Below are 115,343 nucleotides of genomic sequence, written 5' to 3' on the forward strand. Positions count from 1 at the left end.
GTATTATATGAAAAAACTAATCTAACAACTTTATTTGCAGCAGAACATGGAATTAGAGGTAATGCACAGGCGGGAGATAATGTAGGAAATGAAGTTGATGAGGTTACTGGACTTCCAGTTCATAGTCTTTATGGATCAACTAAAAAACCAACACCAGAAATGCTCGAAAATGTTGATATACTAGCTTATGATATGCAAGATGTGGGAGCTAGATTTTACACATATATAAATACTTTAGCTTATGCGATGGAAGCGTGTGCTGAAAATGATAAAACATTTGTTGTATTTGATAGACCTAACCCAATAGGTGGAGATGTACAAGGGAATTTACTTGATCCTGAATTTAGTTCTTTTGTTGGTATGTATCCTATAGTTCAAAGGTATGGAATGACAGTAGGTGAATATGCTAAATTTATAAATGAAGAATTTAATATAAATTGTAAGCTAGAAGTTGTTGAAATGGAAGGATGGACTCGTGATATGTATTACGATGAAACAGGATTAAATACCTGGGTGATGCCATCTCCTAATATGCCTACACTAACTACTTCAATAGTTTATACCGGTACTTGTGTTTTTGAAGGAACAAATGTATCAGAAGGAAGAGGAACTACTAGACCTTTTGAATTAATTGGTGCTCCTTGGATTGAACCTATGGATCTTAGTAATAAATTAAACTCTTTAGGATTACCAGGTGTAAAGTTTAGACCTGCATCATTTACACCATCATTTTCAAAATACTCAGCATCAGATACTGCTAACTATCCAACTGGTAAAAACCAAGTTTGTGGTGGTGTGCAAGTATATGTAACTAATAGAGATGAATTTAATGCTGTTAAAACTGGATATGCAATGCTATATACAATTAGAGATATGTATCCAGATAAATTCCAATACCTTAGCACTAATTTTATAGATAAAATAACAGGTAATAGTTATGTAAGAGAAGGTAAATATACATTAGAAGAATTATTTGCAATAGTAGATAAAGAATCTAGTGACTTTAAGGCGAAAACAGAAAAGTATTATATTTACCAAGAATCAAATAATAATGGGGAAAATATTAGCAATATTAAACTTGGTATAGATAATATAGAAGAAAATTTAGAGATATTTAAAGATAAGAGAGTAGGGCTAATAACAAATCCATCTGGAATGGATAGTAATTTTAAAAGCTCTATAGATGTATTATATGAAAAAACTAATCTAACAACTTTATTTGCAGCAGAACATGGAATTAGAGGATATGCACAAGCTGGAGATAATGTTGGTAATGAAGTAGATAATATTACTGGACTTCCAGTTCATAGTTTATATGGATCAACTAAAAAACCAACTCCAGAAATGTTAGAAAATGTTGATATACTAGCTTATGATATGCAAGATGTAGGAGCTAGATTCTACACATATATAAATACTTTAGCTTATGCAATGGAAGCATGCGCAGAAAATAATAAAACATTTGTTGTATTTGATAGACCTAATCCTATATCAAGTGAAGTTCAAGGAAACTTGCTTGATCCTGAGTTTAGTTCCTTTGTAGGAATGTATCCTATAGTTCAAAGATATGGATTGACTGTTGGAGAATATGCACAATATATTAATGATAAGTTTAATATTAATTGTGATTTAAAAGTAGTTAAAATGAGTGGATGGTCACAAGATATGTATTATGATGAAACAGGCTTAGATACATGGGTTATGCCTTCACCCAATATGCCAACTTTAGATACAGCAATAGTATATACAGGAACTTGTATCTTTGAAGGTACAAATGTATCAGAAGGAAGAGGAACAACAAGACCATTTGAATTAATTGGAGCACCATGGATAAATCCTATAGATTTAGCTAATAAATTAAATTCTTTAGGATTACCAGGAGTAAAATTTAGAGCAGCTTCATTTACACCACAATTCTCAAAATATTCAGCATCAGATACTGCTAATTATCCAACAGGAAAAAATCAAGTTTGTGGTGGAGTACAAGTATATGTAACAGATAGGGATAGCTTCAACGCAGTTAAGACAGGTTATGCTATGTTATATACAATTAGAGATATGTATCCAGATAAGTTCCAATATTTAAGTACTAATTTTATAGACAAGTTAACAGGAAATAGTTATGTAAGAGAAGGTAAATATACATTAGAAGAGTTATTTGCAATAGTAGATAAAGAATCTAGTGAATTCAAGTCTGAAGTAGAAAAATATAGAATATATGTATCAGCATCAACTATTAATGGGCTTCCTACTATAACTGCAGATGATAAGACATTGAAATTAAATGAAAGCTTTGATCCATTAAAAGATGTAACAGCTTATGATGAAGAAGATGGAGATTTAACCGAGTCTATAGAAGTTATAGAAAATACTGTAGATACTAGTAAAGTTGGGGAATATTTAGTTAAGTATAGTGTTTCTGATAGTAATGGTGGTAATACTACTAAGGTAATAAAAGTTAATATAATAGAAAATGATGAAGATAATAACAACAATAATGGCAATGAAAATGGCAATAATGGCAATGAAAATGGCAATAATGGTAATAACGGAAATGAAAATGGTAATGATAATGGCAACAATAGTGGAAATGAAGGGGATAATGACATAAATAATCCAGAAAATAACAATAGTAACAACTCAGATAAGTTACCTCAAACAGGTAGTGCTGTAAATAATTCAGTATTATTAGTTGTTGCATCACTCCTTATGATATATATTGGAAAATCAATTATAGTAAAAAAGTCTAATAAAGTGGAAAGTAGTAAATAAAATTAGTAAAGAAAAATTTTAAAATATCATTTTATTATTCTAAAATAAACAATATTCTATAATAAAAAAGAAGCTATAAACAGTAGATAAATTTAAATTTATTTACCTTTATAGCTTCTTTTATTTATATTAAAGAAAAGATTATGCTATCAATTTTTAATTAGAAGTTAAAACAATTTACATAAATCATCTATATTTATAAAATTGGAATCTTAGGACCTTTGCATAAGTCAATAATGATTTATTGTTTAACAATAAAATTTGTGTTAAAATTAGAAAGACAAAAAATTTAAGAGGTGCTTATTATGAAAAAAGGATCAACGCTATTTTTAAAAATAGCTTTATTTCTTATAGGTAGTCCAATTGTTGCATTATGTATAGTTGGCTTACCTTGGATTACTAAAGAAGCAATAGGACAATACCCTTGGATAGATTATTTAAAGTATCCAATATTAATAGGGTTATACGGAACAGCTGTAGCATTTTTTGTAATATTATATCAAGCTTTTAAGCTTTTAACTTACATAGATAAAGGTAATGCTTTCTCGGAATTATCTGTAAAGTCCTTAAAAAATATAAAATTTAGTGCAATAACAATTAGTGTTATTTATATATTGCTATCACCACTTTTATACATTATAGCAGAAATAGATGATGCTCCAGGAATTATATTAATTGTATTAGTATGTATCTTTGCTTCTGCTGTTATATCAGTATTTGCAGCCCTTCTTCAAAAGCTTCTACAAGATGCTATTGATATAAAATCAGAAAATGATTTAACAATTTGAGGTGAAGTAATATGGCAATTATAGTAAATGTTGACGTAATGTTAGCAAAGAGAAAAATGAGTGTAACAGAACTTTCTGAAAGAGTTGGTATTACAATGGCTAATCTTTCTATATTGAAAAATGGAAAAGCAAAGGCAGTTAGATTTTCTACTTTAGAAGCTATTTGTAAGGCATTAGATTGTCAGCCTGGAGATATTCTAGAATATAGAGAAGATTAATAATGTATAATTAGAATTTATAATGGAGAATTGATGAAAAAACTCCTAATGGGGTTTTGTAGACTGCTGAGAAACTAAATTATTTTTAAATAAGATAAATAGAAAACTATTATGCAAAATAAGTATCACATTTAATAACTTCAATTAAGATTGGGGTGAGAATGAGATACTTATTTTTTATTTTGTAGAGATTACTAGATTCACTCTATAGATTTTAATATTATAGTTTAATAGACTGTGTTCTATAATTAACAAAGTATTAATATCTTACATATTAGATAAATTTTATATTAAACCCTATAAAATAATACTGGTAATAATATGGAAATAATAAAAAAAGAGGGTTTCTAAAACGAAATTTCAAAATATTTTACAAATATTGAAATAAAATACAATAGATGTTAATATAATATAAAGAGTATTTTAAATGAGATATTATGGAATATATTAGGAGGTGAAACTATGATAGATAATATGGAAGTAATAATATTTGAGATAATAAGCCAAGGTGGAACTGCAAAGGGATTAGCTTATGAGGCTTTAGAGGCAGCTGAAAATGAAGATTTTGAGAAGGCTCAGGAATTATTAAAAGAGGCAGATGAGTGTTTAAAAGAAGCTCATAAGATACAAACAGATATAATTCAAGCAGAAGCAAGAGGGGAGAAAACTGAAGTATCAGTGCTTTTTGTACATGCCCAAGATCATTTAATGACAGCTATTGAAGCAAAGACTTTAATAGAACATATTATAAAGCTTCATAAGAAGCTCGCAGAAAAATAATAAAATCATTTAAAGGAGGTGTTAGAGATTATGAAAAAAGTTTTTCCAGTAACTGAGTTACAAGCGAAAAGGACAGATTACGATATACCAACCTTTGGATATAAAAGTGCTTTAGTAATTTTATTTGGAGCAATAGGTGGGAGTATTATTTTTCCATGGCTCTTAAGTTTATTTGGAGTAAGTTCTAATTTTAGTATCATGATAGGAAATACTTTTATTACTAGCTTTGCAATAGCATATTCTAGATATTTTATTGAAAGTAAAAAGGGTAAATGTAAAGGCTTTTGGTTAAGTTATTTATTTTTTGGAATTTCATTTGGAATAATGTCCTATTTATGGAGATATTTAAATTTTTTCATTTAATTATTAAGTAAACGTTTTTATAAAATTATATTATATTTTATTTTTGGAGGTATTAATTATGAAGGTATTATTTGTTTGTTCTCAAGGAATGTCTAGTGCCATAGCAGTAAATGCTTTAAAGAAAGAAGCTGAAAAGCAAGGCGTAGAAATGGAGGTTAAGGCTGTAAGCACTCAAGAGTTTGAAGAAGAAATTAGAGAAGGCTATGATGTTGCAATGGTAGCACCACAAGTTAGACATCGATTTGATTATTTAAAGGCATATGCAGATGAGGCTAATGTACCATGTGCCTTAATTGAGCCTAGAGCCTATAGTCCATTAGGGGGACCAAAGCTATTTAAACAAGTTAAAGAACTTGCAGAAAACTAATTAGTCTATGTAAGTTTCGATATAATAACAATTTATTTTATTAATATTATTTAAAGGGGGAAATTAAATTTATGAACAGTTTTGCTGATTTTTTAGACAAAAAATTATCTACACCTATGGCAAAGCTTGCAGAGCAACGTCATTTACGTGCTGTGCGTGACGGTATTATAGCTACATTACCATTAATTATTGTTGGGTCAATTTTCTTAATTATTGCAAATCCACCAGTACCAGATACTTGGGAGATTTACAAAACTCTAAAGGCTAATGCAAACACCATAGTTCTACCATATAGAATGACAATGTATATTATGACCATTTATGCTTGTTGGGGAATTGGCTATAGCTTAGCTAGATCCTATAAACTAGATGGAGTTACTGGAGGAACATTATCAGCAGCAGCATTTTTCTTAACTCTTGTTCCAAAGAGTATTTCAGCACTAACACCAGAATTATTAGAAATAGTAAATGGAAATCCAGATTTATTGAAATGGTATGAAGGAGTACCTCAAGGATTCCAAATGCCTATGGCTAACATGGGTGGAGGCGGAATGTTTGTTGGTATTTTATTATCAATACTAGCAGTTGAAATCTTTAGATTAACTAATAAGAGTGGATTTAAGATTTCAATGCCTGAACAAGTTCCAGCATCTGTTGCAAGAAGTTTTGAAGCTTTAACACCAGCCGCAATTATAGTTTTATTAGTAGGTTCAATAACATATTATGCAAAATTTGACTGGCATGGATTTGTAGGCAAATTAGTTACTCCTTTAGTATCAGCATCTGATACATTACCAAGTGTGTGGATACTAATAATTTTAGTTACCTTCTTCTGGTCCTTTGGTATTCATGGAGTATCAATAGTTGGATCTATAGCAAGACCATTATGGTTAGTTTTATTAGATCAAAACCAAGTAGCTTTTGATGCAGGAAAGACTTTACCTGCAATAGCAGCAGAACCTTTCTTCCAATGGTTTATTTGGATAGGGGGATCAGGATGTACTATAGGTTTAATTATAGCCTTAGTATTATCTGCTAAATCAAGTTATGGTAAGCAATTAGGTAGAGTTGCTTTAGTTCCAGCAATATTTAATATTAATGAACCAATTATATTTGGTGCTCCAGTAGTTTTAAATCCAACATTAATTATTCCATTTATAATTACTCCATTAGTAACTGGAACCTTAGCCTGGTTTGCCACATCAGTAGGATTGGTATCAAAGGTTATATTTACAGCACCTTGGACATTACCAGGACCTATAGGAGCTTATATGGCAACAGGTGGAGATTGGAAGGCAGCAGTATTAAATATAATTTGTATTTTAATATCTGTAGTTATTTACTATCCATTTGTTAAAATGTATGATAAAAAGCTATTAAGAGAAGAGCAAGGTGAAAGTTTAACTGAAAATTTAGTGGAAAGTGGAAGCAAAAATCTATAGTAATAAAAATTAAAAAAGTGGTGAAGTAATTCACCACTTTATTTAAAATATGAGGTGAATTATATGGGAAAGCTAGGAATATCAATATATCCAGAAAAAACAACAGAAGAATTAATTTTTAATTATATAGATATGGGAAGAAAATATGGTTTTAGTAGAATATTTTCCTGTTTACTTTCTGTAAATGATACAAGAGAAAATATAAGGAATAAGTTTAAAAAGATAAATGATTATGCAAAAGAAAGGGACTTTGAAATCATAGTTGATGTAAGTCCTAAGGTTTTTGATGATCTAGGTATTAGTTATAAGGATTTAAGGTTTTTTAAGGAAATTGGAGCAGATGGATTAAGGTTAGATATGGGTTTTACAGGATCAGCAGAAGCCTTAATGACTTATAATGATGAAGATTTAAAGATTGAAATTAATATGAGTAATAACACTAATTATATAGATACAATAATAGATTATATGCCTAATAAAGATAATCTTATAGCATGCCATAATTTTTATCCACATAGATATAGTGGATTAAATTTTGAGCATTTTATAAAGTGTACTGAAAGGTTTAATAAATATGGACTTAGAACAGCAGCCTTTATAACTAGTCAGAATAAAGATACTTTTGGGCCTTGGCCAGTAGCAGATGGGTTACCAACTTTAGAGCTTCATAGAGAGTTGCCAATAGAAGTACAAGCTAAACATCTTATAGCCTTGGGAAATATAAATGATATTATAATTTCTAATTGCTATCCAAGTGAAGATGAAATGAAAAAGTTAGGCTTAATGAGAAAGGATATGGTAACTTTCGATTTACATCTTGAAAATGGGGTACATGAAATAGAGCAAAAGATATTATTTGAAGAAAAACACTTTAATAGAGGAGATTTTTCAGATAATTTAATAAGATCTACTCAAAGTAGAGTTAAGTACAAGGGTCATGATTTTAAGTTATTTAATTCTCCAGAAATAATAAAAAGAGGGAATGTAATAATTGAAAGTAGTGAGTATGGCCATTATGCTGGTGAACTACAAATTGCATTAAGTGATATGAAAAATAGTGGGAAGTCCAATGTTGTAGGTCATATTAAAGAAGAGGAAATATTTATATTAGATTATATTAAGCCATGGCAAAAATTTAATTTTAACTTAGTTAAATAAGGAGGCAGTTATGTATTTTTTAGGTGTTGATGGTGGTGGAACTAAAACTTGTTTTACTCTAATTGATGAGACTGGAAAAATTATAAATAAAGTTATTAAAGGTCCATCCCATCCTATTCAAATAGGATTTATAAATCTAGAAAAAATTCTTAAAGAAGGTTTGGAGGAAATAATAAATAATAGCAATATATATAAAGATGATATTGAAAGGGTACATTTAGGACTTGCTGGATATGGAATTGTAAAAGAAATTGCAGATGGAATATCTGAAGTAGTAGATAAAGTTTTAAGTGGAATTAAATATAACTTAAGTAGTGATGTAAGAGTTGCAATAGCTGGTGCCTTAGCAGGAGAAGATGGAATTAATATTGTAGCTGGAACAGGCTCAATAGCATTAGCATTGAAAAATAATGAAATAATAAGGTGTGGAGGCTGGGGATATTCTGTAGGAGATGAGGCTTCTGCATATTGGATAGGAAAGAAAACTATAGAGTTATTTAGTAAAGAAAGTGATGGAAGAATAGAAAAGGGGCCATTATATGAGATAATAAAAACTAATTTAGGCTTAACCATGGATGCTGAAATAATATCTTATGTAAATGATAAGATAAAGGGAGACAGAATAGAAATAGCAAAGCTTGCTAAGTTATCTTCAGAAGCAGCGAAATTAGGAGATGAAGGAGCTATAGCCATATTTAATGAAGCTGCTGTTGAACTTGTAGAGATGATTAAAGCCTTATTAAAAAATTATAGAAATGAGCAGGTGAAAGTCTCATATTCAGGTGGAGTTTTCAAAAGTGGAGATTTAATACTTAATCCATTAAATAATATGTTAAAAGAATATAATGTTAAATTAGTAGAACCGATATTATCACCAGACCTTGGAGCATGCTTACTTGCTTTTGAGGCTTCTAAAAATATAGGTAGTGATAGTTTTATAGATAATTTATCTTTAAATAAAAATATTAGTATTTAATTAAGGTAATAGAAATTAAATATAAATTATATGAAAAATAAGTATATATTTAAGGGGTTTTTATTAATGCTAGTATAAGTGACTATTATTAATTCTAGATTTGAAGAAGATAGAAAATAAGCTTTAGCTAAATATTTACTCTTAAATATTCTAATATATATGGGGAGCTAAGAGTTAATATAAAAAATATCACTTAAGGTAACTTGTAAAGTATGGAAGTAACCAAAAGTGATATTTTTATTTTACATATAGTCGTAATCTAAAGTTATAACACAGTTATATTGTGGATGCTCTTCTCTAATTGAGTTCTTTATATCCTCAAGCATTTTATCTTGTTTTTTACTATTTTTAGAAGAGGATGGTGATACGACAATATCAAAAATTAAGTTCTTATAATCTCCTTCGCCAACTATTCTAAAATCATGCATTGATTTAATTTCAGGATATCTTCTTAATATTTTCTCTACACAATCCCAAGCTTCTTTAATTTCATCAGTTATAACACAAATTGGGTCCATATGAATTACTAAATGGATGTTTAAATCTCTAGAAACTTCTCTTTCGGCTATATCTATAGTATTATGAATTTCCATAATATCGATATCTGAAGGTATTTCAGCATGTAAGGAAGCTATAATTCTTCCAGGTCCATAGTTATGTACTATTAAATCATGAACTCCTGAAATAAGTGGGTAAGAAAGTACCTTCTCACATATATCATTAACGAGTTCAGGGTCTGGAGCTTCTCCTAGTAGTGGATTAAGAGTTTCTTTTACTAAACCAAAACCTGCATATAAAATTGCTAAAGCAACAAATACACCTATATATCCATCTATTGGGAAGGTTGTAAACTTAGATATTAAAAATGATATTACAACTGTACTTGAAGTAAATACATCCCCTAAAGAATCTGCTGCAGCAGCTTTTAATGCTGATGAATTTATTTTATTTCCTATATATTTATTAAAAGTAGATAACCAAACTTTAAAACCTATTGATATTAGTAAAAGTATAAAAGGAACTAATTCAAAAGTTACTACTGTTGGGTTAAATATTCTCTCAATTGATGATTTTATAAATTGAACTCCAACTAGCATTACTAAAAATGCAACTATAAGTGCAGATAAATATTCAATTCTACCATGTCCAAAAGGATGTTCAGCATCAGCTGGTTTATTAGCCATTTTAAATCCTATTATTGTGATAACTGATGATCCAGCATCAGATAAATTATTAAATGCATCTGCAGATATTGCAATAGATCCAACAAACATTCCTACAAAGAATTTAATTAAGAATAATATAAAATTAATTATAATTCCTACGATTCCACCTAAGTTTCCATAATTATTACGGACTTTGGGATCTTTAATATTTTCATTATTTTTTACAAAAGTATTTACAAGAAACTTCGAAATCATTTAATCACTCCTATCTATTTTAGTATTTCTAAATATACTATATTTAAATATTTATTAAATATAATTATTATAAAAAGTCTTATTTAAGTTTTAAAAAGTATTCATTTGCAATTATATATAGCACCATAAACTTATTATATACTAAAGTTTAGCAGTTTCAATTATAATAGAATTGAAAAAATAGGAAAATATTAAATTGGTGAAATATTATTAAAAGTAATTACGTTAGTATATATGAAAGTTAAATTATTTTATGGGAGGGAATTATGGTTGATAGTGAAAACTTTATAGTCTATCTGAAGAAAAGGGATATGGCAGCTTTAGATTATGTTATTGATACTTATTCAAAAAGAATTTTTAGTGTAGCATATGGTGTACTAAAAAGCAGTGAGTTAAGTGAAGAATGCTTAAATGATGTTCTACTTAAAATATGGGATAATGCAAAATATTTTAATAGAGAAAAAGAAATGTTTTACCCTTGGATAATAGCAATAACTAAAAATACAGCAATAGATATTCATAGAAAGGAAATTAAACATTTCAGTAAATTAAATATTGAAGATATGGATTTGTCTGAAGAATATTCTTTTGATAAAAAGATGGAAAATAAGGCAAAGTTAAAGGAGGTTACTAAAGAAATTGAAAGTATGAATGATATAGATAAAGAAATATTTTTAAGGAAATTTTATTTGGATCAACCCAGTAAAGAAATAGGTGAAAAAATGGGATTAACAGATAAATTTATAAACTTAAGAATATTTAGGGGAAGAAAAAAATTACAAAATAAATTTAATATAGGGGAGTGAGGGTATGAATCCAAGAGAACTTTTAGAGAATATAGATAACTTAGAGCTTGATAACAATGAAATTAACGATATTGAAACTAGTGAAATGTATATGCCAGATATAGTAAAGGAAAGGGTAAGGAAAAAAGTAAAATCAACAATTCGTCATAGAAAATCTAAAAAATTTAAAATTGCTGCATCAATAATGATAGGAATTTTTTCACTTGCAGTAATAAGTACTCCTGTAATAGCTAAAAGTAATTCTATTTTATCAGAGCTATATAAAAAAATAGGGATTTTTGATGATTTTGAGGATTATAAAAAATTCATTGGAACAACTAAAGAAGAAAATGGTTTTAAAGTTACTATAGAAGAAATGATAGCAACACCAAATACAATGATAGTTGCAGTAAAAATACAGAGCCCTACTCCTTTTTCAAAAGATGCAGAAGATCATTTGAATGTTGGGATAAATTTAGAGAAGATGGGGATGTCTTCAGCTTCAGGGCAAATTTCAACTCAATATATAGATGATTATAATTGTTTAATTATAAATGAAGCAGACAACAATGAAGGGTTATTTCCAGAAAAAAGTGATATATCTATTAATGTGATTAAATTAAACAAAGAATTTGAAGAAGAGTTAAATATCAACTTTGATATAAATGCAGATTTTACATCAGCCTTTAGAGATGTTGATAGACTTGAAATTAATAAGTCGTCAGAAGGCATGGATATAAAATTCATTACATCATCAATTATAGAATCAAATTTATTTGTGAATATTAAAGATGTAGGTTCTAAAGGTTTGATCAATGCTTTTATTATAAAAGTTGATGGTAGATATCATAGTGGAACAAGTATGTCTTCATCAGAAAGTGAATCAATGATAGAGTTTAAAACTTTAAAATATTCAGAGATAAATGAAGCTGAAAATATAAGTGTTATATATACTGGTTTAACAGAAGAAGAATTTGAAAAGACTCAACTTGAAAAAGATACTATTTGGAAAGAGGAGAATGGAATAACATATCCAAAAGAAATAATTACGAATTCAAATAATAAATATAAAATTAATAAAGCTGAAAGAGAGTCAAGTAAAGTAAAACTTCATATTGAAGGAGATATACTTCCTATAGATCTTCTTACTAAGGTTACATTATATGAGGATTCTGATGTGATAAATAATATTTGGTATGGAACAATGTATAAAGAAGAGGATAATAATTATATAATTGAGTTTAATGTTGTAAATAATCAGGAAGCATTAAAAGTAAACTTTAATAACCATTGGAGACAAGGGAATATTGAGGATTTTAAGGAAATTAAAATAAAGTAATAGCTAATTAGAAATAAAAGAAGTGATTGAACTTGATGTTTTTTTATTAATATATTTTATGAGCCATGCAGCTATAATTAATGGGTGCATGGATTTTTATTTTAGTAGTAAGATATTTTGATAATAGTTTTAGAAGATAATAAACAGGATATAAATGAGGTTTGATAACTTATTGAAATATAATTAAAAAGTTATTTCATTTTTAAATATTTAATTGAAATCAATTTAAATGGAATTTATGGTATAATAAACTTATCAAAATTTTTAATTATTTTTAATATAAGTTGCTAAAATAATGTTAATAAGTAAATATTATTAGTATTAAGTATAAAGTGATTTTTATCTTAAGGTGGAGTTTTCTTAAAAAGTAGAGAACCAAAATCTTGTATTTTGTGTGAATCACTTTTACAGAGTACAGGAATACCGTACTCTATATTAAGGTTAGAAGAACTAATCCAGGTGCGTAGCAGGGATTAGCCACACTTATAGAAGGTGGGAGTGTTAGCAATGGTAGCCATGGGATAAATTAATTAAAGAAACAATACTTATGCTGACTTATATAAAAGTAATATTTAGGAGGAGAACTATGGAAAAAGAATTAGCCTTAGATTTAATTGATTTCTTATATACAAGTCCAACAGCATATCATTCTGTAAAGACTGTAAAAGAAAGATTAGATTCAAATGGATTTAGTGAAGTAAAAGAAAGTGATAAATGGGACCTACAAAAAGATGGTAAGTATTATGTTATAAAAAATGACTCAGCTCTTATAGCTTTTACAGTGGGTAATGGAGAGTTAGAGGAAGATGGATTTAAGCTTATAGGAGCACATACAGATTCACCTGGATTTAGAATTAAAGCAAATCCTGAAATGGTTGCTGAAGGAAAATACTTAAAGCTTAACACTGAAGTTTATGGAGGACCTCTTTTATATACTTGGTTTGATAGACCTTTAGGTATAGCAGGTAAGGTTTCTTTAAAAGGAAAGTCACCTTTAAAACCAGAAGTAAAGCTTGTAAATATCAATAAGCCTTTATTAATTATCCCAAGTGTTGCAATTCATATGAATAGATCTGTAAATGAAGGTTTTGCAGTAAATAAGCAAAAAGATGCATTACCTTTATTAGCATTAATTAATGAAAAGTTTGAGAAGAACAATTATTTAGTAAATGCTATAGCAAAAGAATTAAATGTAGAGGCAGAAAGTATTCTAGGTTTTGATTTAGGATTATATGAAATAGAAAAAGGATCATTAACTGGAATTAATGAAGAATTTATATCAGCTGGAAGACTAGACGATATGTGGATGGTTTATGCTGGGATAAAAGCTTTAATTGATAGTAAATCTAACAAGTCAACTAAGGTTATGGTTTGTATGGATAATGAAGAAATAGGAAGCTTAACTCCTCAAGGAGCAAATTCAGCACTTCTATTAAATATATTAGAAAGAATAGCATTAGCTTTAGGAAAAGATAGAGAAGAATTACACAGAGCTTTAGCTAATTCAATTATGATATCAGCAGACTTAGCTCATGCAGTTCATCCAAATGCTGAAGAAAAACATGATCCAACTAATAGGCCAGTTCTAGGAAATGGACCAGTTTTAAAAACAGCTGCATCTGGAAGCTATAGCACAGATAGCTACAATGCTGCAATATTTGAAGGACTTTGCAGTGCTGCAAATGTTCCATATCAAAAGTTCTTTAATAGATCAGATGTTAGAGGTGGAACAACTATAGGTCCAATAACATCTTCATTATTAACTATTCCAGTTATGGATATGGGTGCACCACTATTATCAATGCACTCAATTAGAGAACTTGCAACAGTAATAGATAATGTTTATAGCGTAAAATTATTTACTGAATTCTTTAACGCATAATTTTTAAAATGCGAATATAACCGCAAAGATAAATGGACGGCTCATAAGACAAATGGCTACAAAAATAAGTTCTAAGGCTCGTAAAAACTACTATGCCAAGAGTTTTGGTAAAACTCGCATGCGCTCAGACAAACCAACAACTCTAAGGCCTAGTAGCTTTTACTTCACCAAGAACTTCTAGTTTTCGCCATATGCTTACTTCACCGTCCATTTATCTTTGCTAGTAATTCAGCATTTAAAATATTTTAGGCTATCACACTTTTTATTGAAATTCAGCTCGTCTGAATTTCTTCCTTCGGTAGGCTTGAATCTACAGGTTTAAATTATTCAAGGAATTTTTAACATATTGTGCGTAAGACGACTTGGAGCTTGCGACGGAGTCCGAGCATAATATGTTAAAAACTCCTGCTCAATTTATTATAATTATCAATTTAAAAGGTTAATGTTTTTGTAGATAAGACATTAATCTTTTTTTATTTTGATATATTTGAAATTTTGTTTCACACATTGAAATAAAAAAACATATAAAATAGTATAGAAACCGTTTTGAGCAACATAATTACCTTGAATTGTGAAACGATAAGTCATAAATATATTAAATAATATGAAATATTATTTATTTTATTTTAAAAACCTATTGAAATTATATTTCATACATGTTATTATAATATCGTAGTAAACGATTTACATGCTTGAAAAATTCGGAGGTATTATATGAAGAAAATAGATTTAGAAAAATTAACGACAGAAAGTAGAAATCAAAATACATTAAATATAGATAAGGTTTCTACATTAGAAATGGTAAAAATGATTAATAATGAGGATAAAAAAGTAGCAGAAGCAGTAGAAGCAGAATTACCTAGAATTGCAGAAGCTATAGATGAAATTGCTATAAGAATGAACAAGGGGGGAAGACTAATATACATTGGTGCTGGAACTTCAGGAAGATTAGGTATCTTAGATGCGTCAGAATGTCCACCAACTTATGGTGTTTCAGAAGAGTTAGTACAAGGAGTTATTGCTGGTGGTCATGAGGCAATCTTTAGAGCTAAAGAAGGAGCAGAAGATTCAAAAGAATTAGCTCTTGAAGATTTAAAGAATAAGAAAATAACTGAAAATGATATTATTGTTGGACTAGCAGCTTCAGGAAGAACGCCTTATGTAATAGGTGGATTAGAATATGCAAATGAAGTTGGAGCAATGACTATATCAGTTACTTGTAACGCAGATTCAGAAGTTTCAAAAGCTGCGAAGATTTCAATAGCGCCAGTTGTTGGACCAGAAGTTGTAACAGGATCTACTAGATTAAAATCAGGTACTGCACAAAAATTAGTTTTAAATATGTTATCAACAGGAGCTATGATTAAACTTGGTAAGGTATATGGAAACTTAATGGTTGATGTAAGAGCAACAAATGAAAAGCTTGTTGAAAGAGCAAAGAAAATAGTTTGCGAAGCAACAGGAGTAACTAGGGAAGAAGCAAGAAAGTACTTAGAAGAAACAAACTCTGATGTTAAGCTTTCAATATTTATGATTCTGTCAAAGTTAGAAAAAGAAGAAGCTAGAAAGGTTCTTGAAAAAAACAAGGGCTATATAGCAGAAGCACTTAAAAATATTTAATTAAATTAAATGGAGGAATAAGCTATGACAAATTTAGAAATTGCTAAAAATTTAGTTGAGTTAGTTGGTGGAAAAGATAATATAAAATCTGTTGCTAACTGTATGACTCGTTGTAGAATGGAACTTTTTGATTACTCTAAAGCTGATATTGAAGCTATTAAAAAGTCAGAAGGTGCTTTAGGAGTAGTAAATGCAGATGGACAACTTCAAGTAATATATGGACCAGGAAAAGTAAATAAGGTTACAGCAGAAGTTAGTAAATTAGTTGGTAAAAAAGTACTTATAGGTGAAGATGCTATTAAGGCAACTAAGGAAAAATTAAAAGAAAAAAATGATACTAAATTTAAAAATATATTAAAGAAATTAGGAAATGTATTTATTCCATTAATTCCATTATTCGTTGCATGTGGATTAGTACTTGCAGTAAATAATATTTGTGGAGTTCAATTTGGTGATGCTTACAAAACAACTACAGCAGCACAAATTATCGGTCTTATAGGTAACGGTGTATTTTCAATTCTTTCAATTTTAGTTGGTGTAAATGCAGCTAAAGAGTTTGGTTCTGAAATGCCTATGATGGGTGGGGTTCTTGGTGGAATCTTATCATCAGCAGCATTAGCTAACATTACTATTTTCGGTAAAGCATTAACTCCAGGCCGTGGCGGAATTATTTCAGTTATTTTAGTAGTAGTTTTATCAGTTTATATTGAAAAGGCATGTAGAAAATTCGTGCCAGATGTATTAGATTTATTTGTTACTCCATTAGTAACTTTAACTATATCAGTTTTAGCGGCATTATTCGTACTTCAACCAGTTGGTGGATTTATATCTGACTCAATAGGAACAATTGTAGCTCAAACTATAGCATCAGATAATATGATTGTTTCAGTTCTTTCAGGAGCTGTTTCAGGTGCTTTATTCCTACCATTAGTTATGACTGGAATGCACCAAGCATTAACTCCAATCCATACAGATTTAATTGCTAATGTAGGATTTACAGTATTACTTCCAATACTTGCAACAGCAGGTATGGCTCAAGTAGGAGCAACTATTGCAGTTCTTAGAAGAACTAAGAATGAAAGATTAAAGAAAACAGCTAAGAATGGATTAGTACCAGGATTCTTAGGAATTGGAGAACCTCTAATTTACGGTATAACATTACCACTAGGAAAACCTTTCCTTGGAGCTTGCTTAGGAGCTGGAGTTGGTGGAGCTGTTATGGCATTCTTCAAAGTTGGATCAGTTGCTATTGGAGTATCAGGATTACCACTAGCATTACTAATAGCAGATGGAAAGATGTTCGTATTCTTAATAGGTGTTTTAGCATCATATGTAGCAGGATACTTATTCACTGAATTACTTGGATTCGAAGACCCAGTGGAATAATGAACAATTAAAAATTCCATCCCCTTAAATTGGAGTTTTTATATTAAGGTAAGAAGTGTAGTTGATAGGTAAGCCTAAGTTACTATAGGTAATGGGTAATTACCTATAACTACATTTTGCTTTATAATTAAGAAATGAAAGAATTAATGAAGGAATTAAAAAATTAAACAATGAAAGAATGAAAAAGTGATTGAGGAAATTCAACTTGTTGAATTTCTACCTTCAGTAGTGTGAAGAAGGAACAACTCTATCTTTAGGAAAAAAAATTATATATAAGTAGTTTCGGTGACTTGGAGCTTGCGACGGAACAAAAGATGAGCTATACATAATAGTTAAAAATACAAATTTAAATAAAGGAAATTCAACTTGTTGAATTTTTACCTTCAGTAGTTCGAAGCAGAAACCACTTTGTAATTAGAGAAAAATTATATATAAATGCCTCTGGCGACTTGGAGTTTACGACGGAGCAAAGAGGTATTTATATATAATTTTTAAATAAATAAGGAAGTGATGTTATGAGTTTTGGTTTTTCGGTTTATTTTGGTTTAGATAATACAAAGGAAGAAAATATTCAATTATTAAAGGATGCACATAGATTAGGTTTTACTAGAATTTTTACGTCTTTACATATTCCTGAGGCTAATTATGATGTGCTTAAGGTAGAAGTTAGGGAGTTTTTTGATTTAGCTAAGAATTATGATATGGATATTATAAGTGATATTTCTCCAAATACCTTTAAGTTTTTAGATTTAGAGAATATGGATTTAGAAGGTCTTCATAATATGGGAGTTAAGACAATTAGAATTGACTTTGGTTATACTGAAGAAGAAATTTCTATTATGAGTAAAAATACTTATGGAATAAAGATTCAATTAAATGCTTCTACTATTACAGAAGAGTTTTTTGAAAGATTAGATAGTTTCTCACCTAATTATGAAAATATAGATGCTCTTCATAATTTTTATCCTAGAATAGGCACAGGTATTTCTGAAGAGTGCATGATTGAGAAAAATACTTTATTAAAGAGTAGAGGAATTAAAGCTTGTGCTTTTGTACAATCTAATAATAGAAAAAGAAGTCCTCTTAAGGATGGTCTTCCAACTCTAGAGGATCATAGAGGATTAGAAGTTAGAGAAGCTGCTAATCATTTATTTGCATTAGGAAATGAATCTGTATTTATAGGAGATTCTCTTCCAAGCTTAAAGGAATTAGAAGATTTATCTTCATTAGATCCTAATGTTATTGAGCTTAATATAGAAGCAAAGACAGATGATAAAGTTATATTAAGATTATTAGGAGAAGTGTATTCTGCTAGAACAGATGAAGCTAGAGATGCAATAAGAGCAAGTGAAAGTAGATTAATTTTAAATAGAGATATAATTGAACCTTTCAATGCTATAGATAAGAAAATTGGGGATATTACTATAGATAATAAGGATTATTTAAGATACATGGGAGAACTTCAAATACTAAAAGTTGACGATGTTGCTGATAGTAGAACAAATGTTGTAGCTTCTATTTTACAAAAGGATTTTTATTTATTAAAATATATTAAGGGTGGTAAAAAATTTCACTTTAATATTGCCAAATAAGATAAAGGATGGCGGGGGTATATATGAATGTTTTCCAGTATATTAAGCAAAATTTTGATAGTTTTACTGAAAGTGAAAAGCTTATAGCAGAATACTTATTAAATAATAAGAAAAGCATTATAGGCATGTCAGCTAAAGACATAGGTGATGCTACTAATACTTCTGCTCCAACAGTAGTTAGATTTTCTAAGAAGATAGGCTTTGAATCTTTAAATGAAATGAAGCTTCAGCTATCTGTAAATCTTCAAAGTGATGATGATAGTGAGGATTTTGAATATCTTCATAGTAATTTATCTACAACTAATATAATAAGGGGAGTTAAAAGTTCTATAGATTCTATAATGAATCAAACATTAGGAGTTTTAAAAGAAGAAGAATTAGAAAAAGCAATAGAAGCATTAAATGAAGCTAAGAATATTTATATATATAGCGTTGGTGTTTCTAGTTTAGTTGGGATGGATTTTTACTACAAATTAAGTAGAATTAATAAAAGATGCATAGCCCATAATGATACTCACCTTCAATTAACATCATCAGCTCTTATGGAAAAGGGTGATGTGGCTGTAGCTATTTCATATTCAGGAGAAACAAAGGAAGTTTTAAAGTGCGTTGAAAATGCAAGAATGGAAGGTGTTAAAGTTATTTCTATAACTAAGGCGAGTATAGATAATACTTTAGCAAATTTATCAGACATAGTATTAAGAGTTCCTTTTGTAGAAAAATCTTTAAGAGAAGGAGCTATGAGCTCTAGAATATCTCAGCTAGCAATAATAGATATGCTGTTTTTAGGTATGGCTAGAACAAACTTAAAAGAAGTTGAAGATAAATTAAGGGTAACAAGAAAAGCAGTAGAAGATTTTAAAGTTAAAGATAAGAAATATGATTATATGAAACTATAAAATAATGAAGAGTTCAGAATTAAGGAAAAAACTTCAAATGGAGTTTTAGAGTTAAAGAGTTTTAATGGAGTTGTCTTGTGATAACTCTATTTTACTTTTTATTGAAAGTGTTTTTAATAATTACAGGATAATTGAGAAAAATAAAATTTGAATAGTATTTTATCGTAAGTTAAAAAGTAGCTTTCCAATTAGTGTTGGGGCTACTTTTTTATATTTAAAGAAGGTTATCCATTACGTCCTTCCCCTTCAACCACCGTTTTACTCATTAAAAATCATTGAAATCCAGCTTATATAAATTTCAGAGATTATTGTTGAGCGTGTAGATAGTTTTAATAAATTGCTAGTATATATCATTATTTTAGTACTTTACAGTAAATTTACAGTTAAATTATATTTTAACTCAACACACATAGTAAGCCATGATTCTTGAAATTCAGCTCGCCTGAATTTCTTCCTTTAGTAGGCTGGGATTTTACAAGTTTAAATTAATTAAGGCGTTATTAACATATTGTGCGTAAGACGACTTGGAGCTAGCGACGGAGTCCGAGCATAATATGTTAATAACTCCTGCACAATTTAATACAAATGAGTAATTTTTCATATTTCTGCAAATAATAAGTTTATCCAATGGGTAAAATACTTAAATATAGAAATAATATTGGATAGGAATTATAAATGAGCTAAAGAAAGGGGAGTTATTTGTGAAGGATGAAGCAATAAGAAATGGTAGAAGAACTGTTCTAATAGAGCTAAATGAAGCATTTAAGGGGATTCTTCATAATCATAAATATTTAAATAAATTAGTTAAGCAGGGAGAAGAGGTTATACCATCAGCAGAGTGGCTTCTTGATAATATTTATCTTATAGAAAAAGAATATAAGACAATTAAGAATAACTTACCAGTTAATTATTTTAACAATCTTCCTAGTATTGATTTAGAAGATGTCAAATATCCTAGAATATACTTACTAGCTAAGGAATATATAGAAATAAATTCTAATGTAATTACTTTAGAAGAGGCTATAAAGTTTATTAATAATCAAGAAGAGGATTTTAATATTGGAGAGCTTTGGGCATTTCCACTTATGATTAGGATTTCTTTGATTTTAAACCTTGCAAATATAGTACATAAGATGGTTGTGCTTCAAAAGCAAAGGCTTGGAGCAAAAGATCTTGCTAATTTAGTTATAGATTATTATGAAAAAAATAAGATAGAGGCTCTTTTAAATAAGCTTCAAGAAAAGTATCCATTAAAGAATGAACCTAAATTTGATAATAAATTAGAAGATGAATCTAATGAAAATAGTAGTACTAATTTAGGCTATATGGGTGATGATGAGAGCCTTCATGATGGAATGTTTTCACCTGAGTTTATAGATAGGTTATTTAATATTTTAAGAGATAATTCTGTTGAAGATGAAAGAATTTATAAGTTTGTTTTAGATAGGCTTAGAGGAAAAGAAAATAGTAATTTTGAAAAGGAAATAATAAAAGATCATATTAAAGAAGGGACTATTGCAACTTCTATTGGAGCTAATATTAATTCCTTAAGAGTTATGGACTCAATAAATTGGAAGAAGTTCCATGCAGAAACTTCTGAAGTAGAAAAACTTTTACTTCAAGATCCAGCTGGTGTATATAGTAATATGGATTTTGAAACTAAGGATTATTATAGACATAAGCTTGAGGAATTATCTAGAAAAACTAATGTAGATGAAATTGAAATAGCAAAGACTGCTTTAGAGTTAAGTAGTTTATATATTGAAAATAGAGATTTATATAAAAGGCATATAGGATATTACATAGTAGACTCTGGAATTTATGATGTACTAAAGAGATGTGGACTTTCAAATAATAAGGAAATAAACAAAAACTTAAAGAAGAATTTATCAGAAACATCATATATCTTAGCAATAGTAATGGGAACAGTATTATTAGATTTATTAATTCTTCTTATTACATATTTAGTACCACTAAGTTTTACTACTACTCAATATATACTTGCCTTTATTTTAATGTTAATACCATCAAGTGAAGTTGTTATATCACTATATAATTGGTTTATTGCAAAGGTAACAGAGGTAAGTTTTATTCCTAAGATGGATTATTCAAAGGGAGTACCCTATGAAGATAAAACTATTGTTGTAATACCAGCAATTTTATCTAATCCTAAAGAGGCTGTAACTCTATTAAAGAGGTTAGAAATCTATTATTTAGCAAATAGAGATAAGAATATATTTTTTGCATTACTTGGGGATTTATATGATAGTAAAAACCAAGAAGAAAATGGTGATAAATTAATAAATGATGAGGCGTTAAATGTAGTTAATGAACTTAATCTAAAATATGCTAATGAAGATAATCCTAGATTCTATTTCCTTAATAGACAAAGAATCTATAATCCTAAAGATGAGATATTTATGGGCTATGAGAGAAAAAGAGGAAAACTTATGGAGTTTATGGCTCTTATTAAAGGTGATAAGGAAACTAGCTACAATGTTATTAGCAGCGATATAGAAAATATAAAAGATATAAAGTACATGATAACTTTAGATAGTGATACCTTCTTACCTATTGGTAGTGCTAAAAAATTAATTTCAGCTATGAGCCATGTCTTAAATAGACCAAAAGTTGAAGATGGAAGAGTAGTTAGAGGTTATAGCATAATGCAGCCAAAGGTAAGTGTTAGTTTAGAGGATAAGCATAAAACTTATTTTTCTAGGCTATTTGCTGGAGATGCAGGGGTAGATGCTTACTCAACAGCTTCTTCAGATACATACCAAGATTTATTCTCTGAAGGTATATTTACTGGAAAAGGGATAATTGAAATTAATACTTTTTATAATATTTTAAAGGATGAAATAAAGGAAAATAAGGTTTTATCCCATGACTTAATAGAGGGAGTATTAACTAGATGTGCATTGCTTACAGATGTAGAAGTAGTAGATAGCTATCCTTCAAGCTATCTTTCTAGTGCTTTAAGATTACATAGATGGGTTAGAGGAGATTGGCAAATTGCAAGTTATATATTTTCAGAAAAGCTATCTTTAATATCTAGATGGAAAATACTAGATAACTTAAGAAGAAGCTTACTTGCTCCAAGCTTACTTATAGGATTTATAGTTACTTTAACAGTATTAAAAGGTGCTGTTCAAGTTTCAATACTACTATTCTTAGCTTTAATATTACCTCTAATGTTCACAGTTACAGACTTTGTTGTAACACCTAAGAAAAAGTTAATGGGAACCTTTAAGAATTTAAGGCAAATAATTCTTATATTAAGTTTTATTCCTTATCAGGCTTACTTAATGATAGATGCAATAGTTAGAACTATTTATAGGTTAACTATATCAAAGAAGAAATTACTTCAATGGAGAACAGCTGAAAATGTTGATTCTTCAGTAAAGGATAATTACATATGGTATTACAATAGAATGTGGATATCTGGAGGCTTTGGAATAATTGTTCTATTATTAAGTCTTACAAACTCTTTAGAAGTAATAGTTACAACTATTCCAATAGCAATATTATGGATTTTAGCACCTGTTATTGCTTGTAAGATATCTAGGGAAGAAATAATTGAAAAAGAAGCTTTAGATATAGATGATGGAAAGTTCTTAAGTAAGATAAGCAGAAGGATTTGGGCTTATTACGAGGATTTTGTTAATGCAGAAAATAACTATTTAGCTCCAGATAATTATCAAGAAAAGCCTTATAAAGGAGTGGCACATAGAACGTCTCCTACTAATATTGGCATGGGGTTAATTAGTAATTTAACTGCTTATGATCTTGGATATTTATCTATTGGAGAATTTATATATAGGCTTGAAGTTATTTTAGATGGAATGAAAGGTCTTGAAAAATATAAGGGACATTATTTAAACTGGTACAATACAAAAACAAAAGAAGCTCTATGGCCAAGATATGTATCCACAGTTGACAGTGGAAACTTACTAGGTTATCTGTGGATAATTAAGGAAGAACTGTTGACATTAAGTAAAAAACCTATAATTAGAGATAAGGAAATTCATGGTTTAAGAGATATCTTCTTTATACTTAGGGAAGATTTCAATATGGATTTCTATGATAGTATTCCAGAAGAAATTAATTTAGTTGATTATAGAGAAATACTTAATAGGGAGTATGAAGGAACTAAAGAAAGACTAGAAAAAATTGAAGAAAATAATGAAAGTGAAGATAGATATTGGCTAGAAAAGTTAAAGGAAGAGACAGAAAGAAAAATAGATTTTTATGACTTTATCTTTAATGGAGTAGAAAAATTAGTCTTAGATAAATTAAATGAGGATAAGGATTTTACCTTAGAAGATTTAATAGATAGGTTAGAGGAAATAAGTGTTTCTTCAGGGGAAGAATTTAAAGAAATATTAAATAAGAAGATTTCTAAACTTAAGGAATTTAATGAAAGAATAACTAGTTTATATTTAGAAATATCATCAATTATGGAGGATATGAAGTTTGGTTTCCTATTTAGTAAGGAAAGAGGATTATTTGCTATTGGATATAATGTTGAAGAAGATTCACTTGGGAATTCCTATTATGACTTAATGGCATCTGAAGCAAGGATTGCATCACTTTTATCTATTGCAAGAGGAGAAGTTCCAAAAGAGCACTGGTATAACTTAAGTAGAAATATGACCAAGGCTTTTGGAGAAAAGACATTAGTTTCTTGGAGTGGTACTATGTTTGAATATTTTATGCCTTTCCAAGTATTAAAAGCCTTTGATAATACTATTTGGTCTTTAACTTATTCTTCTGTAGTTAAGGCGCAAAAAACTTATGGTGGCAGAAAAGATACTCCTTGGGGAATTTCAGAATCAGCTTACTATGTTTTTGATATAAATCAAAACTATCAATATAAAGCTTTTGGAGTACCAGGTGTTGGACTAAAGAGAGGATTAGAAGATGAGCTAGTAATATCACCTTATTCATCAATTATGACTATACCTTATGCCATAAAAGATTCTGTAAGTAATTTAAAGAGAATTTACGATAATAAAGCTTATGGAAAATATGGTTTTATAGAAGCAATAGATTACAGTGACTCAGAGCAAGGACCTAAGGAAGTAAGATGCTATATGGTTCACCATTTAGGAATGTCACTTTTAGCCTTAGACAATGCCTTGAATAATAATATTCTTCAAGAAAGATTTCATAATATACCAGAAATTAAGGCTGTTGAAATATTATTAAAGGAAAGAATTCCTGAAAATATTGTATTTGATAGAGATATAGACATTAAGAAAGTTACTAAAAAACCATTAGAAAAAGAGGAATTTGTCCCTAGAATTTTTGGAGATGAGCAAAGAGAAAATCCAGAAGTCTTATTATTATCTAATGGAGTTTACTCAACTATGATAGCTAATAATGGTAGCGGATATTCTAAAAAAGATGATATGACTGTTTACAGATGGAAGGGAGATTCTACAGCGGATTCTAGTGGAATGTTCTTTTATATAAAGAATTTAAATAGTAATGATTTTTGGAGTGCAACCTTTGAACCTTGCAAAGATTATGGTGAGGAGTCAGCTATTGAATTTACATTAGATAAGGCAAGGTTTGAAAGAAAAGATGGAAATATTTCTACTAAATATGAGGTAAGTCTTGCTACTGAAGATAATGTGGAAATAAGAAAAATTACATTAAAAAACAATGGAGAAAAGCAAAGAACTTTAGAAATAACAAGTTACTTAGAAGTGACATTGCAATCTTTTGAGGGAGATGCAGTTCATCCAAGTTTCTCTAATCTTTTTATAAGTACAGAATATGATGAAGAGGCTAAAGCTTTAATTGGAAATAGAAGACCAAGGGCAGCAGGAGCAGTAACTCATTATATCTTCCATAGTATAGCTACTAATAGTGAATTAGATGGAGACTTAACTTATGAAACTTCAAGGCTTAACTTTATTGGTAGAAATCGAAATTTAAAAGATCCAGAAGTTATGGATAATGATGCTCCACTTCAAAATACAGTTGGAACAGTATTAGATCCAATTATGAGTATAAGAAGCAGGGTAACTATTCAGCCTTTAGAAGAAAAAACAATTTACTATTTAACTGGTGTAGCTGAAAGTAAAGAAGAAATTTTAAATCTAACTTATAAATATAAGGAAGTATCAGTAATTGAAAAAACTGAAGATGCTTATAATTACTCTAATCAATTAGAGCTTAAACATATTGGAATAAGATCAGCTCAAGCAAATATTTATCAAAGTTTAGCATCATATATTTTATACCTACATAGTGGTAGGAAAAATAGAGAAGATTTTATTAAAAATATAAGTATGAATCAAGAAAATCTATGGTCTTACGGTATTTCAGGGGATTTACCTATTATACTTTTAGTTATTTATGGTGAAGAAGATATAGACTTATTAAGGCAAGTTATTAATATGCATTACTACTTTAGAAATAAGGGAATTAAGACTGACCTTATTATCTACAATGAGGAAGAAGTATCCTATGAAGAGCCTTTGCAAAAAGATATAATTTCAACAGTTAAAAACTCTCTAGAAAGAGAAAATATAAATAAGGCTGGTGGAATATTTATTCATAATAAGGCTACTATGGATGAAAATATTAGAAACTTTATTATTGGAATTTCAAAGCTTTATATAAATGCTAAGGAAGGTACTTTATCTAAACAGTTAGTTGAAGCAGTTAGCTATGATTATAATAAGAATATTTATAAAGACGATTCTTATACAAATAGAATTAAGGTTAATATAAATGAATCTGACTATATTAGAAATAATGCTAAACATAAGCATGATGGAAATAATTTAGCTGAAGAAAATGTAATCTTAGATGGATTTAATAATCAAAGTAATATTAATAACACTGAGACTAATATTGATGAAGTTTCAATAGATGGAAGTGCAAATGTTTCTGATGAGGATATGAATAATAGTATAATATTAGAAAATGTAGCAAATACAGAAACTTTAGAAGAAAAAGAAGAAAATTTAGATTTCTTTAATGGCTATGGTGGATTTGATAAAAATGATAAGAGTTATGTTATAAAACTTAAAGACTATGAAAATACACCTGCTCCATGGATTAATGTAATTTCAAATAAGGATTTTGGGTTCCATATTTCTGAAGTTGGCTCAAGCTATACTTGGTATGGAAACAGTAGAGAAAATAAGATTACACCTTGGAGTAATGACTGGGTAAGTGATCCTACAGGAGAAGCCTTATATATTAGAGATAATAAATTAGGAGCATACTTTACAATTACTCCAATGCCTATAAGAGATGGTGGAGAATATACTATTAAACATAGTTTTGGTTATTCTACCTTTACTCATAGTGCTTACAATATTAAAGGTGAAATGCAGGTATTTTGTCCAAAAGATGAGAAGGTTAAGTTATGTAAGGTAAAGATTAAAAATCTTTCAGATATGGATAGAGATTTATCCTTATTCTACTATGCTCAATTAGTTCTTGGTGTATATAATTATGGAAGTGCAAAGTATATTACAACTTCAATAAAAGATAATTATATTTATGCAGAAAATCCTTACTCTAAGTACTTTGGAAAACAAAAAGCATACCTTTCTATTATTGATAATAAGGATGGAAATAATAATTCTCAAAGCTTTACTGGAGATAGAAAGAGCTTTGTTGGAGTTGGAAGTGACCTAGGTAAGCCTAAGGCATTATCAATGACTTCTTTAAATAATGTTTCAGGAAGTATTTATGATCCGTGTTTAGCTACTCAATTAAATATTAGCTTAAAGTCTAATGAAGAAAGAGAAATAGTTGTTTTACTAGGAGAAGAAGAGGAAGAATCATTAATTAAGGAAAAGATTAATAATTATAGAAACTTAGATAATGTTTATTCTGCACTTGAAAACGTGAAAGATTATTGGTCAAATTTCCTAGGAAATATACAAGTTAAGACACCAGATGCCTCAATGGATTATCTATTAAATGGATGGCTTATGTATCAAACTCTTAGTTGTAGATATTTATCAAGAACTGCTTTCTATCAAAGTGGTGGAGCATATGGATTTAGAGATCAGCTTCAAGACTCTATGTCTATAGGTATTTTAGATTCATCTATAACTAGGGAGCAAATACTAAGAAGTGCCTCAAGGCAGTACTTAGAAGGAGATGTTCAACATTGGTGGCATCCAGTTATAAATTCAGGAATTAGAACTAGATTTTCTGATGATTTATTATGGCTTCCATATGTGACAGCTGAGTATATTAATTCAACAGGGGACTATAGTATTTTGGAAGAGGAAGCACCTTATTTAGAGGATGAACCTTTAAGAGAAGGTGAAGATGAAAGATATACTATAGTAAATCAATCTAGTAAAAGTGGAAGTATTTATGAGCATTGCTTAAAAGCTATAGATATTGCCTTAAAGTTTGGTAGACACAACATACCTTTAATGGGTAGTGGTGACTGGAATGATGGTATGAGTACAGTTGGAAATAAAGGTGAAGGTGAAAGTATTTGGGTAGGTTGGTTCCTATATAAAATACTTGATAACTTTAAGGAAATCTGTAAGTTTAAAAATGATAATAGCAAAGAAGAAGATTATATAAAGATGCAAGAATTTATAAGGGAAAATCTTGAGAAAAATGCTTGGGATGGAGGATGGTATAGAAGAGCTTACTTCGATAATGGTACACCTTTAGGCTCAAGAGAAAATGATGAATGTAAGATAGATTCCTTAGCACAAAGCTGGTCTATAATTTCTAAGGCTGGAAAAGAAGCTAGAACTATTGAGGCTATGGAAGCAGTAGATAAGTATTTGGTAGATAAAAACCATGGATTAATAAAACTTTTAGCACCACCTTTTGATAAATCATCCCTAGAACCAGGATACATAAAGGGTTATGTAGCTGGAGTTAGAGAAAATGGAGGCCAATATACCCATGCTGCAGTTTGGGTAATCCTTGCATTAACTAAACTAAACTTAGGTGATAAGGCTTGGAAGTATTATAATATGATAAATCCAATCAATCATTCAAATACTGAGCTTGAAGCAAGAAGATATAAGGTTGAGCCTTATGTAATGGCTGCAGATGTATATATTAAAGAACCTCATGGTGGAAGAGGTGGCTGGAGCTGGTATACTGGAGCTTCTGGATGGATGTATAAGGTTGGACTTGAAGACATATTAGGTCTTAAAAAGCTAGGAGATAAAGGATATGAAATTATACCTTGTGTACCTGATTCATGGAAAGAATACGAAATAAAAATAAATAATAAGGATGAAAATTATAACATAAAAATTAAAAGAGCAGAAGGTAATGAGGAAAAGGGAATATTGATTAATGGTAAAAGATCAGAAGATAATATAATACCTAGAAATAAAGGTAACTTAGAAGTAGTAGTATTGATATAGCATTTATATTAGGAATTAGTTTTATAACTTAGCCTTAATATAGAAGTTAGAGTTAGAGATATTATTTAGCCTGCCATTGTAAATTAAAATTTACTTATGTATAATTTTATTAGTGACTATTAGATAAAGTGATTCTTATCTTCAGGTGGAGTTTTCTTAAAAAGTAGAGAACCAAAATATTGTATTTTGTGTAAAGCACTTTCACAGAGTGTAGGAATACTTGTGCTCCATCTGAAGGTTAGAAGAACTAATCCAGGCGAGTAGCAGTGCTTAGCTCCCACTTATAGAAGGTGGGAGTATTAGCAATGGTAGCGATCGGATAAATTATACAGTTTTAGTATAGAGGGGGATGTTTATGGCAGGTTATAAAATGGGCAAAAGTAAAAAAATTGCTCTTATTGCTCATGATAATAGAAAAAAGGCTTTAATTGCTTGGGCAGAAGAAAATAAGGAAGTATTAAAAAATCATAAACTATGTGGAACTGGAACAACAGCTAAGTTAATAAGCGAAAAAACAGGATTACAGGTAGAAGGTTTTAAAAGTGGACCTATGGGTGGTGACCAACAAATTGGTGCAGCAATAGTTGATGGAGATATTGATTTAATGATATTCTTCTGGGATCCATTAACATCACAGCCTCATGATCCAGATGTGAAAGCCTTACTTAGAATAGCTGTTTTATATGATGTAGTAGTTGCAATGAGTAAATCAACAGCAGATTTTATTTTGAACTCTGAAAAATTCAATGAAGAGTATGATAGAAATGTTATAGATTATTATGATAGAATACGTAAGGATAATTTCTAAGAAGGTGTGAGTAAATGAATAAAACTAAAAGGGCTATCTTTGAATCAGCCATACAAGTTTTTTCTAATTGTGGTTATTCAGGTGCTACTATGGATGAAGTAGTTGCGAGAGCTGGAGTTGCAAAGGGCAGTTTATATTATCATTTTAAAAGTAAGGAAGAGCTTTTTATATTTATTATAAAAGAAGGTATGAACCTTATTCATGATGAAGTTGATAAAGCAACTATAGACATTGAGGATCCATATGAAATAATAAAAGAATCAGCAAAGGTTCAGCTTAAATATGTTTACGAGAATAAAGACTTATTTAAGGTTATAATTAGTCAAATTTGGGGAACTGGTGAAAGAAATAATATGCTAAGAGAAGAAATAAAGAGTCTTATAAATCAAAGCTCGAAGAAATTCAAAGCAGTTATGGATGCCGGATATATAGAAGATGAAGACCCAGTTTTACTAAGTTATGGTCTGCTAGGAGTTCTAGTTTCTTCAGCACTATTCGAACTTTTAAGTGATGAAGAATATGATAATGATGAAGTAGTAGAAAAGTTTATGAGATATTTTGAAAGTGGTATTAAGCTTAGAGAAAAAGTCTAGGAATCTATGTTAAGAATAGCTTAATTAATAGTTATTAATTGAAAATGTGAAATTCAGGTGGAAACTCAGCAGTGCTGAGTTTCTTTTTTATATTTCCTTAAATTTTACATTTAAGATGATTTTAAGGAGGGCTTAAGCAAATATTAAGAAGTTATTTATATAATCATATATGTATGTGTAAGGTATTTATAAAACATACTAAAATAGATTTATATATGTATTGATACATAGGGGGATAGTGTATGAATGAGTTAATAAGTTTAATATTAGCATTAGTTTTACTTACAATATTAATAAGTATTGTTATGAGAATTAGTTATAAGGAAGAAGAAAAAATTAGAGTGCAGCATAACATATTTGGATATATGTTTATGATTTATTTAATGATTGCATTAGCAGAAGTTGTTGGTTTCCCATCACTAAGTGAATGGAGAAGACTATCTGTACTTAATGAAGCTATATTTAATCCTAATATAAATTTAATACCTTTTAATGATGGATTTGATATTTCAGGTATATTAAATATAATTTTCTTTATGCCTTTTGGATTTTTATTACCTACTTTATGGAAGAAGTACAGAAGTTTCTTAAGAACATTATCATATGGAATAATATTTTCTTTTATAATAGAAATAGGACAACTTTTTACTAAGAATAGGGCAACTGATATTAATGATTTAATAATGAATACTTTAGGTACAATTCTTGGATGGATTATATTTAACTTTTTAAGAAAAGTATTTAAAAAGTTAACTAGAAAAACAGTTGTAGATACTAAAGCTTTTGAAAGTAAGATTATTAAATTAGAACCATATTTATATGTTTTTATAGCAATAATAAGCGTATTTATAATATAAAGATAAATACCCTTGGGAAGAATCCTAAGGGTATTTATTTTTTTGTTTTGATTAGTTTTTTGTGTGTGATTGTTGGTTTAAAGGAAAACACATAAAAAGATTTAAAAAAATTAAATTTTTAAAATCATTTTGTGTGTTTGAATCGTTATATTATATAGGGGACGCCCTTAGGAGGAATTAAATTGACGCGCGAAAATGAATTATTAAATAGAATAAAAAATGGTGACAGTGATGCATTGAGTGACTTAGTTAAATTTTATTACTCAGATATTTTACGTTATTGTCTCTGGCATGCACAAAGTAGGGAAAGTGCAGAAGATGCTACTCAAGAGACATTTTTGAAAGCAATAAGATACTTTGATTATTATGTTCATAAAGGGCAATTTAAAGCATTTTTATATAAAATTGCAGCTAATACATGTGTGGACATGCATAGGAAAAAGTATATAAAAGATGTTTCTATTGAGAATCAGCAGGAAGAATTTTCGTACATTGAGAAAGGATTTTTAGAAGTAGAGGCTGATATTCAATTGCATCAGATGATAAAAGATTTATCAGATGATTTAAGAGAAATTGTAATACTTAGATTTAGTCAAGGTCTTTCATTACGGGAAATTGCAAGCATTACAGAATTGCCATTACGTACAGTACAGTCCCGCTTACGCCGGACTCTTAAGCAGTTGAAATCAGAATATAAGAAAGGAGGAAATGGAATTGAACACAAAACTTGAAAAGCAATTGAAACAAGCAATGCAGAATCAAGTAAAAATACAAGATGAAACTCATTTACAGAGGGTATTAAAAAACACAAATAGAGAATTTTTAAGAATGCAGGGAGGATGTAGAATTAGTTTCTGGGAATTCTTTATAAGGCAAGTGAAATACCTTTCATATTCTATTTGGTTGGTACAAGGATTAGCTTTATTGATATTGGTAGGCATACTTGGATATGCATATGGAGAGTTATCTCTAGATAATGGATGGCAGATTTCTATATTATTATGTGGTTGTGCAGTTTTAATCATGATGACATCAGTTCCCTTTGTGGAACGATCCTTAAGGTATAGAATGAATGAAATTGAAGCGGCAACAAGATTCTCTACAAGTAGGTTGTTACTGGCAAAACTTTTGATGATTGGAATTGGAGATGGAATTATGATAGTAGGATTACTTTTGATAACTATTTTATATACATCAGTTAGCATTATTAATGCAGTATTGTATTTGTTAATTCCATTTCTTCTGATGAGCAGCGCAGTGCTATATTTAATAGGTCATGTTCCAATGAAAAGATTTAAGCTTCTTTGTATTACCTTAGGAGGATCTATTTTATGTGGAGCAGTTGTAATGTGGAAAGCATGTCCATGGATTTTTAGAGAAATGTTTAATATAGGATGGATTGGAATTTGTGTCATCCTGATTGGAATTTGCATTAGTCAGGTTCATTATATAATGTTACGATCTGCTGTGATAGAGTTGCAGATTGTGTAAATTAGAAAGGGGAAAGATATGGAATTATTTATTAATAATGTATCAAAGCAGTTTAAAGATAAAAATGCTGTGAATGATGTTAGTCTTCATATTACATCAGGTGTATGGGGATTGTTAGGTGCTAATGGTGCAGGTAAAACTACATTGATGAGAATGATTGCTGGAATTATGGAGCCATCTGATGGGAAAATAGAATACGATGGAATTCCTATTACTACATTAAAGGGAAAATACCGTGATATTTTTGGATATCTTCCACAAGAATTTGGGTTCTATCCTGAGTTTACTGTGAAGGACTATCTAGAATATGTTGCTACGTTAAAGGGGTTAACAAAAAAAGATACAAAGAAAAAAATTAATGAGCTTTTAGAAAATTTATCCCTTGAAAATGTTAGAAATAAGAAAATTAATAAATTATCTGGTGGGATGAAGCGACGTGTAGGAATTGCCCAGGCACTTTTAAATGACCCAGAGGTATTGATTTTAGATGAGCCTACTAGTGGGTTAGATCCAGGAGAACGTGTACGTTTCCGTAAGATGATTTCGGAATTTGCAAAAGATAGAATTGTATTGATTTCTACACATATTGTATCGGATATAGAGTATATAGCTACAAAGAATGCCATTATGAAAAATGGACAAATAATTGCAACAGGAACCACAGACGAATTAGTACAAGAAATGAATGGAAAAGTGTGGGAGTGCGAAGTATCTACAGAACAATTACCTGAATATGAGAAGAAATTACAGATTGTAAACTTAAGAAATGAGGATGATGGAAAAGTAACTGTACGATATTTAGCAGAAAAACCTTTTTCATCAGAATCATTCAAAGTGAAACCTCGATTGGAAGACTTATATCTATGGCTTTTCCCACAGGAAACTAATAAGGAGGTGAAATAAATGCGCCTTTTAGGTTTAGAGTTGAAGCGTGTACTAAAAACTAGATTAACATGGATTTTACTTCTAGGAGCAGTAATATGTTCTGTATTGTTCGCATATATACCGACTACATTTATGTATTATACGGATAATAATGGACAAACATTGGAAGGTGTTAGTGCGATCAGGCGTTACAAGGAAATTAGAGAAGAAATATCTGGAGAAGTTACACCAGAAAAAATTCAATATGCAATAGAATCAGTGCAGGAAACATTGAGAGAAAATGGGGTAAAAGATATTTATGAATTACCTAGTGACGTTTATAAAGAAAAATATTTGCCCTATGCACCATTAATTAAAAGCGTTTTAGAGGTGAATGTGAACCCTGTGACAGGCATGGAACCTGAAATTATGGACTTAAATCCAGGGAATGCTAAAGATTTTTATGAAGATTCTTTGGAAAAGTTAATTTCTCTGATGGAGATGGAGCAACCGAATTCAGATATGGCACAAAAAGATGCTATAGAAAAATTCAGTAATGTGCCAAAACCATTTTATTATTATTCAGGTATTACAGCAGATGCTATGGACTACCAACCCCTTTTATTATTCATTATTATGCTTTGTTGCAGTATCATTGCTGCACCGATATTTTCTTCAGATTATCAGACTGAAGCAGATAGTATTTTACGTTGCACAAAATATGGACGTAATCGCCTAGCTGTTACCAAAATTTTATCAGCCTTTTTGATTTCTGGAGTAGCATTTACAATTTGTGCTTTGATATGGATATTAGTAACAAATAGTCTTTTTGGATGGGAGAGTTTACAGACATCTATTCAGATGCTCTTTTCAATTAATATATTAGTGCCATGGACTGTAGGTCAAATGCAATGGATACTTATTATTGTCAGTGGAATATTACTATCAGCAATGCTTAGTTTTGTATTATTCTTATCATCAATATGTAAAACACAGGTTGCATCTTTAACAGGCACATTAGTTACTTGTATACTTCCAATATTTTTGCCAGCTATATTACCTGGATCAATTGGGAGCTGGGTTCATAGTATTTGGCCATCTGGAGGATTAGCACTTCAAAATAGTATACTTTATGACTTTGCAGGATTTGATTATTTAAATATTGGATCATTTTCCATATGGGTTCCATATGCGGTAATTATAGTAGCTATAATACAGATACCATTATTTTTAAGTTTGACAGTTTATTCTTATAACCATCATAAGTTAGATTAAAATATTTATTAATTAAAAAATAATTAGGTTAAAATATTTTATATATAATTAAATACTTAAAGATTGAAAAAAGAAAGTCAATGAAAAATAAATTGACTTTCTTCTTTAAATTTTTTTATAAATAATATATTAAGGTAAATGGGAAGGGAATAATTTTTATTTATCTTCTTCCTTAACTTTACCAAGAGCAAAGAATCCTATTACAAATAGAACTATAAGGCTTAAAATTCCATTTCTTGTTTGCCCTGTTGCTTGTGTTATTACTGCAACTAAGAAGGGCCCAATTATTGCTGCAAATTTCCCAAAGATATTATAAAATCCGAAAAATTCATTTGCATTTTCTTTAGGTACCATTTTGCCAAAGAAAGATCTTGAAATTGCTTGTATTCCACCTTGAGCAGATCCAACAGCCATTGCAAGTATCCAGAAGCCAAGGGCAGTTGTAATAAAGTATCCATAAATACAAATTATGATATAAGTAATTATTCCTACATAAAGAAGTTTTTTAGCCCCAACTTTTTCTGCAAGTCTTCCATAAATAATTGTAAAAGGAAAGGCTACAAATTGTGTTAATAATAATATTATAAGTAATGATACCATTGATATTCCAAGGTCTGTTCCATAGGATGAAGCCATTCCGATTATTGTATCAACTCCGTCTATATAGAAGAAGTATGCTATTAGGAAAACAAATATATTCTTATGACTTTTTATAGCTTTTAATGTTTTAAGTAGTCTTTCAAAGGATTTCTTAATAGGTTCCTTTTCAGGTTCTATATAATAAACTTGATTAACATTTTTCAATATTGGAATAGTAAATACAAGCCACCAAACAGCTGTTATTAAGAAGGTTATCTTACAAGCTAGAGGTAGTGAAATAGGTATTATCTCCATTTGAGAAAGTAAAACTACTGCAATAGATATTATAAAAGGTATAGTACTTCCTATATATCCAAGAGCAAAACCTGCTGAAGATACCTTGTCCATTCTTTCTTTAGTAGTTACATCTACTAAAAAGGCATCATAAAATATGTTTGTACCTGAAAATCCAACTAAGGCAAATCCATAACAAATAAGTAGTAGTATAGGATTATTTGATGGAACAAAAGCAAGTAGTGTAGTAGCTAATACTCCAACACTAAAGAATGTCTTAAAGAATTTTTTCTTATTACCTTTATAATCTGCTATTGTACCTAAAATTGGTGCAAGCATTGATACAACCAATGTAGATAGGGAGATAGTATAACCCCATAGTGCAGTTGAGTTAGAAGAGGACATTCCTCCAGCCTCAGCTACAGATTTAAAATACATTGGAAGGACTGATGAAGTAATAGTCATTGAGTAAGCCGAGTTAGCCCAATCATAAAGAGCCCAGCTTAATTCTTGTTTAGTTAAACCTTTCATAATTTCCCCCTTTTTTACGATTAACAATTAACAATTTGCAATTATCAATTAATGTGGAAATTCAGCAGGCTGAATTTCTTGTTTTTAGAATTAGTCTTATACATTTATTAACTTTATATTTAAAATTAGTCTTATATATTCATTGACTTTATATTTAGATTAAGAATTGTAAAATGACTTATTTACTTTTAGGCAATAAGATAGTTTTAAATTGAATTATTATTTTTGCTATCTAATTTATTTAAAATAGCATCTACTTTTTTATCTAGCTCGTTATGCTTATTTATAAAATTTCTAATAATTCTTATGAACTTATAAATTAAGAGTATAACGGCTATTAATAAAGCAATATTTAAAATAGTAGCAATAATCGTAGCTATACTAATATCAAGTATCATTTGAATAACTCCTTATCTGATAACGTATTTTGAATTGATAGTATAAATAAATTACAATATATTTATACAAATCAGTATTATTTAATTTTCCTAGAATATTTTTATTAGTTGTTTAATCAAAATTATTTTTAGGCTTATATTTTGAAATTAATTCAATAATATACTCTACGCCGTCACCACTAATTTCCTTATACTTAGAGTCTATATTATATTTGCCACCTAAATTAAAGATAATCTTATCATTATCAAACCAAACATCTGAATCTAAATATCCTATTCCTTGTTTAGAGTCACCTATTAAAATGCTAGCATCAGGTAACTTATTAGCGATATCTGGTTCTTCAATAGAATTTGCATCTATCAAAGAAAATAATATTGCTCTATAGTCATCTTTATCAGAAATAGGATAACTTATTAACCTACCATTGTTACCAGTATAAGTACCTATATTCATTTTAAAATCAAGTTTTCTATTTTCAGTAAAAAGATAGTAACTAAGGCCAAGCAATAAAAATATTATTACTGACATTATAATTATTATAAAACTTGAAGATTTAATCTTTTTCATATTTCCCCCTTTATACCATTAACAATTATCAGTTTTTTGCATTCTTCAATGACCATGTAATATTTGCAATTATTAAGCCCAATATTAGACCAAAACCTGTGCCACTTATTGAGAAGAAGGTGTTATGTCTCATAAATATTGAAAAAATAACACCAACTAGGGAACCAATTATCATTCCAGTAACAAGGTATTTAGCAAGAATATCATCTTTATTATTCAATTGAATCCCTCCTGTAGGAGGCTGCCGCACAAACAGCCTGAATTAAGAATTAAAAATGAATAATTATTCTTAATTTTTCATTGTGCGATAGCACCTTTTGCATTTATATAAAGTACATTATTATAAGTCTAGAATTCTATCTTCAGAAACTCCATCTACATTTCCAAGGTTAAGATCTAATAGTTTTGCAAGAGTAGGACCATGATTTATTAGTTTACCACCATCGATCTCAATTCCTTTTTTAATTCCACGGCCATATGCCATAAAGAAGGTATTGTAATTTTCCTTATTTGGATGATATCCATGGGTAGCTTTAGTCCTATGAGATACATTTCCAACTTCATTTTCGGGAACTTTTTCTACAAAGTCTCCTAAGGCTTCATCTATAAAGTAATAACCAAGAGAACCTTCTACCATAAAGCTACAATTAGGATCTGATCCTTCTTTTTCTGCTTCTTCACAGTTTAAAATAAATTCTATAGGTGAATCTTTAGATTTTAAAACATTATTTAATATTTCAGTAACCTTCTTATATGTTTCAGTATCATTTTTATCCTTTAAGTAGACATAAGAAGATCCATCACAAGTTTTTGCAACTGCTTTATAATTAGTGATTTTACCTTTTGAATCTACTGATAAAAGATTATTTTCTCTAAATAGTGAATTTAATCTAATCATATAACCACCATCTAAGGCACTGTGATCTCCAAGGGTAACAATAGTACTTTCTTCAAAGATATTTGCTTCCTTTAAAGTTTCTATTATTTCACCAAGTCTTTCATTATGTCTTATTAAAGCATCATTAGCTTCCTTGCTATCATATCCATGATAATGTCTATTAGTATCAACATCAGTATAATGAATAAGTAATAAATTAGGCTTATACTTAGAAATAGTATATTTAGCTGACTCATGAACAAAGTTATCAAGCTCAGGTTGAGCCAAGCCTTTTCTTAAGTAGCCAAACCTTTTATTTAAATCTAGTTGATAAGAAACACTACCTGACATTGCAGACATAACTAATTGATTTTGCCAAGGCTTTGGAGCAAAGATTTCAGTTAAGTTATATTTTATCTTACTTCTTCCAGAAACTGGCCAAAGTAGAGAAGCTGTAGTTAAGCCTTTTTCTACTGCTAAATCATAGAGAGTTTTACCTTTAATATATTTTCTGTACCAATACCAATCTGGATTAAGGTCAGAAAATTTATTTAAAGTGTTGTTAATTATTCCATGATTTTTAGGATATAATCCAGTCATTATAGTTGCATGAGCTGGATATGTTAAGGTAGGATAAACGCTCTTAACATTAGTGATTAAGCTACCATTATCTATTAGATATTTAAAATTACTTAAATTCTTTAATTTTGAAACATCCTCTGAAGACACAGCATCAAAGGAAATAATTATTAAATGTTTAGTTTTCAAATCTTTCGCCATCCTTATAAAGTGATTCTTAGCTTCAGGTGGAGTTTTCTTAACAGGAATACCTTAATCCATCTGAAGGCTAGAAGAACTAATCCAGGCGCGTAGCAGTGCTTAGCTCCCACTTATAGAGGGGGGAGTGTTAGCAATGGTAGCGATCGGATAAAAATTGGTCCATATGTTAATTATACCTAATTATTAAATGAAATAGAATATCAGTTATGTAATAATAATGTTAAAATAAGTTAATTATTTTAAAATGTGAATATAGCATAATGATATGTATTAACTTTCCGATTTTTAAATAATTTCGAATACAATTCTAAATTTAAGCTACCTAAGCTGGCTAAATTTTTATAACTCGCTTTGCTCAAATAATAAAAATTCTTAACGCCATCTTAGCTATCTTAAATAAGAATTGTAGTTTCTCATTATAATAAAATCTCCAATTTAATACATATCATTAATGTTAAAAAATTCCTTGAATAATTTTAAATTGGGGGTGTAGGCCTGCTAAAGGAAAAAATTCAGAGAAGCTGAATTTCAATAAAATCTAATGTTACACTCTGAATATATTAAGTAGCTAGAACTTCTTTTTCAATGGTTTCGCTTTTGAGGTGCAAAACTTAAAATCACATCAAATTTCACATTAAAATTCATACAACTCTAAAGTGCCATAAAAGCTAGCTTTAGAGTTGTTTTTTATAAAAAACACATACAAATTCACAAGTAAATTCACATCGTTAATAATTTTATTAACTGTGCGGATTTTAATGTGATTTTTAAAGTGAAAAAGTAAGTTTACTAAAGAGTAAATGGAATATATTTGAAGGTGATGTTATAATACTGTTAAATAAATATTTTGCAATAGTATTATATTACGTGTTAAACGAAAGGAGGCATATTATGAGAAAATACTGGCTCACATTAATGGTAGTTATTTTTCTTTTTATTTCGATAGGAATCAATGTAAACTACATTTCGAAACAAAATGATAGAAAGACTGATTTTCTTGCACGAATTTATGGTGGACTGCAAAATATTACTATATTACTTGACCCTGAAACAAAATACGAAAACATAGAATCGATAAAAAATGCTAAATCAGAGATAGAAAGGCTTTGCGATGTAACTTTTTACTACCATAACTATGTTGATGATAATTTGTATTGGGATAAAATGGGTTTTAACCAGTTAGTCTTTACGCTCTCTTCTAAATCGGGGAATTTAGATGGCTTGAACATTAGTGGAATTTTAGAAGATGGTATTATTTCAGATGCTGAAAAGAATTATCTCAAAGCTCTATATAACGATTTTAATTCATTAATCAATGAGATGAAGGAAAAAAATTCAACTCAAGTTGATTTGAGTAGTTCAATCGAGGAAATCAATAAATATTTTAATACATTTTTTTCTAAATGGAATACAAGGAGTGCAGATACGCCGTTTAAAATGTTGACTAACCAATAAGCATATTCACAAGTTTTTTTATTCGCAATCTTAAATTAATACGAACTAAAAAGGTCGGGCGTATGCTCGACCTTTCTTTTTGTGGTTTTGCTGTGATTTATATTGTGAAAGTGCCTGTGATTTTTATTGTGAAAAACTTTTTGCACCTCAAAACAGAACACGGTGACTTCTTTTTGTAGCCGTTTATTTTATGGAACATATTATATTTATATTTGCCGTTATATTCAAATGTTAAAACATATACTGTAATATACTATCTAAAGTAAAATTTCAGTGGATAAAGGATTACTTAGATTTGATAATGAATAGGCAGAGTAGTAAGAGACTTTATAAGTTATTAAATGTAGCTAGATTAGTAGAGAAACAATAAGATTTGTAGAAATATTAGAGCGGGGTGGTATGAAAATGAGTAGGGATAATTGTAACCCCTTTGCTGGTGGAGAAGTACCTCCTTGCAGTGAGTTTTTAGGTAATAGCAATCCAATAATTAAAGATGGAGAATTAATTTTTGCGAATGATAATAGATTATTTTTCTTTATAAGCACAAATTCAGCAATTAATAATACAAATAATAACTGTTCATTTGGAAATTCCAATGTTGAAACAAACCTCCAAATTAGTTTGGCTACATATTTAATAGGGGTATATATTAATGAAGTAGAACTTGGAAATATTCAGCATTCATCTAAAAATACTATTCACAATGATGAGGCAGCTAACAACTTTATTAATGAAACCCTTAAAAATATGCCTAAAGTAACAGTTGATTATACGCCATCTTTAAATATGGTTATATCTAACCATAATGCTATTCTTCCACTTTATACAAATACAATAAATATTTCTCCATTGAATTACTATATATTGTTTATATTAAATAGGTTAGAACAGGATCCAGGATTATTCTTTGGGAATAACGCTTATGTAAGTGATGACCCAATTAATTTTAGTTTGGCATCTTTAGCCTTAAGATTTCCATTGGAATAAAATAAGGATCTAAAAATAATTAATTTTAGTAATAATATGGTATATTGGTTTTAAGAATACTAATGAAGATTTATGGAGGAATAATGTCAAAAATATTAATAGTAGAAGATGAAAAGCAAATTAGCAAGGTCATGAAATTATATTTAGAAAAGGAAGGATATAATATAGAACTAGCTAGTGACGGCAAGATAGCAGAAGAATTAATAGAAAATAATATATATGACTTAGTAATCCTTGATATAATGATGCCTTACAAGGATGGATGGTATCTTTTAAAGAAGGTAAAGTCTTTAAATAAGATGACTCAGGTAATTATAACTAGTGCTAGAGGAGAAGAGGAAGATAGGATTTTTGGACTTGAACTTGGAGCAGATGATTATATGGTAAAGCCTATTAGTATGAGGGAGCTTGTACTAAGAGTTTCTTTAAGATTGAAAAGTACACTAAAAGAAACTGAAAGTGAAATTAATATAGGAAAGTTAAATATTGATGAGAATAATAGAAGAGTATTCGAAAAAGGTGAGGAAGTAATATTAACACCTAAGGAATATGAACTTATGATATTTTTTGTTAAGAATAAGAATAGAGTTTTCTCAAGGGAAGATTTGATTTTAAAAGTATGGGGATATGACTTCTTTGGAGATACAAGAACTGTTGATACTCATATAAAGAAACTTAGAGAAAAGATAGAAGTTTTTAAGGATAATTTAAAAACTATATGGAGGGTAGGCTATAGCCTTACAGTTGAAGATGAATAAGATTAGTAAAAGAATTATCAAATACATGGTACTTATAAACTTAGTTGTAATCTTAGTAGGATTTATTTTAACATCATCTATATTACCGAAAATCTACATAAATAATGAGTATTCAGACTTAGAAATTGCAAGCGAATATGTTTTAGAAGCAGCTAAGAATAATACTGTCATTGATTTAACTGATATATATGCTGTATTAGTTAATGATGGATCAGTTAAAAATATGTGTAGGACAATTAGTAGGGGACAAGGTTCAAGTGGAAATAATTCTGGTAGTGGAATGGGACATATGGGCCAAATGGGGATGATGAATCATAGTAAAAATATAGATTTTACTAGTGTTAAGAATAAGGATATTTTTAAAGATGATGATGGTAATACTTATATTGGTATAAAAAAATCTTCAGACTATGGAGATATAGTAGTTTATAAGGATTATGAAGAAATTAGATCTCTAATTAAAAGTGTTAATTTAATAATTGTAGCTATATTTATTTTTTCACTAGTACTATCAATTATTATTGCTTTTTATTTAGGGGAAAAATTTACTAAGCCAATAATTGCTTTGCAAAAAAGAGCAGATAATATCTCTAAAGGTATTTATGAAAATACATTAGAAGTTACTACTAATGATGAGATTGAAGAATTAAATAATAGTATTAATAAAATGTCAGAAGAACTTAAAATAAAAGATACTATGCAAAGAGAGTTTATTAGTAATGTAAGTCATGATTTAAAAACTCCTTTAAGTGTTATTAGAGCAAATAGTGAAGTAATCAAAGATGGTTTAGTAGAAGGGGAAGAGGTAGTAGATTATGCTACTAATATTATTGAGGAAGTAGATATTTTATCTAGTTTAGTAGGAGAAATATTAGTACTAAGTAAGCTTAGAGAAAATAAAAGTACTATAAATCTTGCTGATACAAACCTTGTAGATTTTATCAATGAAAGCTACTACAAATTAAAAAATATAGTAAGTATAAATAATAATTTAGTTATTAAAAATGAATTAGATGATAGGAATTATTATGTTAAAATAGACAACAATTACTTATACAGAGTTTTGACTAATTTTATTACAAATGCTATAAAACATTCTAAAAGCACTAGAGATGAGATAACTTTTGGAATTAAGAGTATAGAAAATGGAGTGGAAATTTACGTTAGAGATTATGGTATAGGTATAGATGAAGAATCCCTGAAAAATATATGGGATAGATATTACAAGGGAGACAAGAGTGGTGGAATGGGCCTTGGATTAGCGATTTCTAAAGAAATAATTATGTCACATGGATTTTTATATGGAGTTAGAAGTAAGTTAGGTGAAGGTAGCGAATTTTATTTTATAGTTCCTAATAAATTAATTAAAAAAATATAACTTTTCACAAATCCATCACAAATTCATCATTATCTTATGAAAAGTAATAGTTATTATATAGGTATAAGTTATTTAGGAGGTATAGTGACTATGAAAAAACTATTTTTATCTATTGCAATAATTTCTGCAATCACTGTTGGAGTTGGAGCTATAGTTGCTTCGGCAGAAACAAATGAAGGAAATTTAGGTTATGGGAAATCTGCTATTACTGAAATAGAAGATAATACAGATAATGATTATTGGGGAAATCCTAATTGTGAATATTATAATGAAAAGTATGATGGAGAAAATGGAAGATACGGAAAAGGAAATAACTCAAGAATGGGTAGAGGAAGATGTGGTGGCTCTGGGTATGGTATGATGAGAAATAGGGGAAGCCTGTAGGGTTCTGGCGCACAATTAATAACTAATAATTAACAATGAATAATTAATGAATAAACTCATTTATGAGTTAAAAAAATGAAGGAAGTAATTTATTGGAAATTACTTCCTTCATAATATGAAATTTTATTAAAAGAGAGTATCTAGTTTGGTGTTAAAACAAAACTAGATACTCTCCCTTTTATTCTTGATATCACTTTTATGTGACAGCATCCTATAATTTAAGTAACAATTATAATTTAAATTTGATTATAAATTACAATTTTAATTTGGATAATATCTACAATTTAAATTTAGATATTAATTCATTAAGCTCATTAGATAAATCAGATTGAGACTTAGATAAATCAAGCATTAGTGATATAGCATTATTAGTGTCATTAATACTATCTTTTACATTAGTAACATTGCTAGATGAATTTTGTGACATAGAAGCTAAGGAGTGAACAGCATTACTTAACTCATTCATTGTAGCTGAAACTTCTTCAGACATAGAGGCTATATTTTCACTCATTTCTCTAATAAACATTCCATCTTTCTCATATTTATCACCAACATTTAGAAAGTTATTAAATTCTTTCATTATTTCATCATCAATAAAGTGAAGTAGGTTATTGCTACTATCTGTAATATTATTAAATGCTAGCTTCACTTCATTTATAGTATTTTTAACGTTTTGAACAGATACCTTAGACTGTTCAGCAAGCATTCTAACTTCTTCTGCAACTACTGCAAATCCTTTACCTTGTTCCCCAGCACGAGCTGCTTCTATTGCTGCATTTAGAGCAAGAAGGTTTGTTTGTTCAGCAATTGCTTCAATAGAATTTGCCATAGTAACTATTTCATTAACAACTCTTCCTTTTTCTATTGATGTCTTTATATCATTTTCAAAACTTCTATAAACATTATTTGTATTATTAATTACATATTCAGTATTATCTTTAATTTTAGTAGATCTTCTTTCTATCTTCTCTGCATTTATGTTACCATCAGTAGCTTTTTCAGAAAGTACTTCTATACTTGAAGTTACTTCTAGTATAGAAGCAGATAATTCTTCTGTTATAGCACTAGTTTCCTCAACTGTAGAACTAATTTCTAATGAGGAATCATTAATTTGATCAAATTGACAATTAACTTCTTCGATAGCAGTAGATAAATCTTCACTAGAAGAATTAACTTTTTCAGCACTATTAATTACTGAAGTTATTATATTTCTTAAATTTTCTTGAGCTACATTTAATGAAGTTGCGATTTCACCAAACTCATCTTTATGCTTTATATTTATATTTTCAGATAAGTCATATTTTGCTAATCTATTTGATAAAGTCATTATTTTCTTTATTGATTTTGATATTCTAGTGGTTATCCTTGTTGCAAATATTAATGCAATTATTAATGATAGTACTAGTACTATAGTTGTAATTTTTACTGAATAATTATAGGTTTCCCTATTCTTTATAAGAGAATCTTCAGCCCAACGATTATTTAATCCTATTAGCTTATCTAACTTAAAAGTAAGATTTTCTCTTAGAGTATCAAGATCTTCAACATAATTAGAAGCTTCATCTATTGTATTATCTTCAACTAAAGCTATAATTTTATTTGAGACTTCTTCAATATTTTTTATACTTGAAACTATTTCATCAAATTTTTCCCTATTTTCATTTGAAGTAATAGATTTGTCATATAAATATATTAGCTGAGTGTTTCTGTTATTGTTATTTGCAATATTTTGTATTATTTTTTTTCTCTCAGGAACATCTTTAGTATTAATTAATAGCTTACTGCTAAGATAATTATATGTAGAATTTTCACTTAGCTCCTTTATATATGAAATTCCAAGAGTATTGTTTAAGTAGAGTTTTTCCGAAGCCTTATTAATTTTATTAATATTATAGAGTCCTAAGACCCAGATAAACAGTAGCAAAGCAATGACTAAAGCAAAATTTGCTATAAGTTTAAATGAAATTTTATGTATACCTTTAGTAATACCAGTCTTATTATGTAGTTTTTTTCTCATCTAAATCTCCTTAAATACACATTAAAAATAAAATATATAAGTTGTAAAAAGAATTTACATTTCGTATTAAAACATTAAAATATGAAGTTATCTTAACAATTTATATATAGGTCAATAGTTTAATTATCGATAGATTATAAAGAAAATGAAGTAGATATCAATTTAAATTATATATTAATTAGAATTAAATCAATTTAAATGGTATAATTTGTATAAAAATTAATTAGAATTGGATATGAGCCTTTAATATATTATGCTTGTCTGATCTTCTGAACTCCAAGTTGGCTTACGTACAATATGTTAAGGACTCCTTGAATAATTCAATTCAGTAGATGTAAGGATATTAAAGAAGTAAACTCAGAATAGTTGAATTGTTTTATTTATTAGAGGGAGGTAACTGGGATGGAAAATACTATTGTTTCAACTTTAGGAGTAGTAATATTTTTTATAATAATATTAGAAGTATTAAGGTATTTTAGAAAATCAAAAAGCTTCATGGGTGAGTTCGATGACCTAAAGAGAAAAGTCGAATTTTTAGAAGATAAAATAAATGAAGATTAAAAAGTAATTATATAAGGAAATTTAAAGAGCAATAAGAAATTAAGGGTATTACATCAAAACAAGTTTTAAAGCTTATTGACTATTTTGTTCCTTGGTTTAATAAACATAGAATATAGATAAACACCGTATTATTCAGAAATGAATTTTACGGTGTTTTCAGCGTTTAATTAAAATATATTTTGTATTATTAGGTTACAAACTCATTAAGAAAATTTCTTCTTCTAAAATTGAAAAATTATTATTCGTAAAATATGCTATAATTAACCTGAAATTATATTATATGGAATAGGAAAATATGAACAGTAGTTTAAAAAAGAATATTATTAAAAAAATTATTAATCTATGAAATAGCATTAGATATACAAAATATTTGAAGCATATTATGAGGGGAAGAACATGAGAAAAATTTTTATACTAGGATTAATCATAGTAGCTGTATTGGCTACAGGATGTGATAATAAACAAGAGAAAGATATTCAAAGTTCTAATGAAGTAACAGGGCAAGAAATGAAATTTGAACCTATTGGAGTTTATAGATTTAAAGATGATAAAACTGGACTTTATGGATATATGGATGGCGACGGTAAGATAATTATAGAGGCTAAATATAAATCTGCTGCAGATTTTGAATATTTATCAACTGGATATACACAAGCTTATGATGAAAATGAAACTGCAACTATAATAGATAAGAGTGGTAAGGAGTATTTGCCTTTTGGAGAATACAGAGTAGTATCAGTGCCACAATATGATTTAATGTTTTTTAAGGATGATAGCTTGAAGTATGGCGTAGTTAATTTAGAAGGTGAAAGAGTATTAGAAGCATTATATGATAAGATTGAAATAAATAATGAAGGTACTATAATTGTTACCTTAAATAATAAGCAAGGTGTCTTTGATAAAAATGTGAAAATAATATTAGATATAGTTTATGATTATATTTATCAAGTAGAAGATGCACTTATTGTAATGAAAGAAGATAAATTTGGTTTAGTTAATTTAAAAGGTAAAGAGTTAGTACCAATAAATTATGAAGAAGTACAAATAGCACATTCAATAAGAGAAGGCGAAAGGCAGATATTTGAAGTAGTAAACTCTGAAGGCAAGATAGGCTTTTTTGATAGTAAAGGAAAGCAGTTAACTGATTTCTTATATGATAAAAATTCTCCAGGAAGAGGAGGATTAATACCAGTTCTTAAAGATGGTAAATGGGGATATATTGATGTAGAAGGAAAGACTATAATACCATTTCAATTTGATTATGCTTCTTCCTTTATTGATGGTAGTGCACAGGTGGTAATAAATAATGAGAGAAAGTTTATAAATAAAAAAGGCGAATTTATAGAGATAGAAAAACCAAGCTATGAAATTAATGGAGAAAAATATACCATAATAAAAGAAGATAATAAATCTAAGGTTATAAGTGAAAGTGGAGAAGTTTTAATTGATAATAACTATACTGGTATGAGCTTATATGATGACAGTATAATAGCAATTAATGAAGATATGTCTCTAATATTAGACTTAAAAGGCAATATATTAGCACAAAGTAAGTCTTTAATACCAATAGGGTTAGATTTCTTTATTGCAAGTGATAAGGAATGGGAAATGAATGGGAGTTTAATTGATGATAAAGGAAAGATACTATCTGATGATACTTATGTAGAAGCACGTGGCTATGAGGAATTCAATAGAGTGGTAGTTAAAAATAGTGATGGAAAGTACTCTGTATTAAATGAAAAAGGAGAAAAACTTTTAGATATAGAAGATAGTGCAAGTAATGTAACAATTTTTGAGGAAGACCTAATTAGAGTGGAATTTAATCTAGAAGAGTTTAAATGGCTAAATATTAAAGGGGAACTTCTACCTAGATTATAAGATAGAAGAATAGTTTTACTATATTGATAAGATAAATCTAAATATGATTTAAAGAAAATGCCGTATTATTCAAAAAAAGTATATGCGGTGTTTTTTAGTGTGGAATTTAATTATGTTTTTTTATATGAAATTATTGTGATATAAATAATGAATTCCTTATTTATAAAGTGAATAGTAGCTAATTTACAAAATATGTTATAATTATATTAAATTGAAAGAAGTGAACTAGAATTTAGGAGATATAATGGAAAAGGTTAGATATATATGGAGTCAAAAGCAAACTGATGAGAAAGTACTTACTGTAATTGCTAGTTTTTCTTCTATAAGCATAATAATATTTGTGGGTATGCAGATTTTAGGTATCAAAATTGAGATAAATGCATCTGATCCATTGTTGGGTGTGATAATGCTAATTCAAGCTATTCAGAATTGGATGAAAAGTAGAGTAGTTGCCATCCTTAGTTTATGTGCTGCTATCCTTAGTTTATTAGGTGGATTATTATAATTGTAATTAAATGAAGTAAATTCCTAAATTTTTTGAATTATTAATTTGAAAATATTAATTAAAGGTGGAGAGTGTATGAGTAGAATATTATATAAATCTAATTCAGATAAGGTTATATCAGGTGTATGTGGAGGAATTGCTGAATACTTTGGATTTAATTCAACTACATTAAGAATATTAGTTTTTCTTTTTATGCCTATTACATTTTGGCCTTATATTGCATTGTTAATTCTTATGCCTTCTAATAATTTATTATAAGGATAATAGAGAAATAATTTTAAATTATAATAACATAGACATCAAAAATGGAGTAATTTATAATATTAGGAGCATTATCAAATATTCTATGTGTACTATTTAGTATAAGTGCAGAAAATCTAATTACTTTTATAATGTGTTCAGTAGCAACAATAATGTTAATAATAGCAGAGATGATGAGATTAGTAGCAAAAGAATAAGTAGATATTAAGAGCTCCATAAATAGAGTTCTTTTATTTATATATAAATAGTATTACAGTTCGTATATTATGTGTAGGGTGACTTGCAGCGAAAGACAATTAATAGTTAACGATTAACAATAATTGTTAAAATTCAACTCGTTGAATTTCTTCCTTTAGCAGTAAGTCACCCAAGACTATTTTAAAATATTGCACTTTATATATACTGTACGTGGGTCGACTTGGAGCTTGCGACGGAACCCGAGCATAATATATATAGTCTACAGTTATATTAAATTAATAAAGTTGATTAGTTTTACTATCTCTTAATACTTTTTCTTTTTTAGAGTAGCCATTAAATGATGTTGCTGTATTACTTGAATTAAGAGATGAAGGAACATTCTTCCCCTTCATTGGTATAACACCATCAGTTCTCTTTTTCTTATCATTACTTTTTGCCATCTAAAAAACCTCCTTAAAGTATAAATATTATTTTAGTATTTAATTTATTAATAAGTTGACTTAGAACTAGAAGGATTTCTATAAGTTAACTGATACTTAATAAGTAATAATTAACTATAAATATAGAAATTCAGCTTGCTGAATTTCATCTTTTAGTCCCGATACATAAAAATATATTAATTTCTACTAGTAAACTTTATGTATTATGTGTAGGGTGACTTGGAGCTTGCGACGGAACCCAAGCATAATACATAAAGTTTACGGTATAATTAAATATCATCATCTACGCTTAGGATACTTTCTTCAGTGTAGTCAAACTCCACATTTGAAATATTGTTTACAACTATATCATCTATTATTGTGCTAGGAAGCATAGTTGATGGTTTTTCAGTTTTACCATGACTTATTAAAGCGTGTTTTGGTGGTGAATAATTAGTTCTTTGATTAGGTAAATAAACACTTTTCTTTTTTGAATTCTTGGACATACTAATCCCTCCTTATAGTTTATTATCTATTTTTAAATGATTTTTAATTCATGTTAGTTTGAGGAAAAGTTGAATAAATAATGAAATTGTAAAAATTTATAATAAAATATGATAAAATAATGTAGTAAATAAGTTTTAGATTTAAGAAAATAAATGGAGGAAATTATGATAAAATTATTAGCTACTGATTTAGATGGAACTTTATTAGAAAAAAATAGTATGGCAAAAAAAAATAAAGATGCAGTACATAAATTACAAAGTTTAGGAAGGTTATTAGTTATTGCAACAGGAAGACCTTACAATGGAGTTAAGATGATTAAGGATGAATATAATATAAGAGCTAATTATTTTATACTTTTAAATGGGGCATTAATTGTTGATTCTTTAGGAAGTAAAATAATGCAAAAGATAATTAAGAAAGGTATTATAAAGAAAATACTATCAAAAATTCATAGTGATGATATAGCAATTTCTGTTGAATCTGGATTTAATACTTACCTTTTAAATGATGGAGATAATCTGCCTTATCCTAGTAAAACAAGGGTTAATTCTATAGATGAAATAGACGAAGATCTTAGTTTAATTTCTATTTATAGTCCAAATAAAAATATTGAAGAAATAGAGAAATTAAAAAATGAAATTAATGAAGAATTTAAGGATGAAATAATTGCATATAGAAATGATATTTATATAGATATTGTCCCTAAAGGATGTTCTAAAGGAGAGGGAGTAAAGTTTATAGCAGCTCAAGAAGAAGTTAATATGAAGGATGTATATACTATTGGTGACTCTTGGAATGATGTAAGTATGTTTGATATTACGGAAAATTCTTTTACCTTTGACTATGTGGAGAAGAAATTAAAAAATCATGCAAATTATATTGTTACATCTGTAGCTCATTGTATAGAAGATTATATTTTATAAAGTTAAGATAAAGTGATTTTTAGCTTTGGATGGAGTTTTCTTAAAAAGTAGAGAACTAAATATTGAATTTTCTCGAAATAAATTTCACAGAGGTTGAAAATAACTTACTCAATCTCAAGCTTAGAAGAGTTAATCTAGGTGAGTAGCAGTGCTAAGCTATCACTTTGATAATGTGGAAGAATTATTAATAGTGGTGATGGGATAAAATAAGAGTATTGAATTACATAAAGGTTGTATAAAATTATTGTTTTGTATATTATTGATATAAATTGTTGCTTATTTAAAGAAAATATTGGAAAAACAAGGCTAATAGTTATAATATATAATATAAGTGAAATTAAGAATTCTTTTATAGAATTACTGAAATTTTTATTTTATAAATTCTTTTAGTATTAGAAAGAATGTTTTAAATATGATAATAAACATAAGGTTGTTTTTACATAGGAAAATAGAAATTAACTAAGGGAGGAAATTTATAATGTATCCTATAAGGTTTGAAAACTTGTATTATGAAAAAATATGGGGAGGAAGAGATTTTGAATCTTTTAGAAGCAATATGCCAGAAGGTGAAATAGGAGAAACTTGGGATATAGCTTGCCATCCTAATGGTACAGGTATAGTGGCAAATGGAGAATTCAAAGGTACGTCCTTTGATAAGTTAATTGAAAAGCATGGAATAGATTTGCTAGGTAATAAAGTAAGTATGGAAAAATTTCCACTTTTAATTAAATTAATAAATTCTAAGGAAAAGCTTTCAGTTCAAGTTCATCCAGGTGATGAATATGCAGCTAAATATGAAGGAGATTATGGAAAGACAGAAGCTTGGTATGTTATGGATGCTAAGCCAGGCGCTTCATTAATAGTTGGAACTAAGGACTGCACTAAGGAAGAGTTTGAAGAAGCGATAAAAAATAATACGGTAGAAGAATGTTTAAATAAAATAGAAGTAAAAAAAGGTGATTGCTTCTTAATAAATAGTGGTCTTGTACATGCTATATGTGAAGGAGTAATTATAGCAGAAATACAACAAAATAGTGATGTAACTTATAGGGTTTATGACTATGGAAGACCTAGAGAAATACATGTAGAAAAGGCACTTGATGTTATAAATTTTGATCTTCAATGTGAGAATTTAAGTAAAAGAGAAAAAGTAGCCTTTGATGGATATAGCTATAGCTTATTATGTAAAAATGAATACTTTGGAATTGAAAAGTTATCTATAACTAAGGAATATAAAGATAAAGGTAATGAGGAAAACTTTGATATGTACACTTGTGTAGAAGGTTATGGACATATTAAAGGAATAGATAGAAATGGAAATGAATATTCTGAAGAAATTAAAATGGGAGATAGTATTTTAATACCAGCAACCTTAGGTGAATATACTATTATTGGTGAATTAAAAGTATTGAAAAGTTATCCCATAGTATAGTTCATAGAAGAAAAATTTTAGAATATGAAATTAAGTATTTCTAAGAAGAATAATTTTAATATATGAAATAAAGAAGATTATAATAAAGAAAAATTTATATAAAATAATTTATAGAAAAATTACTTTGCTAATTTAAAAATATGTATTTCTATGATTAATTTTTTAATTCGTAAATATTAATTTAGAGATAGATTCAAATTAAATTAAATAAAGGTAAAATCATAATTATAGATGGATTAAAAGGAATATAAACTATCAATTAGATATTTATAGTTAAATAAAGATAGACTAATTTTTATAGGTAACTCCTATGTAGTGGGGGAACATTAAGAATAGTCTATCTTTTATATTTAGGAAATTTATAGTTAACAAAAATATACTTATAGTTGACAAAAATATAATAATATTTAGAATATTATATATAATCTAAATGATTATTTGATATAATTATTTAACAATGAGAATTTATAAGGGGTAAGGGTTAAGAGTATGAAAAATTATATTGTATTTGATATTGGAGGAAGCAGCACTAAGGTTGCTATAATAAAAGAAAATAGTGAAATAATTAAGAAGGATTCCATTAGAGCTGAGGCTAATGATTTTGAAAAATTTAAGGCTTTGCTTATAGGAGAAATTGAAAAAGCAAAAGAGGAATATAATATAGATGGAGTAGCAATAAGTGCACCAGGTGCAGTAAATAGTGAAATGGGTTCCATAAGTGGAAGTAGTGCATTACCATGTATTAATGATCATAACTTCAAGAAGATATTTGGAGAAGATTTGGGACTTAAATTAGAAATAGAAAATGATGCTAATTGTGCTGCCTTAGGAGAAGTTTGGCTTGGAGCAGCTAAGTATAATAGCGATGTATTATTTATTGTATGTGGTACAGGAATTGGTGGAGCTGTAATTAAGGACAAGAAGATACATAAAGGAAAACACTTATTTGGCGGAGAATTTGGAATCGCAGTTTTAGAAACTGAAGGTAAAGGAGATGACTTAACCTTTAAAACTTGGAGCAATTTAGGCGCAACAAGTTCTATAGGAAGAAGAATTGCAGAGGCTAAAGGAATTGATAAAAGTGAAATTGATGGGAAAAAGGCTTTTGAAATGGCTGAAGCAGGAGATGAAGATGCTATAAAAGCAATAGATGAGTTCTATTTTAATAATGCTTTGGGGATTTTTAACTTACAATATATTTATGACCCTGAAAAAATAATTATTGGAGGAGCCATAAGTAATAGAGAAGATTTTATAGATAGAATCAATGAAAAGATAGATTTAATTATGAGTAAGATAAAAGTAGCTACTATAAGACCTAAAATAGCAAAATGTATGTTTAGAAATGATGCAAATTTATTAGGAGCTTTATTTAACTATCTACAAAGAAACTAAATAATATTTTTAGTATATACAAAGGGAGTTGTCCAATAAGGATAGCTCCCTTTTTTATTTCTTAAGAGGTCAATGTCATATTTTGCAAAGCAAAATAATTAGGAACTAATAGAATTACAAATATTTTCAAAATTTGAATAATTTTATTTTCTAAAGAGGATAAAATAAAGTTAAAGAGGCATTCTCAAGGATTTTAAATAGATTAATAAGAAAGGGTGAAGGTTATGGATAATAACATGAAATTTAAAGACGGATTTTTATGGGGAGCTGCTACATCAGGACCTCAATGTGAAGGAACTTTTAATAAGAAACATAAAAATGTTTTTGATTATTGGTATGAGGTAGAGCCAGAAGCATTCTTTGATAAGGTCGGACCAGAAGTAACATCTAATTTTTATAATAGCTATGAAGAAGACTTAGCTATGCTTAAATCTATTGGCTTAAATAGTTTTAGAACATCAATTCAATGGACACGTTTAATTAAAGACTTTGAAACTGGTGAAGCAGATGAAGATGGGATTGAATTTTATAATAATGTAATAAATGAAATAATAAAAAATGGTCTTACTCCAATTATTACACTTCATCACTTTGATTTACCTGTAGAGTTGTATGATAAATATGGTGGATGGGAGTCTAAGCATGTTGTTGATCTATTTGTTAAGTTTGCAAATACTGCCTTTAGACTATTCTCAGATAGAGTAAAACTTTGGACTACTTTTAATGAGCCAATAGTAGTTGTAGAGGGACAATACTTATATCAGTTCCATTATCCAAAAGTTGTAGATGGTAAAAAGGCTATCCAAGCATTATATAATATTAATCTAGCTTCTGCTAAGACAATTAAAGTATTTAAAGAAAATAATTATGGAAAAGATGGAGCTAAAATAGGAACAATTTTAAACTTAACTCCTTCATATCCAAGAGATATTAATAACCCAGATGATGTTAAAGCAGCTAAAATTGCAGATGCTTTCTTTAATGAATCTTTTTTAATGCCAGCAATTAAGGGAGAATTTCCAAAACTTCTTGTAGATTTATTAAAAGAAGATGATGTGTTATGGGAAAGTACTGAAGAAGAGTTAAAGATAATTAAGGAAAATAATATAGAATACCTTGGAGTAAATTATTACTTCCCAAGAAGAATTAAGGCAAAGGAAGAGAAGGTAGATGAAAGTAAGCCATGGATGCCTGACAAGTACTTTGATAATTATGAAATGCCAGGAAGAAGGATGAATCCTTATAGGGGATGGGAAATCTATCCTAAGGCTATTTATGATATTGCTATAAATATAAGAGATAATTATGACAACATTCCTTGGTATATATCTGAAAATGGTATGGGAGTAGAAGGTGAAGATAGGTATATTAATTCTGAAGGAATAATTGAAGATGACTATAGAATTGAGTTTATAAAAGAACATTTAGAGTATCTTCATAAAGGAATAGAAGAAGGATCAAACTGTTTTGGATATCACTCTTGGACAGGAATTGATTGTTGGTCATGGTGTAATGCCTATAAAAATAGATATGGATTTATTGCACTAGACTTAAAAACTCAAAAGAAGACTATTAAAAAATCAGGACAATGGATTAAAGAATTTATAAAATAAAAATGGGTTTGCCACATGAAGAGTTCAATTAAGAATTAATAACTTTAAATTGTGGGATAGCATAATAAAATAAGAACTTCAGGTAGGTTTTAAAGAATATAAACTTCTTTAAATAAGCTATAGAACACTCTATGAACCAGTAGTATGGTAATTAGGGTGTTTTTTATTTACTAGATAATTATATATAACACTTCTTTATTATAAATACATTTAAAAATTATGAATATATTATGTAAATCCTTAATATTATTACTATAGAAGATAAACTGAAAAATATATTAGAAATTATATTTTCAAATTGTAGTAAGTTTAATGTACTGTAAGCTCAAGAAAAACTAACTGCAAAATTAATTTTAGGAGGAGAGTAAAATTAATAAATTAAAAAGGATATCAATTATTTCTATTATTTTAATAGTTAGTATCTCTATCTTATCTATAGGAATAAGAAATTATTCAGTTGACTATAAAAATATAGAAGACATTATTACCATACTTGCTACAGAGGAATATTCACCAAGAGATATGCTAACTGAGAAAAACGACAAGACTACCCAATATATAGTAGATATATTTACAGAGCTAGACTTAGAAACTGTATTTGATGATTCTTATCGTCAGAAAATAATAAGAGGATTAGATGTATATAATGTAGTTGGTAAAGTAAGTGGTGAAAATAACAAAGAGGCAATAGTGATAACGGCACATTTTGATGCTTACTCAGGAAGTTTTGATAATTCGTCTGGAGTAGCTGTAGCTATAGAAATGGCTACAAAAGTAACACAGAATACCCCTAATAAAGATATAATTTTTTCTTTAGTCAATGGGGAAGAAAGAAATCTAAAAGGTAGTGAAGCTTTGGTTCCAGCTTTGATGCCGATGTATGAAAAAATATATAATATAAATATAGATTGTGTTGGCTCTAAAAAAGCAGGAGCATTAGCATTGAAAAATATAAGTAGTGTTGAAGATTCAAGTGAATTATATGATTCAATAAAGGAAAGATTTACAGAAGATAAGGTTGATTTTGAAGATAGTATATCAAGTGAAAAGGTAAAGTACTATATGCAAACAGGAGATGGAGTTAGCGACTACGTACCTTTTGAGCAAAATAATCTTCCTAATATTCATATATCACAACAAGGAATAGATGGTTTAACAGAAGATATGGCAGGACCAGAAAGTATAGATTTTAAGAATTTAAAGAAATTAGCAGATTCATTATCTAAATTTGTAGTTGAATTTTAGAGATGCAAGAGAAATAATTGAAAGTAAAGCAAATGAGAGAGTAGTTAATAGAAGTAACAACTTAAAAAAGATAGTATAAAGTGATGTTTTCTAAGATAAATAATGACTATTAATCAACTTGAGAAAAGGAATTTAATATATAGTGATTAATTTAAGATTCAATATAAAATTACTAAAAGGTTAGGGAATAAGAAGATTTTAAAATAATAAGACTTCTTATTCCCTAGTTTTAAATATAGTTTTATTTTTCTAATTTCTTTAACAGTTAATGAATGAACTAAAATTTATACTATTGAAAAGTTATAATCAATATTCATAGTTTACGCTAGTTGTTTACTCATCTTTCACATAAAGAAATATCTCAAGTATTAGTACTTAAAAATAGCCTCCTCCTGGTCCGGGCTTGCTACATATACAAAACTCTTTAGATTCTCTAAAATCCTGTATATATTGACAGAAGTGACCTAATGTTTTTCATATAAATCCCTCCTATTACTATACTAAAAATATGTTCCTAATCCGTAATTTTGCACTCTTATGTAAATTTTTTAAAAACAATTCATTATTAGAACTATTATAAATTCATTATAATACGATATTTAAATATAAATACCCAGTAAATGATAATTAAAAATATTGTAAAATATTATATTGTGAATTTTACATATTTTAGAGTATTAATTAGCTGGACAATCGATAAATAATATATATAATAAATGTATGGAAAAAATTTCATTAAAAAGAATATTTGTACTTCTAGATAAAATCAAAGTTCCTATATTAAATCAATTAAGAATAAGTGACTATAAAGGAGATAGAGAATGAGAAAAAAATCTTTGTTCAGTAGAATTTCAACTCAGTTAGTAGCAGCTTTTAGTATTACAATTGTATTAACAAGTGCTATTAGTATTATGTCAATTTCTAATTTAGCCAAGGTGAATGAATCAGGCAGTAATCTTTATAAAAATAACGTACTTGGTGTTAGTAGTATATCTAAAATAATACAAAACTTATTACAATTAGAAGTTAATTTAAATAAGTTGTTTGATGGTGCAGAAGGTGAAGAAAAAGAGCTGTTAATTGAAAGTATAACTAAGTTAAAGGAAAGTACGGCATTTAATTTAGATATTTACGGATCGGCACTTGGAAATGAAGAAGATCAGAAATTATTTAATGAATTAAAGAGTGAAATAGGTGAGTATAACACAGTTAGAGATGAGGTTATTCTACCTTTAATTAAGTCTAATAATATGAAAGAAGCAGAAGCTAGAGCCCATGAGTTAGAGGAAGTTGAGGCAAGAACTTTAAGTAAAGCTAATGAATTAGTAGAAAAAAATAATCAGTGGGCTAGTGAAGCCAATAAAGAAAATGCAGGGATTTTTTCCAAGTCCTCTAGAGATACAATTATTTTAGCTATTATTACATTATTAGTATCAATAACATGTACTATAATTATGGTAAGAAAAATAAGTAAATCTCTTATGAAAATCTTGGCTTTAGCTAATAGGATGTCTAGCTATGATTTATCTACAGATATAAAAATTGAAACTAAAACAGAATTTGCTGATATAGGAATTGCTTTAAATTCAGCTCAAGGGAATATTAGGCATTTAATTGAAAATGTTATAGAAAGTGTAGACAAAGTAACTGCTTCAAGTGAAGAATTATCAGCTACAGTTGAAGAAATGACTGCGCAATTTAATGAAATAGATAATGCATCGAGCACTATTAATTCGGCAATAATTGATACAAGTGTGACTACAGAAGAAATTTCTACAATAGCTTTAGAAGTAACTACAAGTGTTAATGCTTTATCTGGAAAAGCTACAGATGGAAGCTACAATTCTGAAAAAATTATGAGTAGAGCAGCTGGAATTAAGTCAAATACAGAAGCGATGATAAGTAATACAATGAATATTTATCAGGATGTTGAAAGAGAAATAATTGAAAGTATAGAAAAAGGAAAAGTAATTAATGAAATAGGAATAATGGCTGATGCTATTGAAGGTATTGCTAGACAAACTAATTTACTTGCCTTAAATGCAGCTATTGAAGCAGCTAGGGCTGGAGAAAATGGAAGAGGATTCGCAGTTGTAGCAGAAGAAGTAAAAAACTTAGCAGAAGCATCTAAAGAAGCCGTAGGAAATGTAAAGATTCTTGTAAATGAAATTAAAGGTAGCTTTAAAGGTATAGATGAAAGTAGCAATAAGCTATTAAACTTTATGAATAGTGATATATTAAAGGAATTTAATAATTTTATTGAATCAGGAAAGCAATATGAAAAGGATGGAATTTTCGTTAGCACAATGAGTGGTGAAATAGCAGCTATGAGTGAAGAGTTAGCAGCATCCATTCTTGAAGTTAAAGAAGCTATAGATGAGGTATCAGCTATGGTTCAAGGCGTAACAGAGAATTCTACTTCAGTTAAAGAAAATGTTAGTGAGGCTAATGTTGCTATAAATAACATTGCAGAGGCAGCTCAAGGACAAGCTAAATTATCTCAAGACTTAACTGAAATAATTTCAAAATTCAACATATAAAAACATAGTATGGATTGTTTGAATAATTTAATACAATCTATTTTTAGATTTCAATTATTGGTAAAATAGACTATAATTATATAAAGTAAAGAAATATTGGAGGTTATATATGAAAATCGCTATTATTGGGCTTGGTTCTATAGCTAAAAAGGCATATTTACCAATACTATCTGTAATGGAAGGGGTAGAATTATATATTTCTACTAGAAATAAGAAAGTGTTAGATGAAGTTTCTAATAAATATAAGATAGATAGGTCTTATATAGATTATGCAAATTTAATTTCAGAGAATATAGATGGAGCTATAATTTCTACTCATGCAGATGGACATTATGAAATTGCTAAGAAGCTAATTGAAAATGGAGTTAATGTCTATATAGATAAGCCTTTAACTTATAATCTTAATAAAAGTGAAGAAATAGTAGAATTAGCTAAGAAGAATAATGTAATAGCTATGGTAGGATTTAATAGAAGATTTTGTCCTAAGGTAAGTGAATTAAAGAAAAAGGGCAAGGCTGATATTATAGTTATGCAAAAAAATAGAGAATACCCGCCTGGAGATACTAGACAGTTTATTGTTGAAGATTTTATACATGTTGTTGATACTTTAAGATTTTTAATGGATGAAGAAATTAAAAACTTAGATATTAATTTCTCTAAGAAAAATGATAAATTAAATAGTGTAGTAGTTACATTTAAGGGTGAAAACACCACAGCAGTTGGTATAATGAATAGATGCGCCGGTATTACAGAAGAAGTAATTGAATATATGGTAAAGGGAAATAAGTTTGTTGTTGAAGATCTAGTTGATAGCATTGAAGTTAACAATAATGGAAAGACAAGAACTACCTTTGGGGGCTGGGAAAGTAGCCTTTATAAAAGAGGATTTGACGATTTAATAATTCATTTCTTAGATTCAATAAAAGAAAAGAAGAATCCAAATCCAAGTTTAGAGGACTCTATAATATCACATAAGATTTGTGAAGAGATAGTAAACTATATTAATAATAATTAATGAAAAAGCTAACTAGAAAAGAATTCTAGTTAGCTTTATTAGAATGCTGAAACTTTATAAGCAGTATTAATGATGGATGTATAGATATTTTTTGATTATTTGCTCTAATTTTGCGAAAATAAATATTTATAAAACTATTTACAAATGAAGAAAAATATAGTAAATTTATATTGTAAACATTTTCTGAAAGTTAAAGGGTATTACGAAACGGGTTTCGAAGTTACGATAAGAGGAATTATCGGAATATTTATTTCCAAATTAGAAAAGGGTTTCGTTTATTTTTTTTAATTTAACGAAAGGGGTTTCGAAAATTTATTTGAGGAGGAATTGAAATGGGTTTTAAAAAATTACTTTCACTAGCATTAGTTAGTGTTATGACTACATCATTAATAGCTTGCGGAAAATCAGAAGAAAAAAGTGGAGAATCAAATAGTAAAATCGTTGTGTGGAGTTTAGCAGATGATTTAAAAACTTTTGCAGAGTATTATGAGGAAAAAAATCCAGGTAAGGAAGTTGAAGTTACTGTTATAGCCCCAGCAGATTATGCCACTAAATTAACAACAGCTTTAAGAGGTAAAGCAAATGTGCCTGATATTATAGTTGGGGAACCACAAATGTTACCGAATTTCTTTGAAGCAGGATTTTTTGAAGACTTAACTCAAGATCCATATAATGCAGATGAATATAAAGACAAGTTAGTAGACTATGTTTATAAAGCAGGATCAGATGAAGATGGCGTTTTAAGAGCTTTAACATATCAAACAACTCCAGGTGGAATAACTTATCGTAGAGATATAGCAAAAGAAGTTTGGGGAAATGATGATCCAGATTTTATTGCAGAAAAGTTTAAAGATGTTGCAACAATAGTAGAAACGGGTAGAGAGTTAAAAACAAAAGGATATAGAGTATTTACAGACACAGGAAGTTTAAGATGGTTTGTATATGGAAATGATGCAGAACCTTGGGTTAAAGATAATAAATTAATGATGACAGATTCTAGATTAGAATATTTAGATGCAGCTGTAACTTTATATCAAGATAAATTGACAGCTTTTGCGCCTGAATGGTCAGCAGCTTGGTATGCATCAATGAATGGTGGAATTCCAGTAGATGCACAATGGCAAGAGTTAGATGAAGTAGATAAAAATGCAGAGCAAACAGAAGTATTTTCATATGCTTTACCAACTTGGGGAACTTTAATACTTAGAGATAATGCTAAAGATACAGCAGGAAAGTTTGGTGTAACTACAGGACCAAATTCTTACTTCTCAGGTGGAACATTTATAGGAATTAGTAGTTATAGTCAAAATAAAGAAGCTGCATGGGATTTTCTTAAATTCTGTACTTTAGATGAAGAAGTAGCACAATGGTGGATAGAAAAATCAAATGGAGATGTAGTTGCATTAAAATCAGTATTAGAAGCTAATAAGGATTATGAGAACCCAGCATTAGGTGGACAAAAATCATATGATTTCTGGTTAGAAGAAGCAGAAAAAGTAGATTATAGTCTAAAGACAAAATATGATGATCAAATAGATAAATTTTTTGGACAAGCTATAGAATCTGTACAAAAGGGAGAAAAAACAAAAGAAGCTGGCTTGAAAGAATTTTATAATAACGTAAAAACAGTTTATCCAGAAATAGAAGTTCCGAAGAATTAATTATTAATTTTTCATTGGGCTGTCCTTGTGGCAGCCCTTTAATATAGATAGGAGTGAAGATATGAGGCTTAAAAATGAAAGAAGTATGAAAGGAATAAATAATGTAAATAAATTAGGATATTTATTTATACTTCCCTTTTTGATTGTATTTATAGTTTTTAGTATATATCCAATATTAAGAACTTTATATTTAAGTTTTACTAACTTTAGTGGATATGGAGAAGCAGAATTTATAGGATTTCAAAATTATATTCGTTTAGCAAAGGATAGCATATTTTGGACTGCTTTATTGAATACAGTAAAAATATGGTCAATAAGTATAGTACTTCAATTAGGGTTAGCATTCTTATTAACAATTATATTTAGTGATATGAAATATAAGGTTAAAGGTCTTAGTATATTTAGAGCATTATTTTACTTACCTAATTTAATAGCAGCTACTTCAGTAGCATTTCTATTTGCAGCATTACTTGATTGGCAATTTGGTACATTAAATCAAATGCTTGTAGACTTTGGAATAATAAGTACGAAAATAAACTGGCTAGGTCAACCAGGAACTGCTGTCTTAGTTGTTGCAGTTATAGGAGCTTGGATGTGGTTTGGAAATTCATTTTTAGTATTAATGGCAGGTGTTCAAGGGATTTCAAAGGATTATTATGAAGCAGCAACAATAGATGGAGCTGGCAGATGGACAATATTTACGAAAATAACATTACCACTTTTAAAACCTATATTATTATATGTTGCAATTACATCTTTAATAGGAGGACTTCAAATATTTGATATACCATTCTTAATTACAGATGGAATAGGGGGCCCATCAGGTGCATTAAACACTTCAGTTATGTATTTATATAATACAGCCTTCAAATTTAACAATGTAGGATATGCAGCAGCTATTGCTTATGGATTATTCTTCATAATAGCAATATGTTCAGCATTTACATTTAAATCAATGTATGGAAAAGAAAAAAATAAGGAGGCGAAGTAATATGGCAACAAAGGTCAAAAAGTCATTAATATATTTATTTTTAATAATTTTAAGTATAACATGTTTAGCGCCTTTTATGATGATGTTAATAAATGCAACAAGAAGCAATCAAGAGATTATGTCAGGATTTACATTGATTCCAGGAAATTCATTAGGTGATAACTGGGAAATCATGACTCAATATTTCAATATTTTTAGAGGGATTGGAAATAGCTTATTTGTATCAGTTTGTGTTACAGCATTAACTGCATATTTTTCAGCTCTAACAGCATATGGCTTTGCAATATATAAATTTAAAGGATCCAATTTAATATTTACTATAATTTTAGTTTTAATGATGGTTCCTTCACAACTAGGTCTATTAGGATTTTATGATCTAGTTAATGCAATGGGACTTATGGATAGTTATTTACCATTAATAATACCAGCAATAGCTAATCCATTTGTTGTATTTTTCTTAAAGCAATATTTACAATCAGTTTTACCAAAAACAGTAATAGAGGCAGCCAGAATAGATGGTGCAAGTGAAATAAAAACATTTCATAAAATAGGCCTGCCAATTATGATGCCAGGGATAGCAACTATTGCCATAAGTACATTTATAGGATCATGGAATAACTATTTAATACCATTAGTTTTATTATTAAGTCCAGATAAATTTACACTACCAGTAATGATGGCATCTATGAAGGCTTCAAAAGATATAAGCCAAAATATGGGTGCAACTTACTTAACTGTAGCTATATCAGTGTTACCTATAATGATAGCATTTATGTTCTTCTCAAAATACATTATTAGTAGTATATCCGCAGGAAGTGTCAAAGAATAGACTTTTTAGAAAAGTAATAAGGAGAAGTTTTATATATGAATATTGAAGATAGACTAGATAAAGATTATATAGATGATTTGGGATATTATGTTATAAAAGATTATGATAAAAAATCAACATTTTCAAGTTTTTTATCTGCTATTGCAGGAATAGAAGGAATACCAATGTGGTCATTCTATGTCAATAGAGGACAAGCTATAAGTAGTATAGGAATAAAAGATAAAGATAATTGTATGATGGAATTTTTCCCAGCTAATGAAGCGTATAAAATGGTTACAACAAATGGATTTAGAACCTTTATAAAGATAAAAGGCGATAAAGAGATTATTTTTGAGCCATTTTCACCAAATTCAAATTATGAAGTAACCAGATATTTGAAAATAAAAAATAACGAAATAAGGATATTAGAAGAAAATAATGATTTAAATATTGATATTGAAGTTACTTATTATACAGTACCAAAGGAACCTTTTGCAGCATTTGCAAGAAAACTTAAAATATTTAATAAATCCAATATAAGTATGAACGTAGAAATTATAGATGGAGTATCATCGATTTTACCATATGGATCAGATAATCAAGCCTATAAAGAAATGTCCAATACACTTAGAAGCTGGATGAGAGGTGAGATTAAAGATAACAAAGTTGCAATATATAAGTTAAGCTCATCTACAGGAGATACAACCAAGGTTGAAAAAATAGATAATGCATATTTTTACTTGGCCTTCGATGAAAATAATAATATTTTAAATCCTATAGTTGATAAAGATACTATATTTGGATATGATGCATCATTATTAAAGCCAAAAGCTTTTGAGGATAATTATCTAGATAATATATTTAAAGACCAACCAAAAGTATCTTATAATAAAGTACCATGTGCATTCAGTGGGAAAAGTTACGAATTAAATGATAGTATAGAAATATATAGTTATTTAGGATATATGAATTCAGCTGATGATATAGATAAAAATTTAAATAGAATAGTAAATAAAGAATACTTTGAAGCAAAAAGGATAGAATCAAATAAATTAATAGATGAAATATCTAAACATGTTAATACAGTTACAAATTATCCTTTATTTGATGAATATATAAAGCAATGCTATATAGATAATGTATTAAGAGGCGGATATCCAATAAAAGTTGGAGATGACAAGGTATATTATGTATATTCAAGAAAACATGGTGATTTAGAGAGAGATTATAACTTCTTTACTATAGAACCTAACTTTTATTCTCAAGGTAATGGAAACTTTAGAGATGTTAATCAAAACAGAAGAATGGATACATATATACATCCATTTGTAGAAAAAGAAAATATAAAATTATTTAATAATTTAATTCAATTAGATGGATATAATCCATTAGTTATAAAAGGTAAGAATTTTAGGGTAGCTACTTCCAATAATGATAAATTAAAAAATATATTTTATAAAAACTCCATTAATGATAATAAGCTAATAGAGTCATTAAATGATAAATTTACCATTGGAGAATTATATGCGAAGCTAAAAGACATAGATAAAGTAACAAATTTAAATGAAGTGATTAATGAAATTATAAGTATTTCTGAAGATGAAATAGATGTAGATTTTGGAGAAGGATTCTGGATAGACCATTGGACATATAATCTAGATTTAATAGAAGAATATTTAGATGTTTATCCAGATAAAATAAAAGAATTATTATATGAAGATAGTGATTATATATTTTTTAATTCACCAGAATATGTACTACCAAGAAAGAAAAAGTATGTAGTAGAAGATGGAAAGCTAAGACAATACCTAGCCTTAAGTAAAAAAGAAAATAATGAAAAATGGTTAAATGATTCAAAGGGAAATTTATATAAAACTAATTTAATTAGTAAGTTATTTATACTATCAACATTGAAATTTTCAAGTTTAGATATGTATGGATATGGAATAGAAATGGAAGCAGGGAAACCAGGATGGAACGATGCTATGAATGGATTACCTGGTATTTTAGGATCAAGCTTTGCAGAAACTGCTGAATTAAAAAGGTTATTAGAATTTATACAAAGAAATATAAACATATTAGAAGGTGGAATTAAACTACCAATAGAAATATGTGATTTATTAAAAGATATTGATAATTCATTAGATAAATTAGATAGTAAAAACATATCTCAATTAGATTATTGGAATAGAGTATCTAATTCAAGAGAATTATTTAGAGAGAAAACTAAAAATAATATAGATGGTTTAGAAGAAATAATAACTTCTGAAGGATTAAAAGATCTTTTAAATAAATTTATAAATAAAATTGATAAGGGTATATCAGAAATAAAGGAAAAAAATAATAATAAGATACCAACATTTATATATTATGATGTAAAGGAATATAAGGAAAATGAAGAAGGAATAACTCCAGTTAAAGTAGAAGTCAATTTTCTTCCTGACTTTTTAGAAGGATATGCAAGATATCTAAAAACGGATTTATCAGAAGAGGAAAAAACTAAGATATATAAAATTATTAGAGATAGTGATATATATGATAAAAAGCTAAAAATGTATAAAACATCAGAATCTTTAGAAGAAGTTACATTTGAAATAGGTAGAGCTAGAAGTTTCACAGCAGGATGGCTTGAAAGAGAATCAATTTTTATGCATATGGAGTTTAAATATATATTACAACTTATAAAACAAGGCTTATATAGTGAGTTTTTTGAGGATATAAAAAACGTATTACCAGCATTTATGAATCCAGAAGTTTATGGCAGAAGTATATTAGAAAATTCATCATTTATAGCAAGTAGTGCTAATCCAGATGAAAGAGTCCATGGAAAAGGATTTGTTGCAAGATTAAGTGGGACAACAGTTGAGATGTTAAATATATGGAAGATTATGATGGTAGGAGAGAACATATTTAGATATGAAAATGGAATACTTGAATTTAAATTAAGTCCAATATTATCAAAAGATTTCTTTAAAGAAAATAAAATTTCTACAACCTTATTGGGAAGTATAAGCTTAACATATATAAATGATAGTAATAAAAATACCTTTGGTGAAAATAGGGGAGTAATAGAAAGATACAAGTTAATTTATAAAGATAATAAAGAGATTGAAATTAATTCAAATAAAATTAATGGAAGTATAGCAGAAGATATTAGAAATAATTTAGTAAAGGATATAATAGTTTTTATTATATAAGATGGTGAGAATAGATGAGTGAATATAAGGTTTATATAACAAGAAAAAATAGTGAGGATAGACTAAAAGAATATGATATAAATGAAATATGTACAGACTCTAAGTCAAATGATAGAATAAGTGTAGACACTAGGGAAAAATTCCAAAAGATACTAGGTTTTGGAGGTGCAATAACTGAATCAAGTGCATATGTGCTTGAAAAATATAAAGATAAAAATAAAATATTAAAAGATTATTTTGATGAAAAAGATGGACTAGGCTATAATTTTACAAGAGTTCATATTAATAGTTGTGATTTTTCATTAGATAATTATTCATATGTAGATGAAAATGATGAATCTTTAAATTCATTTTCACTTGATAATGCTGAGAAGTATGTTTTACCAATCTTAAGGGAGGTAAAAGATATAAGAAATGAAGATTTGAGTATATTAGCAAGTCCATGGAGTCCTCCCAAATATATGAAAACAAATGATGATATGAATAATGGGGGAAAAATAAAAGATAATTATAAAGAATTATGGGCTAAATACTATGTTAGATATATAGAGGAAATGGAGAAAAAGGGTTTTAATATTTGGGGAGTAACAGTCCAAAATGAACCTGCTGCAATACAAGTTTGGGATTCATGTGAGTACACAGCAGAAGAAGAACGTGATTTTATTAAGTACTTTTTAGGACCAGAATTTGAAAAAAGTAATTTAAATGATAAAAAGATAATAATATGGGACCATAATAGAGATTTAGTATATGATAGAGCTAAAGTGGTTTTAGATGATAAAGAGGCTAATCAATATGTATGGGGAACAGGTATACATTGGTATGTTTCTGAGGAGTTTGAAAATAGCTCTAAGGTGCACAATGATTATCCAGATAAACATTTAATTTTCACAGAAGGATGCCAAGAAGGTGGAGTTCATATAGGTTCATGGAAAACAGGAGAAAGATATGGTAGAAATATAATTGGAGATTTAAATAATTATGTTGAGGCTTGGATAGATTGGAACATAGTTTTAGATGAAACTGGAGGTCCGAATCATGTAGGAAACTTATGTGACTCTCCAATTATAATAGAAAATAACAGCAATGTAATATATAATAGTTCATTTTATTATATAGCTCATTTTAGTAAGTTCATTAAAAAAGATTCAATAAGAGTATTATCAAAATCTGATATAGATAAAGTGCATTGCTTAGCTTGTATTAATAATGGAGTTGCTACTGTTGTAATTATGAATGAAAATGAGGAAGATAAAACTGTAAATTTAAATATAGATGGAGAAGAAATAAGTATTAAAGTAACTAAAAATTCTATCTATACAATAATAAAATAATCGAGAAAGGGGGAGGGTGAATGAGTACTATATATGAGATAGCAAAAATTGCAGGTGTGTCTACTACCACTGTTTCTAAAGTAATAAATGATTATCCTGATGTAAGTGATAAAACAAGAAAAAAAATAAAAAAAATATTAGAAAAAGAAAATTTCTTACCAAATGCACAAGCACAAGGATTAACAACAAAGAAAAGCTGGACTTTAGGAGTAGTATATTTTGAAGATTTGGGAATAGGTTTAAGTCACCCTTTTTTCTCTAAAGTTATAGAGGCATTTAAGAAGCAGGCAGATAAACATGGATATTCTCTTTTATTTGGATCAAAAAATGATAGATTAAAAAATACCACTTTTTTAGAGTATTTTAAATATAAATGTGTTGATGGAATAGCAATAATATGTACGGATCCAAATGATAAAGAAACATTAAAATTAATTGAAAGTGATTTCCCTATAGTTGTTATCGATATGCTTAATGATAATACTTCTACAGTCACTTCAGATAATGAATATGGTTCTAAACTAGCTATAGAGTACTTATTTAGGTTAGGTCATAAAAGAATAGCTCATATATGTGGAACTTCAGAAACAGATAATTTACCAAGTGTAACAAGAATGGAAGCATATAAAAAATATATAAAAGAATTTAATTTATATAGAAATGATGATTATTTAGTAAGTGGTGAAAACTTTGATTTTGATAGCGGATATGAAGCAATGAATAAATTATTAAAGTTAAAAAATCCACCAACGGCTGTTTTGGCATCATCAGATAAAATGGCATTAGGAGCTATAAGAGCAATAGAAAATAGCGGATTAAAGGTTCCTGAAGATATTTCAGTAATTGGTTTTGATGATATAGAACTAGCGGAGTATGTTACTCCAAGATTAACTACAATAAGACAAAATTGCGATGATATAGGTAAGGCAGCAATAGATATTTTAGTTGAACAAATAAATAAAAAGGAAAGGTTAGCAATAAATAAAGTTATTCCTGTAGAATTGATAGTTAGGGAATCTTGCGCAAGAGCTAAAGATGAGAATGTAGAAGAAAGATAAATACTAAAAGTATAAGGGGCTGTATAAGATTGATTATATAAATCAATCTTGATACAGCCTCTTTTTTCAATTTCTAAATATTTATCATATAGTTATTTAATTATTGATATATTAATTAATTTTCTTCATGACAATAAGAAGGTTTTCCTTAAAATTAAATAATCAAATTTGTCAAATTAAATGGCTAAGCTTAAGGGGATTATTGTATTTTAGTGGGATAGTATGTGTTTTCACGTAATTTTATGTTTTTTATATCTTTATATAGATCTAAATACTCTAAATGCTCTTTTGAATCCTTCCTGAGTTCAATTTCAGATGGGCCTACAAAAAAGTATAAGCCTTCATTTTTAATAAGATTGAAATCAATATTATTAAAAAATACTCCTAAACCTCTTATTGAAAATAATAAAGTAGTGTAATGACTTTGTTTGCCATTTACTAGATAATATACATCTATCCCATCTTCTCTTTCCTCAATGCCGAATTTTCCTTCCCAGGTACTAGGAAAAGTTAATGAGAACCCAAGAGTATCATTTTCATAAAGATAAGTATTATCATTTTGTTTAATCAATTCATTTTCCATTACTAAATCATATCTTGTAAAAGAATACTTTCCAAGGAAAAAGCCGAAAATACAAGCTAGTATAAGAGTAATTACTAATATTATATTTAGTTTTTTTGATAATTTTTTTAACCTTTTAGACTCTTCTAGAATAATAAGAGAATTATTTTTCTCTTTGATTAATGATATAAATTCTTCTAAAGGAACAGGTAATATATTTCTTGGAATAAAAAGAGAAACATTTTCATTTTCTGTGGTTAAAATTACTCCGCCTTTTAAAAGCTTAATATATTTAATTTTATCTAATTGAAGCTTAATATTACTAAATTCATTTTCTCTTATTAAATAACCATCTTCTACTGTAAAGTAAAAGGTACTTTCAAGATCATAGTATAGATTATTATTTTTTAGCACTTTCTTTTTCTTAGACTTAATTACCTTGATTATTAGGAAATAAAATAAAAGTATGATAATTATTAAAATAAGTATATAAGTAAATCCTATATAATAATCACTTAATATATAAGTTGCCATGGAAAATATAGCTATTAAACAAGGAAGTAAAATAGTTTGTCTATATATAGTAACACCTGGTAGTGTCAGGGTTAAATAATCTAAATATTCTCGAAAACTTATATTGTTTTCTGATGGCTTAAACTCAAACTTCATATTATTAACATCCTTTCACCATCACATATTTTTTTATATCTATAAGTAAATCTTCTTTTTGAACATCAAAAAATTTTAAGTAAAAGAAATTGCCAGGAACTCCAGTGACATTGAAATGGAACAATAAATTATTTTCATCAACAATAACTTCTCTCACTGCTTTCCAGCTAATATTTCTCAATATACCATCTTGAGAAATGTATATTCCTTTTTCATCAAAAGAAATATTTATTTCAGTATTAGATACAGAATCTAATATTCTTCTAATTGCATTTTTGTAAGATTTAGAAAATATTATTGCTTCTAGTATTAATGTTATACTATAAATACATATAAGTATTATCAAATTTGCTTTATAAATTATTATTAGAAATAAAAATAATAATAAGAATAATATCAAAGTGATAAAACCAGTGATAATTAAACTACCTTTTAAAAGATTTTTTCTATAATATTCTTTATAAGCAGTTTTAAATTCATCGTTATTAACTAATTTATATGTGTACATTCTTAGCCTCCTTTAATTCTTATTTATACAAAACCCATAATAATGTAGTTATTCATTAATATGTTAATTGAATATTAACATATTTCATGATTTTATTGCAATAAACCTTTCTTGTATTATGATTTTAAAATAAAAAATCTGAATTACTTGAGTTTTCTTTTTGTATTTATAATACTTCCAGTTAGACTAGGGGTTCAAAAGAGATTATAGCCTTGGTACAGAATATAAAACTCCTCATTTTTTTGGTGAGGTAGGGTAAATACCAAGGATAAAGTGAGATAGTATGAATTATATTATCATAATTTGATATAAACTTTTATATATTTTTGTTATTATATAATCATAGATTTGTAAGTAATTTTTAGGCTTATACAGTTTGTCTATGAGCAAGATTAAACATATGAGTTTTAGAATCAATTATTTATGGACAAGTCAGTTATTATATCCCACATAAATATGGGGGTACTATTGGCACTAGTAATTAGATAAAAAATAAAAGTTTTAAGGTATAAGGAGGAAGTTATGAAGCATAAAGGAGTAGTATTTTTTGATGTAGATGGAACCTTAATAGATTGGACAAAGAAGATATATGCGCCAACAAAAGTAACTAAGGATGCTATAGTTAAGTTAAGAGAAAATGGTTATTTAACTATTTTAGCAACTGGAAGACCAAAAAATTGTATAGATGAAGGAATAGTAGATTTAGGGCTAAATGGATATATAGCGTCAAATGGAGCTTATGCAGAGATAGACAATAAGGTCTTATTTAATGAAACCTTAGATAATAAAGAGCTTAAGGTATTACTTGATTTTCTAGAAGAAAATAATGTTGTGTACATGCTTGAAGGTCAAGAAAGTAATTATGTTTTAGATCTTAAGAATGAAAAAATATCAAATCTTATAAAAGAAGCTAATTTAAATATAGACAACTTTAGTGAAGAATGGGATAAAGAAACTGTAAAAGTTAGCAAGATAATAGCAGTAGCTTATGATAATAAATCCTTTGATTTAGTTTGTGAAAGATTTTTAAAAGAAGGATATGCATTTATGTCAAATCTAAGTAATGGTGGACTTTTTGAAATCTATAAGGCTAAGTATACAAAGGGATATGGAGTAGGACATTTATTAGGCTTATTAGATATAAGTAAAGATAATGCTTATGCCTTTGGTGATGGTGAAAATGATATTGAAATGTTCCAAGCAGTAAAGTATGGAATAGCTATGGGTGGTTATCATGAAAAGCTAGAACAATATGCATATGATTTTACAGAAGATGTAGCTAATGAAGGAATAGAAAAAGGACTTAAGAAGTTAGGATTAATATAAATGCTATGCATTTTATTAATGAAAGAATAAAAAAATGAAAGAATGCTTATAAAAAATCTTTATAGATTTTTTATAAGGGTATCTTTGAAAGTAAGGAAGTTTTGCATGGCAAAACTTCCTTTTTTAATTCTTTCATTCCTTAATTTTTTCATTTTAAATAAAGAGCATATTCTATTTATCTTTGTCGTTATATTTGTATTTCACATGAAGTTTACCAGTAAAAGTAAAATAAAAAGAATGAAAGAGCATTATAGTGTTATTTAAAGCAAAATTAGCAATATTTATATTTTATACAAGCTAACTGGAAAAAGCTTTTTTGTAAACTGACAACTTATAGTGTATAATAAGTTGTAGGAAAGCGAGGGTTATATGATAGAATTTAGAAATGTTAAGAAAAGCTATAAATCCAATATTATATTAGAGAATTTTAATTTGAATATAGATAGTGGAGATTTAGTAGTACTAATAGGATCAAGTGGTTGTGGTAAAACTACATTATTAAAAATGATAAATAGATTAATAGAAACAACCTCTGGTGAAATATTAGTTAATGGAAAAAATATAAAAGAGGAGGATCCGATTAAGCTTAGAAGAAGCATTGGATACGTAATTCAACAAACTGGATTATTTCCTCATATGACAGTTAAAGAAAATATCGAAATAATTCCAAAGCTTATGGGTAAGGCTGATGGTGTTATAGATAAGAAGACTAATGAATTATTAAATATGGTTGGATTAGATCCAGAACAGTTTAGTGATAGATATCCAGTGGAATTAAGTGGTGGACAACAACAAAGAGTTGGTGTTGCAAGAGCTTTTGCAGCAGATGCTGAAATAATTCTTATGGACGAGCCTTTTAGTGCTTTAGATCCAATAACAAGAACTGAATTACAAGAAGAGTTATTTAATATTCAAAGAGAATATAAGAAAACAATTGTTTTTGTAACTCACGATATGGATGAGGCTCTTAATTTAGCAGATAAGATATGTATATTGAAAGATGGAGAAATACTTCAATATGATACTCCAGAAAATATATTAAAAAATCCAGCAGGGCCATATGTTGAAGATTTCGTTGGTAAGAATAAAATTTGGTCAAAGCCTGAAATGATTAGGGCAGAAGATGTTATGATTACAAATCCAGTAACAGTAAACCCTAAGAGAAATGTTTTGCAGGGTATTCAAATTATGAGAGAAAAGAAGGTTGATAGTTTATTAGCAACAGATAAAACAGGTAAACTTCTAGGATTTGTTACTCTTGAAAAGATTCAGAAAGTAGAAAATAAGAAAGCATTAATAGAAGAAATCATGAGTAGTGATCCTGCTTGTGTTTGTGAGGATATGAGTTTACCAGAACTTTTAGAAGTCTTTAATAACTTAAAAAGAGGTTACTTACCAGTATGTAATGCAGAAGGTAAACTTAGAGGCTTAGTAACAAGAAGTAGTTTAATTACAGTATTAAGCAGTCAATATATAGAAATGGGAGGTAATAATGATGAGTAGTTTTATGGAGCAATTAATTGTAAAAAAATCAGAAATTCTCTCCCTTCTATTAGAACATATAGAACTTACAGTTATGGCTGTATTAATAGCAGTTGTAATTGGTGTACCACTTGGAATAGTAATAACAAGGAATAAAAAATTTGCTTCTATTGTAATAGGGATTGCCAATCTTACACAAGCTATACCAAGTTTAGCTATTTTAGGATTCTTAATTCCCATAATAGGTATAGGATCTGCACCAGCTATAACAATGGTAGTTTTATATTCAATGTTACCAATAATTAAAAATACTTATACTGGAATAATAAATATAAATCCAGATATGTTAGAAGCAGCTAAAGGGCTAGGTATGACCAATAGACAAACTTTAAGATTAATAAAGATTCCACTAGCAATGCCAGTAATTATGGCTGGTATAAGAATGGCAGCTGTTACAGCAGTTGGACTTATGACTATTGCAGCCTTTGTTGGAGCAGGTGGACTAGGATACCTAGTATACTCAGGAATTCAAACAGTAGATTATTACTTAATCTTATTTGGTGCTATACCAGCAGCAGTATTAGCCTTAGTAATAGATTGGGTAACAGGAAAAATAGAAGAATCAACTATGCCAAATGGTATAAAAAGATCAGATGGAACTATGAAGGCAAAGAGGAAAGCTTTATCTAAGAAAAGAAAGAAATTTAATATTATTGCTACATCATTAGCAGTAATTATTATACTTGGATTATTAATAGTACCAAAGATAATGGGAAGAAATGATAGAAAAATCACTGTTGCATCAAAGAATTATACTGAGCAACTTATATTAGGAAATGTTTTATCTGAACTTATAAAAAATAATACTGATATTGAAGTAGAAGAAAAGTTCAATTTAGGAGGTAGTCAAGTTACCTTTAATGCAATTAAATCAGGAGCAGTGGATTTATATGCTGAGTATTTAGGTACAGGCTATGTAAATATATTAAATATTAATGATAATAATTCAAATAGGGAAGAAGTCTATAATATAGTTAAGGATAGATTTAAAAGTGATTATAACTTAGAAACATTAAACCCACTAGGATTTAATAATACTTATGCTATGGCAGTTACTCAAGAAACCGCTGAAAAGTACAACTTAAAAACTGTATCAGATTTGGCAAATGTTTCACAAGAGCTTGTCATTGGACCAACTATAGAATTCCCCAATAGAGAAGATGGGCTTATAGGCTTAGAAAAAGCATACAATATGAGTTTTAAAGCAGTTAAACCAGTTGATGGAGGCCTAAGATATTCAGCAGTTGCAAATAATGAAACTCAAGTAATTGATGCCTTTACTACAGATGGATTAATAGACAAGTTTAACTTAGTAGTGTTAGAAGATGATAAAAGCTTCTTCCCACCATATGATGCTGTAACTGTTATTAGAGAAGATACTTTAGAAAAGTTCCCAGAACTAAGAGAAGTAATAGCTATGGTAGAAGGAAAACTAACTGAAGAGAAAATGAGAAAGATGAACTATGAAGTTGATATAAATAAAAGAGATGTAAAAACTGTGGCTAAGGAATTCTTAGAAGCAGAAGGACTTATGGGCAATTAACAATTGATAATTAAGGTGAAAACTCGGCATGGGTTTTTAAACTTTAAATATAGCATAGTATAAATTATTAACTAATATAGTAGTAAAAAAAGGAACTCACTTAAAGTGAGTTCCTTTTTTGAACTATATTTTTTTGAAATTATCATTAGATTTTAGGGTAATATAACTTATTAAGATGATGAAAAAGTAAAAGGAGATAATTGACAAAGACAGACAATAAAGGTATCATTTATCTTGAAAACGATATATTAAAACATTTTACTAAAGTGATTTCTTATATTATAGGAGGGATGAATAATGAGTAAAAAGTTTAGTTTATCAGAGGATTTTACATTAATAGCAATCTTATTAATACCTGTGGCAGTTGCTATTAATATGGTAGGATTTCAACTGTGTCAACTTTTAAGATTACCAATTTTTCTAGACTCTATAGGTACTGTATTAATTGGAGTTATAGGAGGTCCTGCATTAGCAGTAGTAGCAGGCTTTGTAACTAATTTAATTAATGCAATATTTAATCCAGTTTACTTCCCTTATGTTATAACTAGTATGACAGTGGGAATGGCAGCAGCATTTTTATCAAAAAAGGGTTTCTTTAAGACTGAGTTTAAAGTGTTTATATCAGGGTTAATATTAACCTTTGTATCTACTTTAACTAATGCACCTATAACAGTAATTTTCTTTGGTGGTTTAACTGGTTCATCAGGATCTATTTTAACTGCTGGTTTATTAGCATCTGGACAGCAGTTATGGACAGCAGTATTTTCAACAGCTTTTATTCAAGAAATTATAGATAAATTGATAGTTGTATATGTAGTATCATTTATAATCAACAGAATATCAGCAAGATATTTATCAAAGCTTAAATATGGAAGTCAATATATTAAAAGAAAGCCAAAAAGACAATTGGATTTTTAATATAGAAAGAAATATTAAGGGTACTATGAAGAGTTTTTTGTGGGAATAAGAACCCAAAAGAAATTTTGGAGTAAAGAAGAAGACAAAAGAGATTACATAGTATTTCCTGTATTATATAAATTAAATTTAGAGGTGATATTAATGAAGGAAAAAGGGTTTTTAAATGGATTATACCCAACAACAAAATTGTTGATGGCTTGTACTATAGCTTTATCTGCAATTTTATTTGATAATGTAATTTATTCATATGGATGTTTTTTTATATGTGCAGTAATAGCAGCTAATTGTGGCGTTATTAAGGAATATATAAAATATGGACTAGCCTCTATTGGTATATTAGCTTTCTTCATATTAATTATGCAAATGTTTTTTTATCCTGGAGAAGGAGTTATTTGGAGTTTAGGTTTTTTAAAGCTAACTGAAGAAGGTATTAATTTTGGATTAAAGATGAGTTCTAGAATTGTTGCAATAGGTTCTTCTTTTGTAATGTTTTTTAGAATTACAGATATAAAGGATTTTATATTTTCTTTAGAGAAAATGGGCATTTCGTCAAAAGCAAGTTACATAGTTCTTTCTACAATACAAATGGTTCCATTAATGAAAAAGCAATCTGAAGTAATAATGGATGCTCAAAGATCTAGAGGTGTTGAAACTGAAGGAAGTATTAAAAATAGGGTAAAGGCATTTTTGCCAGTAATAGGACCACTAGTAATTTCATCTATAGCGAGTACAGAAGAAAGGGCATTAACCCTTCAAGCAAGAGGCTTTTCTGTTAAGACAAAGAGAACTAGCTTAAAGAATTTAGAAAAAAGCAATAGTGATAAGATAATGATGGCATTGATGATATTAATTATCTTAATTATTGTGGCATGGAGGATTAGATTATGGCTTTTATAGAAGTTAAAAATTTATCATATAAGTATCCAACAAGTGAGAAAGAAGTCTTAAGTAATATTAGCTTTTCTATAGAAAAAGGAGATTTCTGTTCAATAATAGGAAGTAATGGAAGTGGAAAAACAACTATATGTAATGCCTTAAGGGGATTTGTACCAGGCTTTTTTAAGGGAGATTTTACTGGAGAGATAATAATAGATGGCAAAAATATTAATGAATATGATGGGGGAGAATTAGCATCTAAGGTTGGTTTTGTATTCCAAAATCCTTTTATACAAATAAGTGGTATAAAAGATACAGTATATGATGAAATTGCTTATGGACTAGAAAATTTAGGAGTGGAAGTAAGTGTAATAAGAAATAGGGTTGAGAAGATGATGAAGTTCCTAAAGATTGAATATTTAAAGGATAAAAAACCTATGGAACTATCTGGAGGACAAAAGCAAAGAATTGCATTAGCTTCAATTTTAGTAATGGAACCAGATATACTAATAATAGACGAGCCGACTTCACAATTAGATCCACAAGGGACAGAAGAGGTTTTTGAAACTATAAAATTAATGAAGGAAATTGGAAAGACAATAATATTAGTTGAGCATAAGGTAGAGTTAATTGCTGAATATTCGGATCAAATAATAGTTATGCATAATGGTAAAAAAGTAATGGATGGCAAAGCAAAGGAAATACTTTCAGATGAAAAAGTATTAAGTTATAACACTGCTATTCCACAATATGCAATGCTTGGCCTAAGGATGAAAAAAGAAGGTATGAAGGTTGATGAAATACCTATTTTAGAGAAAGAGATAATAAAAATATGTAAAGAAATTATATATGGTGGTGAATAATAATGGCTTATTTAACTTTAAATAATATTGTATTCGATTACCCAGGTGGTTTCAATGCTGTTGATGGTGTTTCTATTAGTATTGAAAAGGGAGAATTTGTTGCAATTGTTGGGCAAAATGGTGCAGGGAAAACAACTACTGTTAAGTTAATGAATGGTCTTTTAAAGCCTACTAAGGGAGATGTAATAGTAGGGGGTAAAAATACTAAAGACTATACAGTTGCTGAAATGTCAAAGACAGTAGGATATGTTTTTCAAAACCCAGATGATCAAATATTTAATGAAGATGTTTATGAAGAAGTAGAATTTGGACCTAAAAATATGGGCTTTCCAGAGGAAAAGGTTAAAGAACTAGTTAAAAAAGCCATATTAATGACTGGAATACGTGAGTATGTAGATGAAAATCCATATAATTTACCATATTCAACAAGGAAGCTTGTATCTATAGCATCTATTATAGCAATGGACCCTGATGTTATAATTTTAGATGAACCAACAGCTGGACAAGATATGGCTGGTATGGGGACTTTAGCGTACATATTAGAGAATTTAAAGAGAGAAGGAAAAACAGTTATTACTATTACCCATGATATGGAGTTTGTAGTTCGTAATTTTGATAGGGTAATAGCTATGGCAAATAAGAAGGTTGTTAAGGATTCAGATAAAAGTGATATATTTTGGGATCATGATGTACTGAAAAAATGTATGTTAAAGCAGCCTTATATTAGCAGAGTTGCCTATGGGTTAGGGATACAAGGTGATGTTATAAATATAGATGGAATGATAGATAAAATTAAAGAAATGACTAATAATAAATAAGACAATCATTGCCTTCAATAATAGATAAAATTAAAACAATGGATAAGAGTCTTCGATAATAGATGAAACAAAGATAAAGAAAGCTCATTTAGTATTCTTAATATAGAATCTAAGTGAGCTTTCTTATTTTTATCAATATAAGAAACTTAAATAAGCTTTATTTATAAAAAATTAAATAGGATTTATTCATTTATTTAATATTAAGGAACTATTAAGCTATTTTCATTTTGTCTTACATAAGTTTCTAAGCTATTTTTATCGATAAGTGATGTTATAACACCTTCCCTTGAAATACAGAATCCAGCAGCATAATTGGCAATACGCACAGAATCCCTAAGAGAATAACCATATAAGAGATAAGAGGCAAGTGCACTTATAAAGGCATCACTAGCTCCAGTATTATCTACAGAAGGGAAGTTTGATGCAGGGAAATATTCATTCCATTCTACTGTCTTTACATAACATCCTTGATCTCCTAAAGTAACTATTATAGTTTTAACTCCACAACTTAAAAGGTAGTCAGTCTGATCTTCTATAGATGTATAGTTAGGACATAACTCATTTAACTCATTCCTATTAGGAACAATTATATCTATAGAGGATAGTATTTCTGATGGAATATTGCTACAAGCTGATGGTTTTAAAATTATTTTTGCATTATATTCTTTAGCCACAGTACAAGCTTTATAAACTGTTTCTATAGGTATTTCTGATTGTATTAGACAATAACCAGTATTTTCGAATAAATGTTTCTTTTCTTCTATATCATCAGGGGTAAAAATATCATTTGCACCTGAAAGAATAGAAATCATTGAATCACCACTTGATTCTACAAAAACATAAGCTTTTCCAGTATCAATATTATTACAACGCTTAATTCCTGAGGTATCAATTTCATATTCATTAAGGGTGTTGTAGATGTAGTTAGAATCTAAATCAAATCCAACATTTCCAATTAAAGTTACACGATGTCCAAGTTTAGCTACCCCAATAGATTGATTAATTCCTTTTCCTCCAGGGTAAATAGAGGAGGTAGAAGTACTTACAGTTTTTCCGCTATAGGGTAGGTTAGCTACGTTAAGATAGGTATCCATATTAATACTACCAACTACTGTTATCTTTGTAGATTTTAATTTAAAAGGCAAGGTAACAGTTGAGTCATTATCAAGGAAAAATTCCTGTGAAAAAGCATCAGAAGTAGTATTTCTCTTTTCAATTTCATCAATTATCTTATTAGAAATATAAGAGTTAAAATCATTGTTTAAAACTGTAAAGGTAGAGATTTTTGGTAGAGAAAGAGTTTCTACAAAATTCTCTTTTAATGAAATTAGGGAAATATCCTCTGGTATTCTATAATGAAGAGACTTCATAAGCTCATAGAATTCTATAGCCTTTGTATAGTCAGAAGATATAACAGCGCTTATATTACGATTATTAATTTTAGACAGTAAAGCATCATCTAATTGATGAAAAATTAAGTCCTCATCAAAAGTAATATTGTTATCAAACAAACATTTTTTATAGCCTGATAAAAATGCGGCAGTATTATGATTTTTATTAATAAGACAAGCAATATCTTTATGTTTTAAATTAATTAATTCTTCTGTGATTTTATATCCATATTTTTCATATGGAATGTTATATGAGTTATTACTAGTAGAGTTAATTTTTATAAATGGGATATTCATATCTTTAAATTGGGCAGAATGCAAAATGCTTTCCTCATCTATAGGCTCCCATATAACACCATCAACCTTGTTTTTACATAGAGATGTTATGTTTTTTAATTCTAAATCTTTGTTTGAAAAGCTGTTACATATAATGGTGTTATAACCATTTGATTGAGCGGTTTCTATAAATCCATTTAATGATGAATTAAAAGAAGATGTAGAACGTAGCAAAATACCTAATAAACATGTCTTATGATTATTAGCAGTAACAGAAGCATATGGAGTGTAATTATATTCTTTTACAATTTTTAAAACACGCTCTCGAGTTTCATTGCTAATACTTTCGTCCTTTTGATTCACTATTTTTGATACAGTTGATATGGAAACACCAGCTAGCTTAGCAATCTCTTTTATATTCATAATATTTCCTCCATCTTTATATTTATATCACTTATATAAAGCATAGATAAATAATAAAAATATGTCAACATATGAAGTAAATAGAATTGGTTAGCTTTACATATAAGAAAAAATAATAAAGAGCAGTTGAAATAGTTTGAAAATATTCAATAATAAAAATAATAAAAAAACGTTGACAATTAAGTTTAAAAGTAGTAAATTTTACTTATGAAAATGATTTCGGAAAACTATTTTTTAAGAGAGGTTGTTATGAAAGTACTAAATTTTGGTTCATTAAATATTGATTATGTATATAGTGTTAATGATTTTGTACAAAAAGGAGAAACTATTTCTTCTGATAAGCTAAATGTATTTAGTGGTGGAAAAGGATTAAATCAATCATTAGCATTAAGTAAAGCAGGAGTAGAGGTATATCATGCAGGTGCAATTGGAGAAGATGGTTTACTTTTAGAGAAGCTTCTTAGAGATAATGGAGTCAATACTAAGTTTTTAAGAATATTAAGTGATGTTAGAACTGGAAACGCTATCATACAAAAAAATAATGAAGGTGATAATTGCATAATTTTATATGGTGGTTCCAATAAAGCAATTTCAAAAGAAATGGTAGATGATGCTCTTGAGAATTTTGAGAAAGGTGATTGGCTATTACTTCAAAATGAAATAAGTGAAATTTCATATATTGTTGAAAAGGCATATGAGAAAGGGATGAAGATTGTCTTAAACCCATCTCCTATGAATGATAGAATATTTGATATTAATTTAAATTATATTCATTGCTTTATTTTAAATGAAGTTGAAGCAGAAGCTTTAACAGAGAAAAGTGATGATAAGGAAGTATTACTTAAGAAGTTACAAGAAAAGTTTCCACATGCAGAAATAATCCTAACTTTAGGGGAAGACGGTTCATTATATGTTAAAAATAATGAAGTTATAGAGCAGAAAGCGTATAAAGTAAATGTTGTTGATACTACAGCAGCAGGAGATACATTTACAGGGTATTATTTAGCAGAAAGATTAAATGGAAAGATAGTTAAGGATTCTCTAGACACTGCTGCAAAGGCAGCAGCAATAGCAGTATCTAGAAATGGAGCTGCACCTTCAATTCCACAAAAGGATGAGGTCCTAAATTTTTAGCCTATATTTAAATTTTCTAAATAAGATTTAAAGTTTTTAGCATACAGCATATTTAAAATGATAATAATTAGGTATTACTTGTTTTTAATATTAAGTTAGAAGAGAGAGTAAATGACAGTAGTTAATATGAAAACCTTATAATAATAAATACCATTGATAATAAAGAAATTAATAAAATTTTAAAGGTAAGTAGGAGGGAAACCAATGAGAACAAGAAAATTAATTATTGATACTGACCCAGGAATTGATGATGCAGCTGCAATTGCAATTTTACTTTCAGATCCTTCTTTAGATGTTAAGCTTATAGCTAGTGTATCAGGTAATGTTGGAATAGAACATACTACTAATAACGCATTAAAGCTTATGACATTTTTTAATAAGGATATACCAGTAGCTAAAGGGGCAGCTATGCCACTAATGAGAGGAAACATATTTGCAACAAATGCTCATGGTAAATCTGGTATGGGAGGCTTTGAATTTCCTGAGCCAAATTTGGAATTACTTCTTAAAGAAAATGCTGTTATGAGTGAGTATCATACAATAATGGCTTTAGAAGAAAAAGTTACAATTCTTACTATAGGTCCTTTGACTAATATAGCCCTTTTAATTTCAACTTTCCCTGAAGTAAAGGAAAAGATAGAAGAAATTATAATGATGGGTGGTTCTACAGAAAGAGGAAATATAGGTGTCTATAGCGAGTTTAATGTTAATGTTGATCCTGAAGCAGCAAAAATAGTATTCCGCTCAGGTATCCCTATAACAATGCTTGGATTAGATATTGGAAGAAAAGCAAGACTTACTGCAGGAGATTTAGATGAATTAGATAACTGTGGTAAAGCTGGGAAAATGATAAGTTCTTTATTCCGTTCATATGATGGAGGAAATATAGAAGAAGGCGTAAAGATGTACGATCCTTCAGCAGCTATGTATCTTCTTGAACCAGAGTTATTTAAAGTTAAAGAAGCTTATGTAGATGTAGAAATATGTAGTCCACTTACTAGTGGTGCAACAGTAGTTGATTTTGACGGAATTTTAAATAAAGAAAAGAATACTACAGTATGTATAGATGTTAATGTTGACAAATTCCGTGAGAATTATATTAAAAGAGTTAGAGAAATTCAATGTTAATAATAAAAATGTTAACAAAATTTAATGTTAATAATAAATTAAAATTACAGAAGTGTAGAAAGGTTTGGTGCTAATTATGGGAAGTAAAAAAGAATCTTTAATTAAGAAATCAAAAGGTATTGAAAACACTAAGATGGAAGAACAGGTAGCTGGAATACCAGTTCCTAAGGAGGGAACTCCAGAGTTTGAAAAGATGAACCGTATGGCAAAACGTGCTATTCCACTAGTATTAGCAATATTTATTTTAGGAATTCTTCAACAACAAGCTTTTGGAATGATCTTCGTTAATATTGGAGAGGAATTAGGAGTTCCTCACTTAGCATCTTTAATTACATCATTACCAGGTATTTTATTAGGGATTGTTTGTGTAATTTATGGTTCATTAGGAGATTTTGTATCTTTAAAGAAAATGACCTTTGTTGGTATAGCTATTTTTGTACTAGGATCTATAATAGGATTTGTAGGAGCTAATAATATTTGGACTGTTGTTATAGCTCGTATGCTTCAAGCAGCTGGTGGACAAGTACCAGGTTCAGTATTCCTAGTTCTTGTAGCAAAATATATTGAAAGAAAAAATAGAGTTATATATTATGGTATTTTCTCAGCAATATTTAGACTTTCAGCAGCATTAGGAGTAATGGTTGCAGGTTACATAATGAAACTAGACTATCGTTGGTTATTTATTATTCCAGTAGTTTCAATTTTATTTATTCCATCACTAGCTAAAAACCTTCCAGACGAACATGTTAAGGGAGCTAAAATTGATGGTTGGGGATTTGCATTTACAGCTGCCTTTGCAGGATCTATTACAATGTTCTTTACAGATATGAATATGATGTGGACAATAGCTTCTATCGTAACACTTATAGCATTTATAATATATATTAATAAAGCTGAAAATCCATATATTAAACCAGAGTTCTTTACTAATCCAGCCTTTGCTATGACAATGATAGTTATATTTGTTGGATACTTCTTTAGTTATACTTTAAATGCTGGAGTTAATGCAATTGGATTAAATGTATTTGGAATTGATTCAGCTCAAGTATCTAACCTACTTGTATGGTCAATACTGCTAGCTTGTTTACTTGGATTTGTTTGTGGACCAATTATTAAGAAAATCGGACGTACAGCATCAATTATTGGAGCTTTAAGCTTAATGGGACTTGGATTAATAGCAATTGCTTTTGCAATCCCTCATGGAAAAGTTGCTGCTTTAGCAATAGCACCTTGTATTTATTACTTTGGTACAGCATTCTTCTATTCACCAATTGTTGATACAGCTACTATGACTGTTTCATCAGAAGAATCTGGAAGAGTAATGGGATTCAATGACCTTATTCAAGCAATCACAGGTTCAGTAGGGGTTGCAGTATTTGGAAACCTTATGGCATCAGGTGCAATGTCTGGTGGAAGTATAGTTGGAGTAGAAAGTGGTGCTGCATCAACATATGCAAATGTATTCTTAGTTGGTGGTGTAATAGTACTTGCTGCACTAGTATTATATATTGTTTTCAGAAAGACTATATACAGTCGTTCAAGAACAGAAGATTAAGTTAAAACTTAATTAAAATTAAAATATAATTGAAGTAAAAATAAGATAAAAAAATCAGAAGATAGTTGCAATAAAAGGATGATAAAATCCTAAGAGATTTAAAATCGAAAGATAACAAAATTAGAATGTGATAAAAGCAAAAGATTATAAAATCCAAAGATAATTAAAATAAAAGGATGATTTTTGTGATAAGCAGAAATCATCCTTTTATTGTATAGAAACTACTAGCTATGCTAGTGGATAAAATGGCTTAAGCTATGAGAAAAAAACTCCTATGATATAATGATAACCACTGACAAGCGTAAAACATATAAATTATAGGAGGTTCCAATATCATATAGTATTTGCAGCTAAATATAGAAGATAAATAATAAAACTATCTCATTAGGGTGGTACTTTAAATGTTTTGTGATTGGAGTTTTTTAGAATATGAGTAGTTCCGTTAGTATCATATCATTATAAGGCTTAATCAAGTTACTAGTTTAGTTGATGGTACATGACTATTAGGCACTAATAGTTTGGAAACTAACTATTATATAAGGCTCACTAAGACTCAAAATCTATAGTCTAATTATATGAATTGAAGCTATAGTTTGAAAAGTAAATATTTAAAATTGAGATTAAAAGAATAAAAATCTAAGTTTGGAAGATATTTAATATTTAAATTTTTTAAAACAGGCTTTATAAATTTGATATTCCCATTAAAAATTGGTATAATAAAAATCTGTTTTGAAAAATCATTTACTTTATATAGAATTTTTGGAGGGTTTAAAATGCCAAAGAGAATAGCCATATTAGGCGGTCCAAGATGTGGAAAAACTACATTAATACAACAATTATATGTAGAAATGAAAATTAGAGATTTAAATGTTGGAGTAGCAACTGAATACAGCACTGATTATTTAAGAGATAAGGGAATGATAGAAAATATTGCTGAGCAATATGGAATTTATTTAGGACAACTTCACCTAGAAAATAGCTTAAATGAATTTGATTATGCAATAACTGACTATGCAACTTTTGTTCCATACATATATGGTAGATTTATGCTTGGAGATAAAAAGAGAACAACTAAGGAAATTGAAATTTTAAAAGATTTATACATACTTGCATTAAGAGATTTACCTAAATATGATCATATTTTCTTTGTTCCAAGAGAATTTGGTTATACAAAAGATGGTGTAAGATGGCAGGATGAAGAAGTAGCACAAGCTGTTGATAATGCTATCTTAAGTTTCTTAGAAGCGGAAAATGTAAAATATACAACTATAACAGGCTCAACTAAAGAAAGATCTAAAAAAATTTTAGAGATGCTTAATCTTTCAGATGAACCACAAGAAAAACAAGTAAAATTAGATATGACAAAATAAGAAATTAACATAGAACCCAGCTAAAAAGCTGGGTTTATTTCATTATATTTAGTAGCATCTATAATTCAATTAAAAATTATGTCATAAAAAACAAAATGAAAACGATTGAATAAGAAGTGACTATTAGGTATAATTTAGTAGAGAGGTGAAATGATATTTCAAGTATAAGAGGAGGATGAGAAATATATGAAAAAGAAAAAAATAATATCAATCTTAAGTGCTTTTGCTGTAGCAAGTACCTTATTATTAGGAAATATTAAATTTGTAAATGCTGAGAGTTTAAATTCAAGGGCTGAAGCAGAGAAAATAGTAAGTGAAATGACATTAGATGAAAAAATAGGTCAAATGTTAATGCCTGATTTTAGACAATGGAAACAAGAAGGACAAAGTGCAGTTCAAGATTTAACTGAAATGAATGAAGAAGTAGCTGAAATCATAGATGAATTTGATTTAGGTGGAGTTATACTATTTGCACAAAATGTTAAGACAACAGAACAAACAGCTAAGTTAACTCATGATCTTCAACAAGTCGCTATAAATGATAAAGATGGAAATTTACCATTATTAACTACCATTGATCAAGAAGGTGGAATAGTTACAAGATTAGGAACTGGTACAAACTTTCCAGGGAATATGGCAATTGGAGCAACTAAGAATGAACAAAGTTCTTATGATACAGGAGTAGTTATAGGTAGAGAACTAAATTCTTTAGGTATTAATGTTAACTTCGCACCTTCGGTAGATGTGAATAATAATCCTTTAAATCCAGTTATAGGATTAAGGTCATTTTCAAGTAATCCAGATCTAGTAGCAAAACTTGGGGTTAAAATGATAGATGGTATCCAGTCTAATGGAGTGGCAGCAGCAGCTAAGCATTTCCCAGGACATGGAGATACAGCTACAGATTCACATTATGGATTACCTAAGGTTGATAAATCATTAGAAGAATTGAAGAAAGTTGAATTAAAGCCATTCCAAGCAGCTATTGACAATGGTGTAGATATGATAATGACAGCACATATTCAATTCCCACAAATAGAGAAGGATACTTATACATCTATAAAAGATGGACAAGAAATACAAATTCCTGCAACACTATCAGATGACATATTAACAGGATTGTTAAGAGAGGATATGAATTTTGATGGTGTTATTATTACAGATGCACTTAACATGGCTGCAATAGCAGAAAATTTTGGAGAAGTTGAAACAGTAAAGATGGCATTTGAAGCAGGAGTTGACATAGCATTAATGCCAACAATTTTAAGAAGTAAGGCAGATGTTGCAAAGTTAAGAGCAATAGTTGATGGTGTTAAAGAAGCTGTTAAAAATGGTGAAATATCAGAAGAGAGAATTAATGATTCAGCAACAAGAGTAGTAAAGCTTAAGATTGACAGAGGGGTAATTAATTTAGAAAATGATAAAAGAACTGCTGAAGAAAAAATTGCAAATGCAAAAGAAGTAGTTGGTTCAAAAGAAAATAGAGATGTCGAAAGACGAGTATCAGCCGAAGCGATAACAGTAGTGAAAAATGAAAATAATATTTTACCATTGAACCCTAAGGCAGGAGAAAAAGTTTTACTTATAGCTCCATATGATAATGAATTGCCAGGAATGAAATTTGGGTTAAATAGATTAATAAAAGAAGGTAAGCTTAATTCAATTGAACTAGATACCTATTGTTATAAGTCAGAAACAACAATGACAGCTGAATTAAAAAGTAAAATTGATGAAGCAAATTATATAGTAGTTTTATCAGAAATGGGCAATTACACGCATTTAAATAGTACTCATTGGATAACAGCAATTCCAAATGAAGTTACAACTTATGCAAATGAATTAAATAAAGATTCAGTAGTTGTAAGTGTTGGGAAACCATATGATGTAGCAGCACATGAAAATGCAAAAGCAGAAGTAATAGCTTATGGTTATAAGGGAATGGACCCAACAGAGGCAGATGGTGGATTATCTCCAGTTCAAGCTTTTGGGCCAAACATTCCAGCAGCTATGGAAGTTATCTTCGGAGCAGCTGAAGCAAGAGGAACATTACCAGTTAGCATTCCAACAGTAGATAAGAGTGGAGCTGCAGATTTAGAAGTAAATGCTTTTGAATATGGTTTTGGGATTACAAATTTAACATCAGTAGGTTTAACAAGTATTGATACAATAGAAGAAGCTAAGAGTGGAGATAATATAGAGGTTAAGATTACCATTGATGGAATAGAAAACTTAAAATCAGGGGGATATATTTCAAAAATAAATTATAATAATAGTGATTTTGAATTTATATCAGTGAAATCAGCAGATGATAATACTGAAGTTAAAAATGTAAATTCAGAAGGGAAAGAGATAAGTGTAGAGTTAGCTGATAAAGAAGTGTCTGAAAAGACAAACCTTATAATGACTTTAAAGGTATTATCAGAAGAAGAAAAAGAAGTAGAAATAATAAATTTCTTAGAAGTTGTAGATAGTAAAGATAGATCATTTAATACAGATTTAGAAAATGAGACTATAAAAATTAAAAAAGTAGAAGAAAGTAAACCAGGTGAAGAAAACAAGCCTGAAGAAGAAAATAAACCTGATAAGGAAGAGAAGCCAGAGGTTGAAACAAAGCCAGAAGATAACAATGGAAAAGGAAACTTACCAAATACAGGGGCAGCAGTTACACCAGTAGCAACAACAGTTTTAGGTATGGCTATGACAGCTCTTGGATTTGCTTTAAACAAAAAGAAAAATAAAAAATAAATATTAGTAAATTTATTTAAAGGGTTGGATAGTTTAATATTATATCCAACCTTTACTTTGTTTTAATTAATAATTTTTACATTATAGTTTAAGCCTTAGTAAGCATTAAGATAAATATTTTACACTATTCAATAATAGGTATTATCTACAATAGATAAGCTTTTATTAATATGAGGAAAATAAAGATAGATTTATAAAATAACTACTTAATATAATTATAGTATAATATAATTATATTAAGATATTAATATGGGAGGGAAATATGACTAAGGTTTATTTAACAAGGCATGGGGAAACAGAGTGGAATGAAAAAGGTATAGTGCAAGGCTGGGGAGATTCTCCTTTAACTGAACTTGGGAAGAAACAAGCTAAGTGGCTTGGAGAAAGAATGAAGGATTTACATATAGATGTCATATATACAAGCCCCATTGGCAGAGCATTAAATACTGCCGAAATAGTGAAAGGGGATAGGGGCATACCCCTGATTGAATATGATGGTTTAAAAGAAATACAAATTGGTGGATGGGAAGGCTTGAACCAAGAAGAAATGAAAAGTTTAAGTGAAGATAATTACTATAATTTTTGGAATCTGCCATCAAAATATATACCAACTGGAGATGGAGAAACTTTTAATGAAGTGAAGGATAGAGCCTTTAAGGCAATAAGTGAAATCATAGAAAAAGAGAAAGGAAAAACTATTTTAATAGTAACTCATACAATTACTTTAAAATCTTACTTAACAGCATTGGAAAAAAGAGATATAGACACATTGTGGGATGAGCCTTTTATAAAACAGACAAGCCTTACAGAAATTAATTTCAATGATAAGGGTTATGAAATCCCATTATTAGCTTGTATGGAACACCATAAATACTCAAGAAAAGAATTCAACGAATTTGAGTAGAATAAAATAAATGTTGGATTAAAACGGCTTGGAGCAAAGCGACGTAACAGTAATCCAACATTTATTTTATTTCATTTAGTAACACCACATCTACAGTATTAAAGACTCTGGAAGTATATTATATCTAAATCTATTTACTTTTTTTACGAAATGCCAAAGGAGTCTTTCCATGGACTTTTTTGAACATTTTTATAAAGTTTCCACTATAATTATAGCCTAGGATGGTTGATATCTCTTCTATGCTTAATTCTGTTGTGGAGAGTAAATTTTCTGCTGTTGCCATTTTTATTGAAGTTGTATATTCACTTATGGACATATGATATTTTGCAGAAAATCCAGCTTTTAATTTTTGTTCATTTAAAAATACCATCTTACTTAAGGCGCTTATAGTAGGAGGATTAAATGCTTCCTTTGTTAGTATTTCATAGGCTTTTTGTATAGCATTAGCATCTGAGGCAGTTAATTTAATATATCTATCTTTTCCTATTTTGATTTCTCCATGATTTAATTGGTTAGTAAAAGTGTTTTCTGGTGAAGAAAATACTTCCTTTGAAAGTAGTGCAATGCATTCTAGGATTTTACTTTCTAAATATAATGAAGTTAGCTCATTTGCTTCAGACAAATTTCTTAAGTTTTGAATTATAGTAGCTATTTCTAAGGTAAGATAGCTATAAGTATAGTTGTAGATAAAGTTATCAAAGTTTATTGAATTTGGGAAATTAGGTTTAATAACTTCATCAAAGTATTTTTTATGTATGGTAATTTCAGCCCCATGAAAGTGCTGTCCTTTCTTCCAAACTTGTCTACCTTTTAGAGCCTTTTCAACTACAAAGAAGGAGGAAGGCGTAAAAGAAGATACAGGATTATTTTCAATTTCAAATTCTGTAACTCCAGAATAAACAGTTCCAAACCTCATAATTTCTTCTTTGTGATTAAAGGAAATAGCAAAATCCTTTGCTATTGTGTAATCACCAATTCCAAAAGTATAGTAACCCTCTCTAGAATATTCTATTAAAAATCCTAATTCAGGATTATTTTCATTTCTATAAATAGTGTAGTTACCTTCATTAAAAGCTGTAAAAGTCATATTTTTCAAAACTAATTCTTTAAATTCTTTAGTAGATCTTGAATTCATGTTTCTGTTACAAATAATTTATAAAAATATATAGGTATTGTTTAATTTTTATAGAATTATCGCAACAGTCACCTCCTTACATTTTCAAATTTAAAATAATAAATACAAGTAAAAGGGGAGATAATAACCTTAAACTTAATAATATTATATCAAATAATTATCCTAATAGATGTTAAAATTATTAAAATAGTTGCAAAGGTTGAATTGAGAATGAATATCACATACAATTACCACAGAAGAAAAGTATAAGGATTAAGACTTGTACTTTTCGGTTAATAGAAATTGAAATCTAGCATAATTGAATTTCTAAGTACGTGATTCAATTTCTAAATTTATTATCAAAAGAAAAGAATCAAAAGAATTGTAACCTAGGTGAAATCATAGATAAGATTTTCAACAACATAAAAGAAGAGGTGTAAATATGAAGAAAAATTTATTAAAAACATTAGTAGTATCTTGTTTAACTGCAGTAATGTTAGTGGGATGTGGCACTGGAAAGAAAGCTGAAGAAGGAACTTCATTAGGAAATACTATAACAGTTACAGATGTAAGAGGTGAAGTTGAAATTCCAGAAACCCCTAAAAGAATAGTAGATTTAAGTGGGAATAGTGATATTTTATCAGTTCTAGGATATAAGGTTATAGGAACAGCTAATAGTGATGCCTATGATTACACTAAATTCCCTTCATATTTAGAAGAGACTTTAAAGGGAGCAGAAATTTTAGGTTATAGCATGCAAGATACAATGGATGTAGAAGCAGTTATGAACTTAAATCCAGATTTAATAGTTATATCAACAGTTCAAGAAAAAATGTATGATCAATTAAGTGAAATTGCTCCAACAGTTATGATTCAATTAGAAGCTTTAGATTGGAAAGAAGATGTTAAAGCTTTAGCTAAGGTATTTAAGAAGGAAGCAGAAGCAGATAAATGGTTAGAAACTTATGAAGATAAGGCTGAAAAAGCTGGAGATAAGATTAAGGCTGAATATGGCGAAGATACAACATACCTTTCATTCTTAGCAAGTGGTGGACAATTCTTTGTATTTGATAGTGCTGGTTTTGGTGAAGTATTATATGAAGATATGGACCTTAAGAAACCAGAAGGAATGCCAGCTCAAAGTGATATCAGCCTTCCAGTAGTAACTTATGAAGGATTAGCATCAATAAAAGCTGATTACATATTCTTAATTGCAACTAAAGAAGACTTAGCTCAATTACAAAGTAATGCAATATGGAACAGTTTACCTGCAGTTAAAGAAGGAAAAGTAGTAGTATTAGATTCTTCTCCATACTTTAACCAAGGATATAGCGTTATAGGTAAAGATTTATTAGTAGATGAAATAGGTGTAATGTTAAATGAAACAAAGAAATAAGGGTAATATACATACAATAGTTTTTACAATTTGTAGTACCTTACTTTTAATATGTGGACTGATTCTAGCTGTTAGGCTAGGGTCTGTCCATATTGGCTTTTCAGAGATTTGGGATAGTATCTTTAATTATAGTGAAACTTTAGAACTTATGCTTATAAGAGATGTTCGTATTCCAAGAGCTCTATCTGTACTATTTACAGGGGGAATATTAGGAGTAACGGGTGCAATGATTCAAGGTGTTACTAGAAATCCTATAGCTGAGCCTTCAATACTAGGTGTTAGCCAAGGAGCAACTTTAGTAATAGCAATATTTTATGCATTAGGAATAACAATAAATACAAGAAATGTTATGATAGCTTCATTTATAGGAGCTTTATTTACAGGACTTATAGTTCTAGCTTTTATATCTAAGAAAGCAAATAATAATTCAATTGCTAAGATATTACTTGCAGGAACAGCAATGAGCACATTTTTTGTATCACTAACAACTATAGTTGGACTTTTATCTAATCAAAGTCAAATGATAGGTTTTTGGGTATCAGGTGGATTTAGAAATGCTAGTTGGTCAGATTTTAATTTAGTTTTTATAGTTGGGACAATAGGATTTATAATTGCAGTCTTATTATCTCCTAAGATAAATATCTTAAGCCTTGGAGATGATGTTGCAATTGGACTTGGACAAAACCCTCAAAAAATAAGATTTACAACTCTTATGGTAATGATACCTATGTGTGCAGCAGCAGTAGCAGTTGGGAAAAACATAGCTTTTCTTGGACTTATAGTTCCACAAATAGTTAGAAAAATCCTAGGAGAAGATTATAGAAGAAATATACCTTGTGCATTTTTACTAGGTGCAACACTTTTAACATATGCAGATATAGCAGCAAGAATGTTATTTGATCCATATGAAACTCCAATTGGAGTATTTACAGCCCTTATAGGAATACCATTTTTCATAGCAGTAGCAAGAAAGGAAAGAGGATAGATGAAGAAAAAAAGATTTAAAATAGCATTAATAATTCTATTAGTATTACTTGTTATATCCTTTTTCGTAACACTTTGCTGGGGAACATATAAGGTAACTCCTTTAGAAGTTATAAATACCCTTCTTGGAAATGGAACTAAGATGCAAAAGGCAGCTATAATTAATTTAAGGCTTCCAAGAATGTTAGTTGGAATAGCAGTAGCAGTAGCTCTTTCAACAGCGGGAGCAATACTTCAAACAATAACTAAAAATGACTTAGCAGATACAGGAATTATAGGTATTAATGCTGGAGCAGCAGTTGCAGCAGTATTATTCATTACATATTCAACAGGAAATTATTATAGTGAACTTGGACAGCTTTCAATATTTGTACTACCTTTTATGGCTATTGTTGGAGCTGGAGTAACTTCATTTATATTATATATGCTATCAAGCAGAAAAGGAGTTAGACCAAGAAGGCTGTTACTAATAGGTATTGGTCTAAATGCAGGGCTGAATGCTTTAATTACCTTCTTTACTTTTAGAGGAGGAGTTGGAGATTACAATAGAGTATTAGTTTGGACATCAGGTAGCCTTTGGGGAGCTGGATGGAGCTATGCCAAAGTTATAATACCAATAGTACTTTTAATGTTTATTATAGTATTACTAAATCATAAAAAATTAGATGTTTTAAATCTTTCAGATGAGCTTGCAACAGGACTTGGACTTAATTTACAAAAAGAGAGAAAGAAGTTTTTAACATTTGCAGTAATCTTAGCTGGAAGTGCAACTGCCTTTGCAGGTAATATTGGATTTTTAGGACTTATATCTCCTCATATAGCAAGGAAATTAGTTGGTCCATATCATAAGAACTTCATATCAATATCAGCAATTATAAGTATCATAATAGTTCTTCTTGCAGATGCAGTATCAAGAAATTTATTTTCTCCAATAGAAATTCCAGTAGGAATAACAGTATCAATATTTGGAGTACCATACTTTATTTATTTGATGATGAAGGAATAGAAAGTAAAGTAGCTATTATTTATATGAGTTATTAACAGAATTAATCCTTAGATATTATGTATGTTTGCTAGCTTTTATATGTATGGAGTAATAATTGAAGATAGTAATGATACAGACTAAGAAATAGTATTTAAGGAAGCTAGAAATGAATTACTAAGAGAAGAAAGAAATACTATTAAAAAATCTACAATATAATTGAGTTACTAAGATGAAAAAGATACAGATAAGTAGATGAGATATATAAAGGAGTACGGTTATGGAAGCTATTAGTGTAAAGAATCTAAAAGTTGCATATGAAAAGAATACTATAATTGAAAATATGAGTCTATCTATTCCAAAGGGGAAGATTAGCATAATAATTGGAGCCAATGGATGTGGAAAATCAACTTTACTTAAGACTATTGCAAGAGTGAATAAGCCTAAAGCTGGAGATATATTTATAAATAATAAGAACGTAAAAAAGATAAAAGAAAAAGATATAGCTAAAGAAGTAGCATTCCTGCCTCAAGGTCCAGTATGTCCAAGTGGTTTAACTGTAAGGGAACTAGTAGCCTTTGGAAGATTTCCTCATCAAAAAATGATAGGTGGACTTAATACTCATGATAAAGAAGTTATTGATTGGGCAATAGAAGAAACAGGCCTTTCAGAATTTGCAGATAGAGAAGTAGAAAATTTATCTGGCGGACAAAGACAAAGAGCTTGGATAGCTATGGTTTTAGCTCAAGAAACAGACATAATTATGCTGGATGAACCAACAACTTACTTAGATATGTCTTATCAACTGGAAGTATTAGAAGTTTTACATAGATTAAATAAAGAAAAAAATATTACAGTAGTTATTGTATTGCATGAACTAAACAATGCATGTAGATTTGCAGATAATATTATTGGACTTAAAAAAGGTGAAATTATCTGTGAAGGAAGACCAATAGATGTAATTAATAAAGAATCTTTAAAAGAAATTTATGGAATAGATGCAAATCTTCAAGTAAGTGAAAATGGAGAATATCCAGTATGTATGGAATATGAGCTACTTAGAGAAGTAGTTTCATAGAATGTCAGCTACTTAGGGAGGACAAATGAAAAATAAAAATTTTATAATAATAGTAATAGGGCAGATTATTTCCCTTTTTGGAAATGCAATTCAAAGATTTAGTATGTCCTTATACTTATTGGACTTTACAGGAAGCACAGCAACCTTTGCAAATATTTTAGCAATATCAACTATACCCTATATTTTATTTGCACCTATTGCTGGAATGCTTTCTGATAAGATAAATAGAAAAAAGATAATGGTTTATTTAGATCTTTTCTGCTCAGTTATTATTGGTATATATGCATTTATATTATTAAGAGGAAGAGATCATGAAATAATAGTAGCTGCAGTAATGTTTATATTATCAATTTGTTACACGCTATATGGACCAGCAGTTACAGCTTCTATTCCTCAAGTAGTTGAAGAAGATAAACTAACTTCAGCTAATGGAATAATAAATCAAGTTGGATCAGTAGTAAATTTTGTAGGACCAATATTCGCAGGAATTCTTTATGGATTAGTTGGAATAAAGGCAATAGTTATAATAAATGCTGTAAGTTTCTTTTTCTCAGCTATAATGGAAATGTTCTTAGATATACCTGATGTTGGTGAGAAGAATTTAGAACATTCTGTTAAGGAAGTTACTAAAGAAAATGCTTCTACAAAAGTATTCTCTATGAGCTTTATAAAAAACTCATTTATAGAGATGAAAAACAGTTTTATCTATTTAAAGAAGGAAAAGAAAATAGTTTTAGGGATTATAGCTTCCTATGCTATGTGCAATATATTCTTAGTACCTATTTTATCTATAGTTGCACCTTATTTTATAAATGTATTCTTAGGATTACCTTCAGAAGTTTATGGGATAGTAGAAGGAATATGCGTTTTAGGAATGATATTAGGTGGACTATGGATAAGTGTAAAGCCAAAGATGTTTTCTATGAAAAAGGCACATTATACTTATTTTCCAATGCTTTTTGGAGTTTTATTAATGTCAACTTTAGGAGTATTAAAAGCAGGTAATTATGCCTTAGCAGGAGTTTTTGCAGTAGGAGGGCTGGCTATAATGCTATCATTGTCCTTATCTAATGTATTGACTCTAACTTATATACAAAAGGAAGTGCCTCAAGATATGCTTGGAAGAGTATCAGCTTTTTCAACAGCAGTAGCAACTATAAGTGTAGCTCCAGGACAATTACTTTACGGACAAGTAATAGATGCTGGATTCACTATAGGATCGATATTACTAGTAACAGCAATAATTAATGTTTTATTAATTATGTTTATTAAATGGAATGTAAGAAGCTTATAAAATGGAAAATTAAAAAATAGCTCTAATTGGACATAATATTATCGATTTATGTTTAATTAGAGTTATTATGATATTAAAAGAAAAATTTAAAATCTCAAAATATTGAGATAAATTAGCAAGATACTAATATATATCCATCAATATCTAATATATAATTTACTTATACAGTATAGATAAAAACTGTATTAGATTATATATTTTTTACATGTTCTATAATATAGAAGAGAAGGTATAAAGGGGTGGTAAATAATAGAGTATTGGGAGGAAGTATTATAATCACAAATTTAAGAGAAGGGTAGTGTGTATTATGGTTAGTATCCTTAAGGGAAGTAAGAAGAGGCTTGGAGCTGCATTAACAGCTTTCATAGTATTTTGTACATTTATATTTCCGTCTTTACATGTATTAGCAGTACCAAAAACAATGGCACATATAAAGGCTGGAAGTGGTAATGGTAATGGACACTTTGGAAGCAATACTCCAGAGTTATTTGTATTATCAGATAAAAAAGATATTACAAATGAGTCTATTAGCTTCCAGATGAAAGTAGGAAGTGAAAAAAATGATACAAGATTTCGTTTTGTGACCAAATATGTAGACGATAACAATTGGGGATATGTCGCATATGATGGAGCAACAGGTTGGTTTACAGAATATAAGAATGATGGTAAATCAGAATATCCTGGAATTACAGGGCTGCCAGAATTAAACAAAGACGATATTGTAAACATTAGTGCAGTATATGAGGAAAATGGACTTAAACTAAAGGTAGATAATAAAACAAGTGGTAAGAGTGGAGAAGCTTTAATTAATACAGCTGATTTTATTAGTTTAAAAGATAAAGCAGGAAAGATTGGATTTGGAGCAGCTACGTATCAAACTGCATACACTGATATCTATTTTTCAGATGTAACAATTGGAGAATATAAGTACACAGATTACAATGCTTGGACATTATATAAAGATAACCTTGCAGGTCAAGTATGGGAACCATCTGTAGTAGTTACAGATAAAGAAGAACCAGAAAATCCATCTGAGCAAGGTCAAAAGTGGATTAAGTTAACAGGTGGATCTAAAAATGGCGGTGGACATGCTTATGGTAATCCAGCAGTAGCAGCACCAGTTTTATTACTTGACAACGATAAGAAAATGGAAAAGTCAGGAGAACTATCACTAAAATTAAAACCAAGTAATAATTGGGGAGTTTTTCATACTTATGTAGACGATAACAATTGGTTATATATAGGATATGATTCATCTAGTAAGTGGTATTATCAATATAAGTTAAATGGTACTGAATCTTACCCAAGTATTTCAGGGTTACCAACGCCTGTAGAGGGTGAAGAACTACAAATGTCTATATCCTTAAATAATGAGACATTATCAGTAACTGTTAATGGAACTACAGCTAGAGTTACTAATCAAGCTTTAATTTCCTTTGCTGACAAGACTTCCGGAAAAGGAAGATTTGGTGTAAAGACAAATGGAGCAACTTCCATTTCATTTGCAGATGTAAAATATAACGGAAAAAGCGCTATGGAAGACAAGTGGGTATTTGCTGCAGAGCGTACAGGACAAAAAGTAGAAGAAGTATATTCAAAGCTTGTACCAGTATCAGGAACTGTTTTGGATAAGGATGGAAAGCCTATTCCAGAAGCAGTTATACGTATAGGAGCAAACTCAGTTAAAAGTGATGTTAATGGAAAGTATCAGTTTGATGGTATAGAACTTGGGGAATATAATATGGCTGTTACAAAGCCAGGATATGAGGCGTATTCTCAAGTTATAAATATTGAAGATAAAGAAAATGTAGTAGATATTAAATTAGAGAAAAAAGCAGACATAGACTTATCACAATATGATACTATTTCGTCAGATGAAATGAAAGTATATATTGGAAAGACATTCCCTGTTGTTGCTAGATATCAAATTATTAAAGATGGAAAGGAAGTAGAAGGACAATATTTCCGTGGTAATGAAACTAAACTTAATACTGTAGCAATCAATGGTATAAAAATTGAACCAACTGTTACAGTTAAAGAAACAAAAGCAGATTATAGAATATATTCAATGCATGTTGAAAATGCTGAAAATAAAATAAATTTTGATATGGAAGTAAAAGTAAGCGTAAAAGAAAATGATTTAACATGGGAAGTTACAGAGCTTACAAAGGCAGATGGATCTGCAAAGATTGGAACTATTGATGTTCCAGGATTAAATCTTTTAACAGTAGATGCTGTAGAAGAGGGTGCTAATTTTGCAGGAGCACAAACATCTACAACTACAACATCAAGTGGTGATGTATTTATTGATTTTGAAAATGGATTTGTTCCATCAAAGACAGATTCTTATTTATATGGATTCCTTACAAATAATAAGTTAAGTGCAGGTCTTTTCAGTAATTCAGAAGCTGAAGGAGATAAACGTGTTGTAAGAAACAATGGTGCAGATACAATGAGTCTTACAAGTGCTCCATGGTACTATGAATTAGGAGATAAAAATGGACAAAAGGCTGCAGCAAAATATAAAGATGGTTATCCAGTAAGTGATTTACCAGTTGCAAAAGTTGCTATTGCAGCAGATGAAAATGGAGATAATGATATTGACTGGAATGATGGAGCTCTTGCATTCCGTGATATTATGAATATTCCTTATGAAGCAGATGTAATTAAGGATATGGTTAACTATCGTATCGTTATGAACTTTGCAAGTATGGCATCTAACCCTTATTTAACAACAGCTGATAATATTAAGAAGGTCTTCCTTGCAACAGATGGACTTCCACAATCAGTTATGTTAAAGGGATATGGAAATGAGGGTCATGATTCTGCCAATTCAGAATATGCGGATATTGCAGAACGTGAAGGTGGAGTAGAAGATTTCCAAGACTTAATTAAAATTGCACATGATTATAATACAGAAATCGGTGTTCACATTAATGCACAAGAAGCATATCCAGAAGCAGCTTCATTTAATGAAGATATGTTACAAAAGCCAATAGGAAATGGATGGGGATGGTTAGACCAATCTCATGTAATCGATAAACTTTGGGATTTATCAACTCAAGCAAGATGGAAGCGTCTTGTACAATTATATGATCGTATAAATGGAACAAGCTTCTATAATAGAGAATGGCCAAATGCAGTAGTAAATTCACTAGGTGAAGTAACTGCAAGTAAAGAAGAAATTAAGGCTGATGCTGAAAAACGTAAAGATAATATGGATTTCATCTATCTTGATGTATGGTATCAAGATGCATGGGAAACAAGAAATATTGCAAAAGAAATTAATTCCCTTGGTTGGAGATTTACAACAGAATTTAGTGCACAAGGTGAGTATGACTCTACATGGCAACACTGGTCAACAGATGCAGTTTATGGTGGTGCAACTTCAAAGGGCTTTAATAGTGATATTATAAGATTTATTAGAAATGACCATAGAGACTCTCAAGTATTAAATTATCCTGCATTCGGAGGAACAGCAGATAATCCATTACTTGGAGGTTATAGACTGTATGGATTTGAAGGATGGGGTGGAGATAGAGACTTTAATGAATATATTCTTCAAACATTTAATCAAAACCTACCTACTAAGTTCTTACAACATTATATTGTAACTGATTGGGAAAATTACGAAGAAGGACAATCACCTGTAGGAAATCATGAAAAAGAAATTACATTAAAAAATGATGCAGGAGATACAGTTGTTGTAACAAGAAAAGAAGAACAAAGAAATGATGATAATATTGAGCGTATAATTACTTTAAATAATAAAGTAGTTTTAGATGAAGTAAAATATTTATTACCATGGACAGACGAAGATGGAACAGAAAAATTATACCACTGGAATTTAGATGGTGGAACAACAACATGGGAACTTCCAAATGGATGGGAAGGTCTTGGAAATGTTGTAATGTATGAATTATCTGATCAAGGACGTATAAATGAAATAAGTGTTCCTGTAACTAATGGATCTGTAACTTTAGAAGCTAAAGCAGCAACAGCATATGTATTAGCAAAAGGTGCTGAAGTTAAAGAACTAAAAAATGATTTTGGCGAAGCTGATTATGTAGTAGATCCAGGATTTAATGGATATGCTGCAGGAGAAAAATTATCCAAAGATGAATGGTCAGGAGATATAGAAGATGAATCAGTTGTAATAGAGAAAGCAAATACAGGAGATCAAAGACTAGCATTTAATAGTCCTTCTGAAGATGTATCAGTAACTACAACTATTTCAGGATTAAAGAAAAATACAAATTATGTAGCAGAAGTATATGTAGAAAATAATAGTGATGAAAAGGCTACAATAGAAGTAAATTCAGGAAAGAAGACAGTTTCTAACTATACTGAACGTTCTATTTTAAATAACTATGTAAAATCAGACCAAAAGAATGGAAGTAAAATGCAACGTATGCAAATTTCATTTACAGCTGAAAAGGATACAGCAAAATTAACTTTATCTAGAGCAGCTGGAGAGGGATCTACTTATATGGATGATATCCGTATAGTAGAAAAGTCATTAGATAACTTTAAGGAAGATGGAACATTTACACAAGACTTTGAAACAGTAGTACAAGGATTATATCCATTTGTATTAAGTTCTGCACAAGGAATTTCAGACCCTGCAACACATTTATCACAATTAAATGCTCCATATACACAAGCAGGATGGAATGGAAGAGTAATTGATGATGTAATTGAAGGAAATTGGTCATTAAAACATCATGATGCAAATACTGGAATAATTTATCAAACACTTCCACAAAATTATCGTTTTGAACCAGGTAAGGTATATAATGTAGAATTTGATTACCAATCAGGACCAGATAAAGCATATGCTATGGTAATTGGAGATGGAACAAATTATACTGCGCCAACAGAAGAACAATATCTTGCAATAGCTCGTGGAGAAACTAAACATGTTAAAATGCAAGTTATTGGTAGCGGAAGTGGGCAAACTTGGATTGGTCTTTATCAAAATGCAAGCAAATCAGGAACTGGTGCAATGGGGCAAAGAGATTTCACTCTAGATAATCTTGTAATTACAGAAGATAAAGATGCAGTTGCAGTTACACTATCAAGTACTAACCTTTATAAAGGTGAAACTTCTGAAATATATGGAAGTCGTCTAGATGAAATTAAATGGAAATCAAGTGATGAAAAAGTAGCAGTTGTAGATAAAGATTCTAATGTTGTAAAAGCATTATCAGCAGGAAATACAACTATTACAGCAACACTTCCAGATGGAAAAGAAGTTGTATTTGAAATGAAAGTTATTGGGGATGTTGTAATAGATATTCCAAGAGAAGAATTTAGTGAAATAAGTTCTAGTGCAAATACTGAACAAGTATCAGGAGAACCAGCAGGAAGTGGAGTAGCTTCTGCAGCAGCAGATGGGAAGTCTTCTACTTACTGGCATTCACAATGGAGTGGGGCAGGATTTGTTGTAAGTAAAGAAAATCCAGCTATCCTAACTGTAGACTTAGGAAAAGAAATGAAAATAGGTGGAGTTAAATTCCAACAAAGACCAAGTGCAAATAATGGTATTGTAGAACAATTTAAATATGAAGTATTAGATGCAGAAGGAAAAGTTTTAGAAACTTCAGATTCTATCACTGCTTTAACTTCAGAGATGCAAGGTGGAGCATGGGTAACTGCTAAATTTAAAGAAACACTTAATGCAAAAACAATTAAGATTTATGTAGAAAAAGGTAGAGGTAATTTTGCAGCAATAGCAGAGGTTGCACCAATTATCTTACACAAGGTAGCAGATACAGCAACATTAGAAGATGCAACAATGAATATAGGTGGAAAATTAACATTAACACCAAAGCATCCAGAAAATACTGTTCTAAAGGGTATTGTATGGAGTTCTTCTAATGAAGATGTAGTAACAGTAAATCAAAATGGTGTTGTAACAGCAGTAAAAGCTGGAACTGCTAAGGTTAAAATAACAAATGCAGCAGGTCTAATGGCAGAGGCTACAGTAACTGTTGAAAAGAAGAAGTTAAATTATAATAAATTAGAAAATGCTATTAAAAAAGCAGAAAAGATTGATTTAACTAAGTATAAGGATGGAGCTGAAAAAGATGCATTTGTAAAAGCATTAAAAGATGGAAAAGCTTTAATTGATAATGCAGCTTCACAAGATGAAATCGATAATGCAGTGAAAGTTCTTACAGAAGCTCAAGCAGCATTAAAACTACTAGATGTAGAAGAAGTTGACAGAAGTGAATTAGGAAAAGTAATTGCAGAATATGAAAAGCTTGACTTAGATAAATATAAAGATGGATCAAAGAAAGATGCATTTGTAAAAGCATTAAAAGAAGCAAAGGATGTATATAAGAATGCATCAAAACAATCAGAAATAGATAAGGCTCTATCAAAATTAAAGAAAGCTAAAGATAATCTAATAGAAGTAGAACCAGGAAATCCGGAAGTACCAGAAACTCCAGAGACTCCAGAGACTCCAGAGACTCCAGATGATAATGTAGTAATTAAACCTTCAGGGGATAAGGTTATTGCAGAAGTATCTAAGATTAACCCTAATGAAAATAATGAAATTAAGGTTAATACTGATTCTCCAGCTAAGAAGGTAGATATTGTAATTAAAGATATTGAATCCTTAAAGAATGGAACAGGATCTTTAAATATTACTGTAAATAATGGAGTTCAAATAAACTTACCATTATCAGCAATAGATAAGAGTCTTTTAGAAGGGGCTAAGGATGTTACTATTAGCCTAGAAATAATAGAAGATTCTGCCATATTAAAGGATATAAATGCTGTTAATAAAGTATTTGACTTTAAATTAATAGTTAATAAGGAAGATGGAAGCACATTTATCCATAACTTTAAAGACGGACAAGTAGAAATAACTATAAGCTTAACAGATAAAGAACTTGAAGGTCTTAATAAAGATAATCTTGTAGTATATTATTATAATGAGGCTGAAAAGAAATTTGAAGCTATGGAAACTGAAGTTAATGGAAATAAAGTTACATTCAAAACTTCTCACTTCTCAAAATTTGTAATAGCTGAAAAATTAGTTGATAAAGGTACAACTAATCCATCAGATACTAATAGTAACACTGAATCTGGAAAAGGAAACTTACCTAATACAGGAGCAGTAGTATCAACTTCAGTAATATTAGTTTTAGCATTAGCAGCAGTAGTAGTTGGTGGAGTATTATTTATAAGAAAAAAGAAACATGCATAAAAGAGATTAATTCAATATATTGAATTAGTTAATTAATAAGAATTAATCTAAATTTACAAAATTATAAAAAGTTTAATATAAGATATAAAATTATAGAATAATTAAATCTAGTTTTACAAGAGTATAGTATAACTATCAAGTTTCAATCCCTTACAAGAAAATTGAGATATATTATATTAAGCAAACTATCAAATTAATAGATAGGATAAGACTAAGATAACAAAAATAGAAAAGGGTATGAATGGCATTCGAAAGAAAGCTAGATCATGTCCTTTTCTTTTTTATGTTCTCTGATAGAGAAAAAATTCATTTTAAATTTTCTTACTTTAGGGTATAATGAATAACTAGAGAAATAGAGATTACTACTTTCAATTTAAGGAGGAAAAGCCCTTGGCAGATTATATAAATGAAATAGAAAAGAGAAGAACCTTTGCTATAATATCCCACCCTGATGCAGGTAAAACTACATTAACAGAAAAGTTCCTATTATACGGAGGAGCTATAAGACTTGCAGGATCAGTAAAGGCTAGAAAAGCTTCAGCCCATGCAGTATCTGACTGGATGGAAATAGAAAAACAAAGAGGTATTTCAGTTACTTCATCTGTAATGCAATTTAATTATAATGGACATTGCATAAATATATTAGATACACCAGGTCACCAAGATTTCTCAGAAGATACATATAGAACACTTATGGCTGCAGATAGTGCAGTTATGGTTGTTGATGGAGCAAAAGGTATAGAAGATCAAACTAGAAAGCTATTCCATGTTGCATCCCTTAGAGAAATGCCTATATTTACTTTTATAAATAAGTTAGATAGAGAAGCTAAGGACCCATTTGAGTTATTAGAAGAAATTGAAAATGAACTTGGAATAAAGACATACCCTATGAACTGGCCAATAGGATCAGGTAAAGATTTTAAGGGGGTTTATGAAAGAGATAATAAGAGAATTATTGCTTTTTCAGCTGGAAACCATGGTCAAACTGCAGTAGATGCAATTGAAGGTTCTGTAGATGATCCTAAATTTAGAGAAATCTTAGGGGAAGCTCTTCATGATAAATTAATGGAAGATATAGAGCTTTTAGATATAGCTGGAGACGACCTTGATTTAGAAAAAGTTAGATTAGGAGAATTAACACCAGTATTCTTTGGATCAGCTTTAACTAACTTTGGTGTAGAGCCATTCTTAGAGCATTTCTTAGAAATGACTACATCACCACTTTCAAGAAACTCAAGCATAGGAGAAATAGATCCATTTGATAATAACTTCTCAGCTTTTGTATTTAAGATACAAGCTAATATGAATAAGGCTCATAGAGATAGAATTGCCTTTATGAGAATTTGTTCAGGAAAGTTCCAAAAGGGAGAAGATGTTTATCATATGCAAGGTGGCAAGAAACTTAAGCTTTCTCAACCACAACAATTTATGGCTCAAGATAGAGAAATAGTTGAAGAAGCATATGCAGGAGATATAATAGGGGTATTTGACCCAGGTATATTCTCAATTGGAGATACATTATGTTCACCATCTAAGAAATTTAAATTTGAAGGAATTCCAACCTTCGCACCAGAACACTTTGCAAGAGTTAGACCAGTAGACACTATGAAGAGAAAACAATTCGTAAAAGGTGTTACTCAAATAGCTCAAGAAGGAGCAATCCAAGTATTTAGAGAATCTTTCATAGGAATGGAAGAAATAATAGTTGGGGTTGTAGGTGTACTTCAATTTGAAGTTTTAGAATACAGATTAAAGCATGAATATAATGTTGATATTAAAATGGATAGACTTCCATTTAGATATGTAAGATGGATAGAAAATAAAGATATAGATATGGAAAAGTTAAACTTAACATCTGATGCTAAGAGAGTTAAGGACTTTAAAGATAGAAACATTCTTATATTCCAAAATGACTGGGGTATAAACTGGGCTCTAGATCATAATAAGGGCTTAGTATTATCTGGTGTAGGTAAGAGTGACGACTAGTTTTAAATTTCAGAGCATTTTATTAATGTTACAATGAAATTGATATGGCATAATGAAATAATAAAAGAGGGATAACTGTTTTACAAATAGGTATCTCTCTTTTATTTATTAAAAGATTGTTTATTACTTTATAGATGTTTTGGTTAAAAAATATATTGAAATAAGGTATAATAATTAAGTATATATAATATATAAAGATGGAACTATGGAGGATTTCAATTGAAAATCTTAGATAAAAAACAAATTGGTGAAATAATTAGATTTGGAATTGTAGGAGTTTTAGCAACTATTATTCAATATTTAGTTTATGTTATTTTATATAACTTTATAGGAACTAACATAGCATTTACACTTGGGTATATAGTAAGTTTAATTTTTAATTTTATACTATCAAACTACTTTACATTTAAAACAAACCCCAATAAGGAAAAGGGAGTTAAATTTCTATTAGCCCATGGTTTTAATTATGGTTTACAAATGGTGTTATTAAATTTATTTAATATGGTTGGAGTACATAAAGCTATTTCACCATTTTTAGTTTATTGTATTAGTATTCCTGTAAACTTTTTATTAGTAAGGAAAGCTTTAGGGACAAAGGAGTAAAAATATTTGGGGATTAAGGATACTATTCCTAGATTTCTAGTTCCCTAGGAGATATGAAGAAGGAGAATAAAATTTGAAGAAAGTATATAAAGATATTATTATCTCAATAGTAATTGGAATAAGTCTAAGTTATATAGTATATCTACTAAATGGTGGAATTCTATATGGAGATATGTATAATCAAGGAATAGATTTTTTAGAGTACTATCGTAATAATGCAAGTATATTTGGGCTTGGATATAATTATAACTGGAGTATTGCTTTAGGAGACAATATGTATTCTTTAGGTATATATTATTTAATGAGTCCATTTAATATAATATTAGTTCTGTTTAGGAATATAAAAATGGAGATAATTACTCCACTTTTTATTACTATAAAATTTATCTTCTTAATATATTTTTCATCCCTTTATTTTGAAAAGGTTACATCAAATAAATTTAAATGGTATGGAGCCATTTTCTATGCTGCAAGCTATTATATATTAAATTATGGTGCAATACAAATAATGTGGCTAGATACCTTTATATTCTTACCTTTAGTATTATTAGGTATAGAAAAAGTTTTAAGTGATGAAGATAAGCTGTTATACATAATAGCTCTACTTTTATTAATAATTACAGATTATTATTTGGCAGCACTTCTAGTACCTCATATAGCTATATATGCAATAATTAGATATATAGTTATAAATAAAGATATTAAGGATATAGGTACATTTATCTGGATTATGATAAAAAAATCATTGATAGCTGTACTTTTGTCAAGCTTTGTGATAGTTCCTGCTTCAGTAATAATGTTATCATCTGCTAAAGAGACAGGTGTAATTAATGATTTTGGAACTAGCATTTGGAATATTGTTTCGATGCTTACTCAAAATTATATTGGAGCTGTAAATCAAAGTAGTAATACTTATACAACATTAATAGGAATTCCAATACTACTTTCATTTTTCATTTTTAGTAAGTTTAAAAAAGAAAAATTGTATTTTATTCATATAGGGATTTTAATTATTGCTCTTTGTATAGAAAAAGTGAATTATATTTTAAACTTTACTTATAAACCTGTTGGTGGAGATTTTAGATATAATTTATTTTTAAATATTTACGTAGCGATATATGTATATTTATTTTTAAATGAAGTAAGAAAAAATAAGAGATTGTTAACCAGTTTTAGCGTTATTTTGTTAGTAAGCACAATGTTTATATTATTTAATAAGGATTTAGACTTTAGTTTAAAACTAACTAACTTACTATTTATATTTGCTTACTTGTTATTAATATTACTAGCAAAACGAAGATTTAAATTCATGACTATAGTATTAAGTATTTTTCTACTATTTGAGGTGTCTAAGCAGTATAGTATGACACTGGGAAGTATAGAGAAAGTATCTCAGGAAACAAGAAGTCAGTATTCTAATGTAATAGAATATATTAAGGATAAGTATGGAGAAGACAAGAGAATTGAAATAAGAGGAACTCAAATGTCTAAAAACATTTTTATAGCAAATGAAGCTAATGGTGTTTCAGCTTATCATTCACTAATTAATGGGAATTACCGAAATATTAGTAAAGCCTTTAGTAATACTGTTAAAGATAATGTGAGAATAGAATTCAAAGGTAGAAATATAATAGCTCAGCATATTGGAACAGATTATTATGTTTCTTCATATAATTATTGTCCATATTTTAATTCAGAATTAATAGATAAGACTAATGATTTTTATATCTTTGAAGTTGATAATAAGCCTTTTAAATTCTTTAAAGAGAATTCTATTATAAAAGGGAAATTACCTAGTTCTATGATAGAAAAGGATATACTTTTATATAGTAATTTATTAATAGAAAAAAATAAAAATAATATAGAATTAGATGAAAATCTAAGGGATAATTTTGCTATATATCCTATTGAAGAGGTAGATACTGTTATACAAGAAACAGGAGAATATTATGTTACTAGTAAAAAGGAGTATGGCATTGAATATATACCTTTTAAGGTTAATGGAGAGCACATAGGAGAAGATTCAAACTTACCTAATGTAAATAAAGAGGATATGGATGAAAATGAACTTTATATTGGAAGGCTTAATTATGGAGATGTATTAACAATAGATGAAAAGTATGTTGGAAGCATTGATTTAATATGTATAAAGGAAAATTATATAGAATCTTCAATAGAAGATATGAATGATATAGAAATAGATAACCTTGTAAGAAACAAAAAGGGGTTAGAGGCTGAGATAAGTATTTATGATAATGGATATATAGTACTTCCTATAGTAAATGATAAGTACTGGAAAATAAAAGTTGATAATAAGACTATTCAGCCTATTGAAGTAAATGGTGGATTTATAGCATTAAAACTTGAAAAGGGAAATCATAGTTTAGATATGAACTATAAATTTTATTATAAAGATATAGGTATTATAATTTCTTTAGCTACTAGTATTGTAGTAATTATGTCATCTAAAGTAGATTTAAGTAAAGTACGTAAGATCAAAATGAGGTGAGAATTTGAAAAAGGTAAGTATAATAGTTCCTTGTTATAATGAAGAAAAAATGATTGAATTGTTCTATGTAGAGTCAGTTAAGATAACGAATAAAATAGAAGGATATGAATTTGAATATATACTTATAAATGATGGAAGTAAAGATGATACTCTTAAAACTATTAAATACTTGTCTAAGGAGCATAAAAACATTAAGTATATATCATTTTCTAGAAACTTTGGTAAGGAAGCAGCTATCTTAGCTGGACTTAAGAATTTTAATGGAGACTATGCAATAATAATGGATGCAGATTTACAACATCCACCAAGGTTAATAATAGATATGATAGAAAAAGTAGAAGAGGGGTATGAATCAGTATCAACAAAGAGAATAGATAGAAGTGGGGAATCTAAATTAAGAGGATTATTTTCTAAGCTATTCTTTAGATTTTTAAATAAAATTTCAGATATACCTATAGTAGAAGGTGCAACGGATTTTAGAATAATGTCAAAGCAAATGGTAGATTCAGTTTTAGATCTAACTGAATATCATAGATTTAGCAAGGGCATATTTGAATGGGTTGGATATGATACTTACTGGATTGAATATGTTAGTGAAGATAGGGTGTTAGGAGAAACTAAATGGTCTTATATAGGACTATTTAAATATGCAATGGAAGGTATAATTGCATTTTCAACTACTCCCTTAAGATTATCGTCTATTATAGGAGTAATAATATCTATTATCAGTTTTATATATTTTATAATAACCCTTTTACAGACACTAATATTTGGAAAAGATCTACCTGGATATGCATCAACTATATGTTTAATCTCTTTTCTTGGAGGTATTCAGTTAGTTGCACTAGGTATAATAGGAGAATATTTAGCAAGAACTTATATGCAAGTTAAAAGAAGACCTAATTATATAGTTAAGGAGCAAAGTAAAAAATAAAAAGAGTTGCTTAGCACAACTCTTTTTTATAATTTTAAACAAGGTACACCAATAATTGTTCATTATGAATTATATATTATGATTAAAGAACGAAGTTCTCTATAGCTTTTCCAACTCCAGAGTTATTATTAGTATCAGTAACATAATCTGCTACTTCCTTTACAATATCTAAGCCGTTACCCATGGCAACTCCAACTCCAGCATATTTAATCATTGAGATATCATTCTCTGAATCTCCAATACACATTACTTCTTCAGGTTTAATGCCTAAAGAATCTGCGAGATAAGCAACAGCATTACCCTTCGAAGAATTACCCATCATAACTTCGAAGTTATTATCTCCTGAGCTAACCACGTGAAGTTTATCACCAAAGGTATCTTTTAATTCTTCTTTAGCTGCCCATAAATTATCTTTGTTTTTTCCATCTTCAAATACTATACCTTTAAGAATATTACCTTGAAAATCTTCAAGAGTCGGAATAATATCTTCACATACTAAGAACTTTACTCTTTTTTCTTCTGGTAAGTCCTGATTCATAATGTAATAAGCATGGTTTTCAGGAATAAAATCCTCTCTAATTAAAGTATCCCAGCTATTAAAGTTAACAGTTAAACCATGTTTTTTTACAATATTATAAATCTCAATAGCAACATCCTTTGGCATAGGATTTTCTAAAATTGCAGTATCATTAAATTTATTTTTTATATAAGATCCATTTGAAGCAATAACAGGAGTATCTATTCCAATTAAGTCAGAATAATATCTTGCAGAGCAAAATAATCTTCCAGTAGTAATAGCTATGTTAACACCAAGCTCACTTGCTTTCTTTAGAGCTTCTTTATTTCTTTCACTTACTTCATGATTACTATTTAATAAAGTACCATCCATATCAATACAAATTAATTTAATATTATTTTTCAACGTCTCTACCTCCCTCAGGAAAAATCCATAAATTTTCCCTATAAATAGTATAAGCCAAAACTTAAGAAATTAAAAACTTTTATTGAAATTAATTATCAGTAAAATTTGTTAAAAAATTCAAATATCACTAGACTAAAGAACATATGTTTGGTAAAATATAATTAATAAAGAGAAATGCATAATAAAGGGTAAATAAAATAAAAATATTAAGGAGGGAGAGGGTTGTCATACAATGAATAATTAAGAATGAATAATGAAAAATTAATGAAAAAACGCCTATAGGAGTTTTAAAAAGTAATTAATTTTAGTAATTATGTAAGAATTACATCAATAATTCTTATTTCTTAATTTGAACTGGTAATGGGACAACTTCAAAAGATTATATGATGGAAGTAAAAGAATTACTAATTAAAGCTAAAGATGGGGATAACATTGCATTAGAAGAAATTATAAAGAAACATGAACCATTAATTTATAACACAATGATTAGTTTTTATATAAAAGGATACGATAAAGAAGATATTAGACAAATAGCTACACTTTCCATAATAAAAGCTGTGAAGAGCTGTAAGATAGAATTAAGCAAAGGATTTTCAAGTTATGCTAAAGAAGTAATAAGAAATGATATATACAAGGAAATATCAAAGGCAGAAAAACAATACTATAAATATAAGGAATCAAATGAAATTGCAATGGTAATAGATATAAAAGAAATTGTAGATGAAAGCACCAATATTATTGAAGACTATATAAAAAGTAAAGATAGAGAAATACTTATAAAGGAAATAAATCTTTTAGAAGAGGAAGAAAGAGCTTTACTTAAGGCTATATATGTAGAGAATATTACTTTAAAGAAATATGCAGAAGAAAAAGAACTAGAATACCATAAAGCAAGATACATGAAAGATAAAATATTAGAAAAACTAAAAAAGAATATTAAGAAAATATGGTAAAGTTAAAATTTTAAAATAGAAAATTAAATATGTATAGTAAAAAAGTACACTATTATTATACTCGATAGGACCTTGTAAGCCCAAGTCGGTCTTCGTATAATAAGGTGTACTTTTTGTTTTTAAAATTAATTATTTAATGGAATATATAGTGGGTTTTGAGTAATCTAAAAGTCGTTATTCTATATTATTATGATTAAATTTTTGTTATTTAAGTTCAAAATTTTATAGTACTGTATAGAAAAGTCGAAGTCTGTATTCACTTAATAATATTGCATTTTTTTATAGTATTATAGACTTAAGTTTCAAAAGGGCACGTTTTTTTAGGCAGCTACAGTAATAGTAGTCCTTTCCTACAGATCTAGAGTATTTACTTAAGTTGGCTGATGTGCTATCTATATATAGGAATTTTATAATACTTAGTTCTTCAGGCTCTAATTTATTTAGGGCCTTTTTTAGTCTTTCTACTAAGATGTTGTTTATTGCAGTTTCTTCTAGAGAGAAGCTGGTATCTATTAGTGCATCTGAATAGCTTTGATTTGACTCTTCATTTACTATATCTATACTAAGTTCATCATTAGATCTAGCTTCTTTTCGTATAAGTGCTCTATAACAGTTTTTAATACTAAAAGCTGCATAGGCAGTGAAAGCTTTAGGGTCTCTAGATAAGTCGAATAATTTAATTGCATGAAGCAAATTAGTTATACCAATTTGAATTAGCTCTTCATAATTTCTATTCTTAATAAATACTTTTTTGGACTCGCTAATAATAAGAGGAGTAAAAGCTTTGATAATTTCATTTTTAGCATTAATATCTTCTTTTTTAGCTTTAATAATTAAATCTTCCATAAAATCACCTCAAAAATTATCTTTATATAAGATAAATACCTAAGAAAATATAAAAATGAGAAAAAATATTCGTATTTTTACAACCATAAAAATACATTTATTTCACTAAATTTAGTAATGAAAGGGTATATATAGGAAGATTTAGGGAAGGAATTTAATAAAATAAATATTATTCTACAAAAATTAATATAAATTTAAAGTTTGTAAAATAAAAATGTCAAAATACGAATATTTATGTAAAAGAAAAAAAGTAGTAAAAGTACGTAAGGATGGATATAATTTAATTTATGGACAGGACTAAGGTCACATTTTAATATTTATTGTAGGGAAGATAGGGGTATAGGGTATGATAGCAAATTTAATATTAAAAGATTTAATTATTAATAATGAATTTAATATAGTTAATTTACTTGAGAAAATTGAGGTAGCAGAAAAATGTAATATTAGAAGGCTAGTATTAGCCCCTGCATACTACGATGAAGAAAGCAAGACAAGTATAATTGAAGTGGAAGAAATAGTTGAAGAATTAAATGCTTATTTAAAAGAGAAAAACTCTTATTTAGCTCTATATCCAGCGAATCTTATAAGGGATAATTACGATTCAGTAAAAGATTTCTTAAATAAAAGAATTGGAACTATAAATAGAGGAAAGTATGCTCTTTTAAATTCAGAAGAAAGTAGTACAGTAGATGAATTGTTAGAATTAGTTTTTGAACTTAGTTTAGTAGAAGTAACTCCAATAATAGTAGGACCAGAAAAAAATGAGGAAATTAAAAATGACTATAAGAAAATAGATAGATTAATTAATAAAGGTTGTTTATTTCAATTAAATGTAGAAAGTTTAGAAGGAGCCTATGGAAAGACAACACAAAAGGCTTGTAAGAAATTAATAAAGAAAAATATATATGACTTTATAGGATTTGAAGAAAATATAAAGAAGGAACTTATAGATAAAGAAGTAGAAAAAATCAGTAAGAAGGGACTTTATATATTTAAAACTGATGGATTAGTTAGAAGAAAAAGCAATGAAAGGAAGAAAAAGATTGCTTCTTGGATTAAGTAAATATAAAGAGTTATGCAATTGGATATCTTAATATATTCAAATGTATACATTCTTTATTTGTATAAAAAAGATAGAAATTACTATAATAAAGTAAAAATTATTGTAAAATTAATATATGAATGTTGTATTTCAAGGGAAAATATAAAAATATTAAAAAATAATTCTAAAAAAAAATAAGAATACAATTACAATAAGAAAGATAATATTGAAAATTGGATAAAGAATATAGATTTGAGATTTAATGTCGAAGTAGGCAGATATTTTTTTGTTTAAAAATAATCATATTGTGATATAATTTAGAATGCTGAGAAATTTGTTAAATAAATATGTCTTTTGTAAAAAGCTTATAAGAAGCTTTGTAATTTTTGGGAGAAATTAAATTTACTTAAAAGACTATAAAAAATAATTTATTGACAACAAGGTTATTAATAGTTAGGAGGAACTTAATTGGAAGAGCAAGTAATAAGATTAGACGAGTTGTTTGAAGCTTTAAAAAAGAGATGGCTAATGATAGTTGTAATTACTTTACTAGCAACAGTAGCTTCAGCTGTATTTAGTTTTTTTGTTATTAAACCACAATATGAAGCAAGTACAAAAGTTTTTATAGGTAAGGATGATGGAGAAAATCAAAATTATAGCCAAAATGATGTAACTATGTATCAAAAGCTTATGAAGACATATTCAGAGGCTATAAAAACTAAGGATTTAGTTTCTAGAAGTTTAAAGGGTACTAGCCTTAAGTTAGAACCACAAGAAGTATTAAATAATTTATCTGTAGTTACTGTTTCAGATACTCAAATATTACAAATAAAGTATAAGAGTAAAAATCCAAAAGAAGCTGAAGTAGTAGTAGAGGAAATAGCAGAAGAGTTTATTAAAACTTCAAAAGAACTAGTTCCAAATGGAAATATTAAGATAATTGAAGCAGTAGAATTGCCAGAAAAGCCAGTTAGCCCAAATAAAAAGATGAATATAGCAATTGCCTTTTTACTAGGATTAATGGTTAGTGTAGGATTAGCATTTTTACTAGAGTTTTTAGATAATACTTTTAAGAACAAGGAACAGCTAGAAAGGGAATTAGACCTTCCTGTACTTGGATCTATTCCTAACATGAAGGATAATTAGGAGGAAGATATGTTTATAGTTGAAAAAGAACCGAAATCTATAGCAGCGGAAAGTTATAGAACTTTAAGAACAAATATTCAATATTCATCCTTTGATAAGGAGTATAGAGCTATAGTAGTTACAAGCTCTGATCCAGGAGAAGGTAAATCTACAACTGCAGGTAACTTAGCTCTATGTT

The 115,343-nt window shown here is 28.8% G+C and carries 88 protein-coding genes (1 of these 88 running past the window's edge); 73 read left to right on the forward strand and 15 right to left on the reverse strand.

What is annotated here, in order from left to right; translation table 11 throughout:
* From E5347_RS08555 to E5347_RS08595, 9 genes are all read left to right on the forward strand, one after another.
* Positions 1–2,772, forward strand: a 2,772-nt coding sequence (locus tag E5347_RS08555; protein ID WP_136006419.1) for an exo-beta-N-acetylmuramidase NamZ domain-containing protein, incomplete at its 5' end; no start/stop codon positions are given.
* A gap of 305 nt (positions 2,773–3,077) precedes the next feature.
* Positions 3,078–3,560 (forward strand): DUF2975 domain-containing protein, encoded by a 483-nt coding sequence (locus E5347_RS08560; RefSeq protein ID WP_136006421.1) that lies wholly within the window; start codon positions 3,078–3,080, stop codon positions 3,558–3,560.
* 11 nt (positions 3,561–3,571) lie between these two features.
* A complete protein-coding gene (locus E5347_RS08565) occupies positions 3,572–3,778 on the forward strand; it encodes a helix-turn-helix domain-containing protein (RefSeq protein ID WP_136006422.1) in 207 nt (68 codons plus the stop codon).
* Between the two features lie 462 nt (positions 3,779–4,240).
* A complete protein-coding gene (locus tag E5347_RS08570) occupies positions 4,241–4,558 on the forward strand; it encodes a PTS lactose/cellobiose transporter subunit IIA (RefSeq protein ID WP_136006424.1) in 318 nt (105 codons plus the stop codon).
* A gap of 30 nt (positions 4,559–4,588) precedes the next feature.
* The gene (locus E5347_RS08575; protein WP_136006426.1) at positions 4,589–4,921 is read left to right on the forward strand and encodes a hypothetical protein; all 333 of its coding nucleotides are present in this window, start codon (positions 4,589–4,591) and stop codon (positions 4,919–4,921) included.
* A gap of 58 nt (positions 4,922–4,979) precedes the next feature.
* Positions 4,980–5,288 (forward strand): PTS sugar transporter subunit IIB, encoded by a 309-nt coding sequence (locus E5347_RS08580; RefSeq protein ID WP_136006428.1) that lies wholly within the window; start codon positions 4,980–4,982, stop codon positions 5,286–5,288.
* Between the two features lie 71 nt (positions 5,289–5,359).
* Positions 5,360–6,730: a PTS sugar transporter subunit IIC gene (locus tag E5347_RS08585; RefSeq protein ID WP_136006430.1), complete on the forward strand. Its 1,371-nt coding sequence runs from the start codon at positions 5,360–5,362 to the stop codon at positions 6,728–6,730.
* A gap of 63 nt (positions 6,731–6,793) precedes the next feature.
* Positions 6,794–7,888, forward strand: coding sequence for a DUF871 domain-containing protein (locus E5347_RS08590; protein WP_136006431.1), 1,095 nt, complete (start codon positions 6,794–6,796; stop codon positions 7,886–7,888).
* Between the two features lie 10 nt (positions 7,889–7,898).
* Positions 7,899–8,864: an N-acetylglucosamine kinase gene (locus E5347_RS08595; RefSeq protein ID WP_136006433.1), complete on the forward strand. Its 966-nt coding sequence runs from the start codon at positions 7,899–7,901 to the stop codon at positions 8,862–8,864.
* 242 nt (positions 8,865–9,106) lie between these two features.
* On the opposite strand, the gene E5347_RS08600 is transcribed toward E5347_RS08595, so the two are convergent.
* On the reverse strand, positions 9,107–10,285 hold the full coding sequence (locus E5347_RS08600) for a cation diffusion facilitator family transporter (RefSeq protein ID WP_136006435.1): 1,179 nt from the start codon (positions 10,283–10,285) through the stop codon (positions 9,107–9,109).
* Between the two features lie 266 nt (positions 10,286–10,551).
* On the opposite strand from E5347_RS08600, the gene E5347_RS08605 reads away from it, so the two are divergent.
* From E5347_RS08605 to E5347_RS08675, 15 genes are all read left to right on the forward strand, one after another.
* Entirely contained in the window at positions 10,552–11,091 is a 540-nt protein-coding gene (locus tag E5347_RS08605; protein WP_136006437.1) for a sigma-70 family RNA polymerase sigma factor, read from the forward strand.
* A gap of 4 nt (positions 11,092–11,095) precedes the next feature.
* On the forward strand, positions 11,096–12,409 hold the full coding sequence (locus E5347_RS08610; RefSeq protein WP_136006439.1) for a DUF4179 domain-containing protein: 1,314 nt from the start codon (positions 11,096–11,098) through the stop codon (positions 12,407–12,409).
* Positions 12,410–12,995: 586 nt separating this feature from the next.
* The gene (locus E5347_RS08615; RefSeq protein ID WP_136006441.1) at positions 12,996–14,291 is read left to right on the forward strand and encodes a M18 family aminopeptidase; all 1,296 of its coding nucleotides are present in this window, start codon (positions 12,996–12,998) and stop codon (positions 14,289–14,291) included.
* A 714-nt stretch (positions 14,292–15,005) separates the two neighbouring features.
* Positions 15,006–15,911 carry an N-acetylmuramic acid 6-phosphate etherase gene (gene murQ, locus E5347_RS08620; protein ID WP_136006443.1) on the forward strand — a complete coding sequence of 302 codons (906 nt, stop codon included), beginning with the start codon at positions 15,006–15,008 and terminating at the stop codon, positions 15,909–15,911.
* 24 nt (positions 15,912–15,935) lie between these two features.
* Positions 15,936–17,297 carry a PTS transporter subunit EIIC gene (locus E5347_RS08625; RefSeq protein WP_136006445.1) on the forward strand — a complete coding sequence of 454 codons (1,362 nt, stop codon included), beginning with the start codon at positions 15,936–15,938 and terminating at the stop codon, positions 17,295–17,297.
* Between the two features lie 515 nt (positions 17,298–17,812).
* On the forward strand, positions 17,813–18,889 hold the full coding sequence (locus E5347_RS08630; protein WP_136006447.1) for a DUF871 domain-containing protein: 1,077 nt from the start codon (positions 17,813–17,815) through the stop codon (positions 18,887–18,889).
* 23 nt (positions 18,890–18,912) lie between these two features.
* Entirely contained in the window at positions 18,913–19,788 is an 876-nt protein-coding gene (locus tag E5347_RS08635) for a MurR/RpiR family transcriptional regulator (RefSeq protein WP_136006450.1), read from the forward strand.
* 701 nt (positions 19,789–20,489) lie between these two features.
* Positions 20,490–29,171, forward strand: coding sequence for a GH36-type glycosyl hydrolase domain-containing protein (locus E5347_RS08640; RefSeq protein WP_136006452.1), 8,682 nt, complete (start codon positions 20,490–20,492; stop codon positions 29,169–29,171).
* 355 nt (positions 29,172–29,526) lie between these two features.
* Positions 29,527–29,979: a methylglyoxal synthase gene (locus tag E5347_RS08645; protein ID WP_136006454.1), complete on the forward strand. Its 453-nt coding sequence runs from the start codon at positions 29,527–29,529 to the stop codon at positions 29,977–29,979.
* A 14-nt stretch (positions 29,980–29,993) separates the two neighbouring features.
* Entirely contained in the window at positions 29,994–30,572 is a 579-nt protein-coding gene (locus E5347_RS08650) for a TetR/AcrR family transcriptional regulator (RefSeq protein WP_136006456.1), read from the forward strand.
* Positions 30,573–30,814: 242 nt separating this feature from the next.
* Positions 30,815–31,429, forward strand: a complete 615-nt coding sequence (locus E5347_RS08655) for a VanZ family protein (RefSeq protein ID WP_136006458.1) — start codon at positions 30,815–30,817, stop codon at positions 31,427–31,429.
* 182 nt (positions 31,430–31,611) lie between these two features.
* Complete coding sequence (locus E5347_RS08660; RefSeq protein WP_136006460.1) at positions 31,612–32,160, forward strand: RNA polymerase sigma factor; 549 nt, start codon at positions 31,612–31,614, stop codon at positions 32,158–32,160.
* 193 nt (positions 32,161–32,353) lie between these two features.
* Positions 32,354–32,920 carry a hypothetical protein gene (locus E5347_RS08665; RefSeq protein ID WP_136006463.1) on the forward strand — a complete coding sequence of 189 codons (567 nt, stop codon included), beginning with the start codon at positions 32,354–32,356 and terminating at the stop codon, positions 32,918–32,920.
* An 18-nt stretch (positions 32,921–32,938) separates the two neighbouring features.
* Positions 32,939–33,823, forward strand: a complete 885-nt coding sequence (locus tag E5347_RS08670; RefSeq protein ID WP_136006466.1) for an ABC transporter ATP-binding protein — start codon at positions 32,939–32,941, stop codon at positions 33,821–33,823.
* A 21-nt stretch (positions 33,824–33,844) separates the two neighbouring features.
* Positions 33,845–35,059 (forward strand): ABC transporter permease, encoded by a 1,215-nt coding sequence (locus E5347_RS08675; protein WP_136006468.1) that lies wholly within the window; start codon positions 33,845–33,847, stop codon positions 35,057–35,059.
* 156 nt (positions 35,060–35,215) lie between these two features.
* Here E5347_RS08675 and E5347_RS08680 read toward each other — a convergent pair whose 3' ends face one another.
* The 5 genes from E5347_RS08680 to E5347_RS08700 form a co-directional block, all read right to left on the reverse strand.
* Complete coding sequence (locus E5347_RS08680; protein ID WP_136006471.1) at positions 35,216–36,463, reverse strand: MFS transporter; 1,248 nt, start codon at positions 36,461–36,463, stop codon at positions 35,216–35,218.
* Between the two features lie 206 nt (positions 36,464–36,669).
* On the reverse strand, positions 36,670–36,861 hold the full coding sequence (locus E5347_RS08685) for a carboxymuconolactone decarboxylase (protein ID WP_136006473.1): 192 nt from the start codon (positions 36,859–36,861) through the stop codon (positions 36,670–36,672).
* A 112-nt stretch (positions 36,862–36,973) separates the two neighbouring features.
* The gene (locus E5347_RS08690; protein ID WP_136006475.1) at positions 36,974–37,429 is read right to left on the reverse strand and encodes a hypothetical protein; all 456 of its coding nucleotides are present in this window, start codon (positions 37,427–37,429) and stop codon (positions 36,974–36,976) included.
* A 28-nt stretch (positions 37,430–37,457) separates the two neighbouring features.
* On the reverse strand, positions 37,458–37,649 hold the full coding sequence (locus E5347_RS08695) for a hypothetical protein (RefSeq protein WP_136006476.1): 192 nt from the start codon (positions 37,647–37,649) through the stop codon (positions 37,458–37,460).
* Between the two features lie 120 nt (positions 37,650–37,769).
* Positions 37,770–39,074: an ectonucleotide pyrophosphatase/phosphodiesterase gene (locus tag E5347_RS08700; RefSeq protein ID WP_207670467.1), complete on the reverse strand. Its 1,305-nt coding sequence runs from the start codon at positions 39,072–39,074 to the stop codon at positions 37,770–37,772.
* A 903-nt stretch (positions 39,075–39,977) separates the two neighbouring features.
* Here E5347_RS08700 and E5347_RS08705 point away from each other — a divergent pair.
* The 5 genes from E5347_RS08705 to E5347_RS08725 all read left to right on the forward strand — a co-directional run bounded on the left by E5347_RS08705 (position 39,978) and on the right by E5347_RS08725 (position 44,048).
* Positions 39,978–40,541 (forward strand): hypothetical protein, encoded by a 564-nt coding sequence (locus E5347_RS08705; RefSeq protein WP_136006480.1) that lies wholly within the window; start codon positions 39,978–39,980, stop codon positions 40,539–40,541.
* Between the two features lie 405 nt (positions 40,542–40,946).
* Positions 40,947–41,528, forward strand: coding sequence for a hypothetical protein (locus E5347_RS08710; protein WP_136006482.1), 582 nt, complete (start codon positions 40,947–40,949; stop codon positions 41,526–41,528).
* Between the two features lie 83 nt (positions 41,529–41,611).
* Positions 41,612–42,286, forward strand: a complete 675-nt coding sequence (locus E5347_RS08715; protein WP_136006484.1) for a response regulator transcription factor — start codon at positions 41,612–41,614, stop codon at positions 42,284–42,286.
* A complete protein-coding gene (locus E5347_RS08720) occupies positions 42,279–43,664 on the forward strand; it encodes a HAMP domain-containing sensor histidine kinase (RefSeq protein ID WP_136006486.1) in 1,386 nt (461 codons plus the stop codon). Before E5347_RS08715 ends, E5347_RS08720 begins: the two co-directional genes overlap by 8 nt.
* A gap of 90 nt (positions 43,665–43,754) precedes the next feature.
* Positions 43,755–44,048, forward strand: a complete 294-nt coding sequence (locus tag E5347_RS08725; RefSeq protein WP_136006489.1) for a hypothetical protein — start codon at positions 43,755–43,757, stop codon at positions 44,046–44,048.
* Between the two features lie 277 nt (positions 44,049–44,325).
* Here E5347_RS08725 and E5347_RS08730 read toward each other — a convergent pair whose 3' ends face one another.
* Positions 44,326–46,065, reverse strand: coding sequence for a methyl-accepting chemotaxis protein (locus E5347_RS08730; RefSeq protein ID WP_136006491.1), 1,740 nt, complete (start codon positions 46,063–46,065; stop codon positions 44,326–44,328).
* A gap of 402 nt (positions 46,066–46,467) precedes the next feature.
* Between E5347_RS08730 and E5347_RS16865 the strand changes: the two genes are divergently transcribed.
* The 4 genes from E5347_RS16865 to E5347_RS08745 all read left to right on the forward strand — a co-directional run bounded on the left by E5347_RS16865 (position 46,468) and on the right by E5347_RS08745 (position 49,267).
* Positions 46,468–46,626 carry a hypothetical protein gene (locus E5347_RS16865; RefSeq protein ID WP_168354937.1) on the forward strand — a complete coding sequence of 53 codons (159 nt, stop codon included), beginning with the start codon at positions 46,468–46,470 and terminating at the stop codon, positions 46,624–46,626.
* Between the two features lie 396 nt (positions 46,627–47,022).
* Positions 47,023–48,504, forward strand: coding sequence for a WG repeat-containing protein (locus tag E5347_RS08735; RefSeq protein WP_136006493.1), 1,482 nt, complete (start codon positions 47,023–47,025; stop codon positions 48,502–48,504).
* Between the two features lie 244 nt (positions 48,505–48,748).
* Complete coding sequence (locus E5347_RS08740; RefSeq protein WP_136006495.1) at positions 48,749–49,009, forward strand: hypothetical protein; 261 nt, start codon at positions 48,749–48,751, stop codon at positions 49,007–49,009.
* 75 nt (positions 49,010–49,084) lie between these two features.
* Positions 49,085–49,267: a PspC domain-containing protein gene (locus E5347_RS08745; protein WP_136006497.1), complete on the forward strand. Its 183-nt coding sequence runs from the start codon at positions 49,085–49,087 to the stop codon at positions 49,265–49,267.
* A 476-nt stretch (positions 49,268–49,743) separates the two neighbouring features.
* Here E5347_RS08745 and E5347_RS16870 read toward each other — a convergent pair whose 3' ends face one another.
* On the reverse strand, positions 49,744–49,908 hold the full coding sequence (locus E5347_RS16870; protein ID WP_168354938.1) for a hypothetical protein: 165 nt from the start codon (positions 49,906–49,908) through the stop codon (positions 49,744–49,746).
* Positions 49,909–50,177: 269 nt separating this feature from the next.
* Positions 50,178–50,393: a hypothetical protein gene (locus E5347_RS08750; RefSeq protein WP_136006499.1), complete on the reverse strand. Its 216-nt coding sequence runs from the start codon at positions 50,391–50,393 to the stop codon at positions 50,178–50,180.
* A gap of 165 nt (positions 50,394–50,558) precedes the next feature.
* On the opposite strand from E5347_RS08750, the gene E5347_RS08755 reads away from it, so the two are divergent.
* From E5347_RS08755 to E5347_RS08815, 13 genes are all read left to right on the forward strand, one after another.
* A complete protein-coding gene (locus tag E5347_RS08755; protein WP_136006501.1) occupies positions 50,559–51,317 on the forward strand; it encodes an HAD-IIB family hydrolase in 759 nt (252 codons plus the stop codon).
* A 478-nt stretch (positions 51,318–51,795) separates the two neighbouring features.
* Entirely contained in the window at positions 51,796–52,749 is a 954-nt protein-coding gene (locus E5347_RS08760; protein ID WP_136006503.1) for a type I phosphomannose isomerase catalytic subunit, read from the forward strand.
* A gap of 489 nt (positions 52,750–53,238) precedes the next feature.
* The gene (locus E5347_RS08765; RefSeq protein ID WP_136006505.1) at positions 53,239–54,144 is read left to right on the forward strand and encodes an ROK family protein; all 906 of its coding nucleotides are present in this window, start codon (positions 53,239–53,241) and stop codon (positions 54,142–54,144) included.
* A gap of 224 nt (positions 54,145–54,368) precedes the next feature.
* Positions 54,369–55,757 (forward strand): glycoside hydrolase family 1 protein, encoded by a 1,389-nt coding sequence (locus tag E5347_RS08770; RefSeq protein WP_136006507.1) that lies wholly within the window; start codon positions 54,369–54,371, stop codon positions 55,755–55,757.
* 522 nt (positions 55,758–56,279) lie between these two features.
* Positions 56,280–57,002, forward strand: a complete 723-nt coding sequence (locus E5347_RS08775; RefSeq protein WP_136006509.1) for a M28 family metallopeptidase — start codon at positions 56,280–56,282, stop codon at positions 57,000–57,002.
* Positions 57,003–57,823: 821 nt separating this feature from the next.
* Positions 57,824–59,542: a methyl-accepting chemotaxis protein gene (locus E5347_RS08780; RefSeq protein ID WP_136006511.1), complete on the forward strand. Its 1,719-nt coding sequence runs from the start codon at positions 57,824–57,826 to the stop codon at positions 59,540–59,542.
* 109 nt (positions 59,543–59,651) lie between these two features.
* Entirely contained in the window at positions 59,652–60,557 is a 906-nt protein-coding gene (locus tag E5347_RS08785; RefSeq protein WP_136006512.1) for a Gfo/Idh/MocA family protein, read from the forward strand.
* Between the two features lie 332 nt (positions 60,558–60,889).
* On the forward strand, positions 60,890–62,218 hold the full coding sequence (locus E5347_RS08790; RefSeq protein WP_136006514.1) for an extracellular solute-binding protein: 1,329 nt from the start codon (positions 60,890–60,892) through the stop codon (positions 62,216–62,218).
* A gap of 61 nt (positions 62,219–62,279) precedes the next feature.
* The gene (locus E5347_RS08795) at positions 62,280–63,209 is read left to right on the forward strand and encodes a carbohydrate ABC transporter permease (RefSeq protein WP_207670468.1); all 930 of its coding nucleotides are present in this window, start codon (positions 62,280–62,282) and stop codon (positions 63,207–63,209) included.
* Position 63,210: 1 nt separating this feature from the next.
* On the forward strand, positions 63,211–64,038 hold the full coding sequence (locus E5347_RS08800; RefSeq protein ID WP_136006516.1) for a carbohydrate ABC transporter permease: 828 nt from the start codon (positions 63,211–63,213) through the stop codon (positions 64,036–64,038).
* 35 nt (positions 64,039–64,073) lie between these two features.
* Positions 64,074–67,214, forward strand: a complete 3,141-nt coding sequence (locus tag E5347_RS08805; RefSeq protein ID WP_136006518.1) for a hypothetical protein — start codon at positions 64,074–64,076, stop codon at positions 67,212–67,214.
* Between the two features lie 14 nt (positions 67,215–67,228).
* Positions 67,229–68,548 (forward strand): glycoside hydrolase family 30 protein, encoded by a 1,320-nt coding sequence (locus tag E5347_RS08810; RefSeq protein ID WP_136006520.1) that lies wholly within the window; start codon positions 67,229–67,231, stop codon positions 68,546–68,548.
* Between the two features lie 20 nt (positions 68,549–68,568).
* Positions 68,569–69,606 (forward strand): LacI family DNA-binding transcriptional regulator, encoded by a 1,038-nt coding sequence (locus tag E5347_RS08815; protein WP_136006522.1) that lies wholly within the window; start codon positions 68,569–68,571, stop codon positions 69,604–69,606.
* A gap of 199 nt (positions 69,607–69,805) precedes the next feature.
* On the opposite strand, the gene E5347_RS08820 is transcribed toward E5347_RS08815, so the two are convergent.
* Both E5347_RS08820 and E5347_RS08825 read right to left on the reverse strand, forming a co-directional pair.
* The gene (locus E5347_RS08820; RefSeq protein ID WP_136006524.1) at positions 69,806–70,837 is read right to left on the reverse strand and encodes a hypothetical protein; all 1,032 of its coding nucleotides are present in this window, start codon (positions 70,835–70,837) and stop codon (positions 69,806–69,808) included.
* Between the two features lie 4 nt (positions 70,838–70,841).
* Positions 70,842–71,345, reverse strand: coding sequence for a hypothetical protein (locus E5347_RS08825; protein ID WP_136006525.1), 504 nt, complete (start codon positions 71,343–71,345; stop codon positions 70,842–70,844).
* A 522-nt stretch (positions 71,346–71,867) separates the two neighbouring features.
* Here E5347_RS08825 and E5347_RS08830 point away from each other — a divergent pair.
* The 7 genes from E5347_RS08830 (at position 71,868) to E5347_RS08860 (ending at position 79,231) form a co-directional block, all read left to right on the forward strand.
* Positions 71,868–72,671, forward strand: coding sequence for an HAD family hydrolase (locus E5347_RS08830; protein ID WP_136006527.1), 804 nt, complete (start codon positions 71,868–71,870; stop codon positions 72,669–72,671).
* A 369-nt stretch (positions 72,672–73,040) separates the two neighbouring features.
* On the forward strand, positions 73,041–74,174 hold the full coding sequence (locus E5347_RS08835) for an ABC transporter ATP-binding protein (protein ID WP_136006529.1): 1,134 nt from the start codon (positions 73,041–73,043) through the stop codon (positions 74,172–74,174).
* Complete coding sequence (locus tag E5347_RS08840; RefSeq protein WP_136006531.1) at positions 74,167–75,756, forward strand: glycine betaine ABC transporter substrate-binding protein; 1,590 nt, start codon at positions 74,167–74,169, stop codon at positions 75,754–75,756. Before E5347_RS08835 ends, E5347_RS08840 begins: the two co-directional genes overlap by 8 nt.
* Positions 75,757–76,053: 297 nt before the next feature.
* Positions 76,054–76,674 carry an ECF transporter S component gene (locus E5347_RS08845; protein ID WP_136006533.1) on the forward strand — a complete coding sequence of 207 codons (621 nt, stop codon included), beginning with the start codon at positions 76,054–76,056 and terminating at the stop codon, positions 76,672–76,674.
* A 39-nt stretch (positions 76,675–76,713) separates the two neighbouring features.
* Positions 76,714–77,571 carry an energy-coupling factor transporter transmembrane component T gene (locus E5347_RS08850; protein ID WP_136006535.1) on the forward strand — a complete coding sequence of 286 codons (858 nt, stop codon included), beginning with the start codon at positions 76,714–76,716 and terminating at the stop codon, positions 77,569–77,571.
* On the forward strand, positions 77,559–78,413 hold the full coding sequence (locus E5347_RS08855) for an energy-coupling factor ABC transporter ATP-binding protein (RefSeq protein WP_136006536.1): 855 nt from the start codon (positions 77,559–77,561) through the stop codon (positions 78,411–78,413). Before E5347_RS08850 ends, E5347_RS08855 begins: the two co-directional genes overlap by 13 nt.
* Before the next feature lie 2 nt (positions 78,414–78,415).
* On the forward strand, positions 78,416–79,231 hold the full coding sequence (locus E5347_RS08860; RefSeq protein ID WP_136006538.1) for an energy-coupling factor ABC transporter ATP-binding protein: 816 nt from the start codon (positions 78,416–78,418) through the stop codon (positions 79,229–79,231).
* A gap of 200 nt (positions 79,232–79,431) precedes the next feature.
* Here E5347_RS08860 and E5347_RS08865 read toward each other — a convergent pair whose 3' ends face one another.
* Positions 79,432–81,321, reverse strand: coding sequence for a PfkB family carbohydrate kinase (locus tag E5347_RS08865; RefSeq protein ID WP_136006540.1), 1,890 nt, complete (start codon positions 81,319–81,321; stop codon positions 79,432–79,434).
* 249 nt (positions 81,322–81,570) lie between these two features.
* Here E5347_RS08865 and E5347_RS08870 point away from each other — a divergent pair, with 249 nt between their 5' ends.
* The 6 genes from E5347_RS08870 to E5347_RS08895 all read left to right on the forward strand — a co-directional run bounded on the left by E5347_RS08870 (position 81,571) and on the right by E5347_RS08895 (position 90,157).
* Positions 81,571–82,455, forward strand: a complete 885-nt coding sequence (locus E5347_RS08870) for a ribokinase (protein ID WP_136006542.1) — start codon at positions 81,571–81,573, stop codon at positions 82,453–82,455.
* A 204-nt stretch (positions 82,456–82,659) separates the two neighbouring features.
* Positions 82,660–83,583, forward strand: a complete 924-nt coding sequence (gene rihC, locus E5347_RS08875) for a ribonucleoside hydrolase RihC (RefSeq protein ID WP_136006543.1) — start codon at positions 82,660–82,662, stop codon at positions 83,581–83,583.
* Positions 83,584–83,659: 76 nt separating this feature from the next.
* Positions 83,660–85,138: an MFS transporter gene (locus E5347_RS08880; RefSeq protein ID WP_243109763.1), complete on the forward strand. Its 1,479-nt coding sequence runs from the start codon at positions 83,660–83,662 to the stop codon at positions 85,136–85,138.
* 773 nt (positions 85,139–85,911) lie between these two features.
* Positions 85,912–86,508 carry an AAA family ATPase gene (locus E5347_RS08885; RefSeq protein WP_136006545.1) on the forward strand — a complete coding sequence of 199 codons (597 nt, stop codon included), beginning with the start codon at positions 85,912–85,914 and terminating at the stop codon, positions 86,506–86,508.
* 186 nt (positions 86,509–86,694) lie between these two features.
* Positions 86,695–89,253: a glycoside hydrolase family 3 N-terminal domain-containing protein gene (locus E5347_RS08890; RefSeq protein WP_136006547.1), complete on the forward strand. Its 2,559-nt coding sequence runs from the start codon at positions 86,695–86,697 to the stop codon at positions 89,251–89,253.
* A 262-nt stretch (positions 89,254–89,515) separates the two neighbouring features.
* Positions 89,516–90,157 (forward strand): histidine phosphatase family protein, encoded by a 642-nt coding sequence (locus tag E5347_RS08895; RefSeq protein ID WP_136006548.1) that lies wholly within the window; start codon positions 89,516–89,518, stop codon positions 90,155–90,157.
* 130 nt (positions 90,158–90,287) lie between these two features.
* Here E5347_RS08895 and E5347_RS08900 read toward each other — a convergent pair whose 3' ends face one another.
* Positions 90,288–91,292: a helix-turn-helix domain-containing protein gene (locus E5347_RS08900; protein WP_136006550.1), complete on the reverse strand. Its 1,005-nt coding sequence runs from the start codon at positions 91,290–91,292 to the stop codon at positions 90,288–90,290.
* Positions 91,293–91,713: 421 nt separating this feature from the next.
* Here E5347_RS08900 and E5347_RS08905 point away from each other — a divergent pair, with 421 nt between their 5' ends.
* The 10 genes from E5347_RS08905 to E5347_RS08950 all read left to right on the forward strand — a co-directional run bounded on the left by E5347_RS08905 (position 91,714) and on the right by E5347_RS08950 (position 110,256).
* Positions 91,714–92,667 carry an ABC transporter substrate-binding protein gene (locus E5347_RS08905; RefSeq protein WP_136006552.1) on the forward strand — a complete coding sequence of 318 codons (954 nt, stop codon included), beginning with the start codon at positions 91,714–91,716 and terminating at the stop codon, positions 92,665–92,667.
* Positions 92,651–93,652: a FecCD family ABC transporter permease gene (locus E5347_RS08910; protein ID WP_136006554.1), complete on the forward strand. Its 1,002-nt coding sequence runs from the start codon at positions 92,651–92,653 to the stop codon at positions 93,650–93,652. Before E5347_RS08905 ends, E5347_RS08910 begins: the two co-directional genes overlap by 17 nt.
* A complete protein-coding gene (locus E5347_RS08915; RefSeq protein WP_136006555.1) occupies positions 93,653–94,657 on the forward strand; it encodes a FecCD family ABC transporter permease in 1,005 nt (334 codons plus the stop codon).
* A 256-nt stretch (positions 94,658–94,913) separates the two neighbouring features.
* Entirely contained in the window at positions 94,914–95,711 is a 798-nt protein-coding gene (locus E5347_RS08920) for an ABC transporter ATP-binding protein (protein ID WP_136006557.1), read from the forward strand.
* A 25-nt stretch (positions 95,712–95,736) separates the two neighbouring features.
* Positions 95,737–97,005 (forward strand): MFS transporter, encoded by a 1,269-nt coding sequence (locus tag E5347_RS08925; RefSeq protein WP_136006558.1) that lies wholly within the window; start codon positions 95,737–95,739, stop codon positions 97,003–97,005.
* Positions 97,006–97,312: 307 nt separating this feature from the next.
* Complete coding sequence (locus tag E5347_RS08930) at positions 97,313–104,224, forward strand: endo-alpha-N-acetylgalactosaminidase family protein (RefSeq protein WP_136006560.1); 6,912 nt, start codon at positions 97,313–97,315, stop codon at positions 104,222–104,224.
* Between the two features lie 390 nt (positions 104,225–104,614).
* Positions 104,615–106,210, forward strand: coding sequence for a peptide chain release factor 3 (locus E5347_RS08935; protein WP_136006562.1), 1,596 nt, complete (start codon positions 104,615–104,617; stop codon positions 106,208–106,210).
* Positions 106,211–106,429: 219 nt separating this feature from the next.
* Complete coding sequence (locus tag E5347_RS08940) at positions 106,430–106,813, forward strand: GtrA family protein (protein ID WP_136006563.1); 384 nt, start codon at positions 106,430–106,432, stop codon at positions 106,811–106,813.
* Positions 106,814–106,886: 73 nt separating this feature from the next.
* Positions 106,887–109,322 carry a YfhO family protein gene (locus E5347_RS08945; RefSeq protein ID WP_136006565.1) on the forward strand — a complete coding sequence of 812 codons (2,436 nt, stop codon included), beginning with the start codon at positions 106,887–106,889 and terminating at the stop codon, positions 109,320–109,322.
* Positions 109,323–109,326: 4 nt separating this feature from the next.
* Complete coding sequence (locus E5347_RS08950) at positions 109,327–110,256, forward strand: glycosyltransferase family 2 protein (RefSeq protein ID WP_136006567.1); 930 nt, start codon at positions 109,327–109,329, stop codon at positions 110,254–110,256.
* Positions 110,257–110,338: 82 nt separating this feature from the next.
* Here E5347_RS08950 and E5347_RS08955 read toward each other — a convergent pair whose 3' ends face one another.
* Positions 110,339–111,178, reverse strand: coding sequence for a Cof-type HAD-IIB family hydrolase (locus E5347_RS08955; protein WP_136006569.1), 840 nt, complete (start codon positions 111,176–111,178; stop codon positions 110,339–110,341).
* A 383-nt stretch (positions 111,179–111,561) separates the two neighbouring features.
* Here E5347_RS08955 and E5347_RS08960 point away from each other — a divergent pair, with 383 nt between their 5' ends.
* Entirely contained in the window at positions 111,562–112,131 is a 570-nt protein-coding gene (locus E5347_RS08960) for a sigma-70 family RNA polymerase sigma factor (protein WP_243109764.1), read from the forward strand.
* Between the two features lie 279 nt (positions 112,132–112,410).
* Here the strand turns inward: E5347_RS08960 and E5347_RS08965 are convergent, their stop codons facing one another.
* Positions 112,411–112,977, reverse strand: a complete 567-nt coding sequence (locus E5347_RS08965; protein ID WP_136006571.1) for a sigma-70 family RNA polymerase sigma factor — start codon at positions 112,975–112,977, stop codon at positions 112,411–112,413.
* A 346-nt stretch (positions 112,978–113,323) separates the two neighbouring features.
* On the opposite strand from E5347_RS08965, the gene E5347_RS08970 reads away from it, so the two are divergent.
* From E5347_RS08970 to E5347_RS08980, 3 genes are all read left to right on the forward strand, one after another.
* A complete protein-coding gene (locus E5347_RS08970) occupies positions 113,324–114,040 on the forward strand; it encodes a CpsB/CapC family capsule biosynthesis tyrosine phosphatase (protein WP_136006573.1) in 717 nt (238 codons plus the stop codon).
* A gap of 447 nt (positions 114,041–114,487) precedes the next feature.
* Complete coding sequence (locus E5347_RS08975) at positions 114,488–115,165, forward strand: YveK family protein (RefSeq protein WP_136006575.1); 678 nt, start codon at positions 114,488–114,490, stop codon at positions 115,163–115,165.
* A 9-nt stretch (positions 115,166–115,174) separates the two neighbouring features.
* Positions 115,175–115,343: the 5' end (the start) of a CpsD/CapB family tyrosine-protein kinase gene (locus tag E5347_RS08980; RefSeq protein WP_136006577.1), read on the forward strand. Its footprint extends 485 nt past the window's final position; 169 of the gene's 654 nt are visible here — the first part of the coding sequence; the start codon lies at positions 115,175–115,177; the stop codon falls past the right edge of the window.

The sequence above is a fragment of the Clostridium sartagoforme genome, assembly GCF_004794105.1.
GTDB lineage: Bacteria > Bacillota > Clostridia > Clostridiales > Clostridiaceae > Clostridium > Clostridium sartagoforme_B.

What these genes read in the sequence shown, in the direction of transcription:
- E5347_RS08720 (WP_136006486.1), top strand. Translation starts at nt 42,279, where the DNA reads ATGAATAAGATTAGTAAAAGAATTATCAAATACATGGTACTTATAAAC.
- E5347_RS08830 (WP_136006527.1), top strand. Translation starts at nt 71,868, where the DNA reads ATGAAGCATAAAGGAGTAGTATTTTTTGATGTAGATGGAACCTTAATA.
- E5347_RS08900 (WP_136006550.1), bottom strand. Translation starts at nt 91,292, where the DNA reads ATGAATTCAAGATCTACTAAAGAATTTAAAGAATTAGTTTTGAAAAAT.
- E5347_RS08630 (WP_136006447.1), top strand. Translation starts at nt 17,813, where the DNA reads ATGAGTTTTGGTTTTTCGGTTTATTTTGGTTTAGATAATACAAAGGAA.
- E5347_RS08710 (WP_136006482.1), top strand. Translation starts at nt 40,947, where the DNA reads ATGAGTAGGGATAATTGTAACCCCTTTGCTGGTGGAGAAGTACCTCCT.
- E5347_RS08760 (WP_136006503.1), top strand. Translation starts at nt 51,796, where the DNA reads ATGTATCCTATAAGGTTTGAAAACTTGTATTATGAAAAAATATGGGGA.
- E5347_RS08605 (WP_136006437.1), top strand. Translation starts at nt 10,552, where the DNA reads ATGGTTGATAGTGAAAACTTTATAGTCTATCTGAAGAAAAGGGATATG.
- E5347_RS08755 (WP_136006501.1), top strand. Translation starts at nt 50,559, where the DNA reads ATGATAAAATTATTAGCTACTGATTTAGATGGAACTTTATTAGAAAAA.
- E5347_RS08590 (WP_136006431.1), top strand. Translation starts at nt 6,794, where the DNA reads ATGGGAAAGCTAGGAATATCAATATATCCAGAAAAAACAACAGAAGAA.
- E5347_RS08580 (WP_136006428.1), top strand. Translation starts at nt 4,980, where the DNA reads ATGAAGGTATTATTTGTTTGTTCTCAAGGAATGTCTAGTGCCATAGCA.
- E5347_RS08785 (WP_136006512.1), top strand. Translation starts at nt 59,652, where the DNA reads ATGAAAATCGCTATTATTGGGCTTGGTTCTATAGCTAAAAAGGCATAT.
- E5347_RS16865 (WP_168354937.1), top strand. Translation starts at nt 46,468, where the DNA reads ATGGAAAATACTATTGTTTCAACTTTAGGAGTAGTAATATTTTTTATA.
- E5347_RS08685 (WP_136006473.1), bottom strand. Translation starts at nt 36,861, where the DNA reads ATGATACTTGATATTAGTATAGCTACGATTATTGCTACTATTTTAAAT.
- E5347_RS08840 (WP_136006531.1), top strand. Translation starts at nt 74,167, where the DNA reads ATGAGTAGTTTTATGGAGCAATTAATTGTAAAAAAATCAGAAATTCTC.
- E5347_RS08880 (WP_243109763.1), top strand. Translation starts at nt 83,660, where the DNA reads ATGGGAAGTAAAAAAGAATCTTTAATTAAGAAATCAAAAGGTATTGAA.
- E5347_RS08670 (WP_136006466.1), top strand. Translation starts at nt 32,939, where the DNA reads ATGGAATTATTTATTAATAATGTATCAAAGCAGTTTAAAGATAAAAAT.
- E5347_RS08645 (WP_136006454.1), top strand. Translation starts at nt 29,527, where the DNA reads ATGGCAGGTTATAAAATGGGCAAAAGTAAAAAAATTGCTCTTATTGCT.
- E5347_RS08855 (WP_136006536.1), top strand. Translation starts at nt 77,559, where the DNA reads ATGGCTTTTATAGAAGTTAAAAATTTATCATATAAGTATCCAACAAGT.
- E5347_RS08825 (WP_136006525.1), bottom strand. Translation starts at nt 71,345, where the DNA reads ATGTACACATATAAATTAGTTAATAACGATGAATTTAAAACTGCTTAT.
- E5347_RS08650 (WP_136006456.1), top strand. Translation starts at nt 29,994, where the DNA reads ATGAATAAAACTAAAAGGGCTATCTTTGAATCAGCCATACAAGTTTTT.
- E5347_RS08680 (WP_136006471.1), bottom strand. Translation starts at nt 36,463, where the DNA reads ATGAAAGGTTTAACTAAACAAGAATTAAGCTGGGCTCTTTATGATTGG.
- E5347_RS08910 (WP_136006554.1), top strand. Translation starts at nt 92,651, where the DNA reads ATGAAACAAAGAAATAAGGGTAATATACATACAATAGTTTTTACAATT.
- E5347_RS08625 (WP_136006445.1), top strand. Translation starts at nt 15,936, where the DNA reads ATGACAAATTTAGAAATTGCTAAAAATTTAGTTGAGTTAGTTGGTGGA.
- E5347_RS08790 (WP_136006514.1), top strand. Translation starts at nt 60,890, where the DNA reads ATGGGTTTTAAAAAATTACTTTCACTAGCATTAGTTAGTGTTATGACT.
- E5347_RS08930 (WP_136006560.1), top strand. Translation starts at nt 97,313, where the DNA reads ATGGTTAGTATCCTTAAGGGAAGTAAGAAGAGGCTTGGAGCTGCATTA.
- E5347_RS08610 (WP_136006439.1), top strand. Translation starts at nt 11,096, where the DNA reads ATGAATCCAAGAGAACTTTTAGAGAATATAGATAACTTAGAGCTTGAT.
- E5347_RS08895 (WP_136006548.1), top strand. Translation starts at nt 89,516, where the DNA reads ATGACTAAGGTTTATTTAACAAGGCATGGGGAAACAGAGTGGAATGAA.
- E5347_RS08615 (WP_136006441.1), top strand. Translation starts at nt 12,996, where the DNA reads ATGGAAAAAGAATTAGCCTTAGATTTAATTGATTTCTTATATACAAGT.
- E5347_RS08820 (WP_136006524.1), bottom strand. Translation starts at nt 70,837, where the DNA reads ATGAAGTTTGAGTTTAAGCCATCAGAAAACAATATAAGTTTTCGAGAA.
- E5347_RS16870 (WP_168354938.1), bottom strand. Translation starts at nt 49,908, where the DNA reads ATGGCAAAAAGTAATGATAAGAAAAAGAGAACTGATGGTGTTATACCA.
- E5347_RS08845 (WP_136006533.1), top strand. Translation starts at nt 76,054, where the DNA reads ATGAGTAAAAAGTTTAGTTTATCAGAGGATTTTACATTAATAGCAATC.
- E5347_RS08970 (WP_136006573.1), top strand. Translation starts at nt 113,324, where the DNA reads ATGATAGCAAATTTAATATTAAAAGATTTAATTATTAATAATGAATTT.
- E5347_RS08815 (WP_136006522.1), top strand. Translation starts at nt 68,569, where the DNA reads ATGAGTACTATATATGAGATAGCAAAAATTGCAGGTGTGTCTACTACC.
- E5347_RS08570 (WP_136006424.1), top strand. Translation starts at nt 4,241, where the DNA reads ATGATAGATAATATGGAAGTAATAATATTTGAGATAATAAGCCAAGGT.
- rihC (WP_136006543.1), top strand. Translation starts at nt 82,660, where the DNA reads ATGAGAACAAGAAAATTAATTATTGATACTGACCCAGGAATTGATGAT.
- E5347_RS08775 (WP_136006509.1), top strand. Translation starts at nt 56,280, where the DNA reads ATGCTAACTGAGAAAAACGACAAGACTACCCAATATATAGTAGATATA.
- E5347_RS08705 (WP_136006480.1), top strand. Translation starts at nt 39,978, where the DNA reads ATGAGAAAATACTGGCTCACATTAATGGTAGTTATTTTTCTTTTTATT.
- E5347_RS08565 (WP_136006422.1), top strand. Translation starts at nt 3,572, where the DNA reads ATGGCAATTATAGTAAATGTTGACGTAATGTTAGCAAAGAGAAAAATG.
- murQ (WP_136006443.1), top strand. Translation starts at nt 15,006, where the DNA reads ATGAAGAAAATAGATTTAGAAAAATTAACGACAGAAAGTAGAAATCAA.
- E5347_RS08795 (WP_207670468.1), top strand. Translation starts at nt 62,280, where the DNA reads ATGAGGCTTAAAAATGAAAGAAGTATGAAAGGAATAAATAATGTAAAT.
- E5347_RS08585 (WP_136006430.1), top strand. Translation starts at nt 5,360, where the DNA reads ATGAACAGTTTTGCTGATTTTTTAGACAAAAAATTATCTACACCTATG.
- E5347_RS08765 (WP_136006505.1), top strand. Translation starts at nt 53,239, where the DNA reads ATGAAAAATTATATTGTATTTGATATTGGAGGAAGCAGCACTAAGGTT.
- E5347_RS08725 (WP_136006489.1), top strand. Translation starts at nt 43,755, where the DNA reads ATGAAAAAACTATTTTTATCTATTGCAATAATTTCTGCAATCACTGTT.
- E5347_RS08575 (WP_136006426.1), top strand. Translation starts at nt 4,589, where the DNA reads ATGAAAAAAGTTTTTCCAGTAACTGAGTTACAAGCGAAAAGGACAGAT.
- E5347_RS08655 (WP_136006458.1), top strand. Translation starts at nt 30,815, where the DNA reads ATGAATGAGTTAATAAGTTTAATATTAGCATTAGTTTTACTTACAATA.
- E5347_RS08870 (WP_136006542.1), top strand. Translation starts at nt 81,571, where the DNA reads ATGAAAGTACTAAATTTTGGTTCATTAAATATTGATTATGTATATAGT.
- E5347_RS08810 (WP_136006520.1), top strand. Translation starts at nt 67,229, where the DNA reads ATGAGTGAATATAAGGTTTATATAACAAGAAAAAATAGTGAGGATAGA.
- E5347_RS08805 (WP_136006518.1), top strand. Translation starts at nt 64,074, where the DNA reads ATGAATATTGAAGATAGACTAGATAAAGATTATATAGATGATTTGGGA.
- E5347_RS08715 (WP_136006484.1), top strand. Translation starts at nt 41,612, where the DNA reads ATGTCAAAAATATTAATAGTAGAAGATGAAAAGCAAATTAGCAAGGTC.
- E5347_RS08925 (WP_136006558.1), top strand. Translation starts at nt 95,737, where the DNA reads ATGAAAAATAAAAATTTTATAATAATAGTAATAGGGCAGATTATTTCC.
- E5347_RS08885 (WP_136006545.1), top strand. Translation starts at nt 85,912, where the DNA reads ATGCCAAAGAGAATAGCCATATTAGGCGGTCCAAGATGTGGAAAAACT.
- E5347_RS08560 (WP_136006421.1), top strand. Translation starts at nt 3,078, where the DNA reads ATGAAAAAAGGATCAACGCTATTTTTAAAAATAGCTTTATTTCTTATA.
- E5347_RS08735 (WP_136006493.1), top strand. Translation starts at nt 47,023, where the DNA reads ATGAGAAAAATTTTTATACTAGGATTAATCATAGTAGCTGTATTGGCT.
- E5347_RS08770 (WP_136006507.1), top strand. Translation starts at nt 54,369, where the DNA reads ATGGATAATAACATGAAATTTAAAGACGGATTTTTATGGGGAGCTGCT.
- E5347_RS08965 (WP_136006571.1), bottom strand. Translation starts at nt 112,977, where the DNA reads ATGGAAGATTTAATTATTAAAGCTAAAAAAGAAGATATTAATGCTAAA.
- E5347_RS08600 (WP_136006435.1), bottom strand. Translation starts at nt 10,285, where the DNA reads ATGATTTCGAAGTTTCTTGTAAATACTTTTGTAAAAAATAATGAAAAT.
- E5347_RS08750 (WP_136006499.1), bottom strand. Translation starts at nt 50,393, where the DNA reads ATGTCCAAGAATTCAAAAAAGAAAAGTGTTTATTTACCTAATCAAAGA.
- E5347_RS08920 (WP_136006557.1), top strand. Translation starts at nt 94,914, where the DNA reads ATGGAAGCTATTAGTGTAAAGAATCTAAAAGTTGCATATGAAAAGAAT.
- E5347_RS08835 (WP_136006529.1), top strand. Translation starts at nt 73,041, where the DNA reads ATGATAGAATTTAGAAATGTTAAGAAAAGCTATAAATCCAATATTATA.
- E5347_RS08690 (WP_136006475.1), bottom strand. Translation starts at nt 37,429, where the DNA reads ATGAAAAAGATTAAATCTTCAAGTTTTATAATAATTATAATGTCAGTA.
- E5347_RS08800 (WP_136006516.1), top strand. Translation starts at nt 63,211, where the DNA reads ATGGCAACAAAGGTCAAAAAGTCATTAATATATTTATTTTTAATAATT.
- E5347_RS08960 (WP_243109764.1), top strand. Translation starts at nt 111,562, where the DNA reads ATGATGGAAGTAAAAGAATTACTAATTAAAGCTAAAGATGGGGATAAC.
- E5347_RS08745 (WP_136006497.1), top strand. Translation starts at nt 49,085, where the DNA reads ATGAGTAGAATATTATATAAATCTAATTCAGATAAGGTTATATCAGGT.
- E5347_RS08865 (WP_136006540.1), bottom strand. Translation starts at nt 81,321, where the DNA reads ATGAATATAAAAGAGATTGCTAAGCTAGCTGGTGTTTCCATATCAACT.
- E5347_RS08635 (WP_136006450.1), top strand. Translation starts at nt 18,913, where the DNA reads ATGAATGTTTTCCAGTATATTAAGCAAAATTTTGATAGTTTTACTGAA.
- E5347_RS08915 (WP_136006555.1), top strand. Translation starts at nt 93,653, where the DNA reads ATGAAGAAAAAAAGATTTAAAATAGCATTAATAATTCTATTAGTATTA.
- E5347_RS08780 (WP_136006511.1), top strand. Translation starts at nt 57,824, where the DNA reads ATGAGAAAAAAATCTTTGTTCAGTAGAATTTCAACTCAGTTAGTAGCA.
- E5347_RS08890 (WP_136006547.1), top strand. Translation starts at nt 86,695, where the DNA reads ATGAAAAAGAAAAAAATAATATCAATCTTAAGTGCTTTTGCTGTAGCA.
- E5347_RS08730 (WP_136006491.1), bottom strand. Translation starts at nt 46,065, where the DNA reads ATGAGAAAAAAACTACATAATAAGACTGGTATTACTAAAGGTATACAT.
- E5347_RS08860 (WP_136006538.1), top strand. Translation starts at nt 78,416, where the DNA reads ATGGCTTATTTAACTTTAAATAATATTGTATTCGATTACCCAGGTGGT.
- E5347_RS08595 (WP_136006433.1), top strand. Translation starts at nt 7,899, where the DNA reads ATGTATTTTTTAGGTGTTGATGGTGGTGGAACTAAAACTTGTTTTACT.
- E5347_RS08905 (WP_136006552.1), top strand. Translation starts at nt 91,714, where the DNA reads ATGAAGAAAAATTTATTAAAAACATTAGTAGTATCTTGTTTAACTGCA.
- E5347_RS08740 (WP_136006495.1), top strand. Translation starts at nt 48,749, where the DNA reads ATGGAAAAGGTTAGATATATATGGAGTCAAAAGCAAACTGATGAGAAA.